The following is a 113,308-nucleotide window of genomic DNA, read 5'->3' as shown; positions in this document are numbered from 1 at the left end:
TCGCCGGTCACCGAGCGTCTGGAGTCGTTCGGTGCCGAGATTTTCGTCGGCCACCGCGCCGAGAACGCCGCCACTGCCGATGTGCTGGTGGTTTCCAGCGCTATCAACCCAGCCAACCCGGAAGTCGCCACCGCCCTCGAGCGGCGCATTCCGGTGGTGCCGCGTGCCGAGATGCTCGCCGAGCTGATGCGCTATCGGCATGGCGTGGCCGTTGCCGGCACTCATGGCAAGACCACCACCACCAGCCTGCTGGCCTCGGTGTTCGCCGCCGGTGGCCTGGACCCGACCTTCGTCATCGGTGGCCGCCTGACCGCTGCCGGCACCAATGCCCAGCTGGGTACCAGCCGCTACCTGATTGCCGAAGCAGACGAGAGCGATGCCAGCTTCCTGCACCTGCAGCCGATGGTGGCCGTGGTCACCAACATCGACGCCGACCACATGGCGACCTACGAAGGTGACTTCAACAAGTTGAAGAAAACCTTTGTCGAATTCCTGCACAACCTGCCGTTCTACGGCCTGGCCGTTATGTGCCTGGACGACCCGGTGGTGCGCGAGATCCTGCCACAGGTCAAGCGCCCGACCGTGACCTATGGCTTCAGCGACGAGGCTGACGTCCGCGCCATCAACGTTCGCCAGATGGGCATGCAGACCCACTTCACCGTGCTGCGTCGTGATCGCGAGCCGCTGGAGGTGTCGGTGAACATGCCCGGTAACCACAACGTGCTCAACGCCTTGGCCACCATCGCCATCGCCACCGACGAAGGCATCACTGACGAAGCCATCGTCCAGGGCCTGTCCGGGTTCCAGGGCGTCGGCCGCCGCTTCCAGGTGTACGGCGAACTGCCGGTCGAAGGCGGCAGCGTGATGCTGGTCGACGACTACGGCCACCACCCGACCGAAGTGGCTGCGGTGATCCAGGCCGTGCGCGGCGGTTGGCCAAGCCGCCGCCTGGTGATCGTCTACCAGCCGCACCGCTACAGCCGTACCCGCGACCTGTACGACGATTTCGTCCAGGTGTTGGGCGATGCCAACGTGCTGCTGCTGATGGAAGTCTACCCGGCTGGCGAAGAGCCGATCCCCGGCGCCGACAGCCGCCAGCTGTGCCACAGCATCCGCCAGCGCGGCAAGCTGGACCCGATCTACATCGAACGTGGTGTCGACCTTGCGCCACTGGTCAAGCCACTGCTGCGCGCTGGCGACATCCTGATCTGCCAAGGTGCCGGTGATGTCGGCGGCCTGGCCCCTCAATTGATGAAAAGCCCGCTGTTCGCTGGCGCCAAGCAGGAGAAGTCGAAATGACCAGCGCCTACGACAAACTGCACTCGACCCTGGACGTCAAGGCGTTCGGCCGCGTCGCGGTGCTGTACGGCGGCAAGAGCGCCGAGCGCGAAGTGTCGCTCAAGTCCGGCGCCGCAGTGATCGACGCGCTGACCACCGCCGGTGTCGACGTGGTCGCCATCGACGTGGGTGACGACCTGCTGGACCGCCTGCAAAGCGAGAAGATCGACCGCGCCTTCATCATCCTCCACGGCCGTGGCGGTGAAGACGGCAGCATGCAAGGCCTGCTCGAGTGCCTGGGCATTCCCTATACCGGCAGTGGCATCCTTGCCTCGGCACTGGCCATGGACAAGCTGCGCACCAAGCAGGTGTGGCAGAGCCTGGGCATTCCGACCCCGCGCCACGCGGTGCTGGCGAGCGAAAGCGATTGTTTGCAGGCCAGTACGGAACTGGGCTTCCCGCTTATCGTCAAACCCGCCCATGAAGGTTCCAGCATCGGCATGGCCAAGGTGAACAGCGCCCAGGAACTGGTCGCCGCCTGGCAGGATGCCGCCCGTTACGATTCCCAGGTACTGGTGGAGCAGTGGATCCACGGGCCGGAGTTCACCGTCGCGGTATTGCGCGGCCAGGTGCTGCCGCCGATCGCCCTGGGTACACCGCACGTGTTCTACGACTACGACGCCAAGTACATCGCCAACGATACCCAGTATCGCATTCCCTGCGGCCTGGACAGCGTCAAGGAACAGGAACTGATCGACCTGACCGCGCGTGCCTGCGATGCCATCGGCATCGAAGGCTGGGGGCGGCTGGACGTGATGCAGGACGAGCAGGGCCGGTTCTGGCTGCTCGAAGTCAACACCGCACCCGGCATGACCGACCATAGCCTGGTGCCCATGGCGGCCCGCGCGGCCGGCCTGGACTTCCAGCAACTGGTGCTGGCGATCCTGGCCGAGAGCGTGGCGACGCGAGGTTAAAACCATGCAAGGCGCGATGATACGTCAGCAGCAACCCGTTACCGGCCGTAGCAAGCCGGTGCCGCGTGGTGCCAGCAGGCTGGTGGCCGACGAGCCCGTATCGGCGCGCCTGCCGCGGCCAAGCCTGGGGGGCCTCAAGCGCCTGTTGTGGCCGGTGCTGTTGGTGGCGGCCGGGTTTGGCGCCTACGAGGGCGCCATTCGCCTGATGCCATATGCCGACCGGCCGATCACCAAGATCGACGTGCAGGGCGACCTCAGCTACATCAGCCAGCAGTCGGTGCAGCAGCGTATCGCGCCCTACGTGGCAGCGAGCTTCTTCAGCGTCGACCTGCCGGCGATGCGCGCAGAACTCGAGCAGATGCCGTGGATCGCCCATGCAGAAGTGCGCCGGGTGTGGCCAGACGAGGTGGTGATCCGCCTGGAAGAACAGTTGCCGGTGGCGCGCTGGGGTGACGAAGCCTTGCTCAACAACCAGGGCCAGGCTTTCACCCCGCGCGAACTGGCCAACTACGAGCACCTGCCGCAGCTGGCCGGGCCGCAGCGTGCTCAGCAACAAGTCATGCAGCAGTATCAGGTATTGAGCCAGATGCTGCGCCCCCTGGGCTTTTCCATCGCTCGCCTGGAGCTGCGCGAGCGAGGCAGCTGGTTCTTGACCACGGGCGCGAGCAGCGCCGGGCCGGGCATCGAGCTGCTGCTGGGGCGCGACCATCTGGTGGAGAAGATGCGCCGTTTCATTGCCATTTACGACAAGACACTCAAAGACCAGATCACCACTATCGCCCGCATTGATCTGCGTTACTCCAACGGACTTGCCGTTGGTTGGCGGGAACCGATTGCACCGACGACGGCCCAACCCGCCGTTGCGAAGAATTAGAGAGAGGCAGGACCATGGCAAACGCGCATAGCGGCAAAATGATCGTCGGGCTGGACATCGGCACCTCCAAGGTGGTGGCGCTGGTGGGTGAAGTGGGCGAGGACGGCACCCTGGAAATCGTCGGGATCGGTACTCATCCGTCCCGCGGCCTGAAAAAAGGCGTGGTGGTTAACATCGAGTCCACCGTGCAGTCGATCCAGCGCGCCGTGGAAGAAGCGCAGCTGATGGCCGGCTGCCGCATCCACTCGGCCTTCGTCGGTGTGGCCGGCAACCACATCCGCAGCCTGAACTCCCACGGCATCGTCGCCATCCGCGACCGCGAGGTCAGCCTGGCCGACCTGGAGCGCGTACTCGACGCCGCCCAGGCCGTTGCCATCCCGGCCGACCAGCGCGTGCTGCACACCCTGCCGCAGGACTACGTGATCGACAACCAGGAAGGCGTGCGCGAGCCGCTGGGCATGTCTGGTGTACGTCTGGAAGCCAAGGTCCACGTGGTCACCTGCGCGGTCAACGCGGCGCAGAACATCGAGAAGTGCGTACGGCGTTGCGGCCTGGAAATCGACGACATCATCCTCGAGCAGCTGGCCTCGGCCTACTCGGTGCTGACCGACGATGAAAAAGAGCTGGGCGTGTGCCTGGTTGACATCGGCGGTGGCACTACCGACATCGCCATCTTCACCGAGGGCGCGATCCGTCACACCGCGGTGATCCCGATTGCCGGCGACCAGGTGACCAACGACATCGCCATGGCGCTGCGTACTCCGACCCAGTACGCCGAAGAAATCAAGATCCGCTACGCCTGCGCCCTGGCCAAACTGGCTGGCGCCGGCGAGACCATCAAGGTGCCGAGCGTGGGCGATCGCCCACCGCGCGAGCTGTCGCGCCAGGCCCTGGCCGAGGTGGTGGAGCCACGTTACGACGAGCTCTTCACCCTGATCCAGGCCGAACTGCGCCGCAGTGGTTATGAGGACCTGGTGCCGGCCGGCATCGTCCTCACCGGCGGCACCGCGAAGATGGAAGGCGCCGTGGAACTGGCCGAGGAGATCTTCCACATGCCGGTACGCCTGGGCGTACCGCACAGCGTTCGGGGGCTCAGCGACGTGGTTCGCAACCCGATCTATTCCACCGGCGTGGGCTTGCTCACCTACGGTCTGCAGAAGCAGACCGAAGACCTGCCCCTGACCGGTAACAGCAGCAACAACAGCTATGGCGATGAACCGAAGGCTCCAGTGCTTGAACGCTTCAAGCGCTGGGTCCAGGGCAATTTCTAAGTTTCAAAGCAGTAGTGGTAGGCGCGACAACTAGAGAACTGTAAGGAGAGGGAAAATGTTCGAGCTCGTAGACAACGTCCCGCAAAGCCCGGTCATCAAAGTGATCGGTGTTGGCGGTGGTGGCGGCAACGCCGTCAACCACATGGTCAAGAGCAGCATCGAAGGCGTGGAATTCATCTGCGCCAACACCGATGCCCAGGCGCTGAAGAACATCGGCGCGCGCACCATCCTGCAATTGGGCACTGGCGTGACCAAGGGCCTGGGTGCCGGTGCCAATCCAGAAGTCGGCCGTCAGGCCGCGCTGGAAGACCGTGAGCGCATCGCTGAAGTGCTGCAGGGCACCAACATGGTGTTCATCACCACTGGCATGGGCGGCGGTACCGGTACCGGTGCAGCGCCGATCATCGCCGAAGTGGCCAAGGAAATGGGCATTCTCACCGTTGCCGTGGTGACCCGTCCGTTCCCGTTCGAAGGCCGCAAGCGCATGCAGATCGCCGATGAAGGCATCCGCATGCTGGCCGAAAGCGTCGACTCGTTGATCACCATCCCCAACGAGAAGCTGCTGACCATCCTGGGCAAGGATGCCAGCCTGCTGTCCGCCTTCGCCAAGGCCGACGACGTACTGGCCGGTGCCGTGCGCGGTATCTCCGATATCATCAAGCGCCCGGGCATGATCAACGTCGACTTCGCCGACGTGCGTACCGTGATGGGTGAAATGGGCATGGCCATGATGGGTACTGGCTGCGCCAGCGGCCCGAACCGTGCGCGTGAAGCCACCGAGGCAGCGATCCGCAACCCGCTGCTGGAAGACGTCAACCTGCAGGGCGCCCGCGGCATCCTGGTGAACATCACCGCAGGCCCTGACCTGTCGCTGGGTGAGTATTCCGATGTGGGTAGCATCATCGAAGCCTTCGCCTCCGACCACGCCATGGTCAAGGTCGGCACCGTGATCGACCCGGACATGCGCGACGAGCTGCACGTGACCGTGGTGGCTACTGGCCTGGGCGCGCGCATCGAGAAGCCTGTGAAGGTGGTCGACAACACCCTGCAGACTGCCCAGCAGGTGTACGAGGCCTCCAACCCGGCGCCGGTTCGCCAGGAGCAGCCTGCGGTCAACTACCGTGACCTGGAGCGCCCGACCGTAATGCGCAACCAGGCTCATGCAGGTGCCGCTGCAGCCGCTAAACTGAACCCTCAGGATGACCTGGACTACCTTGATATCCCGGCATTCCTGCGTCGTCAGGCTGATTAATGGAATTTATCAGGGGTATAAAGGTGATTGGTATTCATCAAAGGTTGGGTCTGTTATCATCCCCAGCCTTTGTTGATACCTGTTCGCAATTTGCGCTGAAGCGGCCAATGCCATGATTAAACAACGCACCCTGAAGAATACCATCCGTGCCACAGGTGTCGGTCTGCACTCCGGGGAGAAGGTTTACCTGACCCTCAAGCCTGCACCTGTTGACACCGGCATCGTCTTCCGCCGCGCCGACCTCGACCCTGTGGTCGAAATCCCGGCGCGCGCGGCCAACGTCGGCGAGACAACCATGTCGACGACGCTGGTCAACGGTGACGTCAAGGTCGATACGGTCGAGCACCTGCTCTCCGCCATGGCGGGCCTGGGCATCGATAACGCCTACGTCGAGCTCTCCGCCTCGGAAGTGCCGATCATGGATGGCAGCGCCGGACCCTTTGTATTCCTGATTCAGTCTGCCGGCCTGGAAGAACAGGACGCAGCCAAGAAGTTCATCCGCATCCTGCGTGAGGTAACCGTGGAAGAGGGCGACAAGCGCGCCACTTTCCTGCCTTTCGACGGTTTCAAGGTGAGCTTCGAGATCGACTTCGATCATCCGGTGCTTCGCAACCGGACCCAGAGCGCGAGCGTCGACTTTTCCAGCACCTCGTTCGTGAAGGAAGTCAGCCGCGCGCGTACCTTCGGTTTCATGCGTGACATCGAGTACCTGCGCAAGCACAACCTTGCGCTGGGTGGCAGTGTCGAGAACGCCATCGTGGTCGATGAGGACGGCGTGCTCAACGAAGACGGCCTTCGTTACGAAGACGAATTCGTCAAGCACAAGATCCTCGACGCTATCGGCGACCTCTACCTGCTGGGCAACAGCCTGATTGGCGAGTTCAAGGGCTACAAGTCCGGCCACGCGCTGAACAACCAGCTGTTGCGCAAGCTGATTGCCGAAACCGATGCCTGGGAAGTGGTCACCTTCGAAGATGCCAGCACGGCACCGATCTCGTACATGCGCCCTGTTGCGGCCGTGTAAGTTCGAACACTCTCTAGTTCATTAAGGCCACCTTCGGGTGGCCTTTTTTATGGCTTGTCCCGGGCGTGGGCGGCCAATCGTTCCAGTGCTGCGCGCAGCTTGGGGTCAGTGATGCCCTCGGCGGTATCACGCAGGCTCTCGGCTGCGTTATTGGACAGTTCTGCGGCATTGCCACCACGCTTGGCTGGCGCCAGTGGTGGCTGGACCTTGTACAGGATGCGCCTGAGGTTGGCGAATGCCTCCATGGCCTGTAATGCAGACATCAAGCGTTTCTGCTGATAGCGCAGGCGGGTTGCCCAATGGCCGTCGGTCACCACCAGCAACAATGTGCCATCGCGCCACGACGCCACATGGCAGTGCTCGCGGGCGGCCGGTTGCAGCTGGCTTTCCAGCAGGCGCTGCAGGTGCTCCAGGCGTTCGGCCTGGTTCAGCAGCAGGCGCAGCGGGCGGACCTGGCGGAGCAGGGCCGAGGGCGGCTGGGCGGGGGAGGGTTTGTAGGCCATGGTGGTACGCATGAGGTTACATGGTCCGCAGTCTAACATCTCTATAGCCTGCACTGGCCTCTTCGCGGGTGAACCCGCTCCCACAGGTACGGCACTGCCCTTGATGTGTAGGTGATCCTGTGGGAGCGGGTTTACCCGCGAAGAGGCCGGCACAGATAACAAAAGACAAGACTCATTCTCGATACGTTTCATCTTCCCGAACCTTGAACTCAGGGAAAATGCCCCTATCTAAAACAAGCCCCCGCCAAAACGCTGTCCAAGCATCGTGGAAATCCACCACTTTCCTCACCATCGTTTCCGGGTAGAATGCTCGTTCGCATGCGGCCTCAGGGCTGCACGGGCGACTCATGGGGCCGCCCTCCATCCCTACGTGTGGAAGATCCTGCCGATATGTTTGCGCCTTTGTTAAAGAAACTTTTTGGAAGCAAGAACGAGCGTGAAGTCAAACGCATGCTCAAGACGGTGAACATCGTCAATGCTCTCGAAGAGAAGATGGTGGCCCTCTCCGACGAGCAACTGCGGGGCAAGACCGCAGAGTTCAAGGAGCGCCTGGCCAAAGGCGAGACACTGGACCAGTTGCTGCCTGAAGCCTTCGCCGTGGCCCGTGAGGCCGGCAAGCGCGTAATGGGCATGCGCCACTTCGACGTGCAGCTGATCGGTGGCATGACCCTGCACGAGGGCATGATCGCAGAAATGCGTACCGGTGAAGGCAAGACCTTGGTCGGTACCCTGGCCGTGTATCTCAACGCATTGTCCGGCAAGGGCGTGCACGTGGTCACCGTCAACGACTACCTGGCCCGCCGCGACGCCAACTGGATGCGCCCGCTGTACGAGTTCCTCGGCCTGTCGGTCGGCATCGTCTCGGCCTTCCAGCCGCCGGAAGAAAAGCGTGCTGCCTACGCGTCCGACATCACCTACGGTACCAACAACGAATTCGGTTTCGACTACCTGCGCGACAACATGGCGTTCAGCCAGGAAGAGAAGTTCCAGCGTGAACTGAACTTCGCCGTGATCGACGAAGTCGACTCCATCCTCATCGACGAAGCGCGTACCCCGCTGATCATTTCCGGCCAGGCCGAGGACAGCTCCAAGCTGTACATCGAGATCAACCGTCTGATCCCGCGCCTTACCCAGCACATCGAGGAAGTGGAAGGCCAGGTCACCCAGGAAGGCCACTTCACCATTGACGAAAAGAGCCGTCAGGTCGAGCTGAACGAAGCCGGTCACCAGTTCATCGAAGAGATGCTCACCCAGTCCGGCCTGCTGGCCGAGGGCGAGAGCCTGTATTCGGCGCATAACCTGAGCCTGCTGACCCACGTCTATGCTGGCCTGCGCGCGCACAAGCTGTTCCACCGCAACATCGAATACATCGTCCAGGACGGCCAGGTCCTGCTGATCGACGAGCACACCGGCCGTACCATGCCGGGCCGCCGTCTGTCCGAAGGCCTGCACCAGGCCATCGAAGCAAAAGAGAACCTGAACATCCAGGCCGAGAGCCAGACCCTGGCTTCGACTACCTTCCAGAACTACTTCCGCCTGTACACCAAGCTGTCCGGCATGACCGGTACCGCTGACACCGAAGCGTTCGAGTTCCAGTCGATCTATGGTCTCAACGTGATGGTCATTCCGCCGAACAAACCGTTGGCACGTAAAGACTTCAACGACCTGGTGTACCTGACCGCCGACGAGAAATACGCCGCGATCATCGCCGACATCAAGGAAAGCATGAAGCAGGGTCGCCCGGTGCTGGTGGGTACTGCGACCATCGAAACCTCCGAGCACATGTCCAACCTCCTGAAGAAGGAAGGTATCGACCACAAGGTGCTCAACGCCAAGTACCACGAGAAGGAAGCCGAGATCATCGCGCAAGCCGGTGCGCCAGGTGCCCTGACCATCGCCACCAACATGGCCGGCCGTGGTACCGACATCCTGCTGGGCGGTAACTGGGAAGCCGAAGTGGCAGCCCTGGAAAACCCGACCGCCGAGCAGATCGCCCAGATCAAGGCCGACTGGCAGAAGCGTCACCAGCAGGTGATCGAGTCGGGTGGCCTGCACGTGATCGCTTCCGAGCGCCACGAATCGCGCCGTATCGACAACCAGCTGCGTGGCCGTTCCGGCCGTCAGGGCGACCCGGGCTCCAGCCGCTTCTACCTGTCGCTGGAAGACAGCCTGATGCGTATCTTCGCCTCTGACCGGGTGAAGAACTTCATGAAGGCGCTGGGCATGCAGTCCGGCGAGGCCATCGAGCACCGCATGGTCACCAACGCCATCGAGAAGGCCCAGCGCAAGGTCGAAGGCCGCAACTTCGACATCCGCAAGCAGTTGCTGGAATACGACGACGTGGCCAACGAGCAGCGCAAGGTGATCTACCACATGCGCAACAGCCTGCTGGCCGCCGAGAACATCGGCGACACCATCGTCGAATTCCGCAAGGAAGTACTGGACGCTACCATCAGCCAGCACATTCCGCCGCAGTCGCTGCCCGAACAGTGGGACGTGGCCGGCCTGGAGGCTGCGCTGGCCAGCGATTTCGCCATGAAGCTGCCGATCCAGCAGTGGCTCGACGAGGACGATCACCTCTACGAAGAGACCCTGCGCGAGAAGCTGCTGAACGAAATCACCACCGCGTACACCGAGAAGGAAGACCAGGCCGGTATCGAAGCCCTGCGTACCTTCGAGAAGCAGATCCTGCTGCGTGTGCTGGATGACCTGTGGAAAGACCACCTGTCGACCATGGACCACCTGCGTCACGGTATCCACCTGCGTGGTTATGCGCAGAAGAACCCGAAGCAGGAGTACAAGCGCGAATCCTTCAGCCTGTTCCAGGAGCTGCTCGAGTCGATCAAGCGCGACACCATCCGCGTGCTGTCGCACGTTCAGGTTCGCCGCGAAGACCCGGTCGAAGAGGAAGCACGCCTGCGCCGCGAGGCCGAGGAACTGGCCAGCCGCATGCAGTTCCAGCATGCCGCTGCTCCGGGCCTGGAAAGCGAGCAGCTGAACGAGGAGGGCGCCGAAGTGGCCGTTGCCTCGGCACCGGTGCGCAACGAGCAGAAGCTGGGCCGCAACGAGCCGTGCTGGTGTGGTTCGGGCAAGAAGTTCAAGCATTGCCACGGGCAGATCGAGTGATCTGACCAGGCTGTTGTAACCTGAAACATCCGGGGCCGCTTTGCGGCCCATTCGCGGCACAAGGCCGCTCCTACAGGGACCGCGCCCGCCCCAATGGTTGCGATGTCCTTGTAGGAGCGGCCTTGTGCCGCGAATGGGGCGCGAAGCGGCCCCGCTCTTCCATCACCTGTTCACCGTATTTTCTAGGAGCGCTCTAATGGCTGTTGGTCTTGGTCCTTTGCCCACCCTGCACCCGGTTCCGGGTTTTGAACTCGGCATCGCTTCTGCCGGCATCAAGCGCCCTGGGCGCAAGGATGTGGTGGTCATGCGCTGCGCCGAAGGCTCCAGCGTGGCTGGCGTGTTCACCCTCAACGCCTTCTGCGCAGCGCCGGTGATCCTGTCCAAGCAGCGTGTGCAGGGCACCGTGCGCTATCTGCTGACCAACACTGGTAACGCCAACGCCGGCACCGGCGCGCCAGGCCTGGCCGCCGCCGAGCGCACCTGCGCCAAGCTGGCCGAACTGGCCGGCGTACCGGCCGAGTCGGTACTGCCATTCTCCACCGGCGTGATCGGCGAGCCGCTGCCGGTCGAGAAGATCGAAGGCGCACTGCAGGCCGCCCTCGACAACCTGTCGGAAAACCACTGGGCTGAAGCTGCCACCGGCATCATGACCACCGACACCCTGCCCAAGGGGGCCAGCCGCCAGTTCCAGCACGATGGCGTGACGGTTACCGTCACCGGCATCAGCAAGGGTGCAGGCATGATCCGCCCGAACATGGCCACCATGCTCGGCTACATCGCCACCGACGCCAAGGTTGCCCCGGCGGTGCTCAAGGACCTGATGCTGGACGGCGCCAACAAGTCGTTCAACCGCATCACCATCGATGGCGACACCTCGACCAACGACTGCTGCATGCTGATTGCCACTGGCAAGGCCAACCTGCCGGAAGTCACCGAAGCCAGCGGCGCACTGTTCGAAGCGCTGAAGAAGGCAGTGTTCGAAGTGTGCATGGAAGTGGCCCAAGCCATCGTCCGTGACGGCGAAGGCGCCACCAAGTTCGTTACCGTGCAGGTCAACGGCGGTGGCAACCACCAGGAATGCCTGGACGTCGGCTACGCCGTGGCCCACTCGCCGCTGATCAAGACTGCGCTGTTCGCTTCCGACCCCAACTGGGGCCGTATCCTCGCCGCCGTCGGCCGTGCCGGCGTACCGGAGCTGGACGTGAGCCTGATCGATGTGTACCTGGACAGCGTGTGCATTGCCAGCAAAGGCGGCCGTAGCCCGAGCTACACCGAAGACCAGGGCGCCAAGGTTATGGCCCAGGAAGAGATCACCATCCGTATCGAGCTGGGCCGTGGCCAGTGCAGCGAAACCATCTGGACCACCGACCTGTCCCACGAGTACGTGAAGATCAACGCCGAGTACCGTACCTGATGTAATTGGGGCCGCTTTGCGGCCCATCGCTACACAAGGCCGCTCCCACAAGGACCTGCGTACGCCGCCCCATGTGGGAGCGGCCTTGTGTCGCGAAAGGGCTGCAGAGCAGCCCCAGAATTCCCAAACGATGGAGCCGAACCATGAGCTATCACCTGATCATCGGCGACAAGCTGTATTCCTCCTGGTCGCTGCGTGGCGCCCTGGCCCTCGAGCTGGCTGGCGTGCCTTACGAAGAAACACTGATCAAGCTGAACCAGCCTGACACCCGTCAGCGCATCCTCGCCTTTTCGGCTACCGGCAAGGTACCGCTGCTCAAGACCGAGCACGGTGTGATCGCCGACTCGCTGGCCATTGCCGAATACCTCAACGAACGCCACCCCGACGCGCAGCTGTGGCCTGCCGACGTGGCGGCCCGGGCCCAGGCCCGTTCGGCCTGCGCGCAGATGCACAGCGGCTTCTTCGCCCTGCGCGGCGCGATGCCGTTCGACCTGTCGCGCGACCAGGCGCTGGACGGTGTGCCGCTGGAGGTTCAAATCGATATCGACCGTATCGTTGCACTGTGGTCGGAATGTCGCCTTGCGGCCAAGGACAGCGGCCCGTTCCTGTTCGGCAGGCCGAGCCTGGCTGATGCCTTCTTCGCCCCGGTGGCGGTGCGCTTGCGCACCTACCGTGTGGAAGTGCCTGCAGAGGCAGCGGCTTATATCGAAACCATTTATCAGTGGCCAGCCTTCCAGGCCTGGCAAAAGGCTGGCCTGGCGGAGCGTGAAGGGTGAAACGGATTCATGTTGTAGCTGCTGTCATTCGCGGTACTGACGGCCGTATTCTGATCGCACGGCGCGCCGATACCCAGCACCAGGGCGGTCTGTGGGAATTCCCGGGCGGCAAGGTGGAAGAGGGTGAGGGCGTCGAGGCGGCGCTGGCCCGCGAGCTGCGCGAGGAGCTGGGTATCGAGGTGAGCCGTTCGCGCGCGCTGATCAAGGTCAGCCACGATTACCCGGACAAGCAGGTGCTGCTGGATGTGCGCGAAGTCGAGGCATTCGCCGGCGAGCCGCATGGCGCCGAAGGGCAGCCGCTGGAATGGGTTGCTCCACGCGATTTGCCCCAATACGAATTCCCCGAGGCCAACAAGCCGATCGTTGCAGCCGCGCGCCTGCCGGATCAGTACCTGATCACCCCCGATGGCCTGGAAGTGCCGCAGATGCTCAAGGGCATCCAGAAGGCAGTGGCCAGTGGCATTCGCCTGATCCAGTTGCGTGCCCCGGACATGTACGATCCCAAGTATCGCGATGTGGCGGTGGATGCGGTCGGCCTTTGCGCGGGCAAGGCGCAGCTGATGCTCAAGGGGCCGCTGGAGTGGCTGGGTGACTTCCCAGCCGCGGGTTGGCACCTGACGGCTGCACAACTGCGCAAATATGCCGCCAACGGCCGGCCGTTCCCCAAGGAGCGCTGGCTGGCGGCGTCCTGCCACAGTGCCGAAGAGCTGGCGCTGGCGGAGCAGATGGGCGTGGACTTCGTCACCTTGTCGCCGGTGCAGGCAACCCGGACACACCCTGAGGCGGTGCCGCTGGGGTGGGACGAGGCACAGCGGTTGATTGCCGGGTTCAACAAGCCGGTCTATCTGCTGGGTGGGGTAGGGCCGGGTGAGCGCGAGCAGACCTGGGAAGCGGGGGCACAGGGTGTGGCCGGGATCCGGGCGTTCTGGCCTGAGATCTGAGTCGCCTGTAATTGGGGCCGCTTTGCGGCCCATCGCCGGCAAGCCAGCACCCACAGAGGCAGCACAGACCGGGCTCTGTGGGAGCTGGCTTGCCGGCGATGGGCTGCGCAGCAGCCCCAGAAATATCAACCGTTTGGTTTCTCAGCAGGCTGCCACAAAACCTCCGCCACCCCCTGCCGCCGCCCAATAATCCGCGCGGCCACGAACAGCAGATCCGAAAGCCGGTTGATATACGCCAACCCAACCCCCGCCAACGGCTCCAGCGCATTCAGCTGCTGGCACCGCCGCTCTGCACTGCGCGCCAGGCTCCGGCACACATGCGCCTGCGCCACCAGCGCCGAGCCACTGGGCAAGATGAAGTTTTTCAACGGCCCCAGCTCTTCATTCCACACATCGATCGCTGCCTCAAGCCGCTCCACCTCCGTCAGGTTCAACGCCTGATAACTGGGCATCGCCAGCTCACCGCCCAGGTCGAACAGGCGGTGCTGACACGGCGCCAACACCGCGCTCACTTCATCCAGCCCTTGTTCGGCCAGCCCCGCCAGCAGCAAACCCAGCTGGCTGTTCAGGCTGTCCACCTCGCCAATCGCCTCGATTCGCGGGTGGTCCTTGGGCACTCGGCGCCCGTCGCCCAGGCCGGTTTCGCCTTTGTCGCCGGTGCGGGTGTAGATCTTCGACAGGCGGTAGCCCATGTCATTTCTCCATTTTGGCCGGCGCCACCGCTGCCGGCTGGCCAAGGGGCAGGCGCAGGGTGAAGCAGGTGCCCTGGCCGGGCGTGGACTGCACTTCCATCTGCCCCTTGTGGTTGTTGGTGATGATGAAGTACGAGACCGACAGCCCCAGCCCGGTACCCTGGCCGATTTCCTTGGTGGTGAAGAACGGCTCGAAGGTGCGCTTGCGCACCCCTTCGGGCATGCCGACGCCGTTATCCTCGACCTGGATTTCCGCCCATGGCGGGCTCAAGCGGGTGCGCAGGGTGATGCGCCCGGGCTCGCTCGGCTGTGGCCGCTGGTGGATGGCCTGGGCCGCGTTTTTCAGCAGGTTGAGCAGCACCTGCTCCAATTCGTTGGCGGTGCACGGCACCGGCCCCAGGTCGGGGTCGAACTGACGCACGATGGCCTGGCCCTTGAAATCGAAGCCTATGGCCAGGTCGAAGTCGTTGCTGGCAATTTCAACCGCCTGATCGATCAGCGCCGGCAGGTCGCACGGCGCCAGCTGACGGTTGCTGCGGCGGCTGAAGCTGAGCATGTGGGTGACGATCTTCGCTGCCCGGGCACCGGCCTGCTGGATGCCGTCGAGCAATTGCGGCACTTCGCGGCTCTCCAGGTAGCGGTTGACCGTGGGCAGGTCGATGCCCAGCTCCTCTGCCTGTTCCTGATTGCGCGGCAGTTCTGGTGACAGGCGCCGGCGGATGTTCTGCACGTTATGCAGGATCGCGCCCAGCGGGTTGTTGATCTCGTGGGCCATGCCGGCGGCCAGGCCGCCGACCGAAAGCATCTTTTCCGATTGCACCATCATTTCTTCCAGCGACAGGCGCTGGGTGATGTCGTCGATACGGATGACAACGCCACGGCCGCCGCCACCGGTCAGCGGGTAGAAGGTCAGGGCGTAGTGGCGCAGGTCGTCACCCTTGGGCCAGGTGACCCGTTCGATCTTTGCCACCCGGTGCTTTTCCACTGTTTCCTTCAGTTGCGGCAGGAACGGCTTGAGCGGTTCGAAGGCAATGAAGATCGGCTGATTCAGCGCCTCGTCCAGAGGCGTGCCGGAAAGTACCGTGGCTTCGTGGTTCCACTGGGTCACGTAGAGCTGTTCATCCAGGGCGATCAGCGCCGAGGGCATCGAGTCGATGATGCTGTTGAGGTAGTTCTGGAAGCCGGTGAGCTTTTTCTCGATCTTGCTGCGCACCTGGACTTCCAGTTCCAGCTTGCGATTGGTGTGGCGGGTTTCCTCGGCCAGGCCCTGGGCCTGGTCGTAGGCCTCCTGAAACTCGTCGCGGGTGCGCTTGAGTTGCTGTTCGCGGGCTTCGATGCGCGAGAGCATGGTGTTGAACGCTTCGGCCAGGCTGCCGATTTCGTCGTCGTTACCGCGCTGCGCGCGCAAGGCATAGCTCTCTTCGCGGGTGACCTGGCGGCTGAGCTCTTCGAGCTGGTTGATCGGCTGGGTGATCAGGCGTTTTATCTGTCGGGCGATGACGATCCACAGCAGGATGCTGAACACCAGGATGCCCAGGCTGGCGCTGAGGGTGCCGGTATAGAAAGCCGTGGGCAGTTCACTGCTGGCCACCAGCAGCAGGTGTGCGGGCGGGTTGGCGTCACGTGGCATGCGGATCAGCTGGGTGCTGCGAAACTCCATCAGGCGCCAGCCGTCGATGTTGCGAAAACGCTTGGGCAGTGCCAGCGGCTCGCCATGCTGCAGCTGCGCCAACATGCGGCCATCGCCACCGTAGACGGCAGCGGCGCGCAGCGGCGTGTAGCTGTCCAGCTCTTTCAGCAGGGCGCTGGCGGTGTCCGGTGTATCGCCGGCGCGCGCCGCCAGTTGCGGGTTGGCCACCAGCCGGCCGATGGTGTGCAGCGCCTGTGGCGCCATGCTTTCCTGGGTGATCCAGTAGGCGGCGCTGATGAAGGTGAGGTTGGCCACCAACAGGATGGTCACCAGCAACACCAGCAGGGCTGCCAGCAGCTTCTGCCCGACCGGGAGGTTTTCCAGGCGTTGGCGCAAAGTCATGGGCTAGGCAATATCCGTATCCGGTTGAAAGGGCTGCGTCAGTCGCAGGGCAAACCACGCACACGCAGGTTATCGACCAGGTGCTGCAGCAGGCGTTCCAGCTCTGGCAGCTGCAGGCCATGACGGCCGGCGGCGCGGCAGGCGTGGCCAAGCAGGTAGTGCACCTCGGTGCGGCGGCCTGCGCGTACATCCTGGTACATGGAAGAGTAGTTGGCCGCAGTGGCGAGGATCACCCGCTGCACTTCTTCGTTCAGCCCGTCTGCCGCTTCTGGCTGGCCACAGCGGCGCAGCAGTTGGGCCAGCTCGGCGCACAGCGCATCCACTTCGCCCAGGTGCCCCAGCAGCCCGCCGTTCTGGCAGTCGTGCAGCACGGTCAGCGGGTTGATGGCGCAATTGAGTGCCAGCTTGCGCCACAGACGGGTAAGGATATCCACCGTCCACTCGGCAGGGATGCCAGCCTGATGCAGGTCATCGAACCAGGCCGGGATCGTCGGGTTGCGTGGGTCACCCAGCCAGTTGAAGCCGTGGCCGGCAAAGCGTACGTGCCAATCTCCCTCGCGGAATGCGCCTTCGGTACTGGAGGCGAAGATGCAGCGTGCATGGGGCACCAGGTCGGCGACCTCGTCCTGGCTGCCCAGGCCGTTCTGCAGCAGAACCACCTCGGCGTCTTCGGCCAGGCGAGGTGCCACGCCGGCGATGGCCGGGGCGGCTTCGTAGGCCTTGCAGGCCACCAGCAGGCGATGGATCGGGCCGTGTGCCTGCGCGGTTTCGGCGGGGATGGCGTAGTGGCGGGACTGGTCCTGTTCGACCAGGGTCAGGCCGCCGGCCTGCTGGTAGGCCTGCAGCCGCTGCCCGTCACGCAGGATCAGGCGCACTGCCTTGCCCGCGCGCGCCAGGCGGCAAGCCCACAGGCTGCCAAGGCTACCGGCGCCGAGAATATGCCAGGTGCTGCTCATATGCGTTTCGCAACCCGTTATAATGAGCCCGCATTTTAACCGTCAAACCCAGCGCGCTCCATCTTCAGCCTGAGCGCGCTTTTATTTTGGGAGAACAACCATGCCTTCGTTCGACGTGGTATCGGAACTGGACAAGCACGAAGTGCAGAACGCGGTCGACAACGCCATCAAGGACCTGGACCGTCGCTACGACCTCAAGGGCAAGGGCACCTTCGAGTTCAAGGACAAAGAGCAGACCGTGATGCTCACCGCCGAGGAAGAGTTCCAGCTCGAAGCGATGCTGGAAATCCTGCGCCTGGCGCTGGTCAAGCGCAAGATCGACGTGAAGTGCCTGGAAACCAAGGACCCGTACGCCTCGGGCAAGGAAAAGAAACAGGAAGCCAAGTTCCGCGAAGGCATCGACAAGGAACTGGCGAAGAAGATCGTCGCCACCATCAAGGATGCCAAGCTGAAAGTGCAGGCCGCCATCCAGGGCGAGCAGGTACGCGTTACCGGCAAAAAGCGCGACGACCTGCAGGAAGCCATTGCGCTGCTGCGTACCAAGGAATTCGACATGCCACTGCAGTTCAACAACTTCCGCGACTGATGTGGGCATCGCCCGGAACCCCGATGGCCAAATGATGTCCATGGGGGCCGGGGCTGCGCCATCGCGCGTGGCCAGTTCTACCGTGTACTTGCCGCTCGGCATCAGGAGATGAATATGGATTTGAACGCTGAAGTCGATCAGCTGGTCCGCCAATCCCAGACCTGGATCCCCTTGATCATGGAATATGGCAGCCGTGTGCTGCTGGCGCTGCTGACCCTGGCGGTCGGCTGGTGGATCATCAACAAGGTCAGCGCCCGCCTGGGCAAGCTGGTTGGCCTGCGCAACGCCGACCTGGCGCTGCAGGGCTTCATCAGCACCTTGTCGAATATCGTGCTGAAGGTGCTGCTGTTCGTCAGCGTGGCGTCGATGATCGGTATCGAGACCACCTCGTTCGTTGCCGCCATCGGTGCCGCGGGCCTGGCCATCGGCCTGGCCTTGCAGGGCAGCCTGGCGAACTTCGCCGGCGGTGTGCTGATCCTGATGTTTCGCCCGTTCCGCATCGGTGACTGGATCGAGGCGCAAGGCGTGGCCGGCACCGTCGACAGCATCCAGATCTTCCACACCGTGCTGCGCACTGGTGACAACAAGACGGTGATCATGCCCAACGGCAGCCTGTCCAACGGCATCATCACCAACACCAACCGCCAGCCGACGCGCAAGGTGGTGTTCGATGTGGGCGTGGACTACGAGGCCGACCTGCAGAAGGCCCGCAACGTGCTGCTGGAGCTGGCGCAGGACCCGCGCGTGCTGCCCGACCCGGCGCCGCAGGCGGTGGTCGCGACCCTGGGCGACAGCTCGATCACAGTGTCCTTGCGCTTGTGGACCAAGACTGCCGATTACTGGGATGTGATGTTCATGCTCAACGAGCATGCGCGTGACCGGTTGAAGGCCGAAGGGATCGACATTCCGTTCCCGCAGCGGGTGATTCGCGTGGTGCAGGAGACTGCAGCGCAGTAATACCGCGTTGTCATTGATTGGGGCCGCTTCGCGCCCCATCGCGACACAAGGCCGCTCCTACAGGGAATCGCGTAACCCTTGTAGGAGCGGCCTTGTGTCGCGATGGGGCGCGAAGCGGCCTCGGCTTTTTACACTTGTTCACAGCAATACCCCGCCATTTCTGGCATATAGCCTGACCCCACCTGCCACACCCGATACGCCATCATGAAACCACTGCTGTACATCACCCCCCTGCGCGCCTTGCTGTTCGGTCTGACCCTGGCCCTGTTCGAGCTGCTCACCTACCTGGCCAGCGACGCCGTCATGCCGGCCATGCCGGTGGTGGTCGGCGACCTGAATGCCAGCCCCGAATACATTCCCCACGCCCTCAACCTGTACCTGCTGGGGGGCGTGGTGCTGCAATGGCTGATCGGCCCGCTGGCCGACCGCTATGGCCGGCGCCCGTTGCTGCTGATCGGCTGCGCGTTCTTCGGCCTGGCCTGCCTGGCCACCTTCTGGGTCCACGACATCGGCCTGTTCAACTTGCTGCGCCTGCTGCAAGGCATCGGCCTGGGGTTTGTGGTCACGGTCAGCTACCCGGCCCTGAACGAAGCCTTCAGCGAAGCCGACGCCGTGCGCATGATGGCCCTGCTGGCCAACATCGCCTTGCTCTCGCCACTGCTCGGGCCGCTGGTGGGCACCTTGCTGCTGCAGTGGCTGGACTGGCGTTGGCTGTTCGTGGCCTTCACCATTGGCGCGGTTGTGGCCTGGCTGCTGCTGTACCGGCTGATGCCGGAGACCTTGGGCGTGGAGCGCCGTGACGGCTCGCGCCTGGCATTCACGCCGATCCACCTGCTGCCATTGCTGGCCGGCTACGGCCAGTTGCTGGGCAACCGCCGCTTTGTCGCTGGCAGCGCGGCCCTGGGCCTGGTCGGTCTGCCGCTGATTGGCTGGATCGGCCTGTCGCCGGTGCTGCTGATCCACGACGAGGGGCTGAGCACCATGGAGTACGCCTTGTGGCAGTTGCCGGTGTTTGGCGGGCTGATCCTGGGCAACCTGATCATCAACCGCATTGCCGATCGCTATCCGTTGGCGGCGCTGGTGCGCGGTGCATTGTGGCCATACCTGGCCGGCCTGTGCCTGATGGGACTGGCGACATGGTACTGGCCGAGTGTGACCAGCGTGGTGGCGGGCATGTCGCTGTACGCGCTGGGGTTGGGCGTGGCCAACGCGGTGCTGTATCGCATGACGCTGTTCGCCAGCGAGCAGAGCAAGGGCCTTGTCTCGGCCATGCTGGGGATGATCACCATTGCCTTGCTGGGGTTGGGTGGGGCGCTGCTGGCGATGATTGGGGCCGGGGCCAGCTTGCTGCACTTTGCCCTGGCGGCGGGTGTGGCGGGGGCCTTGGCGCTGTGGCCGCTGTGGTTTGTGGTGGGTGGAAGGCCTGGTGAGGGGGCTGTTGCTCAGTAAACTTATTGCCTGTACCGGCCTCCTCGCAGCACAAGGCTGCTCCTACAGAGCTGTGGTGTATCTGTAGGAGCAGCCTTGTGCTGCGAAGAGGCCGCTACAGGCAATACAAACCTGTCAGGGCCGCTCGGCCGCCGAACCTTCCTCTGCAACCGGTTTGCCCGGCCCGGCCTCCTGGCGCCACTGCAGGGCAATCAGGATCAGGGTCGGCACGCCAAGGAGGGCAGTGATCAGGAAGAAGTCGTGGTAACCGAACTTCTCCACCATGACCCCCGAATAACCCCCGATCAGCCTTGGCAACAGCAGCATGATCGAGCTGAGCAACGCGTACTGGGTAGCCGAGAACTTCAGGTTGGTCAGGCTCGACAGGTAGGCAACGAAGGCCGAGGTGGCCAGGCCGGAGCTGAAGTTGTCCAGCGAGATGGTCACCACCAGCATTTGCAAGTTCGGGCCCATGTCGGCCAGCATCAGGAACAGAATGTTGGTGCCCGCGGAGGCCGCACCGCCGATGAACAGGATCGGCATGATACCGAAGCGCACGATCAGCAGGCCGCCAACACCGGCGCCGACCAGGGTCATGATCAGGCCGAAGATCTTGCTGACGCTGGCGATCTGGTCCTTGGTGAAGCCCATGTCGATGTAGAACACGTTGGCCATCACGCCCATTACCGTGTCCGACATGCGATAGGTGGCGATCAGGCCGAGCAGCAGCAGGGCCTGCCAGCGGTAGCGGGCGATGAAGTCGTTGACCGGGGTCAGTACCGGCGCGAGGCCGCGACGGCCCAGGCTCGACAGGCACGCCCAGGTCAGCAGCACATAGAGGATCAGGCGCAGGAAGGCGCGGTCTTCCAGCAGCAGGTCCAGTGGCGTTGCATCACCGGAGATGACGCTGGACCAGCCGGTATTGAACATCTGGGTGAAGCTGGCCGGTACCGATACCAGCAGGATTATCAGCACGAACACCGAGGCCAGCTGGTGCACCAGCCCATAGCGCGCTGCCGACAGCTGGGTACGCATGGGTACGGGCGGTTCGCGCATGATCAGGGTGGTGAACACGGCGGGCAGCATCATCACCGCGAACATGAGGTAGGTGCCGGCCCAAGCCTTGTGCAGGTAGCTGAAACCGGTGGAGCCGAACCACTCGGCGAAGAACAGGGCACCAGCCGTGGCCAGCAGGGCCGCCACGCGGTAGCCGGCCATGTAGCTGGCGGCGAGTGCAGCCTGGCGCTGGTCGTCGGCGATTTCCAGGCGGTAGGCATCGACCGCGATGTCCTGGGTGGCCGAAGCGAAGGCCACCAGCACCGCCAGGGCGATCAGCCATGACAGGTGCTGCTGCGGGTCGCACAGGCTCATGCCGACCAGCCCGATCACCACCAGCGCTTGCGACAGCAGCAACCACGAACGCCGGCGCCCCAGGCTTCCGAGCAGCGGCAGGCGCCATTGGTCGAGCAGTGGCGACCACACCCACTTGAAGGCGTACGCCAGGCCGATCAGGCTGGCGTAACCAATGGTCTCGCGGGCCACGCCGGCTTCGCGCAACCACACCGAAAGGGTGGAGAACACCAGCATATAAGGCAGACCGGCAGCGAAGCCGAGCAGCAAAAGTACCAAGGTTGACGGGCTGGCATAGGCAGCAAGCGCAGCGCGCCAGGTTTTACGGGGCATGGGCCAACATCTGCCTCAAGTTTGCGAAAACAAAGCGCGCACTCTAACCGCTGTGCTCCATCGGGCGCCAGCCATGGCGCGTCATATCCACACGATTGTTGGTTACATTCACACCCTCCGCGCGCAGTCGCGCCCGTTGTTCATCCCCAGACGGGGTACCCAGTGACAGGCTCAGGCGGCCGCCTGCGCCGAGCACCCGGTGCCAGGGCAGGCGAGTGTCCGCGGGCAGTTGCCCGAGGGTACGCCCGACCCAGCGTGCCGCCCGCCCAAGCCCTGCCAGTTCGGCCAGTTGGCCATAGCTGACCACCTTGCCGGCCGGAACTTGGCCAAGTACCGAATACAGCACCGTCCGTCGGCCCTCGGCGGAGTCGAGGGCGTGCTCATATCCGTCAGACATCAGGCCCCCTCTGGGCTGCAGATGAAACCGGACCGGCGGTCTGGCAAATGAGAGTTGAACTCAACGGCATGCTCCCGGTCTTTTCTTGCTCTGGTCGTCGTTATCCGGATAATGCCCGGCTTTTTTCGCCAAATCGAACCTGTAGTCCGAAAATCATAGCCCGCTTATGTATTCTAGATCCTTATTGTGCCTGCTTGCTGTTTCCCTCTGCGCCTCCCCGGTGTTCGCCGACACCGTATGGATGAAGAACGGTGACCGTCTCAGCGGCAAGATCAAAGTCTTCGACGGCGGCAAGCTGCTGCTGGAAACCCCCTATGGCGGTTCCATCGCCCTGGACTGGAAAGAGGTCCAGACTCTGGAGAGCGACCAGGAGATGCTGGTCAAGCAGGACGCCTACAGCGGTGAGCGCGCCAAGTCGCTGAAGGCCGCCGAGCCTGGCAAGGTGACCCTGGCCAATGGCGAGGCGCCGAAGACCGTGGAGCTGGCCAGCATTGAGCAGATCATGAAGCCCAAGCCCCTGGTCGAGGATTTCGTGTGGAAGGGCAACGTCGACGTGGCGCTGGACTACAAGCGCGCCGAGAACGACACCGACGACTACGACGTCGGCTTCAAGACCAGCGCCCGCCATGGCCGCTGGCGGCACAATGCCGAAGGCGAATACAACCGCGAGACCAAGGACGACGTCACCACCACAGACAACTGGAGTGCCGAGTATGCCCTGGACCGCTTCCTCACCGAGAAGTGGTTCTGGCAAGGGCGCATGGAGTACAAGCGCGACCGCATCGAAGACCTTGCTCGCCAGCGCACCGTGGGTACCGGCCCGGGTTACCAGTTCTGGGACGACGAACTGGGCGCGTTTTCGCTGGGGTCGCTGATCAACCGCACCGACTTCGAATACCAGGATGGCGCCAAGGACAACTTCTATTCTGCGGCGGTGAAGTGGGACTACACCCGCTACCTGATTGGCAAGAATGTGCAACTGTTCACCAACGGCGAGTTCGCCAAGCCGCTGGGTGGCGTGGCTGACTATGCGCTGGATGCCGAGGTTGGCCTGCGCTACAAGGTCACTGAATGGGCCTCGCTCAACCTCAAGGCGGAGAAGGACATCATCACCGGTACCCGTGAGAGTGACCTGGACAAGACCCGCTATACCGCAGGCTTCGGCGTTACCTGGTAAATCTTTGCGGCCCATCGCGACACAGGATGTACGCGATCCCTTGTAGGAGCGGCCTTGTGTCGCGATGGGCTGCAAAGCAGCCCCATTGGCACTGGATCTGATAATGCTTATCTTGTCCCATCCAGCCCGATATCAGGAGCCGCCCCCAAGTGAGTACCAATGCCATCCGTCCCGCCCGGGAGCTGCTGCTCAAGGAATACCGCGGCGTGCTCTCGACCCATTCCAAGTCGATGCCCGGCTACCCCTTCGGCTCGGTCGTGCCGTACTGCCTGGACGCCCAGGGCAACCCGTTGATCCTCATCAGCCGCATCGCCCAGCACACGCACAACCTGCAGAAGGACCCCAAGTGCTCGCTGCTGGTAGGTGAGCGCGAAGCCGAGGACGTGCAGGCCGTGGGGCGCCTGACAGTGATGGCCGAGGCGCACAAGCTGGTGGAGGAGGCCGCCATCGAGGCTGCCGCCGAGCGCTACTACCGCTATTTCCCGGACGCGGCCAACTACCACAAGGCCCACGACTTCGACTTCTGGGTGCTGCAGCCGGTGCGCCACCGCTACATCGGCGGCTTCGGCGCGATCCACTGGCTCGATCAGGTGACCCTGGCCAACCCGTTCGCCGGCAAGGCCGAGACGAGCATGGTCGAGCACATGAACAACGACCACGCCAACGCCATCGCCCATTATGTGGAGCTGACCGATTTGCCACGCCATGCGCCAGCACAGATGGTCGGGGTGGACAGTGAAGGCATGCACCTGCGTATTGGCCAGGCGGTTTACTGGTTGCCCTTCCCAAGTACTTGCAACACGCCGACACAAGTCCGCGAAGCCCTGGTTTTGCTGGCTCGCGCCGACCAGTGGCCGGTTGCGACGGAAGTCGAGGGTTGAAAAGCCGAGCGCACGCATCCATCTGTTGGTCTTACAGGAAGGTTCTCTTCCGACGAGGAATGCTTTGATGCGTGCTTTTCTACTGCTGTTTCTCCTGTTTCCCGTGCTGGAGCTGTTCGTCTTCGTGAAGGTCAGTGCCGCCATCGGTTTCTTCCCGGCACTGCTGCTGATCATCGCCGGCTCCGCCCTGGGTGTGCTGGTGATGCGCGTGGCCGGGCTGGCAACCGCACTGCGCGCCCGTGAAAGCCTGCAGCGTGGCGAACTGCCCGCCGAGGACATGTTCCAGGGCATGATGCTGGCCGTTGGTGGTGGCCTGCTGTTGCTGCCAGGTTTCATCAGCGACGTGCTGGGCCTGCTGTGCCTGCTGCCATTCACCCGTCATCTGGCCGCGCGCAAGATGCGCGAGCGTGCCGAGGCCCAGTCCATGCGACAGCGCGCCTTCCAGGACGACCCGTTCCAGGCCCGGCCGCGTGATGGCGGGCATAGGCCGAATGTGATCGAAGGCGAGTACGAGCGCCGCGACAAGTAATAACCGGGGGCCGCTTTGCGGCCCCAGCTTTTTGCGGGGCCAAGGCGCTAATGAAAAATTTTCTGAAGCAAGCCTTGTAATTGAATATGGCGGCCTCATGTATGTGGTCACCGCAAGGTTTCTGGTGGCAACACCAGGCATAACTCAGGTGGTTCGCCCATTGCGGGCCACCCCGGCAACGCCGGACAGCAACAACCCGCCGGTGTCGACACCGGCCGATGAAAACCACAATTTGGGAGAGATCGACAATGAAGCTTCGTCCTCTGCATGACCGCGTCGTTATCCGTCGCAGCGAAGAAGAATCGAAAACCGCTGGCGGTATCGTCCTGCCGGGTTCGGCCGCTGAAAAACCAAACCGCGGCGAAGTCGTCGCCGTCGGCACCGGTCGCATCCTGGACAACGGCGAAGTTCGCGCACTGGCCGTGAAAGTGGGTGACAAAGTGGTTTTCGGCCCTTACTCGGGCAGCAACACCGTGAAAGTCGATGGCGAAGACCTGCTGGTCATGGCCGAGAACGAAATCCTCGCCGTTATCGAAGGCTGATTTCCCCGACTTCCCGTTACTCCAAAGAATTCCAAGGATTAAACGATCATGGCTGCTAAAGACGTAAAATTCGGCGATTCCGCTCGTAAGAAAATGCTGGTTGGTGTCAACGTTCTGGCTGACGCGGTAAAAGCGACCCTGGGCCCGAAAGGCCGTAACGTGGTGCTGGCCAAGAGCTTCGGCGCTCCGACCATCACCAAGGACGGCGTTTCCGTCGCCAAGGAAATCGAGCTGAAAGACGCCTTTGAGAACATGGGCGCCCAACTGGTCAAGGAAGTTGCTTCCAAGGCCAACGACGCTGCCGGTGACGGCACCACCACCGCTACCGTCCTGGCTCAGGCCATCGTCAACGAAGGCCTGAAAGCCGTCGCTGCCGGCATGAACCCGATGGACCTGAAGCGCGGCATCGACAAGGCCACCGCTGCCGTCGTCGCCGAGTTGAAGAACCTGTCCAAGCCATGCGCCGACTCCAAGGCCATCGCCCAGGTAGGTACCATCTCCGCCAACTCCGACAACTCCATCGGTGAAATCATCGCCGAAGCCATGGAAAAAGTCGGTAAAGAAGGCGTGATCACCGTTGAAGAAGGCTCGGGCCTGGAAAACGAACTGTCGGTCGTTGAAGGCATGCAGTTCGACCGCGGCTACCTGTCCCCGTACTTCGTCAACAAGCCGGACACCATGGTTGCCGAGCTGGAAGGCCCGCTGCTGCTGCTGGTCGACAAGAAGATCTCCAACATCCGTGAGCTGCTGCCAGTTCTGGAAGCCGTTGCCAAGGCCGGCCGCCCACTGCTGATCGTTGCCGAAGACGTTGAAGGCGAAGCCCTGGCTACCCTGGTAGTCAACAACATGCGCGGCATCGTCAAGGTTGCTGCGGTCAAGGCTCCGGGCTTCGGCGACCGCCGCAAGGCCATGCTGCAGGACATCGCCGTCCTGACTGGCGGCCAGGTCATCTCCGAAGAAATCGGCCTGTCGCTGGAAACCGCTACCCTGGAGCACCTGGGTAACGCCAAGCGCGTCATCCTGTCCAAGGAAAACACCACCATCATCGACGGCGCTGGCGCCGACACCGAGATCGAAGCACGCGTCAAGCAGATCCGTGCCCAGATCGAAGAGACTTCCTCGGACTACGACCGTGAGAAGCTGCAAGAGCGTCTGGCCAAACTGGCTGGCGGTGTTGCCGTGATCAAGGTCGGTGCCGGCACCGAAGTTGAAATGAAAGAGAAGAAAGCCCGCGTTGAAGACGCCCTGCACGCTACCCGTGCAGCCGTTGAAGAAGGCGTGGTACCTGGCGGTGGTGTAGCCCTGGTTCGCTCCCTGGCTGCCATTGCCAACCTCAAAGGCGACAACGAAGACCAGAACGTCGGTATCGCCCTGCTGCGTCGCGCTGTTGAAGCGCCGCTGCGCCAGATCACTGCCAACGCCGGCGACGAGCCAAGCGTTGTCGCTGACAAGGTCAAGCAGGGTTCGGGTAACTTCGGTTACAACGCTGCTACCGGCGAATACGGCGACATGATCGAGATGGGCATCCTGGACCCAGCCAAGGTCACCCGCTCGGCGCTGCAAGCTGCTGCTTCGATCGGCGGTCTGATGATCACCACCGAAGCCATGGTTGCTGACCTGCCGGAAGACAAGCCAGCTGCTGGCATGCCTGACATGGGCGGCATGGGTGGCATGGGCGGCATGATGTAAGCCAGCCTTACCCCCTGCACCATGAAAAGCCCCGGTTCGCGAGAACCGGGGCTTTTTTGTTTTCCTGTGAGGGCCCTTTCGCAGCACAAGGCTGCTCCTACAGACGATCGCGTACTCTTGTAGGAGCAGCCTTGTGCTGCGAAAGGGCCGCAAAGCGGCCCCTGGGTCAGGCGATGCTACGCTCGGCAGCAGGCACCTCAGCCATTCCCCTCCGATACAGGATCAGGTAATAGGACCCCAAGCCGATCAACCAGCAGAACACCGCCGTCCACACGTTGTGCGACAGGAAGTGCGCCCCCTGCATCATCCGCCCCAGCGACAGCACCGACCCGGCGACGAAGGCCACCGTCAACGCCACTCGCGCCAGCCTTGGCTTGCGATCACGCAACATGAAGAACAGCCCGAACAGGCAGAACCCGGTTGCGGCATGCCCGCCCGGCCAGCACAGCCCGGGCTTGTCGGTCGCCGGCCGCGGTTCCAGCAGCTTGCTGTAGGTTTCCTTCCCGCCAAACTGGGTCAGGCTCCACGGGCATTGCACCTGGGTCACTTTCTTCAGCGGTGTGACAAACGCCGTGGACAGGCCCAGTGCCAGTACCAGGCAGCCCAGCTCACGGCGCCAGCCGAACAGGCGCTTCCAGAAGAAGCTGGCAGCAAAGGTCACCAGTGACATCACCCCCAGCAGGATCACCCCCTGCTTGACCCGGTCATGCAGGATATTCTCCAGCAAATAGCTGTGGCGGCCGATGAATTGCCCGGCAGCAGGGTCGAAGAACAGGTTGGCAATGTCCATGTCGACCGAGGTCAGTTCCAGCAGGATCAGGCCAAGCGCGGTTGCCAGGGGTAGCCCCAGGTACAGCCAGAAATTGATCGGGCGAGGGCGGGTTGGTTGCTGCATGACGGCTCCAGGGCGCGAAAAAGATCGGGCATTGTCGGCCGCCCGCTATCCTGTGTCCGTGAAGGATCAGTGAAAAAACCGTCAAGTGCGCTGTATTTTCCCTGGGGCTGGCACCCTGCAGGCATAGGCCTTAAGCTGCGCCTGCCGCGCACCACAGCGAGAAGCGCCGCACAGGAGAAACCGATGCGCATTCTTTTGGTTGAAGACAACCGCGATATCCTGGCCAACCTGGCCGATTACCTGGGCATGAAGGGCTACACCGTCGACTGTGCCCAGGATGGCCTGTCCGGCCTGCACCTGGCTGCCACCGAGCACTACGACCTGATCGTGCTCGACATCATGTTGCCGGGCATCGACGGCTACACCCTGTGCAAGCGCCTGCGCGAAGACGCCCGCCGCGACACGCCGGTGATCATGCTCACCGCCCGCGACCAACTGGACGACCGCCTGCAAGGCTTCCGCTCCGGTGCCGACGATTACCTGCTCAAGCCCTTCGCCCTGTCGGAGCTGGCTGCCCGCATCGAAGCGGTGCTGCGCAGGGCCCAGGGGGGCGGGCGCCGCACCTTGCAGGTGGCCGACCTCAGCTATGACCTGGACACCCTCGAAGTCACCCGCCAGGGCCGCTTGCTCAAGCTCAACCCTGTCGGCCTCAAGCTGCTGGCGGTGCTGATGCAGAAAAGCCCGCACGTATTGCGTCGCGAAGTGCTGGAAGAAGCCCTGTGGGGCGATGATTGCCCTGACAGCGACAGCCTGCGCAGCCACGTGCACCAGCTGCGCCAGGTGATCGACAAGCCGTTCGAAAAACCGCTGCTGCATACCGTCCATGGCGTCGGCTATCGCCTCGCCGAGGGCCGTGATGGAGTTTAAGCAAAGCCTTGCCCAGCGCATCATCATCGCCTTTGCCCTGATGAGCGCGCTGGTGGCCGGGGCCTTCGCCTTCGGCATCGTCGGCACCGTGCACCTGGTCGAAGAGCGGCTGATTTCCTCGGTGCTGGGTGGTGACCTGCAGCGCCTGCTGCGCATGGACAGCGTCAGCGACTGGAGCCACCGCCCCCGCCCCGACCAGCTGTTCTATTTCAGCGGCGGGCGCGACGACTTCGAACTTCCCAAGGACCTGCGCCACCTTGACCGCGGCTTCCACGAGGTATTCCGCGATCAACTGTCGTACCACGCCATGGTCGAGATCGTTGATGGCCGTCGCTATGTGCTGTTGCAGGACCAGAGCGACTTCGAAGAGCGCGAGCGCTTGCTGTTCGCGGTGGTGGTGGTGGGCTTCGTGCTCAGCCTGGTACTGGCGGTGATCCTCGGCTGGCTGGTGGCGCGCCGGGTGATGGCGCCGGTGATCCGCCTGGCGCGCCAGGTACGCCACCGTGACCAGTTGCTGGGGCTGGCCCCGCCGCTGGCACCGGACTATGCCGCGGACGAAGTCGGCCAGCTGGCGGTAGCCTTCGACGATACCCTGGGCCGCCTGCGCGATGCCCTGACCCGCGAACGGTTGTTCACCAGCGACGTCAGCCATGAATTGCGCACACCCTTGATGGTGCTGGCCACCTCGTGTGAGCTGCTGATGGAAAACCCGACGCTGGACGCCCGCTCGCGCAGCCAGGTGGAGCGTGTGGCGCGGGCCACGGAAGAAATGCGCGAGCTGGTCAAGACCTTCCTGATGCTGGCCCGGGCACAGCGCGACGAGGGTGCGGTGGCATCGCGGGCCACCCTGCGGGAGGTGGCTGACGAACTGGTCGGGGTTTGGCGCGACACCATCGAGCAGAAGGGCCTGGCCTTGTATTACGATGGCCGCGTCAGTGCCAGCCCGGTACTGTACAACGCCACCTTCCTGCAGTCGGTAATGGGCAACCTGCTGCGTAATGCCGCGCACTACACCGACAGCGGCTACATCCGCTTGAGCCTGGAAGCCAACGGCTTCAGCGTGGAGGACAGTGGCGTGGGTATCCCGGAGGAACAGCGCGAGGCGATGTTCCGGCCGTTCGTGCGCGGCGATGAGCGGCGCGGTGAGGGCCTGGGCCTGGGCCTGTCGCTGGTACAGCGCATCTGCGATGACCAGGGTTGGCATGTCACCCTCACGTCAACCTTGCCCCACGGCTGCCGTTTCGTGGTCGACCTGAGCAATACCGCGGCCAAGGGCGATCCGGAGGCTTTGGTCGAGTAATCTGAGTTACAGGCCATTCGGCGCTCAACATATTTTTCACATCAGCATGACCTGATTCCTACGCTTACTTACCTAATGTGGGCGGAATGGAGTCAGGAGATGCCCAATGCGTAGCCCCATCAAGCTTGAATTTTCCGAGAAGTACGACAAAGAACATGCCCGCGAGTACTTTCTCAAGCACCAGGATGGCCTGGCGCGACGCCTTTCCCACAAGCGTGATGAGCAGCTGGCGCGTCGTGCCTTGGCATTGGCTGGTGAGCCTGGGCTTGTCCTCGACCTGCCATGCGGTGCCGGCCGCTTCTGGCCGTTGCTGGCAGAAAAGCCCAACCGGGTGATCATCGGCGCCGACAACTCGGAAGCGATGATCGAGACAGCCTGTACCGCGCAAGCGCCAGAGGTGGTGGCACGGGTACGCCCTTTGCAGACTTCGGCATTTGCCATCGACTTGCCGGACAATTCGGTGGACAGCATCTTTTGCATGCGCTTGTTCCACCACATCGGCGAAGCGGCGCACAGAAAGACCATTCTTTCGGAATTTCAACGGGTTAGCCGTGATAGTGTGATCCTGTCATTGTGGGTGGATGGTAATTTCAAGGCATGGCGCCGGAAAAAACTGGAACAGCGCCGCAGGTCCAGGAAGGGCGACCAGGACAATTACCAGAACCGTTTTGTGTTACCGGCCGACACGGTCGAAGAAGAATTCCGAGCCGCCGGCTTCAGAATCCAGGAACGCCTCGACTTCCTGCCGTTCTATGCCATGTGGCGGGTATATGTATTGCGTAAGGGGTAGTGTTTGATGGCTGTAGCCCAGAGCGGGGAGTCGCGGTTCGATTTTTACTGGCGCCAGCAGGGCGAGTGGGTCGAGGAGCCTAACCAGCGCCGTGGTGGCGAGAGCGGTGTGCAACGCCTCGACGATGGCAATGGCAAGCTGCTGTATGCCAAGCGCCAGGTCGGGCATATCTACCGTAGCCTGCTGCACCCTTTCGGCCGGCCGACCGTATTGCGTGAGCTCGATGCGTTGAACAGCTTCGAGCAACTGGGCGTGCGTGTACCGCGCATCGTCTTCTGTGGCGCCGAACGTGGTGCCGACAAGCAGTGGCGTGCGCTATTGGTGAGCGAAGCACTCGACGGTTTCGTCGACCTCGATACCTGGCATGCCGAAGGTGCCCGCGAGCGTTACCCGCAGGTGGTGCATGAGCGCATGCTCAAGGACCTGGCGGACAACCTGGCGCGCATGCACCTGGGGCATTGGCAGCACGGTTGTCTGTATGGCAAGCATGTGTTCGTCAAGGTGATTGGCGAGGGCGAGCAGGCCCGGGTCGAAGTCGCGCTGCTGGACCTGGAAAAATGCCGTCGGCGCATCAGCTGCCAGCGTGCGGCGGGCAATGACCTGCGCCAGCTGCGCCGCCATTCGTCGATGAATGACGCGGAATGGCAAACACTGCTCTATTTTTACCAGATGGCGTTTGGCAGCGCTGTCAAAGGGTTAGGGCAATGAAACTAGAAATAGCTCGAGCTTTGTTCCTGGTAGCTGGCCTGGCGGTGACCACCGTGGCGGTGGCTGCCTGGGAGGAGCCGAAGCCGACGGTGTTCAGCAAGGCCGAACTGGCCGACCAGTGCGCGTTGCCGCGGGAAATGAAACCGCAGCAACAAGCCGAGGCCGCGCCGGATCAGGACCTGTTGCTGTTCCTGTTCGGCATGCGCCAGGGGTTGCGGCCGTTCGGTTGAACCCGGTGGTATATGGGAAATGCCAGAGGCCTCGCGGTTGCGGGGCCTCTGGCATTTTTGCATTTGCCTCGCCGGCCTCTTCGCGGGCTTGCCCGCTCCCACAGGTAACGCGCAAGGTTCAAGACCTGTGCGGTATTTGTAGGAGCAGCCTTGTGCTGCGAAGAGGCCAGCAGGGCAACAGAGCTTCTTCGGCAGTAGGGGCCCCTTCGCAGCACAAGGCTGCTCCTACCGGTCCTGCGCAAACCTCAAAGTCGATGCTGGCCAGGTGGGAGCGGGCGAGCCCGCGAAGAGGCCTGTTCAGGCAACCGATGTTTCCCTGGCAACCGCCTTGTGCGCCAGCAACGTGTAGATACAAGGCAACACGAACAGGGTAAACAGCGTACCAATCGACATCCCGGTGGCAATCACCGTACCGATGTCAAAGCGGCTGACTGCCCCCGCACCAGTCGCCAGGATCAGCGGTACCATGCCAAATACCATCGCTGCCGTAGTCATCAGCACCGGCCGCAGGCGAATCGCCGCGGCTTCCTCGATCGCCTCGCGCACACTCATGCCGCGCTCCTCACGTAACTGGTTGGCGAACTCGACAATCAGGATGCCGTGCTTGCTGATCAGCCCAATCAGTGTCACCAGCCCGACCTGGGTGTAGATGTTCATGCTCGATACGCCAAGGAACAGTGGCAGCAGCGCGCCACAGATCGACAACGGCACTGTCACCAGTATTACCAGTGGGTCGCGGAAGCTTTCGAACTGCGCCGCCAGCACCAGGAAGATGATCGCCAATGCCAGGCCGAAGGTCACCCACAGCGCGCTGCCTTCCTGGACGTACTGGCGCGCCACGCCGGCATAATCGAAGGCGAAACCTTCCGGAGCCTCCTCACGGGCGATGCCCTGTACGGTCTGCAGCGCCTCGCCCAGGCTGACCATGGGCACGCCCTGGATGATCGCCGAGTTCAGCTGCTGGAACTGGTTGAGCTGGCGCGGGCGGGCGCGGTCGGTGAGGGTGATCAGGGTGGATAGCGGCAGCAGTTGGCCCTGGTCGTTCTTCACGTAGTAGTTGTTCAGCCAGCCGGGGTTGTCGCGGTAAGGCCGCTCGACCTGGGCAATCACTTTGTAGCTGCGGCCTTCGAGGGTGAAGCGGTTGATTTCCGCCTCGCCCAGCAAGGTCGCCAGGGTGCTGCCCAAGGTGTCCATCGACACCCCCATCTGCGCCGCCTTGGCCCGGTCGATATCCACCACCACCTCGGGCTTGTCGAAGGCAAGGTCGATGTCGAGGAAGGCGAACTTGCCGGATTCCTGGGCACGGGCCTTGATGCGCTGGGCCACATCCAGCAGTGCCGGGTAGTCGCCAGCGCTGTTGATCACGAACTGGAATGGCAGGCCCTCGCCGGTGCCGGGCAGCGACGGCAGGTTGAAGCCGAAGATCTGCAGGCCACTGATTTCTTCGAGCTTGCTCTGCACCAGCGGCAGCAGCTCCATCTGCGTGCGCTCGCGCTCGTTCCAGGGCTTGAGCAGGAAGCCGCCGATGCCGGTCTGCACGCCATTGAAACCGTTGATCTGGAACGACGAGTAATACTCCGGGAAAGCCTTGAACAGCGGGGTGAATTCGTCGGTATAGGCGTTGAGGTAATCAAGGTTGGCCGGCTGGGGTGAACTGCTCATCATGAAGATCACCCCCTGGTCTTCGTTGGGCGCCAGTTCGTTCTGGGTGAACTTCAGCAGTACCGGAATCAGGCACAGAATGATCACGGCAAACACCAGCACGACGGGCCGGCTGTCGAGGGTGGTGTGCAGCAGGCGCTGGTAGCGCACCTTCAGGCGTTCGAACAGCACGTCCAGGCGGTGGGCAAGGCCGCTGGGGTTCTGTTCCTGGCGCAGCAGCAGCGCGCACATCATCGGTGACAGGGTGAGGGCAACGATGCCGGATATGATCACCGCACCGGCCAGGGTCAGGGCAAATTCCTTGAACAATGCGCCGGTCAGCCCGGTGAGGAAGCCGATCGGTGCATACACCGCCGCCAGGGTGATCGTCATCGACACCACCGGCATGGCGATTTCGCGGGCGCCCTCGAGGGCGGCGTCGAACGGCGACTTGCCTTCTTCCATGTGCCGGTGGATGTTCTCCACCACGACAATAGCATCGTCCACCACCAGGCCGATGGCCAGCACCATGGCCAGCAGGGTCAGCAGGTTGAGCGAGTAGCCCATCATCTGCATGAAGAACAGCACGCCGATCATTGACAGCGGAATGGTCACCACCGGAATCAGCACCGAACGCAGGGCACCGAGGAACAGGAACACCACCACGATGACGATCAGTACCGCTTCGCCGAGGGTCTTGATCACTTCGTCGATGGAGGCCTGGATGAAAAGCGTGGCGTCATAGGCGATCGATACCTTCAGCGCCGAGGGCAGCTGGCTTTCCAGCTCGGGCATGATGCGCCGCACTTCCTTGATGACGTCCAGCGGGTTGGCGGCTGGTGTGGCCTTGATGCCGATGTACACCGATGGGGTGCCGTCGAACGAGCTGACCGTATCGTAGTTTTCCGCCCCCATCTCGACCCGCGCCACATCGCCAAGCAGCACGCGGCTGTCGCCACTGGTCTTGACCGGCAGGGCGGCGAACGCCTCGGCCGACTTCAGCTCGGTGCTGGCGTTGATGCTGGTGACCACGTATTCACCCTTCACCTCGCCGGCCGCGGAAAGGAAGTTGTAGCGGCGCACGGCATTGGTCACGTCGATGGCAGACAGGCCATAGCCCGCCAGTTTCACCGGGTCGATCCAGATGCGCATGGCGAACACCTGGTTGCCGAGGATTTCCGCTTCGGCCATGCCCGGCAGGGTCGCCAGCTTGGGCTGGATCACCCGCGACAGGTAGTCGGTGATTTGCGGGTTGCTCATCTCTTTGCTGTAGAAACTGATGTACATAAGCGCCGAAGCATCGGCGGCTTCCTTGCTCAGTACCGGGTCTTCGGAGTCCTGGGGCAGTTTGTTGCGCACTTCGTTGGCCTTGGCCAGCAGTTCGGTGAACAACCGGTCGCTGTCGGCGCCGATGCGGGCGTAGATGGAAATGATCGAGAAGTTCTGTCTGCTCACCGAGGTCATGTAGTCGATGCCTTCGGCGCTGGCCAGGCTTTGCTGCAGCGGCTGGGTGATATAGCCCTGGATGGTCTCGGCGTTGGCGCCGGGGTAGGCGGTGGTTACGGTGATCAGGGCATTTTCCATTTGCGGGTACTGGCGGATCTGCAGCTTGTTCCAGGCCTGGAAGCCCAGCAGCAGGATCAGCAGGCTCACCACGCTAGCCAGCACCGGGCGGCGGATGAACGGGTCGGTGAACGCCATGCCAGCCTCCTGTCAGTCCTTGCCCGGCGTGCCCTGTGCGGGCTTCAGGGCTTTGTCCTGGCCGATGCGGATCGCGGCGCCGGGGGTGAGCTTCAGTTGGCCGGCAGTGACCACCTGTTCCCCGGCCTGCAGGCCCTTGCTGACCACCACCACGCCGTCACGGCGCTCGCCGGTTTGCACCGTGCGCTGCTCGGCGGTGAGCTGCGGCTGGCCCTTGTCGTCGTTTAGTGGCTTGCCGTCCTTGTCCTTTTTCGGCGTTGCGACATACACCGAGTTGCCATACAGGGTGTAGGTGATGGCGCTTTCCGGCACCACCACTTGTGGCTGCGGGTTGGGTAGCAGGATCAGCAGGCTGGCGAACATGCCCGGCAGCAGCTTGCTGTCCGGGTTGGCCATGGTTGCGCGTACCAGCAGGTTGCGCGTGGTTTCCTCGACCTTGGGGTTGATGGCGCTGAGGCTGGCGGGGAAGGTCTGGCCCGCGTAGGCGGCCACCTGCACCAGCACCTGCTGGCCCAGGCTGAGGTGCGGCAGGGCCTGTTCCGGTACGTTGAAGTCGACGTAGAGGCTGGATGTGTCCTGCAGGGTGGCGATCACCGTGCCGGCGGCCAGATAGTCGCCGACGTCCACTTGGCGAATGCCGATGGTGCCGCTGAACGGAGCGCTGATGCTCTTCTTGGTCTTCGATGCCTTGAGCTGGTCGACCACCGCCTGATTGCGCCGGTACTGGGCGGTGAGGCGGTCGAATTCGCCGCGGGAGATGGCCGAGTCGCCGACCAGCTGGCTGCCACGGCCGAAATCTACCTTGGCCAGGCCCAGGTCGGCCTGGGCGGTGCCGAGCAGGGCGGTTTCCTGGTCGTCGTTGAGTTGCAGCAACAGTTGCCCGGCCTTGACCTGCTGGCCTGAGTCGAAATGCAGGGCCTTGACGATGCCTTCCACTTCCAGGCTCAGCTCAACGCCCTGTAGCGCCTTGAGGCTGCCGACAGCGGGCAGGCGCTCTTGCCACGAGCGCTGTTCGGCCAAGGCGGCCGCCACGGTGATGGGCGGCTTGGGGGCAGTGAACATCTGGATCTGCTGGTAGATCGAAAAGGCTTTGTAGCCCCCCAGGGCCAGCACGATCAGCAGAACCACGGCCAACATGATGAGCATGCGGCGGCGCAGCATAGGTCCGGTTCCTTGGATGCGGTTGTTATTCGCTTAGACACGACAACGGGCGATCCTGCCCACGTGTGGATGGGGGAAGTATTGACTGTTTTTTGGGGGAAGGGGAGTGGAATGCCTGGGCCGGCCTCTTCGCGGCTAAAGCCGCTCCCACAGGGACCGCGCAGTCAACGGGTTGCGCTATTCCTGTGGGAGCGGCTTTAGCCGCGAAGGGGCCAGTACAGCCAACTCGAAAATCAGACGAGATGCAGGTGATTGTCCCAGAAACCGGACGGCAGGTTCATCGGTTGCCCGACCAGCTCGGCCTTGCGGCAATCATAGAACCGGCAACGGCCCTGCCCGGAGGTGACGACAAAGCCGTCCTGTACCGCGCCCACCCCCGCGCAATCGGGCATTGGCGCATCCAGCCGCACCGCGCCGCTGTCCAGGTCCCAGACGAACAGGCGGTTGGCCCGTGGCGCGGTCAGCGCGACCAGCCGCAGTTCGCTGTGGATAGCCACGCTGGCGGTGTACTGGGCCATGGCCTGCAACTGCCGCTCCGGTACCGGGAAGGCCATGAACGGCTCGCCCGGGCGCTTGATCGCCAGCAGTTCGGCGGTTTCATCGGCATCGCCCATGAACTGTTGGCAGGCGGCGATGGTGCCATCGCTGCCCACCGCCAGGTGGCGCACGCTGTTCATCTGCTGGGCCAGGGTTTCCTTGCTCAGCAGGGTGCCGTCGCGCTGCATCAGCACCAGGCTCGGTTCCATGGCGTCGAGGTTCATCTCCACCCGGCTTTCGGCTTCGGTGCGGATACCGCCGTTGGCCACGATCAGCGTTTCGCCGTCCGGCAGCCAGGCCACTTCGTGCGGGCCGATGCCGTGGGTCGGAATCTCCCCGCTGTGCACCAGGCGCTCGCCTTCGAAGCGGTACACACCGAGTACGCCACGCCCCGGGTCGGTGGTGTCGTTCTCGGTGGCATACAGCCATTCGCCACCTTTGTGGATGACCGCGTGGCCGTAGAAGTGCCGGTTCGGCTGCGAGGTGACGGTTTGCAGCAGGCGCCCGTCGCGCAGGTCGACCAGGTAGCTTTCGGTGCCGGGACGGCGGGCGACGAACAGCGCGATCGGCAGGTCCGGGTGATGGATGATGGCATGGCAACGTTGGGCGACCTGGGTGCTGAACACCTGGGTGCCGTCCAGGCGGAACCCGACCGCATAGTGCTTGCCGTCGCCGTCGTCACGCGCCGACAGCAGCAGGGGCTCGCTGCCTTTGTTGCGGAACAGGCTCCAGCCGCCCAGGGTGAGGGCGCTGAGCAATACGCTACCGAGTTTGAGGGCCTGGCGTCGCAGCATGATCAGTCACCGTCGTTGGCATTGAAGCCCAGCTGGATGTTCAACGCCTTGGCCAGCTCGCCTTCGTGCAGGCGGTGGACGGCGTTGAGGCTGTCGTAGATCTGGTTCAGGGTTTGCTGGCCAGCGTCGTCGGCCAGCAGCTCGCCCAAGGTTTTCTGGTTGTCGGCCAGCAGCTTGAGCGAGGCAGCGTAGGCGGCGTCGATCTTGTCTGCCAGGGCTTTCTGATCGCTGGACAGCAAGCCGCGCAGGCCTTGGTTGTCGACCCCGACCCAGACCGCTTCGGCGGCCTTGAGGCTGGCCTCCAGGCTCTTGAGCGAGCTGTGGCTGCGCCAGGCTTCGGCCTGCAGTGGCTGTGGAATGCCCTTGCTCTGGCGGCCCATCGGCGCACCGAGCTTTTTCTTCAGGCTGTCCAGAGCGGTGACCTGGGCGCGCAGCAGGTCGGCGATGGCCTCGTGGGAGTCGGCGTAGCGCTGGTTGGGGAACTTGGTCATCTGCGAGAGCATGCCGTCGGTGCTGTTCCAGCCCTTGAGGATCTCTTCGGCCAGGGTTTTCTGGTGTTCACCGATGGCCACCAGCAACGGGCAGTAGCGGGCTTTCTGCTCGGCAGTGGCGATGTCCGGCTTGCTGTCGAACAGGATGTACTCGTAGGCCGACAGGCCACGTACCACCACGCTGGCCTTGCCCAAGGCCGCGGCATCGACCGGCTGGTCTGCGTTGACCAGCTGCTCGACCTGGCGGCCGACCAGGTTCTTCTTGTCGGGCCAGAACTGTACTTGCCAGGCGCGGTTGCCTTCGGCCAGCGGGCCGACCAGCAGCGGTTGCAGCTCGGCCCAGGCCTTTTGCGCGTTGAGGAAATCGGCACGGGCCTTGTCCAGGGTTTCCTTGCCTTCGCAGTAGGCCAGGGCGCTGGCGGCCAGCGTGCGGTCGGCTTCGACCCAGCGGCTGTAGGTGGGCAGGATCACCTGCTTGGCGATGGCAGCGGAGGTCACGGCTTGCGGGTCCTGCGGCGAGCAGGCGCCGAGGGCGAGTGCGGCGAGGCTGGTGAACAACAGTTTGGGTCGGAACATGCCCGGCTCCTTTGCGCTTTTTAAAGTGAGTTCAGGAAAGCCAGCAACGCGGCACGCTGCTCGGCATTGAAAGTGAGTACGAAATTGCGTGCCGACTCGGCTTCGCCACCGTGCCAGAGCACGGCCTCGAGCAGGTTGCGGGCGCGGCCGTCGTGCAGGAACTGGCTGTGGCCACTGACTGTTTCGCTCAGGCCGATGCCCCACAGTGGCGGGGTGCGCCAGTCCTGGCCGTTGGCGGCGAATTCGGTGCGCTCGTCGGCCAGGCCCGGGCCCATGTCATGCAACAGCAGGTCGCTGTAAGGGCGGATCAACTGGTTGGCCAGCTCCGGCTCGGCGGCATTGGCGGCTGTGGTGAACTGCGGTGTATGGCAGCCCTGGCAGCCGGCCTGGTAAAACAGGTTCTTGCCCGCCAGCACCTGCGGCGAGCCAACATCGCGGCGGGCCGGCACGGCCAGGTTGCGGGTGTAGAAAGTGACCAGGCGCAGGATATTATCGCTGACTTCCTTCTCGCCATCGGCACCGTCGCCGTTGGGCGCGGCCAGGCAGTCGGCCTGCGCCGGGGTACAGTCGTCGTTGGGCTGCAGGGTGGTGGTCAGGCCCATGTCGCCGGCAAAGGCATGCACGTTCTGCTGGTTGACGTTGGGCTGCCCGGCCTTCCAGCCGAAGCGGCCGACCACGGTTTTGCCCAGGGAGTCATCCCACACCCGGTTGGCGCGGCCGCGGATGCCGTCGCGGTTGCGGTCGTCGGGATCCTCGTTGGCCAGCAGGTCGGCTTCGGGGATGGCTTCGAGCAGGCCCAAGCCGATCATCGGCGGCGCCACCCGCGCCGAAAAGCGCGTGTCGGGGTGCATCACGCCATAGCCGAGCTGGGTGATCTGCAGGGCCGGCTTGCGCAGCTCGACCTGATGGCCATCCTCGAACGACACCGTTTCGCTGGTGTAGCTCACCCGCACCTTGCCTTCCGGCGTCACGCCGGGGATGGCCATGTCCTGCAGCTGGGTGCCATAGACCGGCTCCGGCACCACGCCGAGGCGTTCGACCACCTTGGCCAGGTAGGGCTGGTCGGGGATCGACAGGCGTACCAGCATCGATACGGCGTTGCTGTCGCCCGGTTCTGGCGGGTGGCCGCGGCCGTCGCGCACATGGCAGTTCTGGCAGGCATTGGTGTTGAACAGCGGGCCCAGGCCGTCACGGGCGGTGGTAGTGGAGGGGGCGATCACCCAGGGGTTGCGGAAGAAACTGTTGCCTACGGCGAAATCCAGGCGCCGCTCGGGCGTGAGGTTGGCCGAGGGCAGGGAATAGGCATTGCGGTCAGTACGCTGCACGGTGGCTTTGCCGCCCGACAACGCTTCGCCGGGCTCGGCCTGGGTGAAACGCGGGGCGTCGTCGCAGGCGGCAAGGGCAAAGGCCAGCAGCAGGGGGGAGAGTCGGGACAGCGACAAGGACATCGAAAATCCTGGGCGTGAGCGAAAAACCGGCGTGCAAGCTTAGCAGGGTGAGTGAGTTTGAATAAGAGCAATTTGCAATTGCTGGATGAAATCGGTGTCAGTTGGCCATGTCGGCATGCTCGGTCTCTTGTGGGAGCGGCCTTGTGTCGCGAAAGGGCTGCAAAGCAGCCCCAGGATTTCGGCACCGATGCAAACAATGCCGGGGGGGCCGCTTTGCGGCCCTTTCGCGACACAAGGCCGCTCCTACAAGGGTGTGTGTTGCCTGGACGAAAAAGGCGACCCGAAGGCCGCCTCTTTCAGAACCGCTACAGCAGGATCAGAACTCGTGATCCGCGGTATCCGGGTTCAGGTTGGCAATGCCCAGCTTGCCCGCGGCCTGCTCGATCGCACCGGTCTGCTTGACCAGGGAGGCGATGGCGTCACGCACGATCTGGTTGCCGGCTGCGTTGTCGGCAGCGATCAGCTGGTCGTAGTGCTCGCCCTTGAGCGCGTGGTCGACGATCACCTGGATCTTGGCTTCGGTGGCTTCCAGGTCGGCCTTGAGGGTGGCGTCGGCGGCCGGGTCTACCTTGGCCACCAGCGACGACAGGCTCGGGCCGGTCACCTTGCTGCCGTCCGGGCGGGTGTACTCGCCCAGGTAGACGTTACGGATGCCCTTGGCATCGTAGAAGTGCGAGTAGTGGGTGTTGTCGCTGAAGCAGTCGTGCTCGTCTTCCGGCGAGTTGGCCTCCAGCGAAACCTTCATGCGCTCGCCAGCCAGTTCGCCCAGCGACAGGCTGCCCATGCCGAACAGCATCTTGCGCAGGCCGTCGTTGACCGACTCGGCTTCCAGCTTGGCGCGGTAGTTGTCGGCAACGTTCGGTGCCCAGTTGCCGACCATTTCTTCGAGGTCCTTGACCAGCAGGTCGGTGACCGCTTTCAGGTAGGCACGGCGGCGGTCGTTGTGGCCACCGGTGGCGCCTTTGCCTTCCAGGTAGTCCGACGCCGGACGGTTGCCCGCGCCCGGGCCGGTGCCGTTCAGGTCCTGGCCCCAGAGCAGGAACTCGATGGCGTGATAGCCGGTGGCGACGTTGGCTTCAGAGCCGCCCAGTTCGTTCAGGCTGGCCAGCTTCTCGGGGGTGATGTCCTTGACGTCGATCTTCTCTTCGCCCACCTGGATCTCGGTGTTGGCGATGATGTTGGCGTTGGCCGCCGGGTTGCCCAGGGCGTGCTCATAGCTCTTGTCGACGTAGTCGATCAGGCCTTCGTCCAGCGGCCAGGCGTTCACCTGGCCTTCCCAGTCGTCGATGATGGTGTTGCCGAAGCGGAATACTTCGCTCTGCAGGTACGGTACGCGCGAGGCGACCCAGGCTTCCCTGGCTGCTTTCAGAGTTTCGTCGTTCGGCTTGGCCAGGAACGCGTCGACTGCGGTCTGCAGGGTCTTGGCGGTGCTCAGCGAGTCGCTGTACACGGCGTAGACCAGCTCGGCGTAATGCTTGACCACGGCTTTGCCGGCGGCTTCGTCGACAGCCCCGGGCGCTGCAGCGGTGGTGCTGGCGGCAGCAGGTGCCTGGGCTTGCGGCGCGGCGGCCTTGTCGTCCTTGCCTTCACCGCAACCGGCGAGAGCGATGGCAATGGCCAGCAGACTGGCGGAGGCCAGAGGCATTCGAATCATTGTTGGTTTTCCTGCGTCGTGTGGTTGGACCAAGGGGTGGGACGGTGCGCCGTGGCACGCGAAACGACAACATCATGCGAAAGATTTGCATTTGCTGTAAAGGGGCGGGCATGCAATTCGTGTAAATGCCGGTCACGGGCTGTAATCGGGCAGGCGGCTCAGAACATCGAAACCTGGTTTCGCTGTGCCTGCTTGAGGAAGTTGGTCAGCTCACGGGCCGACAGCGGCTTGCTGTAGTGGTAGCCCTGGCCCTCGTGGCAGCCCTGGGCGACGATATAGGTTTCTTGTTCCGCAGTTTCCACGCCTTCGGCGATTACCTGCATCCCCAGGCTCTTGCCCAGCTGGATGATGGCGCGGACGATGGTGGCGTCGTCATCGTCGTCCAGCAGGTCCTGGACGAAGCTCTTGTCGATCTTGATCTTGTCCAGCGGCAGCGATTTCAGGTAGCTGAGCGACGAGTAGCCGGTGCCGAAGTCGTCGATGGCAATCAGTGCTCCGGAGCGGCGCAGGCTCAGCAGGTGCTGGGCAGCGGTGCTGATGTCTTCCATCAGGCCGGTCTCGGTGACTTCCAGCTCCAGGCTGCGTGGTGGCAGGCGGTAAGCCTGCAGCAGGTTGTTGACCACCCGCGGCAGCTCGTTGTGGTGCAGCTGCACGGTGGACAGGTTGACCGCCATGCGCAGGTCGCTGAAGCCCATGTCGTGCCATTCGCGCAATTGCCGGCAGGCCTGGTCGAGGACCCATTCGCCGATGCCGATGATGCTGCCGTTCTGTTCGGCCAGGGGGATGAACTGGTCCGGGGGCACCATGCCCAGCTCCGGATGTTGCCAGCGCAGCAGTGCTTCGACACCGACCACGCGGTGGTCGCGGTAGCTGATCTGTGGCTGATACACCAGGTACAGCTGGTTGCGTGGCAGGGCTTCGCGCAGGTCCTTTTCCAGTTCGCGACGGCGGCGCATCTCGCTGTCGACGCTGGCGATGTAGAACTGGTAGCGGTTGCGCGAACGGGCCTTGGCCAAGGTCATGGTCTGTTCGGCTTTCTGCAGCAGCTTCTCGGTGCTGTCGCCGTCTTCCGGGAACAGGGTGATGCCGATGGTGGCGCGCAGGCGGATCTGCTGGTGGTGGTCGAGGTCGAACGGCACTTCCAGGTCGTCGAGGATACTCTGCGCCAGTTCGGCGGCCTCGTAGGGCTGCTCGATATTGGCCTGCACCAGGGCGAACTGGTCACCACCCAGGCGTGCCAGGGCGCCCAGTCGGCCGCTGTGGGCGCGCAGTCGGTCGGCCAGGGCCAGCAGCAACTGGTCGCCGACCTGGTAGCTGAACTGCTCGTTGATGCCCTTGAAGTCGTCCAGGCCTACGCATAGCACCGCCACGCGGTGTTGCAGGCGGCCACCGTCGACGAGGATCTTGTCCAGTTGCTGCTGCAGTTGCTGGCGGTTGGGCAGGCCGGTGAGGAAGTCGTACTGGGCCATGCGTTGCAGGCTGTTTTCCGCCTCGTGACGCAGGTGGGTGTTGCGCTCGATCGAAGCCAGCAGCTGGTTGGCGGTATTTACCCACAGGCCCAGCTCGTTCTTCTCGTGGCCCTTGAGCAGCGGCAGCTGATGCTGGCTGGGGCGGTCGGGGTTGATCTGGGTGAGGTGCTCGATGATCTTCGACAGCGGTTTGGTCAGCAGCCAGTGGTAGACCAGATACAGCACCAGGCCCATGGCTAGGGCCCGCAGCACGCCGGAAATGAAGATGATCACGGCGTTGATCAGGAAATCTTCGCCGTAGGACGAGGTGTCGAGGGTGATGCTCAGGTCGCCGTAGTATTCGCTGTAGGGGCCGCGGCCGACCAGTTGCGTGCTGTAGGTACGTTCCTGGCCGAGGATCAGGTCGGTCAGCCAGCGCATGGACATGTCCTGCAGCGGGCGGGACTTTTCTGCGAGCATGGTTTCGTTGGGGTGGCCAATGGAGGCCATGCGTACCGATTCGTCCTGGAACAGGCCTTCAATCACCTGCATGCCCATTTCGCGGTCGAGGCTATATACCGCCTGGGTCGAGGGGTCGCGGAACATGTCGAGGATGCGTTGGGCATCGCTGTTCACGGCTTGGCGGGTCTTGTAGGTGTCGTAGACGATTTGCGCACAGCTGAGCACGACACCGACCGCTAGCGCCGACAGCAGCACGACCCTGAGCAACTTGACCGACAAGCTGTTCCGCAATTCCAGCTTCAATGGGGGTTTCCTTAATCCATGCGCATGGCATCATTTTGCCATCAACGATGACGATACACTATCGGCCGACCATCAGAAGTGTATCGGTTGCCTGACCCCGCAACTTGAATGCGCCGTGACAATCTTCCAGAGGTTTGATGTTAGCGTGGTATGCGGGCTGAGCAAGCGTTTTGCGGGTGGGGCGTGGATGAAAACCGTGTCGACCGCTTCGCGGGCAAGCCCGCCCCCTCAGGCATGGCACATTCCTCCAAATGGAGTAGCGCCTGTGGGGCGGGTCTGATTTGCTCGCCGCTGGAGAAGCGGACGGATCCCTGCGATGAACGGCAACTACCACCCGACGGCGCACGGCGCGCCATCGGCTGTCGATGATTGGTTGATAGCGGGTATGTCAGCGCCTGGCTTTCAGTGCCGAGCAGCGCCTTTACGCAGCGGGCGCGCTATTTTTCCGGCAGCGCCCAGGCAATGATGCTGTCACCCAGCTTGGTCGGAATCCGGTCATGCCCGCCGACCACGGCAACAACGTACTGCCGCCCTTCGCTCATGTAGTCCCAGAGGTCGTGATGGACGGTCTGGAAATGCCATTTGACCTTGCCGGTGAGCGCATCCAGGGCCACCAGTGAAGAGCTGAACTTGTCTTCCTGTTCGGTACGGGTACCGCCATAGAAGTCGCCTGCAGCATTGCCGGTGGTGATGTAGACCAGCCCCAGTTCGTCGTCGGCGGAAATCGGCGCCCATGAGTTGGGCGTGCTGAGCGTATAGGTTTCATCGGCGTCGGCAGGCGCAGTGCTGTCGGGGCGACCGAGGTCCCAGGCCCACTTCTGTTTGCCGCTGACTGCGTCGTAGGCGCGAACCACACCTGATGGCGCTGGGCGCACATCCGAATCAAGCACGCGGCCACCGGTAATGACCACACCGCGGATTACCAGTGGTGCAGAAGTGATGCCGGTGGAGCCTTTGCGGAACGTGCCCAGGCCGTCCTTGAGGTCGGCAAAGCCTGCCGTGCCGAAATCTGGGCAGGCCTGCCCGGTGAGCGCATCAACTGCACCCAGGCGGATGTCGTTGGTGCCCCAGATGATGCGTTTGGCGCATAGGCCACTGGCATTGGGTACTTCGTAGTACGAGACACCACGGCAATAGGCACCACCGTTGGCGAAATAGTCCGGGTCGACTTTCGAGTCGTAGCGCCAGTTCTCTTTGCCGGTAGTGGCGCTCAACGAAATGATGATTTGCTTGGGCGTGCAGGTATACAGCGAGTCGCCAACCTTGATTGGCGTGGCCTCGTTCAGATACTTGGTTTTTTCGCCAGGCTGTTTCACATCGCCATGATGATACTCCCAGGCCTTGACCAGGCCGGAAACGTTGCTTGGGGTAATCTGCGCCGCAGCGGAATAGTGATTGCCGAGGTTGGAGCCGGCATAGGCGGTCCAGTTGGTCTTGTCGTGGGACGCGGCGACATTGGCGTCCGGTGAGGTCACCGTACTGCGGCTGAAGGGTTGCTGTGTATGGGCGGTGATAGCGGGCGAGTCGGCCAGGTGAACGGTGTTGGGGAAGAACAGCGGTGTCAGGATGGTGGCCGCCATCAGCAGCGGCAGCCCCCCCATGATGCTGAAATACAGTGCCTTGTTGACTTTGGCAAAGTCGCGCCGGACAAGAGGCCAGAAGGCCAGAAAGATCACACTGAGAAGTACCAGCCATGCCAGACGTGGGATATAGGCCCAGCCGTTGTAGGCGGATTCCCAGATTGCCCAGCCGTAGGTGGCCAGGGATGCTGCACCGTAGAGATAGATGCCGAGCGACTTCTTCAGGCCCATGAGTGCGGCTGACAGCAGTAATGCGGTACCCATCATTGCGTAGTAAGGCGAGCCGCCGGCACTGACCAGCGTGCTTCCCTGACAGGCCAGCGTCAGGCCAAGCAGGGCCAGCAGAATCGTGTACACCCCGAACAGCAGGCTGGAGACCCCCGTCCCGTTAGCCAACGTTCCTTGTTTCATTGCAATCATCCCTGTGTGATTCGGTGCCACAGTGCGTCCGAGCGGCGCGCATAATTGCTTATTCTTGCAATGAAATACAATAAGTGGCGCGAAATTTACTCCTGGCGCTGGATCTCAGGGTTTTTTTGTATCTTGCGTTAAAAGAAGGCAATGTCTAAGCTGCCTTCCCTGATCTGAACGCGCGGGTAATGAAAGGTAGGCGGGGGAAGGGGTTTACGCCTGCTGGCTTTCCAGCAAGGCATCCTGACGGGTCTTGAGCCGGCCGACTTCGTCCAGATGTTTCCAGAGAAACTGAGCGGCTTCTTCACGCCGACCGGACTCGATCAAGTCGAGCAGGTGCAGGTGCTCCAGGCATTGCGTCATCAGGCGACTGCGGTCGACGTTGGCTTTGTAGCTCATGAAGCGTCTGAGCTGGTTTTGCCGACGTATGGCATCTATGAAGAAGAGATTGCCCGAGCACTGCACGATCATTTCGTGAAACTGGGCGCCAATTTCGAACAGTTGGGCACGTGACAGCTGGTGAATTTCGCCGTCGAGCATGGCCTGCTGTTGCTCCCGGGCTTTGGCAAATGCGGCCTGGTTGACCTTGTAGCCTGGTTCGCGCAGTGCGGCCGGCTCGATGGCCATGCGGAAGCGGTAGCTCTGGATGTGGGTCTGGGCGTTGTGTACGAATTCGTTAAGGCTCCAGCCTTGCCCGGGCTTGCGCTCGACCATGGCTTCGCTTGCCAGCCGGTTGAGGACCTTGAGCAGTTGCCCGCGGGGCACGGAGTAGCGTCGCAGTAATTGGGCCTCAAAGAATTCGGCAGGGATTTCCCCGCTGAGGATGTCGTCCACCACGCGCAGGTAGAAGTCTTCGAATGGGTCGCAGGTGGGCGGTACAGTGGTTTCCTGGATCTGCCCGGCGTCCTGTTTCAGAAAGTAGCCGCGATTGGGCTCCTGCACCGCGATGTTCCACTCGGCGAGCAGGGCAAATACCCTGCGAATGGGGGAGCGGGAGACATCGAAGGCTTGGGCGAAGGTCTGCTCGCGCAATGGCTCGCCGGCCTTCATCGACCGGGCGCGGATCATCTCGATGACGCGAGGGGCCAACTGCAGGGCGAGATCTTTCTTTATCACAGGCTGTATTCCGAATGGTTAACTTCAGTCGATCCAGCAGATTCGGGTCGGACTGGGGGCAGGAAAATACCACACACGGATGGATCTATACGTATGCTCAAATTCAATGCTCATCTCGGCTTCCAGTTCAATGAACTGCCTTTTCTGCAGCGTATCGAAGCCGCTGCCGCCGCCGGATTTCGCGCGGTGGAATTCCCGTCACCCTATGAATTCGACGCGAGTTTGTTGGCTGATCAACTGGCGCAATATGCGTTGCCATTGGTCCAGTTTGCCGCGCCGGCCGGCGTTTCCAAGGGCATTGCTGCTGTGGCGGGCAAGGAGCTCGAATTCCGTGACGGGTTACGCCAGGCCGTCAGCTATGCCCGCGCACTGGCGTGTGCGGATGTGCACCTGATGTCCGGGGTAACCCACGAGGATGGCGCCGACAAGGTGTATGCGAGCAACCTGGACTATGCCGTGAAGTATTTTGAGGACCAGGGGCTGCGGCCATTGATCGAGGTGATCTGCACGCAGGCAATACCGGGGTATTACATGTCCGATTTCGGCAAGGCGCAGCAGGTACTGGAGGCGCATCCCGGTATGGGGCTGATCCTTGATCTTTATCATGCTCAGTTGCTGACTGGAAATGCTGCCGATGTGTTGGCGCAGTTCTTTGAGCGGACGGTGCATGTGCAGGTAGCCGACTGTCCGGGGCGGCATCAGCCGGGAACGGGACAGATGGATGTTGCGGGGTTGTTGGCGGCGCTGGAGCAGCGCGGGTATGCGGGGTGGGTTGGATGTGAGTATCGGCCTACGGGTGCCACCGTAGATAGCCTTGGCTGGCTTGATCGGTACGCTTCCTGAAAACAGGGCGTTCTGGCCCCTCGCATGCCCCGAAAAATCCGATACCAGGGGACTGGCATCGGATCTTCGAAGAGCCCCGGCGTGGCGCCGGGGTTCTGTCTCAAGGCTGGATGACTCAGGCCTTGAAGGTCTTGCCTTCGAACTGTTCGGCAACGAAGGCCCAGTTGACCAGGTTCCAGAACGCCTCGACGTACTTCGGACGCAGGTTGCGGTAGTCGATGTAGTAGGCGTGTTCCCAGACGTCGCAGGTCAGCAGCGGGGTGTCGCCGCTGGTCAGCGGGCAGCCGGCGCCGATGGTGCTGGCCAGGGCCAGGGAACCGTCAGCCTTCTTCACCAGCCAGCCCCAGCCGGAACCGAAGGTGCCAACCGAAGTCTTGGTGAACTCTTCCTTGAACTTGTCGAAGGAACCGAAAGCGGCGTTGATGGCGTCAGCCAGGGCACCGGTCGGCTGGCCACCGGCGTTTGGTGCCAGGCAGTTCCAGTAGAAGGTGTGGTTCCAGACTTGAGCGGCGTTATTGAAGATGCCGCCCGAAGAGCTCTTGACGATCTCTTCCAGGGTCTTGCCTTCGAATTCGGTGCCTGGGACCAGGTTGTTCAGGTTCACGACATAGGTGTTGTGGTGTTTGTCGTGGTGATACTCCAGGGTTTCCTTGGAGATGTGCGGCTGCAGGGCATCGTGGGCGTACGGCAGCGGCGGCAATTCAAAAGCCATGGTGGATCTCCTGATTCAGGTCTGTTTGCGGTTTGCGCAAGGCCGATCACGGGCGGCCCGATGAGCGTCGGCGAGTTTGTACTCTTTGCGACGCAAGGGCTGGATCATAGCACCGGGCCCGGCGCATAACCACGCAACAAAGATAGGGAATAGAGGTTCCAGAGCGGTTGGGCTGTGCCGACCGGTGGTGTTCGGCTTAACGCTTGTAGCGCCTGTGAGATCGAGCGCCGCCCGCGCGGCGCTTCGCAGCACAAGGCTGCTCCTACATCTATTTCGGGCCAGTAATGCCTGCACCAATGCGCGCGACCGCCTTGTTGGTCCGACACGATATCGAGGTGAACACTAAGGCGCCGAGCGCGCCTGCCTCAGGAATGACTGGCCTGAAACAGATGTAGGAGCAGCCTTGTGCTGCGAAGCGCCGCGCGGGCGGCGCTCGATCTCACAGGCGATAAAGATGTTGTGGTGAGCCGAGGTCAGTTGAAGATCAACTGCGCCGCCACCGCGAACATCATCACCGCCACCATCAGGTCGAGCATGCGCCAGGTCGCCGGCCGGGCCAGCCACGGTGCCAGCCAGGCAGCGCCGATCGCCAGGGTCGAGAACCACAGCAGCGAGGCGCTGGCAGCGCCGGCCACGTAGGCGCCAGGCGCAGCCTGCTGGGCGCCCAGCGAGCCGATCAGCAGCACCGTGTCGAGGTATACGTGCGGGTTCAGCAGGGTCACCGCCAGGGCGCTGAGCAACACCGCGCGGCGTGAGCGCGCACCCTGGCCCTGCTGGTGCTGCAGGCTCTGCCTGGAGCAGGCGCTGCGCAACGCCTTGGCGCCGTACCAGATCAGGAACACCGCGCCGCCCCATCGGGCGATCGCCAGCAAGGTAGGGTTGTGCGCCAGCACGGTTGCCAGGCCGAACACTCCGGCAGCCACCAGGATGGCGTCACAGACGATGCACAGTGCCGCCACCGGCAAATGATGCTCGCGGCGCAAGCTCTGGGCGAGGACGAAAGCGTTCTGTGCACCGATGGCCATGATCAGGCCGAAGGCCACGAGCATGCCGTTGAGATAGCTTTGCAACATGGCGCGCTCTCCAAAGCGTCTAAAAGATGCTGGCCATTGTGATGAACCACGCTGTATAAGAAAAACAAATAGAGCTGATCCGTCATTAGGAAAATCGATGTTCGACTACAAGCTGCTGGCCGCCCTCGCCGCCGTGATCGAGCAGGGTGGTTTCGAACGCGCGGCGCAGGTGCTGGGCTTGTCGCAGTCGGCCATTTCCCAGCGCATCAAGCTGCTCGAGGCGCGGGTCGGCCAGCCGGTGCTGGTGCGTGCCACGCCGCCAAGCCCGACCGAAGTCGGCCGCCAGTTGCTCAACCATGTGCAGCAGGTGCGCCTGCTTGAGCGCGACCTGCAGCGCCAGGTGCCGGCGCTGGACGAGGAGGGCATGCCGGAGCGCTTGCGCATCGCCCTCAATGCCGACAGCCTGGCCACTTGGTGGGCCGGTGCGGTGGGTAACTTCTGCGCACAGCAGAATGTGCTGACCGACCTTGTGGTGGAAGACCAGGAAGTGGGCCTGAAACGCATGCGTGCGGGCGAGGTGGCGGCCTGCCTGTGTGGCAGCGAGCGGCCGGTGGCCGGGGCGCGCAGCCTGCCGCTGGGCGCCATGCGCTACCGGGCGCTGGCCAGCCCCGGGTTCATGGCGCGGCATTTTCCGCAGGGCTTCGCTGCCAGCCGCTTGGCCCGTACCCCGGCGATCGTGTACGGCCCGGACGACTTCCTGCAACACCGCTACCTGGCATCGCTGGGCATCGAGGATGGCTTCCTGCACCACTTGTGCCCGTCGTCCGAAGGCTTCCTGCGCATGACCGAAGCCGGCCTGGGGTGGGGCCTGGTGCCCGAACTGCAGGCCCGCGAGCAACTGGCCAGCGGCCGGCTGGTGGAAATCTGCAGCGATACCCCCATCGATGTGCCGCTGTACTGGCATCATTGGCGCAATGGCGGGCAACTGCTCGCGCAACTGACTGACCACCTGCGGCACTCCGCACGGCAATGGCTGGTGCCCTTGTAGCCACGGCTGGCGTCAGTTGCATCTGAAATCTGGCAAGACGGAGTCTTACATGCGAATTCTGGTCACCGGCGCGAGTGGCTTCATTGGCGGGCGCTTTGCGCGCTTTGCCCTGGAGCAGGGCCTGGACGTGCGGGTCAGCGGCCGTCGAGCCGAAGGGGTCGAGCACCTGGTCAAGCGCGGCGCCCAGTTCATCCCCGGCGACCTGGGGGATGCCGAGCTGGCCCGCCGCCTGTGCCAGGGCGTCGAGGCGGTAGTGCACTGCGCCGGCGCAGTGGGCAACTGGGGGCGCTACCAGGACTTCTATCAAGGCAATGTGGTGGTCACCGAAAACGTGGTCGAGGGCTGCTTGAAGGAGCACGTACGGCGGCTGGTACACCTGTCGTCGCCGTCGATCTACTTCAATGGCCGCTCGCGCCTGGACATCCGTGAAGACCAGGTGCCGCGCCGCTTCCACGACCACTACGGGCAGACCAAGTACATGGCCGAGCAGAAAGTGTTCGGTGCCCAGGAGTTCGGCCTCGAGGTGCTGGCGCTGCGCCCACGCTTCGTCACCGGCGCTGGCGATGCCAGTATCTTCCCGCGGCTGATGCAGATGCAGCGCAAGGGGCGCGTGGCGATCATCGGTAACGGCCTGAACAAAGTCGATTTCACCAGCGTGCACAATCTTAACGAAGCGCTGCTCAGTGCCCTGTTCGCCGATGACCGGGCGCTGGGCCAGGCTTACAACATCAGTAACGGCCAGCCGCTGCCGCTGTGGGATGTGGTCAACTACGTGATGCGCCAGATGCAGCTGCCGCAGGTTACCCGTTACCGTTCCTACGGCCTGGCCTACAGCCTGGCCGCGCTGAACGAGGCGGCCTGCATGTTGTGGCCGGGACGCCCGCAACCGACCCTGTCGCGCCTGGGGATGCAGGTGATGAGCCGCCATTTCACCCTGGATATCAGCCGCGCCCGACAGTACCTGGACTACCAGCCCAAGGTCAGCCTGTGGACGGCATTGGATGAATTCTGTGCCTGGTGGAAGCACCAGCCGCCGGGGCAGTAAAGCCGGCCGGCCGACAATGGTCATCAACGCGCCGCGTTGGCGGTTTATACTCGTGCCTCTTTGCGACTACCGCGGTTGAATGTATCCATGCGTAACCATGCTCACGATGACTACGATGACGTGCCTAGCCTGCGGGCGGGCACCCATGACGATGACGAACTGATGCCGGCGCACGTGGTGCGCAACCGCCAGAAGGCCGCTCGCGGTGCCAGCACGGCGCCGCTGTGGGCATTGCTCGGGGCCTCGTTCATCGCCTTGGCGGGCCTTGGCTGGTGGAGCTTCCAGCAGATCTCGCTGATGGAGCAGCAGCTGGTGGCGACCCAGGAAAGCTTCGCTCGCATCAGCGAAGAGGCTGCCGGGCGCCTGCAGGCGATCAGCGGCAAGGTGGCGGCCAGCGAATCCGGCGCCACTACCAACAGCGAGGCGTTGAAGCTGCAACTGCGTCAGTTGCAGCAGGGGGTGGCCGGGCAGACTGGCGACCTGGGCAAGCGCCTGGAGCAGGTACTGGCTGATACCCGCGAACAGCAGAAGGCCGTGACCCAGCTGCAAACCCAGTTGCAGGCGCAACTGAAGGCGGTGAATGGCGAGCTGGCCGCATTGCGCTCGGGCCAGGTCGATGGTGGCAAGCTGGATACCCAGTTCAAGGGCCTGAACGAACAGGTTGCTGCGCTGAAGGCCGCGCAGGTGGATGGCGCCAAGCTGGATGCGCAGCTCAAGAGCCTGGGCAGCGAGGTTGCTGCGCTGAAGAAGCAGGGTAACCCGAGCGCGGCCATCCAGGACCTGGAGCAGGACATCCTGGTGCTCAAGAGCCAGATCGATAACCGCCCGGCCGCGGCGGCGTCCAGTGGTGCTTCGGTGCAGGAATTCGACGCCTTCCGGGCGCAGACGACACGCAACCTGAATACCTTGCAGAGCCAGATCCAGAACCTGCAGCAGCAGATCAATGCCCGGCCGTGACATTGCAGGGGAGGGCTTTGCCCTCCTATCGCGACACAAGGCCGCTCCTACAGGAATTCGCGTTCCCCTGTAGGAGCGGCCTTGTGTCGCGATAGGGCCGCAAAGCGGCCCCGGCGATTTCAGTTACAACCGCGGATAGTCGATGTACCCCACCGGCCCCTTGCCATAGAAAGTCTCCGGCCGCGCTTCGTTCAACGGCGCATCCACCGCCAGCCGCGCCGGCAGGTCAGGGTTGGCGATGAACGGTACGCCAAACGCCACGGCGTCGGCCTTGCCGCTGGCCAGGGCGGCATTGGCACTGGCCTTGTCAAACCGCTCGTTGACGATGTACGGGCCGCCGAACGCTTCTTTGATCAGCGGGCCGATACTGTCATCGGCTTCCTTTTCCCGCGAGCAGATGAAGGCAATACCACGCTTGCCCAGCTCACGGGCCACGTAAGTAAAGGTTTCGGCACGGTCGGCATCGCCCATGTCATGGGCATCGGCCCGCGGCGCCAGGTGCACGCCCACGCGGTTTGCGCCCCACACCTCAATGGCCGCATCGGTCACTTCCAGCAGCAGCCGTGCACGGTTTTCCAGCGAACCACCGTAGCGGTCGGTGCGCTGGTTGGTGCTGCTCTGCAGGAACTGGTCGAGCAGGTAGCCGTTGGCGCCGTGGATTTCCACGCCATCGAAACCGGCAGCCTTGGCATTCTCGGCACCGCTGCGGTAGGCCTCGACGATGTCGATGATTTCTTCGGTTTCCAGCGCGCGTGGGGTTGGGTAGTCACTGAGCGGGCGCACCAGGCTTACATGGCCTTTGGGCTGGATCGCGCTGGGGGCCACCGGCAGCTCGCCGTTCAGGTAGCTGGGGTGGGAGATGCGGCCAACATGCCACAGCTGCAGGAATATGCGTCCGCCGGCGGCATGCACGGCCTTGGTCACGTTGTTCCAGCCACGCACCTGTTCGTCGTTCCAGATACCGGGGGTATCCGGGTAGCCGACGCCCATGGCGCTGACCGAGGTCGCCTCGCTGAGGATCAGCCCGGCGCTGGCGCGCTGCACGTAATACTCGGCCATCAGCGCGTTGGGCACGCGGCCTTCGTCGGCCCGGCAGCGGGTGAGCGGGGCCATGATGATGCGGTTGGGCAGTTGCAGGTCGCCCAGGGTGATCGGATCGAAAAGCGTGGTCATGACGGTTACCTGCCTGTTCAGAGTGCTTGGCGCAGTTGTTCGAGAAACGCCTGGATGGTGGCTTCGTTGCGTTTGAAGAAATGCCATTGGCCGATCTTCTGGCTGCTGATCAGCCCAGCGCGCTGCAAGGTGGCCAGGTGGGCGGAGACGGTCGACTGCGACAGACCGCAGCGTTGGTCGATCTGCCCGGCACATACACCGTTCTCGGTGCTGTGGTACTGGTCGGGGAATTGCGTTGCCGGGTCCTTCAGCCAGCTGAGGATTTCTCGCCTGACCGGGTGGGCCAGCGCTTTTATGATTTCGTCGAGATCGAGAGGCATGGGTTGAGGCTCGTTGTAGCGGTATATCGCGATAGGACGAAATGTAAATCGTGGTTTCCCGATATACAAATATGAAGAGGTTCTGAGCTGAGCACGAATCGCTATATCGCGTTATAACGATATATGGGCCGGCGGTGCTAGACTGCGCTCATGAACTACCTCGCACACCTGCACCTTGGCGGCCCGGCGCCGCAACAACTGCTTGGCAGCCTGTATGGCGACTTCGTCAAAGGCTCGCTGGAAGGGCGCTTCCCGCCAGCGCTGGAGGCGGCCATCCGGCTGCACCGGCATATCGACAGCTATACCGACCAGCACCCGTTGGTGTTGGCGGCTCTTGCGCGTTTTCCGCGGGAGCGGCGGCGCTTTGCCGGCATCGTTCTGGATGTGTTTTTCGACCATTGCCTGGCCCGGCACTGGCGGGATTATGCCGAGCAGCCGCTGGAGCAGTTCACCGGGGATTTTTATCGGGTATTGCTTGCGGAGCCCGAGTTGCCGGGGCGGCTGGCGCGGATAGCGCCGTTCATGGCGGCGGATGACTGGCTGGGGGCGTATGGCGATTTTGCCACGCTGGAGCAGGTGTTCAACGGTATTGCCCGGCGCCTATCGCGGCCGGAGGGGATGGTTAGGGTGATGGGGGAGCTGGAGCGGCTGTATGAGCCATTGCTGGCGGACTTCAGGGAGTTTTATCCACAGTTGCAGGCGTTTGCTGCAGCGGGGCGGATGTCTGACAGTTAGTGCTGGGTTGGCATTGCCGGCCTCTTCGCGGGTAAACCCGCTCCCACAGGTACACCACAGAACTCAGGATGAGTGCCATCCCTGTGAGAGCGGGTTCACCCGCGAAAGGGCCAGAACAGGCAGTGCATAAAACTCAGGCAGCCCGCGCTTGCCGCCGTGGCGCGAGCTCAACTTCCTCAACCCCGAACAACGCCAGGTGAATCGCCTGCTGCGCCTGCAACGCCAGCACCGCTCGCTCCTTGCCCACGCTGCCGATCGGCTGCAGCAGGTGAATGCAAACCTCGCCCCGCGGCTGGGCGAACAGGCGCATCAGGTGCGACACCAGGTCATCGTCACCAATGAACGGTGCAATCGGGTCGATCTGGCCATCGCGCAGGTACTGGATGGCGACCGGCTGCACCGCCACGCCACGGTCGATGGCACCTGCCAGCAGGCGACCATGGAAGGTGCGCAGGGTACGGCCACTGGTGGTGGTGCCCTCCGGGAAGATCAGTAGCGGCCGGGAAAGACCCAGTTGCCCGGCGATCTGCTCACGCAGGCGCTGGCTGTCGCCCCCGCCACGGCGGATGAACAAGGTGCCGGCCTTTTCCGCCAGCCAGCCGGCCACCGGCCAGTGCCGCACTTCGGCCTTGGACAGGAACGACAGCGGCAGCAGCATGCCAAGCAACGGGATATCGGTCCAGGACACGTGGTTGCTGACCCACAGCATTGGCCGTTGGGGCAGCTCTCCGATCACCCGCACATCGAAGGGCAGGGCCGCGACCAGGCGCTTCATGAACAGGCAGGTCCAGCGCTGGCGGCGCTCGATGGGCGTCTTGAACCCCAGGCGTTCGCCCAGGGCGATCACGCTGGCCATCAGCATGCCCAGCAGCAGTACCAGCAGCAGTCGAGTCAGGCGGGCCATTACCCGCAGCTTCGGCATCAGACCGCTGCCTTGAAGTGGCGGGCGTAGCGTGGGCACAGTTCGTCGCGCTTGAGCAGGATGAACACGTCGGCCACCTGGAAGTCTTCGTCCCAGCATGGCTCGCCGCAGATCTTCGCGCCCAGGCGCATGTACGCCTTTAGCAGCGGTGGCATCTCGGCGATGACGTTGTTCGGCAGTGCCAGGTTGGGCAATGGGTTCTTCGGCTCGGCGCGCAGGTGCTCGGTGCACAGGTAGCGGTCACGCAGGCGCTGCATCACCGCATGGGCCTGTACCCCGCCATCCTGCATGGGGATGCTGGCGCAGCCCATCAGGTAGCTGTAGCGGCCTTCGTTGAGCACTTCGGCCAGTTCGCCCCAGAGCACGGCGATGGTGCCGCCGTTGCGGTAGTCGGGAGCTACGCAGGTTCGGCCCAGCTCCAGGATCGGGCCCTGCAGCTGCAACAGGCCATGCAGGCTGAATTCTTCTTCGCTATAGAAGCGGCCCAGGCTGCTGGCGGCCTGATGGTCGAGCAGGCGGGTGGTGGCCACCAGCTCGCCGGTGCTCAGGTCGCGTACGCCAATGTGGCGGCAGTGCACGTCGTAGTCGTCCATGTCCAGGCCTTGCTCGGCTCCTTTGAGCTTGGCTTTGAATTCGGCGCTGAACACTTTGTAGCGCAGGGCCTGGGCTTCCTGCAGGGCCGTGGCGCCAACCAGGCGTTCGGCTTGCAGACGGCGTTCGGTGCTGTTGTCGCCAGCGTGAGCGATCCGAGTCATTACGAGTCTCCATAAGCCAGCCATGAAGGGTTGCGGCCGGTCGGCTTTGTTGTGCAAAGTCAGCCTAGGTAGATGGGGTGTCACCCCTGTGAATCTTTGGTGATGCTTGCGTGACACCCCCTGAGCCACAACTGAAAGCCCTTCAGCAAGGAGCCGACCGATGGCCTGGTTGCAACGACTCAACGACCCGCTTCGCCAAGCGCTGGCGGGCACTCTGGGCGAAACCTATGCCGCGCTGCTCGAGCGCCTTGGCCCGGTTGCCCCGTTTGAACTGGCGGTGCTCGGTGGGCGCGCGATGGCCACCCCGGGCCTGGCCTTCCTGGTCGGCTACCAGGCCGCCTTGCGCGTGCTGTGGCCCAGTGCTCCACCCAGCCTCGGCGCCCTGTGCGCCACCGAACGGCGCAGCGTGCGGCCGGCGGACATGCGCACGCGCCTTGACGGCTTGCGGCTGACCGGTAGCAAGGACTTCGTCACTGCCGGCCTGGAGGCGGAATGGCTGCTGGTGGCGGCGCGCTGCGAGGCGACGGGCGCGGCGCCGCAGTTGAACCTGGCGGTGGTCTACCCCGGGGAGCCAGGTGTGACGCTGGAAGCGCTGCCGACGCTGCCGCTGATGCCGGAGGTGGGCCATGGGCGACTGGTGCTGGAGCAGGCGGCGTGCGAGCTACTGGCCGGTGATGGTTGGGATGCCTATGTGAAGCCGTTCCGTTCGCTGGAGGACTTGTATGTGCTTACGGCGTTGACGGCCTGGCTGTATGGCGTGGGGCAGGAGTGCGCCTGGCCGCAGGCCCTGCGCCTACAGTTGCTTGGGCTGCTGGCCGGGTGTGCCGAAGGTAGCCGGCAGTGCGCCGATAGCGTTGGTTGCCATTTGTTGCTGGGGGGATTGTTTGCACAGTTCCAGGCGCTGCGAGGGGAGATCGATGCTGCGTTGGCGGCGGGGCCGGTGCAGTGGGCGCAGATCTGGCAGCGTGACCAGGGGGTGATGGCGCTGGCGGCGGCGGCGCGGGAGAAGCGGCTGAACAAGGCTTGGGCCGCTGCGGGATTGTCATGAATGCCTGATAGGTTTGTGTGATCCGATGAGTCCTGGGGCCGCTTTGCGGCCCTTCGCGGGCTTGCCCGCTCCCACAGATATATCGCTTACCCCATGAATGGTGCGATCCCTGTGGGAGCGGGCGGGCCCGCGAAGGGCTGCAAGGCAGCCCCATAAAACGCGAGCCTCTACTGGGATGCTGAAAGGTCTGCTGCTGCTTTTTTGCATGGCCATGGCCCCTGCCAAGGCTGAGGTCTGGCCTGACCCTGACTGGCACAACGACCCTGCCTCCATCGACTGGCAAGCCGTCGACGCCTACGCCTTCCCCGCACGCACAACCCCCGAACGCAGCGGCATCCGCACCGACGCCCTGCTGATCATCCGCGACGGCCGCATCCTCCACGAACGCTACGCCGCCCCCAGTACCGCCGCCACCGCCCACCTCACCTGGTCGATCAGCAAGAGCGTACTCGCCACGCTATTGGGCGTAGCCCAGGGCGAAGGCCGCTTCCAGCTGCAGGACCCGGTGACCCGTTTCTACCCGGCCATGCACGCCCATCCCGGCGTGCGCATGGCCGATCTGCTGCATTGGGCCAGCGGCCTGGACTGGCAGGAAGACTACGAGTACGCCCCGCTCAAGTCCTCGGTGGTGGCCATGCTGTATACCCGTAGCCGCGAGGACATGGCGGCCTACACGGCGGCGCGGGAAGCGGTGGCCAGCCCGGGCCAGCGGTTTCTCTATTCCAGTGGCGACAGCAACCTGCTGGCCGCCGCGTTGCGCGGCATGCTCGATGCCGGTCAGTACCCCGACTACCCCTGGCATGCGCTGTTCATTCCGTTGGGTATCGACAGCGCGGTATGGGAGCGGGACCGCGCGGGTACCTATGTGGGTTCGTCCTACCTGTACCTCAGCGCTCGCGACCTGGCGCGCATCGGCCTGCTGATGCAGCGCGACGGGCGTTGGCAGGATCGGCAATTGCTGCCCAAGCCCTGGGTGGCTTTCAACCGCACGCCGTTTGCCGATGCCGAAGCACTGCCCGGCGAGGCCAACCCCGGTGGCCACTGGTGGCTCAACCAGCCGCTGCCCGGCGCTGCCCGGCCTTGGCCGAGTGCTCCCGCGGACACCTACGCAGCCCTTGGCCACTGGGGCCAGGCGCTGTACGTGCTGCCCGCGCAAAAGCTGGTGATCGTGCGTTACGCCGATGACCGCGACGGCAGCTATCAGCACGATGAACTGCTCAAGCGGATACTCGCGGCGCTGGCTGGGGAGGGGGCATGAAGCGGGTGCTGCTGGTGGTGCTGCTGGGGGTGGTGTACTGGGCCTGGCACGAGCGCCAGGCCCTGGCGGACTTCCCCGGTATCCTTTCGGCCTACTCGGCCAAGGAATATTGCTCGTGCCGCTTCGTCATGGGGTTCGAGCCGGCGTATTGCCAAGGCTACGTGAAGCAATGGCTGCCGCTGAGCCTGCTGGAGGAAGACAGCCAACAGCGGCAGGTCACCGCCGAAGGCCTGGGCCGTCGCAATCAGGCTGCCTGGCAAGGCCCGCGCGAGGGCTGCCGCTTGCTGCCGTGAAGGCGGGCGGGTAAGGTTGGCGGCCTGGTTTCACGAGATCTGTCATGTTCAAGCTGCCCCGCCTGCTGCCCGCCTTGTTGCTGGCTTTTTGCCTGCCCGCCCACGCCAACTGGCACCTCGATGGCGAGTCTTCGCGCCTTTCGTTCATTACCGGCAAGAACGGTAACACCGCCGAAGTGCACCGCTTCCTGGTGCTGCATGGCACGGTCGACCGCAAGGGTGTGGCCGGGTTGAGCATCGAGATGGACTCGGTGAGCAGCGGTATTCCGCTGCGTGATGAACGCATGCGCGAGGACCTGTTCGAGGTCGAGCGCTTTGCCGAAGCCAAGGTGCAGGCGCAACTGGACCTACGGCCGATCAACGACTTGGCCAACGGTGCCCAGATCGAACTACGCCTGCCATTGACCGTGACGCTGCATGGCCAGTCCCACAGCTACAACGCGCTGCTGCTGGCCACCCGCCTGGACGAGCGACGCTTCCAGGTGGTGACCCTGGAGCCCCTGGTGCTGCGCGCCGAGGATTTCGGCCTGCTGCCGGGGCTGCAACGCCTGCGCAAGTTCGCCGGGCTCAAGTCCATCAACCCGTCGGTGCCGGTTAGCGCGGTGCTGATCTTCACCGCCCGCTGACATGCCGGGGCCGGTCTTTCCCTGGCGGGATGGCAACCAGTTCGAACTGCTGATCGACGGCCCCGAGTTTTTTCCGCGCATGCTCCTGGCGATCATGCGCGCCGAATTCCAGGTCGACCTGGAACTGTACCTGGTCGAGGCCGGTGACTGCGCGGATGCGGTGGTTGAAGCGCTGGAGCAGGCTGCCCGACGTGGCGTGCGGGTGCGCTGCCTGTTCGACGACTATGGCTCGCTGGCCTTCAACAGCAAGTTGCGTCAGCGCCTGCTGGACGTAGGTGTGTACCTGCGCTGGTACAACCGCCTGCGCTGGAAGCGTGGCTTGCGCAACCTGTACCGCGATCACCGCAAGTTGCTGCTGGTGGACGAACGCTGGGCGGTGGTGGGCGGCACGGGCGTCACCGACGAGTTCTGGACGCCCGGCGAGGCGACCAGTGAATGGCACGAGGTGATGGTGCAGATGCAAGGGCCGGTGGTAAGCGACTGGCAGTTGCTGTTCGACCGCCAGTGGCACGCCAACAACCGTCGCACCGCCTGGCGCCCCGCCGAGGGCTTTGGCCTGCCGCGCCTGCCCAAGGTGCCTGCGCAGGGGCAGGGCATGGGTCGGGTGGCCTATGCCGACGCCCGCCAGCACCAGGACATCCTGCATTCGTTGGTGCGCGCGATCAACAGCGGCAAGCAGCGAGTGTGGCTGGCCACGCCTTACTTCCTGCCGACCTGGAGCGTGCGCCGGTCGCTGCGCCGGGCTGCCGGGAAGGGGGTCGATGTGCGGCTGCTGCTGACCGGGCCGCGCACCGACCACCCATCGGTACGTTACGCCGGGCATCGCTATTACCCGCGCCTGCTGCGCGCCGGGGTGCGTATCTACGAGTACCAGCCGTGTTTCCTGCACCTGAAGATGGTGTTGATCGACGATTGGGTCAGTATCGGCTCATGCAACTTCGATCACTGGAACCTGCGCTTCAACCTCGAGGCCAATATCGAGGCACTCGACCCGCCCCTGACGGCTGCCGTGCAGGCCAGTTTCGAGCGTGATTTCGCCTTGAGCGAGGTGGTCGACCTGGGCCACTGGAATGCCCGGCCGCTGTGGCGCCGGGTGAAGCAGCGGTTGTGGGGGTGGCTGGACCGGTTGGTGGTCAACCTGCTCGACCGTCGCGACTGAGACCAGCTATCGTGCAGTGATTGGCTCAAGGCAATCGAAGGAGTGGGTGCGATGACGGCAAAGAAAATTCTCATGTTGGTCGGCGACTACGTCGAAGATTACGAAGTCATGGTGCCGTTCCAGGCGCTGAGCATGGTCGGGCACACGGTGCATGCGGTATGCCCGGAAAAGGTCGCGGGGCAGACGGTGCGTACCGCGATTCATGATTTCGAGGGCGAACAGACCTACAGCGAAAAGCCGGGGCACAACTTTGCCCTGAACTACGATTTCGTGCGGGTGCGTGCCGAGGGTTACGACGCGTTGCTGATCCCGGGTGGACGTGCACCGGAGTACCTGCGCCTGGATGAGAGGGTGCTGGAGCTGGTGCGGGCGTTCGACCAGGCCGGCAAGCCGATCGCGGCGGTATGCCATGGTGCCCAGTTGCTGGCGGCGGCCGGCGTGCTGGAAGGGCGCGAATGCAGTGCGTACCCGGCGTGTGCCCCGGAAGTGCGCTTGGCGGGCGGGAAATTCATCGATATCGCGGTGGACCAGGCGCATGTGGACGACAACCTGGTGACGGCACCGGCATGGCCGGCGCATCCGGCGTGGTTGGCGGCATTCCTCAAGTTGCTTGGTACCCGTATTGCCTGACAGGGCCTCTTCGCGGGCATGCCCGCTCCCACATGTACCTCACTGCTCTCACGTCGTGTGGGATCCCTGTGGGAGCGGGCGAGCCCGCGAATAGGCCAGTACAAGCAATACACCCTAATCAGGCCACCTGCTCGACCCAGTCATTGAGGTTGTAGTAATTGGTCACCCGGGCAATCTTCCCGCAGTGGATATAGAAGAATGCCCCTGCCGGCAGCACATAGGTCTGCCCGTTGGCCGCCGGCAACCCTTCGTCATCGACCAGATATTCCCCATGCACGGTGAACTCCGCCGCCGCGCGGCTGCCGTCGGCGTTCTGCATCACCACGATATCGGCCAGGCGCTCGCGGTAGCAGCGGTTCATCTTGTCCATGAACGCTGCAAACCGGGCCTTGCCCATCTGCCGCTCGCCCTGGTTGATGTCGTGGATCACATCCTCGCTGAGCAGGGCGAGAAAGGCCGGCATGTCGCCCGCATTGAAGGCGGCGTAGTAAGCATTTACCAGTTCGGTAGCGGTCATGGAACAATACCTGTCGTGGAGGGAAAAGGCGGGTCGTCGCTCCGGATGATAGGGTTTCCCCTCAAGCCCGGCTTAGCCGAGCGCGTCATCCACATCGACAAAACGACCGCCAAGCATGGAAATACGCCTGTTGCACGGCGCCGCTATCGCGCCTTACATCGATGACCTCGCTCGCCTGCGCCTTACCGTGTTCCGCGAGTTTCCCTACCTTTACGACGGTACCCCGGAGTACGAGGCCGACTACCTGGCCACTTATGCCCGCTCTGGGCGCAGCCTGGTGGTGCTGGCGCTGGACGACGGCAAGGTGGTCGGCGCCTCCACCGGCCTGCCGCTGGTGGATGTCGCCCCCGAGTTCCAGCAGCCGTTCCTGGCCCAGGGGCGCGACCCGGCCAGCGTGTATTACTTCGGTGAATCGGTGGTACTGCCCGAGTACCGTGGCCAGGGCCTGGGGGTGCGCTTTTTCATCGAGCGCGAGTCCTACGCACACAAGCTGGCCGAGTTCGACTATTGCGCGTTCTGTGCGGTCGAGCGGCCAGGTGTGCATCCGCGGCGGCCTGCGGACTACAAGCCGTTGCATGGCTTCTGGCGTAACCGCGGCTTCCTGCACGACCCGTCGCTGCGCACCAGCTACGCCTGGCGCGACCTGGACGAGCAGGAAAGCTCCGACAAGCTGATGTCGTTCTGGCTCAAGGAACTGCCGATATGATCCGCCTGGCGGCCTGCCAGTACGCCATCGAGCTGCATGAAACCTGGGAGGCCTACGCCGATCATCTGCAAGCCCTGTGCGCCGAGGCGGTGGACGCGGGGGCCCGCCTGCTGCTGTTGCCGGAGTACGCCGGCCTGGTGCTCAGCGGGCAACTGAGTGCCGAGCAGCGGGGTGACCTGAAGGCCTCCATCGCCGGTATCCAGCCGCTGATCGAGCCCTGGAAGGCCTTGTGCGAGAGCCTTGCCCGGCGCTGGGGAATCTACCTGCAACCGGGTAGCGTACCGGTGCTGGACAGCGATGGGCGCTACCGCAACCGTGCCTGGCTGTTCGGCCCCAAGGGTGTACTGGGTTACCAGGACAAGCTGATGATGACCCGCTTCGAGCGCGAGCAATGGGATATAGCCGCAGGCCAGGGGTTGCAGGTGTTCGACACCGAACTGGGGCGCCTGGGAATCCTGATCTGCTACGACAACGAATTCCCGATGCTGGCGCGGCGCCTGGCGGAGGGTGGTGCCGACCTGATCCTCGCCCCGAGCTGTACCGACACCGAGGCGGGTTACCACCGGGTGCGTATCGGCGCCCAGGCGCGGGCGCTGGAGAACCAGATTGCGGTAATGCAGAGCCCCACGGTCGGGCTGGCGCCCTGGTCGCCGGCGCTGGACGAGAATATCGGCCGGGCAGGGCTGTTCGTGCCGCCGGATCATGGGATGCCGGGGGATGGGGTGGTGGCCTTGAGTGAAGAATCGAGCCCTGCCACTAGTCAGTGGCTGGTCTGTGAGGTGGACCTTGAGGAAGTACGGCGGGTGAGGCTGGAAGGGCAGGTGTTTACCCGCAGGGACTGGCCGGAGCAGTTTGACCGGATCTGCCCCCTGTAGGAGCAGCCTTGTGCTGCGAATGGGCCTGTGCTCACCCAAATATCTGTGGGTGACACAAGGCCTCTTCGCAGCACAAGGCTGCTCCTACAAAGAGCAGGGCCGTGACGCTTTTGCAGCAGATTTACTTCACTTCGACTGCCAGGCTCTGGGCAATCTTGCTCTGCCACAGCGCAGGGCCAGTGATGTGTACCGACTCACCGTTGCTGTCCACGGCGACGGTCACCGGCATGTCCTTGACCTCGAACTCGTAGATCGCTTCCATGCCCAGCTCGGCGAAGGCCAGGACCTTCGACTTGCGGATGGCCTGGGCCACCAGGTAGGCAGCACCGCCGACGGCCATCAGGTACACGGCCTTGTTGTCCTTGATCGCTTCGATGGCGGCAGGGCCGCGCTCGGACTTGCCGATCATGCCGAGCAGGCCGGTCTGCTCGAGGATCTGGCGGGTGAACTTGTCCATGCGGGTGGCGGTGGTCGGGCCGGCTGGGCCTACCACTTCGTCACCGACCGGGTCGACCGGGCCAACGTAGTAGATGAAGCGGCCTTTCAGGTCCACCGGCAGCTCTTCGCCACGGTTGAGCATTTCGACCATGCGCTTGTGCGCGGCATCGCGGCCGGTCAGCATCTTGCCGTTGAGCAGGATGGTTTCGCCCGGCTTCCAGCTCGCGACTTCTTCCGGGGTGATGGCGTCGAGGTTGACGCGACGGGCGCTCGGGCCGGCTTCCCAGACGATTTCCGGGTAGGCGTCCAGCGACGGCGCTTCCAGCTCGGCCGGGCCGGAGCCATCGAGCACGAAGTGGGCGTGGCGGGTGGCGGCGCAGTTGGGGATCATGCACACCGGCAGCGAAGCGGCGTGGGTCGGGTAGTCCATGATCTTGACGTCGAGCACGGTGGTCAGGCCACCCAGGCCCTGGGCGCCGATGCCCAGCTGGTTGACCTTCTCGAACAGCTCCAGGCGGATTTCTTCCAGGCGGTTCTGCGGGCCACGGGCTTTCAGTTCGTGGATGTCGATGGACTCCATCAATACTTCCTTGGCCATGACGGCGGCCTTCTCGGCGGTACCGCCGATGCCGATGCCGAGCATGCCAGGCGGGCACCAGCCAGCGCCCATGGTCGGGACGGTCTTCAGTACCCAGTCGACGATCGAGTCGGACGGGTTGAGCATGGCCATCTTCGACTTGTTCTCCGAGCCGCCGCCCTTGGCTGCGACATCGACCTCGACCTTGTCGCCGGGGACGATGGAGTAGTGGATCACTGCCGGGGTGTTGTCCTTGGTGTTCTTGCGGGCACCGGCCGGGTCGGCCAGGATCGAAGCGCGCAGGACGTTTTCAGGCAGATTGTAGGCGCGACGCACACCTTCGTTGATCATGTCGTCGACGCTCATGGTGGCGCCGTCCCAGCGCACGTCCATGCCCACGCGGATGAACACGGTGACGATACCGGTGTCTTGGCAGATCGGGCGATGGCCAGTGGCGCACATGCGCGAGTTGATCAGGATCTGGGCGATGGAATCGCGCGCAGCAGGCGATTCTTCACGCAGATAGGCCTCGTGCATGGCCTGGATGAAATCGACGGGGTGGTAGTACGAGATGAATTGCAGGGCGTCGGCGACGCTCTGAATCAGGTCGTCTTGCTTGATCACGGTCATGCAGCGCGCTCCTCTTAAAGACGGGAACATTCATTACGGCGCTCGACGGTGCCGACCAGCGTGTCGAAGCGCCTTGCAAGGCGCCGGCAGGTCAGGCCGACGGAAAAAGGCGCGGCAGTATAGCGCGCATCCGTGCCGGGCACACCTGCGGTCGGTCTGGACCATGGTCGTCAGTGGTTGGGCATCCTTTTTGCTGCCGTTGCGTGCTTGGCTTAAAGTGCACTGTGATATGTGGAGAAAGACCGACCATGCCCGTACTTTGCGTGGGCGAGCGCCGCTGGGCGGTGCCGACCGGCAGCAACCTGCTCGATGCCTTGAACGAGGCCGGGCTGAGCGTACCCTACAGTTGCCGCGCCGGCAGTTGCCATGCCTGCCTGGTGCACTGCCTGGGCGGGCAACCGCTGGATGCCATGCCCGAGGCCCTGGCGCCGGACAAGCATGCCCAGGGCTGGCGGCTGGCCTGTCAGTGTCGGGTAGTCGAAGATCTGCGCGTGGCGCTGTTCGACCCGCAGCAGGATGGCCTGCCGGCGCAGGTCTGTGTCCTGGACTGGTTCGGCGATGTGCTGCGCGTGCGGCTGCGGCCCGAACGGGCAATGCGTTACCAGGCGGGGCAGCATGTGGTGCTGTGGAATGGCGCGGTGGCGCGGCCTTACTCCTTGGCCAGCCTGCCGGGCGAAGATGATTTCCTCGAGTTTCATATCGACTGCCAGCACCCCGGCGCCTTTTGTGACAAGGCCCGTGGCTTGCAGCTGGGTGATGTGCTGCGCCTGGGCGAGCTCAGGGGTGGGGCCTTGCACTACGACCCGGACTGGCAACAGCGGCCGCTGTGGTTGCTGGCGGCGGGGACCGGGCTGGCGCCGTTGTGGGGCATCTTGCGCGAGGCTCTGCGGCAGGGGCACCAAGGGGAAATCAGGGTCATGCATGTGGCGCGCGAGGGCGTTGGGCATTATCTGGCCGAGCCGTTGCGCCAGATGGCGGATGTGAATGTCGAGTTGGTACTGGCAGAGCGGCTGGATGAAGCGTTGGCCGGGTTGCGGCCGTCATCGCGGCAGACGGTAGCGCTGGTGTGCGGGGCGCCGGGGAGTGTCGAGCGGTTTGCCCGGCGGTTGTTCATTGCCGGGGTGCCACGGGGGCAGGTGTTTGCCGATGTGTTTGTCGAGCATGCCTGAGGCATTTGTGTTGATCGTGCCGGCCCATTCGCGGGCACGCCCGCTCTCATCAAACAAAATGCAACCCGCTGTTTTTTAAGCACCTTAGGCTGCCACCAATTGATATCCCAGCTTTCGGGCTTTGCGAAGCAAAGCCCGAAGCTGTCGGTCTTGGCTTTTGGCTTCGAATGCTTCGAGCCCCTGTTCAACATAAGTCTGTTTTTTTGTCAGCAGTGTGTAGACCAGTCGAGCCAGTTGGTGTGCAGTGGCTTTGATGGCGCAACTGGTGTCCATGCGAGTCAATCTGGCTCGATGCGATGCCCCGATGAAACCCTTGTCGTTGCGTGCATTTGAAGCGGCCTGCTTGAGCGCCTGTGCCGCTCGGTTAATGACCTTAGGACCGCCCCCTGATAGCTGGCGGCCGCCTGAGATACGAGTCGGCGGGGCCAACCCTAGCCAGGAGCAAAAGTGCTGGGATGATGGAAATCGTGAGAGATCAGAGCCGATCTCTCCCGCCAGCACCAGGGCGGTGTCCACGCCAATTGTTGGAATAGCGGTCAAATCGACCCCTAGCACCTGCCAGAGGGCTTGGTGTAGCGCTGCCTGTTGAGCGCTCGTCCGGTGTGGGCTTCGCAGCGCTTTCCTGGGTGGTTGTGGTTCATGCTCCAGTACGGGTAGTTGTTCCAATGCCTTTCCGATGACGGCATCGCATTCAGCGATCTGTTGCTCAAGAAAGTCATAGGCTGCGAGCTCCTGCGCCAATGCATGCAGGTGCTCTCGTCGCCAATTGCCATGCAGGCTACGCGCAATGGTGTCTTTACCTGCCTTGATGCGGCCATCGGTCAGCTCAGCCAATCGAGCAGGATCTCGCTCACCCGCGATGATTGCTCGCAAAATTCTCATGCCCGTCACGCCTGAAATATCACTGATGACATTGGCCAACTGGATGTTCATTTGGCTCAGTGCCTTCTGTATCCGGTTCAAGGTTTGAGCCTGGTCTTTCACTTTGAAAGCCCGTTGCCTGACCAGTGAGCGAACGCAGCATGTTGGGTCGCTTGGGCGAAAAGCGCCTCGCAAGAGACCATGAGTCATCAGTTGCCAGATCCATTGGCAATCCAGCACGTCAGACTTGCGTCCAGTTATTTGCCGGGTAGCTCGGGCATTAACAAGATAGACCTCGAATCCCCGTTCGCTGAGGATTTCGTAAATCGGAATCCAGTAAACGCCTGTGGACTCCATGGCTACGACCTTGATGGCCAAGCTATCGAGCCAATCGGCCAGCTTGTACAAGTCGTCGGTAAAGGACGTGAATGACTGAACGGCGTTCTCGTACTGGGGATCAACCGCGACAAAGTGTTCTCGACTACCTACATCAATCGCAGCGCAGTCGGGATGAACGATGGTGAAGCGTTGCTTGGAAGGCTTGCGCGCCATGGTGAATACTCGCAGGATAAAGGGCGCGCGGGGCACACGGTGGCGAAAGGGTTCACTCTCTCATACGTGGTCACAGCTGATTCAGCTGATGCCTACAGGGACTTCACGCCGATACCGTGCGGATCACTCTCCCACGCGGGTGTGCTGACACACACCAGTGCTGGCTACGATCTCTGTCCCGCGCGCTCAAACCCTAACAAAGCGAAAGGCGGCTGGCCCTAATAGGCCAGCCGCCTTTTCTTTTTCAAAATGTCAGCGCTGCCACAGATCTGAAGTCATGCGCCTCATGTTTGCTGCGCGACAGCGCAGCCCGGAAGGGCTGGGTGATCTCCCACAGGTACAGCGCTAGCCTCAGGCTTGTTGCTAACCCTGTGGGAGCGGGCGTGCCCGCGAACGGGGCCATGGCGCGGCCCCTTGGCGGGATCAACCGACCAGCGGATCACCGACATGCAGGATCTTCATGCCATTGGTGCCACCGATGGTGTGGTAGCTGTCACCCTTGGTCAGGATTACCCAGTCACCTTGCTCCACCAGGCCACGCTTGAGCAGTTCGTCGACCGCTGCCTGACTCACCTTGTCGGCCGGCAGCGAGGCCGGATCGAAGGCGATCGGGTACACGCCGCGGAACATGTTGGCACGGGCCTGGGTAGCGCGGTGCGGCGACAGGGCGAAGATCGGCACGTGCGAACGCAGGCGCGACATGATCAGCGGGGTGTAGCCACTCTCGGTCAGGGCGATGATCGCCTTCACGCCCGGGAAGTGGTTGGCGGTGTACATGGCCGCCAGGGCGATGCTCTCGTCGCAGCGCTCGAAGGTAGTGTGCAGGCGGTGGCTGGACTTCTGGCTGGTCGGGTGCTTTTCGGCACCCAGGCAGATACGGGCCATGGCCTGGACGGCTTCGATCGGGTAGGCACCGGCGGCGCTCTCGGCCGACAGCATCACCGCGTCGGTGTTGTCCAGCACGGCGTTGGCCACGTCGGACACTTCGGCACGGGTCGGCATCGGGTTCTGGATCATCGACTCCATCATCTGGGTCGCCACGATCACCGCCTTGTTGTTGCGGCGGGCGTGCTGGATGATCTTCTTCTGGATGGCGATCAGCTCGGCGTCGCCGATTTCCACGCCCAGGTCGCCACGGGCGACCATGACGGCGTCGGATGCGAGGATCAGCTTGTCGAGGGTCTCGTCGTCGGCCACCGCTTCGGCGCGTTCGATCTTGGCCACCAGCCAGGCGCTGCCGCCAGCTTCGTCACGCAGCTTGCGTGCGTATTCCATGTCGCTGGCGTCACGCGGGAAGGACACGGCCAGGTAGTCAAGGTCCATTTCCGCGGCCAGCTTGATGTCGGCCTTGTCTTTCTCGGTCAGGGCCGGTGCGGTAAGGCCGCCACCTTTACGGTTGATGCCTTTGTGGTCCGACAGCGGGCCACCGATGATCACCACGCAGTGCAGGGCATCTGCGGTGGCGGTCTCGACGCGCATCACCACGCGGCCATCGTCGAGCAGCAGTTCGTCACCAACGCCGCAGTCCTTGACCAGGTCGGGGTAGTCGATACCGACGATGTCCTGGTTGCCTTCGGTCAGCGGGTGGGCGGTGGAGAAGGTGAACTTGTCACCGATCTTCAATTCGATACGCTTGTTGGCGAACTTGGCGATGCGGATCTTCGGACCCTGCAGGTCGCCCAGCAGTGCAACATGGCGGCCGTTCTTGGCGGCGATGTCACGGATCAGGCGCGCGCGGGCCTTGTGCTCGTCCGGAGTGCCGTGGGAGAAGTTCAGGCGTGCCACGTCCAGGCCGGCGAGGATCAGCTGTTCGATCACTTCCGGCGAGTTGCTGGCGGGGCCAAGGGTGGCGACGATTTTGGTACGGCGGATGCTCATGCACAGACTCCTATAGTGAAGCGCAGCGAAAGGCTACTCCTGAATCTCGCTGTAGTCATTGTTCCGTTGCACTACCTGCGACCGAGGCAGGGTGGCATTTGAACGGGCAGGGCATCCTTGCAAAAGGATGTGAAGATTTGCCAGCAAAGGCCGATACACTGGCATCAAAGGAGACCCCCATGCGAGCCCTGATCGTTTTAGCCCTGGCGGCCAGCGCCGTCGGTTGCACCCGCTGGTCCATGGACCACCACCTGAACAATGCCTACCGTGCCTACGACCGTGGCGATTGCGCACGGGTCATGCTCGAGCTGTCGCAGGTCGACCGCACCAGCCGTGCACGACCGTTCATCCACCCCGAGGTGTCGCTGCTGCGCGGCCAGTGCCTGGAGCGCCAGGCCTTGTACGTGGATGCGGCGCAGACCTACCAGTACCTGATCCAGCAGTACCCGGGCAATGAATACGCCTATCGTGCCCAGGCACGCCTGCAGACCCTGGAGAAACTCGGCCATTTGCGCGGCACCGAAGCCGCCGTGGCGAACCCGGTGACCGCCGCACCTTGGCGTTAACACCAAGGTGTGATTTATTTCACGGGATTTGCCGCGCGCGCTGCGCTAATCTGTAACTCAGTTGTTACAACAACCGCCAGTTCCACGTATTCCTGGCATCGGATACGGACTGCACTTGCGATCATGTTCAACAAGCGCCACATCGAACGCCATCAGCTGCCTTGTGTTCTCAAGGTGTTCAACCGCATTACCGGCCAGGCCATCGGCCAGCTGGGTAACGCCTCTGAAGACGGGCTGATGCTGATAAGCCAGCTACCTGTGCTGGTCGGGCCCGACTACGATCTGCAATTACGCCTGCCGCTGCTTGGTGGCGGGCATCAATTCGTCAACCTTACCGCCAGCTGCCTGTGGTGTCGTGAAGACCAGACGCCCGGGCACTACGATTCCGGTTTCATGCTGCTGCAGGCCCCCCGCGAGTACGATGAATTCGTCCGTTCGTTGCGCGACTATTTCAGTTTCCGCCCCGCCAACGCATCTGCCTGAGCCTGCTGAGCCCCGGGCCCAGCTACTGGAATCGCGCTAGAATCGGGTCGACCTCGATACAGGACGACCCCGTGACCTCCAGCATTTTCTGGCACGACTACGAAACCACCGGCATCAACCCGCGCTGCGACCGGCCGCTGCAGGTGGCCGGCGTGCGCACCGACTTCGACCTCAACGAAATCGACGAGCCGATCAGCCTTTATTGCCGGCCCTCCGACGATATCCTGCCGCACCCAGCGGCTTGCCTGGTGACCGGCATCACCCCGCAACTGCTGGCCGAGCAGGGTTTGTGCGAAGCGGAGTTCATGACCCGGGTGCATGCGCAACTCGCGCACCCTGGTACCTGCGGTGCCGGCTACAACACTCTGCGCTTCGACGACGAAGTGACCCGTTACAGCCTGTACCGCAACTTTTTCGACCCTTATGCCCGAGAGTGGCAGGGCGGCAACAGCCGCTGGGACCTGATCGACATCGTGCGCACGGCCTATGCACTGCGCCCGGACGGCATCGAGTGGCCGCAACAGGACGGGCGCACCAGCCTGCGTCTGGAACTGCTGAGCAAGGCCAATGGCATCGACCACGGGCATGCCCACGAAGCGCTTTCCGACGTGCGGGCAACCATCGCCCTGGCCCGCCTGATCCGTCAGAAACAGCCAAAGTTGTATGACTGGCTGTTTCAGTTGCGCAGCAAGCATAAAGTGATGGAGCAGATCAGTTTGTTGCAGCCACTGGTGCATATATCCGGGCGCTTCTCGGCGGCACGCAATTACCTTGGTGTCGTATTGCCACTGGCCTGGCACCCGCGTAATCGCAATGCACTGATTGTGTGCGACCTGCATCAGGAAACCCTACCGTTACTACGGGAAAGTGCTGAAGTTCTACGCCAGCGTTTGTATACCCGCCATGAAGAACTGGCCGAAGGCGAATTACCCGTGCCGCTCAAATTGGTGCAGATCAATCGCTGCCCGGTACTGGCGCCACTTTCGGTATTGCGCCCGGCCGATCAACAACGGTTGGGCCTGGACTTGACGTTGTTACAATTGCGCGGCGAAGAATTGGCCGAGCAACAGGCGCAATGGCAAGACAAGCTGGAACACATCTACGGCAAGGAAGACTTTGCCCCGAGTGAAGACCCGGAACAACAGTTGTATGACGGTTTTCTGGGGGACCGTGACCGCCGCTTATGCGAGCAAGTTCGTGCACTGGAACCGGCGCAGTTGAGCCGTGGGCAGTGGATGTTCGATGACCCGCGCCTGCCTGAACTGTTGTTCCGCTATCGGGCGCGCAACTTCCCCGAGACCCTGACCGGCGAAGAGCGGCAACGCTGGTTCAGCTTCTGCCAGCAACGCCTGAGCGACCCGCAGTGGGGCGCGCCGAATACGCTGGGCGACTTCGAACAGGCGCGGCAGCAAGCCTGGGAGGGCGCTGACGATGCCGGGCGGCGTGTGCTGGATGCCTGGCAGGTACATGCCCGGCAATTGCAGGCACAGTATGCAGTTGGCTGAGCGCTGGCACAAAACGCGGACAAACAAAAACGCCGGCAATATGCCGGCGTTCTTGTTGCGATAAGCAGCGGGCGTGTGCGGACAATCAGTCCAGCAGGGTCGCCCAGCTTTCAACCACATCGCCACCCCACTTGGCTTTCCATTCTTTCAGGGTCTTGTGGTTGCCGCCTTTGGTTTCGATCACTTCATTGTTGTGCGGGTTCTTGTATTGCTTGACCTTGCGTGCACGCTTGGTGGCGGTAGTCTTGACCGCACCACGAGGTGCCTTGCTCAGTTTCGACTCTGGGTCGAGCAGGGCAATCACGTCGCGCAGCGACTTGGAGTATTCGCCCATCAGTGTGCGCAGTTTGCCTTCGAACTCCAGTTCTTTCTTCAGCTTGTCATCCTGCGACAGGTTGGCCAGGCGGGCCTGAAGTTCCTTGATGGCTTCTTCGGTAGCGCGGTACTCGTTGATCAGGGACATGGAGTGTTCCTTAATGCGTGTTCAGAAATGTGTGGGGCAATAATAGACAGGCAATACTCGCAAGTAAACATATTGTTGGGCAATTAACTGTTAACTAAGCTGTGACAACCATTTCTCTAGGTGAACAAAAATTTACAATTAACCCTGCATTTCGTCATGTCTGTCAGAGAATGCCGGCAGTGCATCTCGTCAGGAACACAGGCCACGGCCGCTGCGATCATTACTGCGTTTTTCCTGGCGGGCCGCTAGAATGAGCGCCTTTGCGAAGTTCTGGAGTCTCATTCATGCGCACCTATCGTCTGGTGATCGCCTGCCCCGACCGTGTTGGCATCGTGGCGAAAGTCAGTAATTTCCTGGCCTTGTACAATGGCTGGATCAACGAAGCCAGCCACCACTCTGATGAGCAGAGCGGTTGGTTCTTCATGCGCCATGAAATCCGCGCCGAATCGCTGCCGTTCGGTATCGAAGCCTTCCGTGAAGCGTTCGCGCCGATCGCCGAAGAGTTCTCCATGACCTGGCGCATTACCGACTCGGCGCAGAAAAAGCGCGTGGTGCTGATGGCCAGCCGCGAGTCGCACTGCCTGGCCGACCTGCTGCACCGCTGGCACACCGATGAACTGGACTGCGAGATCCCTTGCGTGATCTCCAACCACAACGACCTGCGCAGCATGGTCGAGTGGCACGGTATTCCGTTCTTCCATGTACCGGTCGACCCCAAGGACAAGGCACCGGCCTTTGCCGAAGTTTCGCGCCTGGTGCAGGAGCACGCCGCCGACGTGGTGGTGCTGGCCCGCTACATGCAGATCCTGCCGCCGCAGCTGTGCCAGGACTATGCTGAAAAGGTGATCAACATCCACCACAGCTTCCTGCCGTCGTTCGTCGGCGCCAAGCCGTATCACCAGGCCGCCCTTCGTGGTGTGAAACTGATCGGAGCGACTTGCCACTACGTAACCGAAGAGCTGGACGCCGGCCCGATCATCGAGCAGGACGTGGTGCGTGTCAGCCATGCCGACAGCATCGACGACATGGTCCGCTTTGGCCGTGATGTGGAGAAGATGGTGCTGGCCCGTGGCCTGCGTTATCACCTGGAAGACCGGGTGCTGGTGCATGGCAACAAGACTGTGGTGTTTGACTGACAGAGTCGGGTTGGCGGTGAGATCTTGGGGCTGCTGCGCAGCCCTTTCGCGACGCAAGGCCGCTCCCACAAGGGTAGGGTGTACCCCGTTCCATGTGGGAGCGGCCTTGTGTCGCGAAAGGGGCGCAAGGCGCCCCCGGCAATCCTGAGGCATACGCAATGGCCAAGACCCGCAATAACCCCACCGCCTCACCCCCACCCACCCTCGGTGAAGGCTGCCTGGCCCGCTACGACCCCGAAGCCCTGGCCGACACCGATGGCACCGATTTCCCCGGCGCCGCCGAACTCTGGCAGCAGCTCAACCCGCCTGACGCCGCCAACGCTCCAGCAGCGGGCGCGCCAGCAGGCACACAAACACCGGCCCACCCGCCAGCAGATAAAAGTAGTAAGTGACCGCCCGCCATATCAGGATCGCCGCAGCAGCGGTCGAACTGCCTACCAGTGGCGTCAGCAGGCTGGCCGAAGTCAGCTCGGCGGCGCCGGCACCACCCGGCAACAGGCTGAACTGGCCAGCACTGAGCGACAGCATCTGCACCAGGAAGCTGGGGATCCACGCCAGGTCTACCCCCAACCCCCTCAATACCAGATACAACACGCTGTAGCGCAGGCCCCAGTGGGCGCAGGTCAGGGTGAACACCAAGGTCAGCGTACGCTTGGGCAGGCGCCAGGTCTGCGCCAGTGCATCGATGAAGCGTAGCAGTTTGCGTGCCCAGCGCCGCTTGCGCTGGCGGCTCATGCCCAGGCGGCGCAGCAACCTGCCGTTCACGCGCATCACCGTGCGCCGGTAGCGCAGCAGGCCGATCACCCCGGCCAGTGCCGTGCACAGCAGCAACGCGCTGCCCAGCAACATGCTCTCCTGGCTGCGGCCCAGGCTGTGGAACAGCGCATAGCCGGCAATAGCCAGCATCGCGCAGAAAAAGAACACCAGGTCGTTCAGCTGATCCATGGCAAACACCGCGCCGCTGCGCGCCGGGCCGATCCGGTCACGTGCCAGCAGGGCCATCAGGGTCAAGGGGCCGCCGCTGCCGCCGGGGGTGGTACAGATGGCGAACTCGGTAGCCATCACAACACCCAGGCTGCGCAGACGCCCAAGCCTTGCTCCTTGCTGGCCGAGCAACAGGCGCAAGCGGATGGCGTTGATGACCCAGCAAAGCAGGATCATGCCCAGCAAGGTCAGCATGAGGCTGGGGGCGAAGCGCTGCAGCCTCGGTAACAGCTCGCTGCCACCGAGCAGGGCCGGCACCAGCACGGCACCCAGCAGTGCCAGGGCCAGCCAGGCCAGGCGGTTCATACGCTGGCCTGGCGGTCGAGCCAGGTGGACTTGGTCAGCGGCTCGCGGCCCTGTGCCAGTAGCGTGTGCAAGGTGTTCAGCCAATAGTCGCGGGACGCGCGATGGCGCATGTCCACCGGGTGCAGGCCCAGGCGCAGGGTCTGGGCGTCGCGCCAGCGCCGGCATTGCCAGTCGCACAGCACCCGTGACAGGCCACGGCGCCAGGCACTGCGTGCACTCCAGACAAGCCCTGGGGCCTTGATCGCGGTGAAGTCCGGTAAACGATACAGGTGCTGTGGCGTGCTGGTGTAGCGCAGCGGCAGACGGCGCAGTGCCTGGCGGGTGCCTTCGCTCATCAGCCAGGCAGGCGCGACGAAGCCTGACACTGGCCAGCCCTGCTGGGCGAACAGTGCCAGGCCATGCTCCAGGCGTTGCAGGGCCTGCTGCTGGTCAAGGGCGTAGAATTCCCCTTCGTGGGTATAGATGCGGCGCATGAAGTATTCGCCGGGTGTGCGCGGTGGTGGCCCGCTGTCGGCATGGTAGAAGCCGTGCAGGGCAAGCTCGTCGCCCTGGGCCAGGCGCCGTTCCAGCAAGCGGCAGAAGGTAGGCGAGCGTTGCAGCGGGTTGCGGTGGTGAAAGTCCGGCACCACCAGCCAGGTCATGGGGATGCCGCCGATGGCGTCGACGGCCTGGACGAAAGGCTGGTAGTCTGGCCACGTTTCGGGCGCGACATCGTGCAGCACCAGCATCAGGCTGCGCGATGCCGTTAGCGGCTCAGCCATGGGCACGTACCTGTGGCTGGTGGCCGAGCACAGCCTGGTAGTGCTGCAGCAGGCCGGTGACCACGTTGTCCCACGAATAGTGCTGTTCGGCATGGCGACGGGCCTGTACCCCAAGCGTGCGCACACCGGCTTCGAACGCCTCTTGCACGGCCGTCGCCATGGCTTGGCTATCGTTGGGGCGGCACAAGCGCCCGCACTGTTCGTTGACGATTTCGCCGAAAGCACCTGCGCGCACGGCCACTACCGGCGTGGCGCTGGCCATCGCTTCGAGAATGACCAGGCCGAAGGTTTCCTGGTCACCGGCATGCACCAGCAGGTCGGCGCTGGCCATCAGCCGGGCGACTTCCGGTGCCGGGCAGAAGTGACCGATCACACTGACGTTCCGCGGTACGTTGGCCGGCATGTTCGAACCCACCAACAGCAAGTGGTAGGGGTGGCCCAGGTGCTGCATGCAGTCGAGTAGCACTGGCAGGTTCTTTTCTCGCGAGCCACGGCCGGCGTAGATCAGCAGGCGACTGGTTTCGGCAATACCCAGTTCGGCACGCAGCTGCGGGTCGCGTTGGTTGGGGTGGAAGGTGGCCAGGTCGACGCCCAGGCGCTGCACGTGCACATCGCGCACCCCCAGGCGGCGCAACTTGTCGGCCATGACCTGGCTGGGGGCCAGGACCCGGTCGAAATTGCCGTACAGCTTGCTGACATAGGCCTCTACATTGGGGGTAAACCAGTTGCCCATGCGGTTGCTGACCAGCAGCGGCAGGTCGGAATGGTAGAAGCCGATTACCGGCACATCGAGCTTGCGCCGCGCTTCCAGCGCAGCCCAGGCGGTCAGGTAGGGGTCGCCGACTTCGATCAGGTCGGGCTTGAGCCTGCGCAGCACATTGCACCAAGGGGCCAGGCGTACCGGGAAGCGGTAGCCATTGCCGAACGGCAGCGGCGGTGCGGGCACCTGGTATATGCCATCGGCGTGCTGGGCGCTGGCACCGGGTATCAGCAAGCTGTGGCGGACGCCCTGGATGGCGTCGAGGCGGTGGTGTTTGGCATCAAGATAGGTACGTACGCCACCACTGGCGGGGGCGTAGAACATGGTGATGTCGGCGATGTGCACGATCAGCATCCCTCCGGGATCGTCTTCGGGTCTGTCATCCGGCGTTAACGGGCCGGCGATGACGCGCCTAAAGGTTGACCTATCAGAAGGATAGTTTGTTCGATCGGGGTTGGGCGGGGTTGGGAAGAGGTAGGCTGCACAAGCGTTGTAAGAGCAGCCTTGTGCTGCGAAGGGGCCAGAGAAGGCAACACAGTTGTATTGCCTGTACTGGCCTCTTCGCAGCACAAGGCTGCTCCTACACAGAGAGGAGTAGCACTTGTCAGATGCGGAAGCTGCCCACCAGGTGCTTCAGGCGGCCGGCTTGCTGCTCCAGGTCGGAGCAGGCGCGCAGGGTGGCCTGGAGGTTTTCCACGCCTTCCTGGTTGAGCATGTTGATCTCGTTGATGTCCATGTTGATCGCCTCGACCACGGCGGTCTGCTCTTCGGTGGCGGTGGCTACCGACTGGTTCATGCCGTCGATCTCGCCGATGCGCACGGTAACGCTGTCCAGCCGCTCACCGGCCTGGTTGGCGATCTGCATGCTGTCCTGGCTGTGGCGCTGGCTCTGGTCCATGGTCTCGACCGATTCGCGCGCGCCGACCTGCAGTTCTTCGATCATGGTCTGCACCTGTTGCGCCGACTCCTGGGTGCGGTGCGCCAGGTTGCGTACTTCATCGGCGACCACGGCAAAACCACGCCCGGCTTCACCGGCACGGGCCGCTTCGATGGCCGCGTTCAGCGCCAGCAGGTTGGTCTGCTGGGAAATGCTGGTGATCACCTCAAGGATCTGACCGATGTTGACGGTCTTGCTGTTCAGCGTCTCGATGTGCGCGCTGGAAGTGACGATCAGGTCGGACAGGCGGTTCATTGCCGCAATGTTGCGTTCCACCACCTGCTGTCCTTCTTCGGCCAGCAACCGCGCCGAACTGGCGTGCTGCGAGGCTTGGGCGGCGTTGCCGGCAATTTCCTGGGCGGCGGCGCCCAGTTCGTTGATGGCGGCGGCCACGCTGTTGGTGCGGTTGGACTGTTCGTCGGAGTTGGTCATCGACGAGTTCGAGGCACTGATGACCCGCAGGGCTACTTCGTTGACCTGCTCGGTGGCCGAGGACACTTCGCGGATCGAGCTGTGAATACGCTCGACGAAACGGTTGAAGGCGCTGCCCAGGATGCCGAATTCGTCGTGGTTGTGGATACGCAGGCGCTTGGTCAGGTCGCCTTCACCTTCGGCGATGTCTTCCATGGCGCGGGTCATGGTGTGCAGCGGCTGCATCAGCACACGGATCAGCAGGCCGAGCAGGCCGATGATGATCACCACCGCCACCAGAGTGGCGATTACCGCCGAGGTGCGGAAGGTGCTCAGCATCGAGAAGGCCTTGTCCTTGTCCACCGACAGGCCGATGTACCAGTTGGCCGACGGCAGGCCGGTGATCGGGGTGAAGGTCAGCAGGCGGGCCTGGCCGTCGCTCTGCACTTCGGTCAGCTCACCGCTCAGTTTCGGCGTGTGCTGCGGGAACAGGTCCGACAGCGACTTCATCACCAGGTCTTTGTCCGGGTGCACCAGGATCTTGCCTTGATCGTTGACCAGGAAGGCATAGCCCATGCCGCCGAAGTTCAGCGAGTTGATGATCTGCACCAGGCCGTCCAGGGCCAGGTCGCCACCGACGACACCGACACTGCCGGACACTTTGTTGATGATGCCGATGACCATCCTGTTGGTGGCCATGTCGATGTATGGCTCGGTCAGGATCGGGCCTGCGGCGTTCATGCCGTCCTTGTACCAGGGGCGGATGCGTGGGTCGTAGCCGTCTGGCATCTTCGTGTCAGGACGCACGCTGAAGCCACCGTCGACCTTGCCCACGTAAACTGTGAGAAAGCTCGAGATCAGTGCATTCTGGCCCATCAGGGTTTCGGCGTTGGTCGGGTCCTGGGCTATGTTCTGTGCCAGGTTTTCCACCAGCTTGATACGGCCTTCGAACAGGTTGCGGATATTGGTCGAAGTGGAAGCGCCCATTTCAGCCAGATAGTTCTCGAGGTCCTCGCGGATCGCATTACGCTGGAGGTAATCGTTGTAGAGCGTGAAAAGGCTGAAGGCGAGTATCACGATCAGTGATGCTGCCAAAAGAATCTTGTGGCTGAAACGAAGGCTTTTGTTCATGGCGTAATCGGTTCCGCTAAGGTTTCATATCAGGCGTTTGCACGCGTGGAGTCGCAAAGCAGTGCAATATCCCGAAAAGTCCCTTTTCGGTTGTTCCTCTCTATTAAGGCGAATATCACCCACAGGTATCGGCCGAATTACGGTAAAGCTTGAGCAGAGGATTTAAGAGATGTCGGAAATTTCGACCATCGTTGTAGGTGCTGGCCCGGATGGCCAGCCGGTTGGGCAAGCCATGAGGTTGGCCAACCGCCATGGCCTGGTAGCGGGCGCTACGGGTACTGGCAAGACCGTCACCTTGCAGCATCTGGCGGAAGCGTTCAGTGACGCGGGGGTTGCGGTGTTCGCCGCCGATGTCAAAGGCGACCTGTGCGGCCTGGGCGCTGCTGGTGCGCCGCAGGGCAAGGTGGCCGAGCGCATCGCCGGCATGCCCTGGCTGGGGCACAGGCCCCAGGCTTACCCGGTGAGCCTGTGGGACATTGCCGGGCAGTCCGGCCACCCGCTGCGTACCACCCTCAGTGAAATGGGGCCGCTGCTGCTGGGCAACCTGCTGGAACTGACCGACAGCCAACAGGCGGCGCTGTATGCGGCGTTCAAGGTAGCCGACCGTGAAGGCTTGCTGCTGCTGGACCTCAAGGACCTCAAGGCGCTGCTCGCGCACCTGAAGGACAACCCGCAACTGCTGGGCGAAGACAGCGCGCTGATGACCACGGCCTCCACTCAGGCGCTTCTGCGCCGGTTGGCGACCCTGGAGCAGCAGGGCGCCGAGGCGTTGTTCGGTGAACCGGGGTTGCAGCTCGAGGACCTCCTGCGGCCAGACCCGGATGGCCGTGGGCGTATCCACCTGCTGGACGCCAGCCGGTTGGTTCACGATGCCCCCAAGGTGTACGCGACCTTCCTGTTGTGGCTGCTGGCCGAGTTGTTCGAACAGTTGCCCGAGCGTGGTGATGCCGACAAGCCGGTGCTGGCGTTGTTCTTCGATGAAGCGCACTTGTTGTTCAACGATACACCCAAGGCATTGCAGGATCGCCTGGAGCAGGTGGTGCGGCTGATTCGTTCCAAGGGCGTGGGTGTGTACTTCGTCACCCAGTCGCCGGGGGACTTGCCAGATGCGGTGCTGGCCCAGTTGGGCTTGCGCATTCAGCATGGCTTGCGGGCGTTTACCGCCAAGGAGCAGAAGTCGCTGCGGGCGGTGGCTGATGGCTTCCGCCCTAACCCGGCGTTCGACACCCTGGCGGTGCTGACCGAACTGGGTATTGGCGAGGCGCTGGTGGGGACACTGGAAGAGAAGGGCACGCCAGCGATGGTGCAACGTGTGCTGATTGCACCGCCGCAGTCGCGTATCGGACCGTTGAGCGCGGCTGAGCGCAGTGTGCTGATTGCCAATTCGCCGCTGGCGGGGCGTTACGACAAGCCGGTGGACCGTGAGTCGGCCTATGAGATGCTGACCCAGCGCAAGGGCGAGCCGGTGGAGCCCGTGCCGCAACCCAAGGCGGATGAAGAAAGCTTTGCCGACAAGGCTGGTGAGTTCTTGCAGAGTGCGGCAGGGCAGGCCATCAAGTCGGCGGTGCGCCAGGCGGCCAACCAGTTGGGGCGGCAGTTGGTGCGTGGGTTGATGGGGTCGTTGCTGGGGGGCAAGAAAAGGTAGGTTGCCTGTACCGGCCCTATCCACAGGCCTGCGCTGTACCTGTAGGAGCGGCCTCGTGTCGCGAAAGGGCTGCGAAGCAGCCCCGGGATTTCAGCGCAGATGCGCAAATTGCCGGGGCTGCTCTGCAGCCCTTTCGCGACACAAGGCCGCTCCTACAAGAGGCGTGTGTGTTTGCGGATACAAAAAAGGCGCCCGAGGGCGCCTTCTTCTTATTGCGGTATCACTCAGCCAATGGCTTTGGACGCCAGCCAGAACAGGCCGGCCGCCAGGCCCATCGACGCAGGCAGGGTCAGTACCCAGGCCAGCAGGATGGTCTTCACGGTGCCGCCTTGCAGCCCGCTCTTGTTGGCGACCATGGTGCCGGCCACACCGGACGACAGCACGTGGGTGGTCGATACCGGCAGGGCGAAGATGTTGGCCATGCCGATGGCGCAAGCCGCGGTGATCTGTGCCGACATGCCCTGGGCATAGGTCATGCCCTGCTTGCCGATCTTCTCGCCAACGGTCAGTACCACGCGCTTCCAGCCGACCATGGTACCCAGGCCCAGGGCCAGGGCGACGGCCACGATCACCCAGAACGGGGCGTACTCGGTAGTGGCGGTCAGGTCTTTGCGCAGTTTTTCCAGATCGGCCTTTTCACGGGCTTCCAGGCCTGGCAGCTTGCCGACCTTCTTCGCCGTGTCGTCCAGGCACAGCAGGTAGCGGCGCACTTCGACACGCTTGTCGGCACTCAGGCTGTGGTAGTCGGTCACGCCCTGCAGCGAGGACTGCAGCGCGGCAATGGTCGGCTCGGTCTGCTGCGGGTTGCAGCTGAACTGCTCCGGCAGGTCGCTGGACTTGGCCTTGCCCAGTGCCAGGAACTCGCCCAGGGTGGCGGCGTTGCGCTGGTAGAACTGGCTCATGTGCAAGGTGGCGTCGCGGGTACGCTCGATCTGATAGGTGGTGCTGTTCAGGTCGAGGACGAATTTGGCCGGGACGATACCGATCAGCACCAGCATGATCAGGCCGATGCCTTTCTGGCCGTCGTTGGAGCCGTGCACGAAGCTCACACCCATGGCCGAAACCACCAGTACCAGGCGGTTCCAGAACGGTGGGTGTTTTTTGTCGTCGAGCTTGCGGCGCTGCTCGGGGGTCTTGTGCATCTTCGACAGCGGACGCCACCACTTGAGGCCGATCAGCACCATAGCGGCAACGGCGAAGCCGGCCATCGGCGAGACCACCAGCGACATGGCGATGTCGATAGCCTTCTGCCAGTTGACACCGTCGCCCAGCGGGATGTCGTTGATCAGGGCGTTGGCCAGGCCGACGCCGAGGATGGAGCCGATCAGCGTGTGCGAGCTGGAGGCGGGGATACCGAAGTACCAGGTGCCCAGGTTCCAGGTGATGGCCGCAGCCAGCAGCGAGAAGACCATGGCCAGGCCGTGTCCGGTGTTCACATTGATCAGCAGCTCTACTGGCAGCAGGTGCACGATGGCATAGGCCACCCCGACACCGCCGAGCAGAACGCCAAGGAAGTTGAACACGCCGGAGAAGAACACGGCGAGGTGCGGCGGCATGGCTTTGGTATAGATGACGGTAGCTACCGCGTTGGCGGTGTCATGAAAGCCATTGATGAACTCGAAGGCGAGCACGAAGGTCAAGGCGAGCAGCAGGCTCACCAACACCCAGGCATCCAGTCCGCTGAATAATTCGATCATGAAGGTTGTCTGGCGGTCTTAGGGGGGCGGGATTATGCCAGAAAACGTTGGCAATCGATGCATTTGCGACAGACCGACGGCAATCTTCCTGGCGCGAGCGTGATGTGCACGGTGCGACGTGCCGGCAGGGAAATATCCGCTAAAGCGCGTAAAAGCTGGCGAAAACCGGCAAAAAGCTGGATAAAAAGCCGCTTCGCTTCTTTTCAAACGGGCGTATGAAATTTGTGTAATTCCATTTCACCATCGGCCGGACAGTAAAGATCGACCGCGCCCGGGCTGGCCGGGCGACGACGCGCTGGCGTGGTCCCGGGTCAGGGAGTGTCGCTGCGCAGTTCCTTTTCCATACGTTCCAGTTCCTGGCTGAAGGCCTGGTCGCGCACGCTGGCGCGCTTGCGCCAAGGTTTGCGTTCCGGATCCGGTTGTGCGGCGTAAGTGGTGACTTCGCCACCATAAACATCCTTGTAACGTTCAGCCTGGCGCTCGAGTTCCGCGCGCAGTTCATCTTTCGTCACAGTAGTACCTGAATTAAGTTTGATGACAGTTGTTAAGCGTTGTGCAGCGTGCACATGCCTTGCTGGCCGCAACGGCTTGATACAGCGGAGGGTTCCATTACCACGGCATCGTCGAGGCCTGCGCAATCGATTATAGCAATCGATATTCGCTGAACATCGTAATTTACCCAACCCTGACATCACAAGACGCAAGTAAGGGAATGCATTCGATGACAGTTTGGGCCTTTCGTACAAGTTTGAAAGGCAATACGGACAAAAGTTCGTTGCAGTGCAGCAGCGGGACCGTCGACCGGGAGGGTAATGAAAAACGGCCTCGCCAAAAGGCGAGGCCGTTGCCTGGGGACTTCTACGGTGGGTACCTGACCAGTCTCTCCAAAGAAGCCACAAGTGGCATGAGAAAGGTATAAGTAAAAGTGTCAGCGGTCAATTGCGATTATCGGCCGTTTGTTCGATAATCGCACGAGTGGGCGTTTTTTTTTTTGAGGTGTGCGATGAGTGACGAAACCTTGGCCAGCGATTCCGTCAATCCAGAGTCGGTCAACCTGGAGCAGGGGCGACCTGCCTCGGCAGCCCTGGCACCGCCGATCGTGGCGTCACCGGCCAAGCGCATCCAGGCCTTTACCGGCGACCCGGACTTCATGACCTCCCTGGCGCGAGGCCTGGCAGTCATCCAGGCCTTTCAGGAACGCAAGCGCCACCTGACCATCGCCCAGATCAGCCACCGCACCGAAATCCCCCGTGCGGCGGTACGGCGTTGCCTGCACACGTTGATCAAGCTGGGTTACGCCACCACCGACGGGCGCACCTATTCGCTGCTGCCCAAAGTGCTGACGCTGGGGCATGCGTACCTGTCGTCGACGCCGTTGGCGATTTCCGCCCAGCCTTACCTGGACCGCATCAGCGACCAGCTGCACGAGGCGGCCAACATGGCCACGCTCGAAGGTGACGACATTCTTTATATAGCCCGTTCGGCCACCGTGGAGCGGCTGATTTCGGTCGACCTGTCGGTGGGCGGGCGCCTACCGGCCTATTGCACATCGATGGGGCGCATCCTGTTGGCGGCCATGGACGACACCAGCCTGCGTGAATACCTGGAGCGTGCCGACCTGAAGGCGCGTACCAGCCGTACCTTGCACGACCCCGAGTCGCTGTTCGCCTGTATCCAGCAGGTGCGTGCCCAGGGCTGGTGCGTGGTAGACCAGGAGCTGGAGCAGGGGCTGCGCTCGATTGCGGTGCCGGTGTATGACGCCTCGGGGCAGGTGCTGGCGGCGTTGAATGTGAGTACCCATGTCGGGCGGGTGACGCGCAGTGAGCTGGAGCAGCGGTTCTTGCCGATCCTGCTCGCAGCCAGCCGGGACCTTTGCCATCAGTTGTTTGGCTGAGCCCCGCAGGGCGCACAGCGCGCCACTTTCAAATTTAGAACAGGCAAAACCCTTTCCTGTGCGATAAACGCACAGTGTCGTTCGCGGTGAATTGCGCCGCCTCCGCCCGCTGATTAATGTCTCTCGCAACGGTCGGCTGTGCCGACCGAACAAGAAAAACATAAGAGGCACTTAACATGAATACTGTCCCCTCGCTGCCGCGGCCGCACCCGCGCGCAGTACCGTTATATCCAGGCTGACGCCGGCCGCATTCCCTCAAATCATCGTCCTCTGTACCGTTTGATCGTGTGCAGTGGGCTGGCTGTGCCCCTCATTCTGGAAAACAATAATGAATCAAGCGCAAACCAACGTCGGCAATAGCCTCGACGTCCAGTCGTTCATCAATCAGCAGCCGCTGTCCCGCTACCAATGGCGGGTGGTGTTGCTGTGCTTCCTGATCGTCTTCCTCGATGGCCTGGACACCGCCGCCATGGGCTTCATCGCCCCGGCCCTTTCGCAGGAGTGGGGGATAGACCGCGCCAGCCTCGGCCCGGTCATGAGTGCTGCATTGATCGGTATGGTTTTCGGTGCCCTCGGCTCCGGCCCGCTGGCGGACCGTTTTGGCCGCAAGGGCGTGCTGGTGGGCGCAGTGCTGGTATTCGGTGGCTTCAGCCTGGCCTCGGCCTACGCCACCAACGTCGATCAGTTGCTGGTGTTGCGCTTCCTGACTGGCCTGGGCCTTGGTGCAGGTATGCCCAACGCCACCACGCTATTGTCTGAATATACCCCCGAGCGCCTCAAGTCGCTGTTGGTGACCAGCATGTTCTGCGGCTTCAACCTGGGCATGGCCGGTGGTGGTTTCATTTCCGCCAAGATGATCCCGGCCTACGGCTGGCACAGCCTGCTGGTGATCGGTGGCGTGCTGCCGTTGCTGCTGGCGCTGGTGCTGATGGTGTGGTTGCCGGAGTCAGCGCGGTTCCTGGTGGTGCGCAACCGGGGGACCGACAAGGTGCGCAAGACCTTGTCGCCCATCGCGCCACAGGTGGTGGCCGAGGCGGGCAGCTTCAGCGTGCCGGAGCAAAAGGCAGTGGCTGCGCGCAACGTGTTTGCGCTGATCTTCTCCGGTACCTACGGCATGGGCACCATGCTGTTGTGGCTGACCTATTTCATGGGCCTTGTGATCGTCTATCTGCTGACCAGCTGGTTGCCAACCTTGATGCGCGACAGCGGCGCGAGCATGGAACAGGCTGCCTTCATCGGCGCACTGTTCCAGTTCGGTGGCGTGCTGAGCGCCGTCGGTGTGGGTTGGGCCATGGACCGCTTCAATCCGCACAAGGTGATCGGCATTTTCTACCTGCTGGCCGGGGTGTTCGCCTACGCCGTGGGGCAGAGCCTGGGCAACATCACCGTATTGGCCACGCTGGTGCTGGTTGCCGGCATGTGCGTGAACGGTGCCCAATCGGCGATGCCTTCGCTGGCGGCGCGCTTCTATCCGACACAGGGCCGCGCCACAGGGGTATCGTGGATGCTGGGTATCGGCCGCTTCGGTGCGATTCTCGGGGCCTGGAGTGGTGCGACGCTGCTGGGGCTGGGCTGGAACTTCGAACAGGTGCTGACGGCATTGCTGGTGCCGGCGGGGCTGGCGACCGTGGGTGTGATCGTGAAAGGGCTGGTGAGCCACGCTGACGCGACCTGAAGCCCGAGGGCCGCTTTGCGGCCCTTCGCAGCACAAGGCTGCTCCTACAAAGGCGACGCCGCCCGCTGTAGGAGCAGCCTTGTGCTGCGAAGAATTCGACACGTTAGTGAATGAGTAGCAGGACAACAAATGGTTCGATAATCGCACAAATAGTCGATTATCGGATTGTAAGCCACCCACCAGTCTCCTTAATCTGAGCTCACCGAAGCACCCTGACCAGGAGTCTCCAAATGGCTGCAATTCTCCCGCTTCACGAAGCCGTGAAGCAGTTCATCCAGGATGGCGATACCGTCGCCCTCGAAGGTTTCACCCACCTGATCCCGACTGCCGCCGGCCACGAGATCATCCGTCAGGGCAAGCGCGACCTGACCCTGGTGCGCATGACTCCGGACCTGATCTACGACCAGCTGATCGGCGCCGGCTGCGCCAGCAAGCTGATCTTCTCCTGGGGTGGTAACCCAGGTGTCGGTTCGCTGCACCGCCTGCGTGATGCCGTCGAGAAGCAGTGGCCACACGCCATCGAAATTGAAGAACACAGCCATGCCGACCTGGCAAACGCCTATGTCGCCGGTGCTTCTGGCCTGCCGTTCGCCGTGCTGCGTGCCTACGCCGGCTCCGACCTGCCGAAGGTCAACCCGCTGATCAAGAGCGTCACCTGCCCGTTCACCGGTGAAGTGCTGGCAGCCGTGCCGTCGGTGCGCCCGGATGTGACCGTGATCCATGCGCAAAAGGCCGACCGCAAAGGCAATGTGCTGCTGTGGGGCATCCTCGGCGTGCAGAAGGAAGCCGCCCTGGCCGCCAAGCGCTGCATCGTCACCGTCGAGGAAATCGTCGACGACCTGCAGGCCCCGATGAACGCCTGTGTGCTGCCGACCTGGGCCCTGAGCGCGGTATGCCTGGTACCTGGCGGTGCGCACCCGTCCTATGCCCATGGCTACTACGAGCGTGACAACCGCTTCTACCAGGCCTGGGACCCGATCGCGCGTAGCCGCGAATCGTTCACCGCCTGGATCGACACCTACATCCGTGGCACTGCCGATTTCAACGAATTCAAGGCCAAGCTGGCCAGCACTGCGGAGGCCGCACAATGAGCTACTCCACTTCCGAAATGATGACCGTCGCTGCAGCCCGTCGCCTGCGCAACGGTGCTGTGTGCTTCGTCGGCATCGGCCTGCCATCCAAGGCTGCCAACCTGGCGCGCCTGACATCGTCGCCAGACGTGGTGCTGATCTACGAATCCGGCCCGATCGGCGCCAAGCCAAGCGTGCTGCCGCTGTCTATCGGCGACGGCGAGCTGGCCGAAACCGCTGACACCGTGGTGCCGACCGGCGAGATCTTCCGCTACTGGCTGCAAGGTGGGCGCATCGACGTCGGCTTCCTCGGCGCTGCCCAGGTCGACCGCTTCGGCAACATCAACACTACCGTCGTCGGTGATTACCACGCCCCGAAAACCCGCCTGCCAGGTGCTGGTGGCGCACCGGAAATCGCTGGTTCCGCCAAGCAGGTACTGATCATCCTCAAGCAGTCGCCGCGTGCCTTTGTCGACAAGCTGGACTTCATCACCTCGGTTGGCCACGGTGAAGGCGGCGACTCGCGCAAACGCCTTGGCCTGCCAGGCGACGGCCCGGTCGGCATTATCACCGACCTGTGCATCATGGAGCCGGAAGCCGGCACCCACGAATTCGTCGTCACTGCGATCCACCCGGGTGTGACCCGCGAGCAGATCATCGCCGCCACTGGCTGGGCGATCCGCTTTGCCGACAATGTGCAGACCACCGCCGAACCGACCGAAGTCGAGCTGTCCGCCCTGCGTGACCTCGAAGCCCGTACCGCCGCGGCCCATGGCCAGGTCGCAGGAGAAGCCTGATGCGCGACGTATTCATCTGTGACGCCATTCGCACCCCGATCGGCCGCTTCGGTGGCGCCCTGGCCGGCGTGCGGGCCGACGACCTGGCCGCCGTGCCACTGAAGGCGCTGATCGAGCGCAACCCGACCGTGCAGTGGGATCAGGTTGACGAAGTGTTCTTCGGCTGCGCCAACCAGGCTGGTGAAGACAACCGCAACGTGGCACGCATGGCGCTGCTGCTGGCCGGCCTGCCGGAGAGCATTCCGGGTGTCACCTTGAACCGCCTGTGCGCGTCGGGCATGGATGCCATCGGCACTGCCTTCCGCGCCATTGCCAGCGGCGAAATGGAGCTGGCGATTGCCGGAGGCGTCGAGTCGATGTCGCGTGCCCCGTTCGTCATGGGCAAGGCCGAAAGCGGCTATTCGCGCAACATGAAGCTCGAAGACACCACCATCGGCTGGCGTTTCATCAACCCGCTGATGAAGAGCCAGTACGGTGTGGATTCCATGCCGGAAACCGCCGACAACGTGGCCGACGATTACCAGGTTTCGCGTGCCGACCAGGACGCCTTCGCCCTGCGCAGCCAGCAGAAGGCTGCTGCGGCCCAGGCCGCCGGCTTCTTCGCCGAAGAGATCGTGCCGGTGCGTATCGCGCACAAGAAGGGCGAGACCATCGTCGAGCGAGACGAACACCTGCGCCCGGAAACCACGCTGGAAGCCTTGACCAAGCTCAAGCCGGTCAACGGCCCGGACAAGACCGTAACCGCCGGCAATGCCTCGGGCGTGAACGACGGTGCCGCGGCGTTGATCCTGGCTTCGGCCGAGGCTGTGAAGAAACACGGCCTGACCCCACGTGCCCGCGTACTGGGCATGGCCAGCGCCGGTGTTGCACCGCGAGTGATGGGCATTGGTCCGGTGCCGGCAGTGCGCAAGCTGACCGAGCGCCTGGGTGTGGCGGTGAATGATTTCGATGTGATCGAGCTCAACGAAGCCTTTGCCAGCCAAGGTCTGGCGGTGCTGCGTGAGCTGGGTGTGGCCGACGATGCACCGCAGGTGAACCCCAACGGCGGTGCCATCGCCCTGGGCCACCCGCTGGGCATGAGCGGTGCGCGGCTGGTGTTGACTGCGCTTCACCAGCTGGAGAAGAGCGGTGGGCGTAAGGGCCTGGCGACCATGTGTGTGGGCGTAGGCCAAGGTTTGGCGCTGGCCATCGAGCGGGTTTGACCTGTACCGGCCTCTTCGCGGGTAAACCCGCTCCCACAGGGGGAACCACGCCTCCCACTGTGGGAGCGGGCTTGCCCGCGAAGAGGCCGGTCCTGCCAGACTCAAGGCCAGATGCCAGCCAGATAGCGGAACGAGTGTGTTACCAGGTGTGTCTAGAATTACCTGCGACCCTCCAGGAGTAAACTCACCATGACCTCAGCCTATTACACCGGCGAAGAACGCAGCAAACGCATCTTCGCTATCGTTGGTGCCTCTTCAGGCAACCTGGTGGAATGGTTCGACTTCTACGTCTATGCCTTTTGCGCGATCTACTTTGCCCCGGCTTTCTTCCCCTCCGACGACCCCACCGTGCAGTTGTTGAACACGGCAGGCGTGTTCGCCGCGGGCTTTCTGATGCGCCCCATCGGTGGCTGGATCTTCGGCCGCCTCGCTGACCGCCATGGTCGCAAGAATTCCCTGATGATCTCGGTGCTGATGATGTGCTTCGGCTCCCTGATGATCGCCTGCCTGCCTACCTATGCCAGCATCGGCACCTGGGCCCCGGCGCTGCTTTTGTTGGCCCGGTTAATCCAGGGCCTGTCGGTAGGCGGCGAGTACGGCACCACTGCCACTTACATGAGTGAAGTAGCCCTGCGCGGCCAGCGCGGTTTCTTCGCCTCGTTCCAGTACGTGACCCTGATCGGCGGCCAGTTGCTGGCGGTGCTGGTGGTGGTGATCCTGCAGCAGCTGCTCACCGAAGAAGAGCTGCGCGCCTGGGGCTGGCGCATTCCGTTCGTGGTCGGTGCCATTGCCGCACTGATCTCGCTGATGCTGCGCCGCTCGCTGCATGAGACCAGCAGCGCCGAAACCCGCCAGGACAAGGACGCCGGCACCATCAAGGGCCTGTTCCGCGACCACGCGGCGGCCTTCATCACCGTGCTCGGCTATACCGCGGGCGGTTCGCTGATCTTCTACACCTTCACCACCTACATGCAGAAGTACCTGGTCAACACCGCTGGCATGACCGCAAAAAACGCCAGCTACGTGATGACCGGCGCGCTGTTCCTGTTCATGGTGCTGCAGCCGTTCTTCGGCATGCTCTCCGACCGCATCGGCCGGCGTAACTCGATGATGCTGTTCGGTGCCCTGGGTACGCTGTTCACCGTGCCGTTGCTGATGGCGCTGAAGACCGTGAGCAGCCCTTTCATGGCCTTCGTGCTGATTTCCCTGGCGTTGTGTATCGTCAGTTTCTACACCTCGATCAGCGGCCTGGTGAAGGCCGAGATGTTCCCGCCGCAGGTGCGCGCACTGGGTGTGGGCCTGGCCTATGCAGTGGCAAACGCGGCGTTCGGCGGTTCGGCCGAGTACGTGGCCCTGGGCCTGAAGACCTTGGGCATGGAAAACACTTTCTACTGGTACGTGACGGCGATGATGGCGATTGCCTTCCTGTTCAGCCTGCGCCTGCCGAAGCAGGCGGCGTACCTGCACCACGATGATTAAGGACGTGGCATGACCAACCAACTGTTCGACGCCTACTTCACCGCACCGGCCATGCGCGAGATCTTCTCCGACCGTGGCCGCCTGCAGGGCATGCTCGATTTCGAGGCGGCGCTGGCGCGTGCCGAGGCGGCTGCCGGGCTGGTCCCGCATAGCGCTGTAGCGGCCATCGAGGCGGCGTGCCACGCCGAGCGCTATGACGTTGGCGCGCTGGCCAATGCCATCGCCACTGCTGGCAACTCGGCGATCCCGCTGGTGAAGGCGTTGGGCAAGGTGATTGCCAGTGGCGTGCCCGAAGCCGAGCGCTATGTGCACCTTGGCGCCACCAGCCAGGACGCGATGGACACTGGCCTGGTCCTGCAGCTGCGTGCTGCCCTCGACCTGATCGAAGCCGATCTAGGCAAGCTCGCCGATACCCTGTCGCGTCAGGCCTTGCAGCACGCCGACACGCCGCTGGTGGGGCGCACCTGGCTGCAGCACGCCACCCCCGTGACCCTGGGCATGAAACTGGCCGGTGTGCTGGGCGCCTTGACCCGTCATCGCCAGCGCTTGCAGGAGCTGCGCCCACGCTTGCTGGTGCTGCAGTTCGGCGGCGCCTCGGGTAGCCTGGCGGCGTTGGGCAGCAAGGCGATGCCGGTGGCCGAAGCCCTGGCCGAGCAGCTCAAGCTGACCCTGCCCGAGCAGCCCTGGCACACCCAGCGCGACCGCCTGGTGGAGTTTGCCTCGGTACTAGGCCTGGTCGCTGGTAGCCTGGGCAAGTTCGGCCGCGATGTCAGCTTGCTGATGCAGACCGAGGCGGGGGAACTGTTCGAGCCTTCCGCGCCGGGCAAGGGTGGGTCTTCGACCATGCCGCACAAGCGCAACCCTGTCGGCGCCGCGGTGCTGATCGGCGCCGCGACCCGCGTGCCGGGGCTGGTCTCTACGCTGTTCGCCGCCATGCCCCAGGAGCATGAGCGCAGCCTCGGCCTGTGGCATGCCGAATGGGAAACCCTACCGGACATCTGCTGCCTGGTCTCTGGTGCGCTGCGCCAAGCCCAGGTGATTGCCGAGGGCATGGAAGTAGATGCCGCGCGCATGCGCCGTAACCTCGACCTGACCCAGGGCCTGGTGCTGGCCGAAGCGGTGAGCATCGTCCTCGCCCAGCGCCTGGGCCGCGACCACGCCCATCACCTGCTGGAGCAGTGCTGCCAGCGCGCTGTGGCCGAACAGCGCCACCTGCGCACCGTGCTGGGTGAAGAGCCGCAGGTCAGTGCCGAACTGTCCGCCGAAGAACTCGATCGCTTGCTCGACCCTGCCAATTACCTGGGCCAGGCCCGCGTCTGGGTGGCGCGCGCCGTGTCCGAACATCAACGTTTCACTGCCTGAAGGAGACCGCTGTGGCGCACTTGCAACTGGCCGATGGCGTTTTGAATTACCAGATCGATGGCCCGGAAAACGCCCCGGTGCTGGTCCTGTCCAACTCGCTGGGCACCGACCTGGGCATGTGGGACACACAGATACCACTGTGGAGCCAGCACTTGCGCGTGCTGCGCTACGACACCCGTGGCCACGGTGGGTCGCTGGTCACTGAAGGCCCCTACAGCATCGAACAGCTGGGCCGTGACGTGCTGGCCCTGCTCGATGGCCTGGATATCGCCAAGGCGCACTTCGTCGGCCTGTCGATGGGCGGCTTGATCGGCCAGTGGTTGGGCATAAACGCCGGCGAGCGCCTGCACAGCCTGACCCTGTGCAACACCGCCGCCAAGATCGCCAACGACGAGGTGTGGAACACCCGTATCGACACCGTGCTCAAGGGCGGCCAGCAGGCCATGGTCGACCTGCGCGATGCCTCCATCGCCCGCTGGTTCACCCCGGGCTTCGCCCAGGCCCAGCCAGCGCAGGCCCAGCGCATCTGCCAGATGCTGGCGCAAACCAGTCCGCAAGGTTATGCCGGCAACTGCGCGGCGGTGCGTGATGCCGATTACCGCGAGCAACTGGGCCGTATCCAGGTGCCGGCGCTGATCGTTGCCGGTACCGAGGACGTGGTGACCACTCCGGAGCACGGCCGCTTCATGCAGGCCGGTATCGCGGGTGCCGAGTACGTCGACTTCCCGGCGGCGCACCTGTCCAACGTCGAGATCGGCGAGGCGTTCAGCCGCCGAGTGCTCGCCTTCCTGCAGGCTCACTGAGGATACCGCCATGGACGAGAAACAACGTTACGACGCCGGCATGCAAGTACGCCGCGCAGTGCTTGGCGATGCCCACGTGGACCGCAGCCTGGAGAAGCTCAACGACTTCAACGGCGAGTTCCAGGAGATGATCACCCGCCACGCCTGGGGTGACATCTGGACTCGCCCTGGCCTGCCGCGCCATACCCGTAGCCTGATCACCATCGCCATGCTGATTGGCATGAACCGCAACGACGAGCTGAAGCTGCACCTGCGCGCGGCGGCCAACAACGGCGTGACCCGCGACGAAATCAAGGAAGTGCTGATGCAGAGCGCGATCTATTGCGGCATTCCGGCGGCCAATGCCACCTTCCACATGGCTGAGTCGGTGTGGGATGAGCTGGGTGTGGAGTCGCGTACCTGACCACTACGCGGTCCCTTGTAGGAGTGGCCTTGCGTCGCGATGGGCCGCGCAGCGGCCCCTAGGCTTCAGCTTCGCAGCCAATATTGCCGGGGCCGCTTCGCAGCCCTATCGCGACACAAGGCCGCTCCTACATAGAGCGCGCCACCACGGGCCCGGCGTTGGCCTCGACGGCGCGTTTCAGGGCCGGGCACAGGCCGAGCATGAATGCCGCTTCTGCCACCACGAACAACGGCCCGATGATCAATCCGCTGACATCGTCTACAAACGCCGGCTTGCGGCCTTCGTAGTAATGGCCGACGAACTGGATGATCCAGCCCACCACGAACGCCCCCAGCCCGGTGCCGAGCCACAGCGCTGTCGTCTGCATCGCCAGCACCTGGCCGACCCACAGGCATAGCCCAAGCAACAACCCCATCACCAGGCCGAAGCGCAGATCCAGGCGCAGGTAGAACCAGACCGAGGCCGCCGCCGCCGGCAGGGCAGGGGACAGCCACATGCCGGCTACCTCCCAGCCAGGGCGCGACAGCAGGATAGTGACCGCCAGCACGATCATCGGGATGCCGACGAAGTGGGTGGCGATGTTGCGTGGGTCGCGGTGGTAGCTGGCGTATTGGCTCAGGTGGTCGACGAGGGTTTTCATTGTTGTGCCTCCCTGGTTGCCTGATCGAGGTGTATTGCCTGTTCCGGCCTCTTCGCGGGTAAACCCGCTCCCACAGGGTCACCACAACTCCTGAGGGCTGCGCTGGACCTGTGGGAGCGGGTTTACCCGCGAAAGGGCCGGTACAGGCGACCGATATAGCTCAGGATAGCCCGCCCCTGCCACCATCATCAGCTCAGCGAATGGCAGCAGCCCGCACTGGTATATCCAGGCGCCGGGCATGTTGCAGCACCACCAGGCCTTCTGGGGTGGGCGGCAGGGCTTTGCTGGCCCGGTCGACCAGTGGGAAGCCGAAGCTGTGCTCCAGGCTCTGAATGGCACGGCTGAAGGCGGGTTGGGTGATGCCCATGGCCTCTTCGCGGGCACGCCCGCTCCCACAGGGACCGCACAGGTTTCAAGGCTGGTGTGGTCCTTGTGGGAGCGGGCGTGCCCGCGAAGAATTCAAAGCAGATTCAGCGGGTAACTCACGATCAACCGGTTCTCATCGAATGAGTTGGTGCTGAAGTCGCGGCGCATGGTGGAGTTGCGCCACTTCACCGACAGGTCCTTGAAGCTGCCCGACTGCACCACATAGGCCAACTCGGTTTCCCGCGCCCATTCCTTGCCATCGTCCACACCGCCTGCGGTCACGTTGTCACCCTTGATGTAGCGGTTCATCAGGGTCAGGCCTGGCACGCCGACGGTGGCGAAGTTGAAGTCATGGCGCACCTGCCAGGAGCGCTCCTTGGCGTTGTCGAAGCTGGAGTTGTAGCTGTCGTTTGCCAGGGTGCCGCCACTGGTGCCGTTCACCCGCATCCAGGCGTCGTCGCCGCTGACTTTCTGCAGGCCGACGTAGAAGGTGTGGCCCTGATAGCGTGCCGAGAGCATGGCCGAGGCGGTGCGGTTGTCCAGTTCGCCAGCGCGTTCGGCGCCGTCTTCCTTGCCGATGAAGTAGCCCAGGTTGGCGCCCAGGGTCCAGTCGCCCAGGGGTTGGCTGTGCACCAGGTTGAGGTACTGCTGGCGGTAGATATCCTTGAGCTGGGCATTCCACAGGCCGATCATGGTGCGCTTGTCGTTGAAGGTGTATTCGCCGCCGCCAAAGTTGAAACGGTCGGAGGTGAACGCTGCCTTGCCGTTCATCGACATGTCTTCCATGCTGGCGTCGTTGCGCGGGCTGTTGCCGCGGAACTGGCCGGCGTACAGGGTCAGGCCGGCGATTTCCTTCGAGGTCAGCTGGCCGCCGCGGAAGGTCTGCGGCAGCGAGCGGCCATCGTCCGAGCGCAGGATCGGCAGTACCGGCATCCACTCGCCCACTTTCAGCTCGGTTTCGGACAGCTTGGCTTTCAGTGCCACGCCCAGGCGGCCGAAGTCATCGGCGGGGCGGCCATCGTCGTGCACCGGCAGCAGGTGGGTATTGGTGGTGCCTTTGCCGCCATCGAGCTTGACCGAATACAGGCCCAGTACGTCCACGCCGAAACCGACGGTGCCCTGGGTAAAGCCGGAGCGGGCGTCGAGGATGAAGCTCTGCGTCCACTCTTCGGCCTTGGCCTGCGGATGGGTCGGGTCGACGAAGTTGCGGTTGATGTAGAAGTTTCGCAGGTTGAGGGTGGCCTTGGCGTCCTCCAGGAAACCACCTTGGTCGGCGGCGAATACGGGGAGTGCGCAGGACATGGCCAACAGGCCGGGAAGCAGCTGGCGTGCGGGTTGCAAAGTGCTCATCTGTCGTGGATCTCTTGTTTTTATGGGCGAGCCGGTACGCTGCAGGATGCGGCCTGCAGGTGCGGGTCTTTTGGGATGAACCGGGGCAACGTTGCGTGGGAGGATGGTGCGGGGTATGGCTGGGGTGAGGCAATTCGCCACAAGCGGAAGCGGGCGATAATCGAACGGAATGTTCTGGTTGGTTAATTGTTCTTCTGCACTGGCCTCTTCGCGGGTAAACCCGCTCCCACAGGTACTGCACAGCCTTCAGCATTTATGCAAAACATTGTGGGAGCGGGTTTACCCGCGAAGAGGCTTGTACAGGCAACCGACAAACAAAAAGCCCACCGTTAAAGGTGGGCTTTTTGCTGTAACAGGGCTGATCAGCTCTTCGGTGCTTCCACCGCTGCCTGCTGGTTGCTGGCCTGCCCGGTCTGCTCGTACCAGCCACCGCCAAGCGCCTTGTACAGGTTGACCTCGCTGGTCAGCTGCGACAAGCGGTCACCGATCAGTGCCTGCTGGGCGCTGAACAGGTTGCGCTGGGCGTCGAGGAAGGTCAGGTTGCTGTCTATACCGATGCGATAGCGGCGCTCAGCCAGGCGGTAGTAGTCCTGGTTCGCCTGCACCAGGTCACGTTGCGCCTGCAGTTGCTCTTCGAAGGTCTTGCGCGCCGCCAGGCCATCGGAGACTTCCTGGAACGCGGTCTGGATGGTCTTTTCGTACTTGGCGACGTTGATGTCCTTCTGGATCTTCGAGTAGTCCAGACTGGCCTTCAGGCTGCCGGCGTTGAAGATCGGCAGGTTGATCTGCGGCTGGAACAGCCAGGTGCCCTGGCCGCCCGAGAACAGGTGGCCCATGTCGGGGCTCAGGCTGCCGGCATTGGCGGTCAGGCTGATGCTCGGGAAGAACGCTGCGCGGGCCGCGCCAATGTTGGCATTGGCGGCCTTGAGCAGGTGCTCGGCTTCCTGGATGTCCGGGCGACGCTGGAGGATGTCCGACGGCAGGCCGGCCGGTACTTCGGCCAGTTGGTCGGCATTGAGCTCCAGCGGCTTGGCCAGGTCGGCGGGAATGCCGGTGCCCAGCAGCACGGTCAGGCTGTTGACGTCCTGGGCGACCAGGCGCTGGTACTGCGAGTACTTGACCCGGGCGCCTTCCACGGCGGTACGCGCCTGGCTGACGTCCAGCGCCGAGGCTACGCCGACTTCGTTGCTGCGACGGGTGAGGTTGTAGCTTTCCTCGTAGGTCTTCAGCGTTTCTTCGGTCAGCTTGAACAGCGCCTGGTCGGCCTGCCAGGTGTAGTAGGCGTTGGCCACGCTGGCCACCAGGCTGATCTGCGTGGAGCGACGCGCCTGCTCGCTGGACAGGTAGGTTTCCAGGGCCTGCTCGGTCAGGCTGCGCACGCGGCCGAACAGGTCCAGCTCATAGGCGCTGACGCCCAGGGTGGCCGAGTACTGGCTGGTGATGCCTGCCTCGCCCGTCTGCGACATGTTCGCCGGTACGCGCTGGCGGCTGCCGCTACCGTTGGCCGAAACCGCAGGGAACAGGTCGGCACGCTGGATGCGGTACTGCGCACGGTAGGCGTCGATGTTCAACGCGGCAACGCGCAGGTCGCGGTTGTTCACCAGCGCGGTCTGGATCAGCTGCTGCAGGGCCGGGTCGTGGAAGAACTGACGCCAGCCCTGTTCGGCGGCGGCAACCTCCGCCGACTGCGTCGGCGAGTAAGCCGGGCCTTGCGGCCACTGCGCAGCCACCGGCGATTCCGGGGTCTGGTAGTCAGGGATCAACGAGCAGCCGCCAAGAATGAAAGCGGTTACTGCCAGGGACAACAAAGACTTGGTCATTGCCCAGCCTCATAACGTGGAGTTTCAGGGGTGACGTCTTTTTCCGGCTCTTTGCTGCCGAACAGTGACGACACTGCGACGAAGAACAGTGGTACCCAGAAGATAGCCAGCACGGTCGCACTGATCATGCCGCCGATCACGCCAGTACCGATGGCGTGCTGGCTGCCGGCGCCGGCGCCGCTGGCGATAGTCAACGGTACCACGCCGAGGATGAACGCCAGCGAGGTCATGATGATCGGGCGCAGACGCATGCGGCACGCCTCGATCGCCGCGTCGTACAGGCTGCGGCCTTGTTCGTGCAGTTCCTTGGCGAACTCGACGATCAGAATGGCGTTTTTCGCCGCCAGGCCGATGGTGGTCAACAGGCCGACCAGGAAGTACACATCGTTGGACAACCCACGCATGCTGGTGGCGATCAGGGCACCGATGATACCCAGCGGTACTACCAGTACCACGGCGATCGGGATCGACCAGCTTTCGTACAGGGCTGCCAGGCACAGGAACACGAACAGTACCGAGAGGGCGAACAGTGCCGGCATCTGCGAACCGGAGAGTTTTTCCTCGTAGGACATGCCGGTCCAGGAGAAGCCGATGCCGCTTGGCAGTTCGCCAGCAATGCGCTCGACCTCGGCCATGGCTTCACCGGTGCTGTAGCCCGGGGCCGGAGCACCGAGGATTTCCATTGCCTCGACGCCGTTGTAACGCGACAGCTTCGGCGAACCGTAGGTCCATTCGCCCTTGGCGAAGGAGGAGAACGGCACCATTTCGCCGGCGCCATTGCGCACGTACCACTTCTGCAGGTCTTCCGGGCTCATCCGCGCGTTCGGCTCGCCCTGGATGTACACCTTCTTGACCCGGCCACGGTCGATGAAGTCGTTGACATAGCTGGCACCCAAGGCAATCGACAGGGTGTTGTTGATGTCGGCGATGGTCACGCCCAGGGCGCTGGCACGCTCGTCATCGATGGTCAGCTGGTACTGCGGCTCGTCGTTCAGGCCGTTCGGGCGCACGGCGCTGAGGATCTTGCTCTGCGCGGCCTTGGCCAGGAACTGGTTGCGCGCTTCCATCAGCTTGGTATGGCCGACACCGCCGCGGTCCTGCAGGAACACGTCGAAGCCGGTGGCGTTACCCAGTTCGAGCACCGCAGGCGGGGCAAAGGCGAACACCATCGCATCGCGGAAGGTGAAGAAGTGCTGCTGGGCGCGCTGGGCAAGGGCGAACACGCTGTTTTCCTTGGAGCGTTCATCCCACGGCTTGAGCATGATGAATGCCATACCCGAGCTCTGGCCACGGCCGGCGAAGTTGAAGCCGTTGACGGTGAACACCGAAGCCACGGTGTCGGCCTCTTCGCTGAGCAGGTACTCACGCATCTGGTCGACCACCACCTGGGTGCGCTCGGCACTGGAGCCGGCCGGGGTCTGTACCTGGGCGAACAATACGCCCTGGTCTTCTTCCGGCAGGAACGCGGTAGGGATGCGGGCGAACAGCCAGATCATGCCGACCACGATCAGCGCGTAGGCCAGCAGGAACGGTACCTTGTTGCGCAGGATGGTGCCCACGCTGCGCTCGTAGCCGGTTACGCTGCGGTCGAAGTTGCGGTTGAACCAGCCAAAGAAGCCACGCTTGGCCACATGGTGCTCGCCCTTCTTCAGCGGCTTGAGCATGGTGGCGCACAGGGCCGGGGTGAAGATGAGCGCCACCAGCACCGACAGGCCCATGGCCGAGACGATGGTGATGGAGAACTGCCGATAGATCACACCCGTGGAGCCGCCGAAGAACGCCATGGGCAGCAGTACTGCCGACAGCACCAGGGCGATACCCACCAGGGCACCCTGGATCTGCTCCATCGAGCGCTTGGTCGCTTCCTTGGGCGGCAAGCCTTCCTCGGACATCACCCGCTCGACGTTCTCCACCACGACGATGGCGTCGTCCACCAGCAAACCGATGGCCAGGACCATGGCGAACATGGTCAGGGTGTTGATGCTGAAGCCGGCAGCGGCAAGGATGCCGAAGGTACCCAGCAACACAACCGGTACGGTCATGGTGGTGATGATGGTGGCGCGGAAGTTCTGCAGGAACAGGTACATCACCAGGAACACCAGGACCACGGCTTCGATCAGGGTGTGGATAACGCCACTGATCGATTCGGTGACCACCGGGGTGGTGTCATACGGGAATACCGCTTTCACCCCAGGCGGGAAGAACGGTTCCAGGTCAGCGATGGTCTGGCGCAGGGCCTTGGCGGTGTCCAGGGCGTTGGCACCGGTAGCCAGTTTAACTGCCAGGCCGGAGGCCGGCTTGCCGTTGAACTGGGCGCTGACGGCATAGTTTTCACCACCGAGGCCAACCTGGGCGACATCACCCAGACGCACCTGCGAACCGTCGCTGTTGACCTTGAGCAGGATCTTTTCGAACTGCTCGGCAGTTTGCAGGCGGGTCTTGCCGATGATGGTGGCGTTCAGCTGGGTACCCGGCATGGCCGGCAGGCCGCCGAGCTGGCCGGAGGATACCTGCACGTTTTGCGCGGCCACGGCGGTCTTGACGTCGACCGGGGTCAGCTGGAACTTGTTCAGCTTGGCCGGATCGAGCCAGATACGCATGGCGTACTGCGCACCGAACACCTGGAAGTCACCCACACCCGCGGTACGCGAGATCGGGTCCTGCATGTTGGAGACGATGTAGTTGGCCAGGTCGTCCTTGGTCATGCTGCCGTCTTCGGACACCAGGCCGATCACCAGCAGGAAGTTCTTCACTGCCTTGGTGACGCGGATACCTTGCTGCTGCACTTCCTGCGGCAGCAGCGGGGTGGCCAGGTTCAGCTTGTTCTGCACCTGCACCTGCGCGGTGTCTGGGTTGGTGTCCTGCTCGAAGGTGGCGGTAATGGTCATGCTGCCGTCGGAGTTACTTTCCGACGACACATAACGCAGGTTGTCGATACCGTTGAGCTGCTGCTCGATCACCTGTACCACGGTGTCCTGCACGGTTTGCGCCGAGGCGCCCGGGTAGGTCACGGCGATGGCGATGGCCGGCGGCGCGATGCTGGGGTACTGGTTGATCGGCAGCTTCAGGATCGACAAGGCGCCGACCAGCATGATCACCAAGGCGATCACCCAGGCGAAGATCGGGCGATCGATAAAGAACTTCGACATGGTTTACTCCGCTTTGGCGTCTGCTTTCGCCGCGTTGGCCTGAACAGGGCTGGCCGGCTTCTTGACGTTGGTGGCTTCGCTGACCTTGACCTCGACGCCCGGGCGCACGTACTGCAGCCCTTCGGTGATCAGGCGGTCACCCGGGTTCAGGCCTTCCTCGATCAGCCAGTCGCTGCCCAAGGTACGGTTGGCCTTGAGCTGGCGCAGTTCGACCTTGTTCTCCTGGTTGACCACCAGCGCGGTCGGCGCGCCTTTCAGGTCGCGGGTCACGCCCTGTTGCGGGGCCAGGATGGCGTTGGCGTTGACCCCGGCCTTGAGCCGCGCATGCACGAACATGCCTGGCAGCAGGGTGTGATCGGGGTTGGGGAAGAGGGCGCGCAGGGTGACCGAGCCGGTGGTCTCGTCGACCGCGACTTCGGAGAACTCCAGGCGGCCTTCCTGCTTGAACAGGCTGCCGTCTTCCAGCACCAGCTGCACCGAGGCGGCGTTGTCGCCGGCTTTCTGCAGCTGGCCGCTTTCCAGGTCACGGCGCAGCTTGAGGAGTTCGGCGGTGGACTGGGTGACGTCGACGTAGATCGGGTCGAGTTGCTGGATGGTGGCCATGGCGTTGGCCTGGCCATTGCTCACCAGTGCACCTTCGGTGAACGAAGAACGGCCGATACGGCCGCTGATCGGTGCCAGGACCTTGGTGTAGCGCAGGTCGATCTGCGCGCTTTTGAGCGAAGCCTCGGCCTGCAATCGTTTGGCATTGGCGTCGTCGTATTCCTGCTTGGAGACAGCCTGTTCGTCGATCAGCTGCTTGTAGCGCTCGGCCAGCGAGCGGGTGGCCTGCAGGTTGGCCTGGGCATTGGCCAGGTTGGCTTCGTACACGGCAGGGTCGATCTGGTACAGCTGCTGGCCTTCCTTGACCTCACTGCCTTCCTTGAACAGGCGCTTGAGGATGATGCCGTTGACCTGCGGGCGCACTTCGGCGACGCGGTAGGCAGTGGTACGCCCCGGCAATTCCGAGGTCAGGGTGAAGGCTTGGGGCTGGATGGTCACGACGCCGACCTGAGGAGCCTGCGCCGCTGGCGCTGCTTCTTCTTTCTTACAGCCACTGAGCAGGGTTGCCAGGGCGACGGCGGAAACCAGAGCGGTAACGGCTGGCTTGAATTGCATGAGGATCCTCGGGTCGCTGGAGCTGGGAGACGCTCAAGAGTAATGGAAGAGTCTTGATCTGGAAAAATTGCTATCCGGTGGATAAATAGCTTGCTAAGGAATATACTTACATTCATGGTTGTTTGTAAATACCGCTGGGTTGTACTCGGGTACTGCCACAGCTCTTGATTAGCTCCCCCGCGAGGCACCCTGCAGAGGTGCCCCCGGAGTGTTCCCCGCACGCGCCGCGCGTTCGGGGCAGATGAGGTTTGTACTGCCATGGTCCGTCGAACCAAAGAAGAAGCCCAGGAAACCCGCGCCCAGATCATCGAGGCGGCGGAAAAGGCCTTCTACAAGCGCGGGGTTGCGCGAACCACCCTGGCCGACATCGCCGAACTGGCGGGTGTGACGCGAGGAGCGATCTACTGGCACTTCAACAACAAGGCCGAGTTGGTGCAGGCGTTGCTCGACAGCCTGCATGAAACCCATGACCACTTGGCGCGGGCGAGCGAAAGCGAGGACGAAGTGGACCCGCTTGGCTGCATGCGCAAGCTGTTGCTGCAAGTGTTCAACGAGCTGGTGCTCGATGCCCGAACCAGGCGTATCAACGAAATCCTGCATCACAAGTGCGAGTTCACCGATGACATGTGTGAAATTCGCCAGCAGCGCCAGGCTGCTGTGCTGGATTGCCACAAGGGCATCACCCTGGCGTTGGCCAATGCCGTGCGCCGGGGCCAGTTGCCAGGCGAGCTTGATGTCGAGCGCGCGGCGGTGGCCATGTTTGCCTATGTCGATGGCCTGATCGGGCGCTGGTTGTTGCTGCCTGACAGTGTCGATTTGGTGAAGGATGTCGAAAAATGGGTCGACACCGGGCTGGATATGCTGCGCTTGAGCCCGGCTCTGCGCAAATGACACTTTGTTAAGGATTGTGAGGGAGTGTTACCCCTTTGTGTTAAGGGGGGATTAATGCTTTCGGAATGCTCAGCTGTGCAGGTTCTGCCGGCGCGCCGAGATCTCTGTGGGAGCGGGTTTATCCGCGAACACCGGCGAAGCCGGTGCCATTCACCGCGCTGCCTTCTTCGCGGGTGAACCCGCTCCCACAGGGATCGCACAAGATGCAGGTTTGCAGCAAGGCAGCAGCCCACACAACGGTGTGGCCGACTTCAGCGTCCGCGCAGTTGCCGGTCGGGCAATGCAAGCGCTGCAAACAGTCCCAGCACAGCTACCCCGGCACTCCCCATCAGCAAATGCTGGAACGTTTCCAGCAACCGCCCTTGTGTCACCAGGTCCACTTCTCCGGCCTTCAGGCTCCCCAGCAACGGATTACCCAGCGACTCGAACCCGCCTTGGTGCAGCAGCGCCAGCAGCAGGCTGGACATGCACGCCACTCCCATGGCCCCGCCAAGCGAGCGGAACAGGTTGGTGGTGCTGGTGGCCACGCCGATGTCCTTGCTGTCCACCGCGCTTTGCGTGCCTACCAGCGAGGTCGGGAACTGCAGCCCGCAAGCGATGCCGGTCAGCAGCATGAACAGTGCACTGAGCAAGACCGACTGCGGCGGGGTCAGCGCCATGGCGAAAATGGCCAGTGGTATCAGCAGTGCGCCGGCCAGGATCTGCGGCTTGTAGCGCCCGGTCAGGCTGGTCATGCGCCCTCCGGTGAAGGCACCCATGGGCAGCCCCATCACCAGCGGCAGGAGGTGCAGGGCAGCACTGTCGGCGCCGGCACCGGTGATGCCCTGGTAGCGCAACGGCATGAGCATGGTCAGGGAGATCGACTGGAAGCTTGCGAAGAAGATCACGCCCCAGCACAGCACCGCCACGCGATTGCCGAACAGGCCGAGCGGCAGCAGCGGCTCCGGGCAGCGGCGCTCATGGGCGATGAACAGCATCAAGCCCAGCGCGGCGCAGGCGAACAAGGCCAGCACGGCCGGGTCGACCCAGGCGTGGCCCTGGCCGACCAGGGTAATGCCCAGCAACAGGCTACCCAGGCCGAGAATCAGCAACACGGCACCCAGGTAATCCACCTGCGCCTCGCGGCGCTGCACCGGCATGCTTCCGAGGGCGCGGCGGATCGCCCACAGTGCAACCAGCCCCAGCGGCAGGTTGATCCAGAACACCCAGCGCCATGACAGGTATTCGGTCAACCAGCCGCCCAGCACCGGACCGGCGACACTGGCCACCGCGTACATGCTGCTGAAGTATCCCTGGTAGCGGCCGCGCTCCCGTGGGGGTACGAAGTCGCCGATGATCGCCTGGCTCACCGAGACCATGCCACCGGCACCAATGCCCTGCAGTACCCGGGCCAGCACCAGCTGTTGCATGTCCTGGGCCAGGGCGCAGGCGATCGAGGCCAGGGTGAACAGGCTGATGCCGGTGAGGATCATCCGGCGCCTTCCGTACAGGTCGCCCAGCTTGCCGTAGATCGGCACGGCGACAGTCATCGCCACCATGTAGCCGGAGATGACCCAGGCCAGCAGGCCGACATCGTTGAACTGCGCCGAGATCGCCGGCAGCGAGACAGCGACGATGGTCTGGTCCAGGGCGCCGAGGAAGATCGCCAGCATCAGGGCGGTGAGCACGTTGCGCAGGGTGGTGGGGGGCAGGGCGGCGGTCACGGGGATACCTTGTATGACGGTGGCGGCCTTCTTCGCGGGTAAACCCGCTCCCACAGGTCCGGTGTCGCTTCTGAGGACGGCGCGGTCCCTGTGGGAGCGGGTTTACCCGCGAAGAAGCCAGCATGAAGTCCCCGAATTGTAACCTGAGTTAGGTAGCTTCCTATCCACTATCTGCATCCCCTATGCAAGATCGGCATTGGCGCATTCATTCAGTGCTGCATGGCTGCGTGATATCGTTGGTATGCCACAGAGGCTGAAAATCGGGGGTTTGCACCAGCTTGGTGCAACATTATGCCGCAGGTTTTTGCGCCGCTGTCTCCCACACCTTTTATTCCTCTGCCTGCATGTCGAGCATGACCGCCCAGATGGCGACGGTTGGAACAGGCCAGGTAGACCCGATTACAGGGGTCGGTAGTTACCGTTCGAATTTCAACTTATTTTGCGGAGTGATCATGCCCAAGGCTTCCCATCAAGATCTGCGTTTTGCCTTCCGCGAGCTGCTCGCTTCAGGTTCCTGTTATCACACCGCATCGGTATTCGACCCGATGTCGGCACGCATTGCCGCAGACCTGGGCTTCGAGGTCGGCATCCTCGGTGGCTCCGTCGCTTCGCTGCAGGTACTGGCTGCACCGGACTTCGCCCTGATCACCCTCAGCGAGTTCGTCGAGCAGGCCACCCGTATTGGTCGCGTGGCACAACTGCCGGTGCTGGCTGACGCCGACCACGGCTATGGCAACGCGCTGAACGTCATGCGCACGGTCATCGAACTGGAGCGCGCCGGCGTGGCTGCGCTGACCATCGAGGACACCCTGTTACCTGCCCAGTTCGGGCGCAAGTCCACCGACCTGATCCCGGTTGAAGAGGGCGTCGGCAAGATCCGTGCGGCGCTGGAGGCACGGGTCGATTCGTCGCTGTCGATCATTGCCCGGACCAACGCTGGCGTGCTCACCACCGAAGAAATCATCGTGCGTACCCAGAGCTACCAGAAGGCCGGAGCCGACGGCATCTGCATGGTGGGGGTGAAGGACTTCGAACAACTCGAGCAGATTGCCGAGCACCTGACGGTGCCACTGATGCTGGTGACCTACGGCAACCCGAACCTGCGTGACGACGAGCGCCTGGCACGCCTGGGCGTGCGCATCGTCGTCGATGGTCACGCGGCCTACTTTGCCGCCATCAAGGCCACCTACGATTGCCTGCGGCTGCAGCGCGGCCAGCAGAACAAGTCGGAAAACCTCAGCGCCACCGAACTCTCGCACACCTACACCCAGCCAGAGGACTACATCCGCTGGGCGAAGGAGTACATGAGCGTCGAGGAGTGACAGTGCCATTCCTGTAGGAGCGGCTTTACAAGTCCTGATCCCACTCCGGTTCGTCCTTGAACCGCTGCACCAGAAAATCCAGCATGCTGCGCAAGGTCGCCGGCATGTGCTTGCGTGAGGTGTACACCGCATTCAGGTTCAGCTCGCGTGGCCTGGCTTCGGGCACCAGGCGCACCAGTTCACCCCGGCGCAGGGCCTCTGCGGCCTGGTAGGTCGGCAGCATGGCGATACCTGCGCCGGCCAGCGCCGCTTTCTGCAGTGTCATCGCCTCGTTGGCACTGATGTTCCCCGCCACTGGCACGGCGACTTGCTGGCCGGCTACCTCGAAATGCCACAGGCTGTGGCCGAAGTAGGCATGTGTCAGGCAGTTGTGCCGGCTCAGTTCCTCGACCCGTTGCGGCGTGCCGTGCTCGCGCAGGTAGGCCGGTGCCGCACACACTGCCGAGCGGCATACGCTCAGGCGCCGGGCGATCAGGTTGGGGTCCAGGTCATTGCTGGTGCGGATGGCCAGGTCGATGCGCTCGTCCACCAGGTTGACCGTGCGATCGAGCATCTGCAGTTCCACCTTCACCCCGGGGTAGCGCCGGACGTAGGCGGCCACTGCATCCACCAGCTGGGCCTGGCCGAACGAGGTGCTGACGCTGATGCGCAGCGCGCCCTTGGGCGCGTCATCCGGCTGCTGCACCGCGGCCTGCAGGTCGCCAGCCAGTTCCAGCAATTGCCGGCAGCGAGGCAGGGTTTCCTGGCCGGCGGCGGTGAGGCTGAGCTTGCGTGTGGTGCGCTGCATCAGCCGTGCGCCAACCCAGTCTTCCAGCTCTGCCAGGTAGCGCGAAACCACCGGCCGCGACAGTTGCAGATGATCCGCCGCCGCCGACTGGCTACCCAGGTCGACGACGGTGACGAAAACGCGCATGGCGTTGAGACGGTCCATGATTTGCCCGGTTTCAGAAACAAACTATGTTCGAGCATCGCATTTTTTGTCACGGATTGGGCAACTAAGCTGTTGGGCATTGTTCATCTGACGGGCGTTTGCGATGTCTCTTTTCACTCCCTTGCGTGGCCTGCTGCTGGCCTGTGTGACCCTGGCCGGCCCGGCGCTGGCTGCCGACCCCTTGCGGCTGGAGGTTTACAACCCCGGGCATGAGGCGATCTTCCCGGTCAGTTCGGTGATCGTCAGTGGCGAGCACGACGCCATCCTCGTCGATGCCCAGTTCGGCAAGGCCCAGGCCAAGCAACTGGTGCAGCGCCTGCGGGCAGGCGGCAAGCAGCTGACCACTATCTACATCAGCCATGGCGACCCGGACTACTATTTCGGCCTGGATACCCTGACCCAGGCCTTCCCGGACGCCAAGGTGCTGGCGTCGGCCGCCACGGTTGCCCATATCCGCCAGACCAAGGATGCCAAGCTGGCCTACTGGGGCCCGCAGATGGGCGCGGACAAGCCGGCGCGGCTGGTGCTGCCACAGGTGCTCGAAGGCAACCGCCTGACGCTGGAAGGGCAGGTCCTTGAGGTGGTCGGCCTGGACGGCTCGCAACCTGACCGCAGTTTTGTGTGGATCCCGTCGATCAAGGCGGTGGTCGGTGGCGTGGTGGTGTCGGAGAACATTCATGTATGGATGGCCGACACGCAAACGGCCAAGTCCCACGCCGACTGGCTCGGCACCCTGGCGCACATCGAAGCGCTGGCGCCGCGCACGGTCATCCCCGGGCATTACCTGGAAGACAGCAGTCGATCGCTGGAGGCCGTGCATTTCACGGCGAACTACATTCGTGACTTCGATGCCGAGACCGCCCAGGCGAAAGACGCCGGTGCGTTGATCGCGGCGATGAAGCGACGTTACCCGAGCCTGGCCGATGAAAGCTCGCTGGAGCTGGGGGCCAAGGTCGCCAAGGGCGAGATGAAGTGGTAATTCCGTTCAACTGATGGAGAGTATCCCATGAGCAAGATTGCAATCATCGGTGCCACTGGCCGCGCTGGCAGCCAGTTGCTGGAAGAGGCCCTGCGCCGTGGCCACAGTGTGCTGGCCATCGCCCGCGACCCGTCGCGGTTGCAGGGGCGGGACGGGGTGACGGTCAAGGCGCTGGATGCCAAGGACAGCGCGGCCCTGCAAGCGGCGGTCGCGGGTGTGGATGCGGTGCTGAGTGCGGCGCATTTCTCTACCATCGAGCCACACGCCATCATCGAGCCAGTCAAACGGGCCGGGGTCAGGCGCCTGCTGGTGGTGGGGGGGGCCGGCAGCCTGTTGCTGCCGTCTGGGCATCGGGTGATCGACAGCCCGGACTTTCCCGAGGCATACAAGGCCGAGGCCACTGCCGGAGTGCGTTTCCTGGAAGCGTTGCAACGGGAGCCGAACCTGGACTGGACCTTCCTGTCGCCGTCGGCGGAGTTCGTTGAAGGTGAGCGCAGCGGGCATTACAAGCTGGGCAAGGATCATCTGTTGATCGGCGCGGATGGCAAGAGCTGGATCACCTTTGCCGATTACGCGATTGCCATGCTCGACGAACTGGAAAAGCCGGCGCATTCGCGGCAGCGTTTTACTGTCGGCTATTGAGTCGCCTGCTTCGTTTGCATGAATGTATCTGGTGCAGGCAGCTCGCCTGTAGGAGCGGCCTTGTGTCGCGAAAGGGTCGCGCAGCGGCCCCAGGATATCCGCCACAGTGCAATATCGCCGGGGCTGCTGCGCAGCCCTTTCGCGACACAAGGCCGCTCCTACAAGGGCTTGTGCACATCGGCGAATAGCGAAAACGGGCCTTAGAAGCTGGCCTGTTCCTCCAGCCAATCCAGCAACTCCCCCAACCCCGCCGGCAAGCTCTTGGCCTGGCTCACCAGGTAATACCCCTTGCCGGTCATCACCTTCAGCGCAAACGGCATGCACAACCGCCCCCCGCGCAAGTCATCGCCGATCAGCGACCAGTCGCCGATGGCCACGCCGGTGCCCTGCGAGGCCATGGCCATCGCCATGTCCAGCGTCTCGAAATGCTGCTTCGGACCTTGAATGGCCAGCGTTGCCCCGGCTGCCTGCAGCCACAGCTGCCAGTCATGCTCATTCCGCGAGGGGTGCAGCAGCATGTGTCGCGCCAGGTCCTCGACCTGCTGCAACGGCACCGGCCCCTCGCGCAGTGACGGCGCGCACACCGGCGTCAGTTGCTCATCGAACAGCTTGCGCACGCGCAGCCCGTGGTTCGGCGCATCGCCATACACCACCGCCGCATCGAAACCCTCGCGGCGAAAGTCCACTCCATGTTGCACCGTGGTGGTCAGCTCCACCGGTACATCCGGGCGTAGCGCCTGCCATTCCATCAGGCGTGGCAGCAGCCAGCGCATCACGCAGGTCGGTGCCTTGAGCTGTAACGTAGCGCTGCGCCCACCCACCTCGCGCACCCCTTGTTCAATCAGCGCAAATACCTGTTGCACCCTTGGCAGCCAGTCCTGGCCTTCACGGGTCAGGCTCAACCCACGGGCCTGGCGCTGGAACAAGGCATAGCCCAGATGCTCTTCGAGGGCCGCGATCTGCCGGCTGACGGCGCCCTGGGTGATATGCAACTGCTGCCCGGCACGGGTGAAATTGCAGTGCTGGGCGGTGACCAGGAAGGTATGCAGGGCGGGCAGGGGCGGGAGGCGTTTCATTGTGCTGAGCCATGATTGCAGAACATGGCTAGTATGTGTTTTTTTGCATTGTGGCGATAGCCGTCGCTGGGTCCAATAGGGGCATAACCCAACCAAGATTCACGGTGAAACCCAATGGCGACCTGCGGCGAAGTACTGGTAAAACTCCTTGAAGGCTATGGCGTTGACCATGTCTTCGGCATCCCTGGCGTACATACCGTGGAGCTCTACCGCGGCCTGGCGAGCTCGTCTATCCGCCATGTCACCCCGCGCCACGAGCAGGGTGCCGGGTTCATGGCCGACGGCTATGCGCGGACCCGCGGCAAACCGGGGGTGTGCTTCATCATCACCGGCCCGGGCATGACCAACATCACCACCGCCATGGGCCAGGCCTATGCCGACTCGATCCCGATGCTGGTAATTTCCAGCGTGCAATCCCGCGACCAGCTGGGCGGTGGCCGTGGCAAGCTGCATGAGTTGCCCAACCAGGCCGCGCTGGTGTCGGGTGTGGCGGCGTTTTCCCACACCCTGATGAGTGCCGATGACCTGCCGCAGGTGCTGGCTCGGGCATTCGCCGTGTTCGAAGGCGCCCGACCGCGCCCGGTGCATATCGAGATCCCGCTCGACGTGCTGGTCGAACCGGCCGATCACCTGCTGCCGGGGCGCGTGGTGCGCAGTAGCCGGGCAGGGGCAGCGCCGCAGGCCGTGGCGCAGATGGCTGAGCGCCTGGCCAATGCACGGCGGCCATTGATCCTGGCCGGGGGCGGCGCATTGGCCGCGGGCGCTGCGCTGGCGCGCCTGGCCGAACACCTGCAGGCGCCGGTGGCGCTGACTATCAATGCCAAGGGGCTGCTGCCGGCCAGCCACCCGCTGCAGATTGGCTCGACCCAGTCACTGCCTGCCACGCGGGCGCTGGTGGCCGAGGCCGATGTGGTGCTGGCGATCGGTACCGAACTGGCCGAAACCGACTATGACGTCACCTTCAAAGGTGGCTTCGAGATCCCGGGCAGCCTGTTGCGCATTGACATCGACCCGGACCAGACCGTGCGCAATTACCTGCCGACGCTGTCGCTGGTGGCCGATGCCGAACTGGCCGCCGAGGCGCTGCTCGGTGCCTTGCAGGCGCTGCCGCAACCCGTGCGTGAAAGCACGTGGGGCGCGGCCCGTGTGGCCAAGCTGCGCCAGGCACTGGCGGCGGGTTGGGACCAGCCGACCCTGAGCCAGACGCGTTTGCTGAATGCAATTATCGAGCGCCTGCCCAATGCCATTCTGGTGGGCGATTCGACCCAGCCGGTGTACACCGGCAACCTGACCCTGGACATGGACCAGCCACGCCGTTGGTTCAACGCCTCGACCGGCTACGGCACCTTGGGTTACGCATTGCCGGCTGCCATGGGCGCCTGGCTGGGCAGCGCGGAGCAGGTCGGTGAGCGTGCCCCTGCGGTGTGCCTGATTGGTGATGGCGGTCTGCAGTTCACCTTGCCGGAGCTGGCCAGCGCGGTGGAAGCGCAGGTGCCGCTGATCGTGCTGCTATGGAATAACCAGGGGTACGAGGAAATCAAGAAGTACATGGTCAACCGGGCCATCGAGCCGGTCGGGGTGGATATCCATACGCCGGACTTCATCGGTGTGGCGCGGGCCCTGGGCGCGGCGGCGGAGCAGGTGGCAGATGTGGCGCAGCTGCAGGTGGCGTTGGGGCAGGCAGTGGAGCGCAAGGGGCCGACCTTGATCCAGGTTGACCAGAATCAGTGGCAGGGGGCTGTGTTGGGTTGAGGTGAAGCTATTGTCTGTACCGGCCCTTTCGCGGGTGAACCCGCTCCCACAGGTACTGCACAGTTATCAATATCTGTGCAAAACCTGTGGGAGCGGGTTTACCCGCGAAAGGGCCGGCACAGGCAAAGCCAAACTCAGCCAGCAGTCGCCCGCAACCTGGCCACATCACGAATCGGCGGCGCGCCATACAGCCGGCTGTATTCACGGCTGAACTGTGACGGGCTTTCATACCCCACCCGGTAGGCCGCCACCGCTGCCTCGAGGCCGTCATTGAGCATCAATCGCCGCGCCTCCTGCAGGCGCAGTTGCTTCTGGTACTGCAACGGGCTCATCGACGTCACGGCCTTGAACCGGTGGTGCAAGGTCGAGGTGCTGAGGTTGACTTCCCGCGCCAGATCCTCGATGCGCAAAGGCCGCTGGTAGTTCTGGTTGAGCCAGGTGATGGCCTGACAAACTCGGTGGGTCTGGCTGTTGGCCAAGGCGATTTCGTACAACCGATAGCCCTGCGGCCCGCGCAGCAGGCGGTACAGAATCTCCCGGCGGAACAGCGGCGCCAGCATCGCGATGTCGCGAGGGGTGTCCAGCAGGCGTATCAGCCGCAGCAAGGCGTCGAGCAACGCGGCGTCGGTTCTCTCCACATACAAGCCACGACCGGAAGGCCGGTTGGGCACCAGCATCGGCCCGCTTTCGGCGATCAGCTGGCTGATTTCGGCCGGGTCAAGGTCCATGCGCAGGCCAAGGCTCGGGTGCTCGGGGCTGGCGTCGAGCTTTACGCCGCTAAGCGGCAAGGTTACCGAGACCACCATGTAGTGCAGCGGGTCATAGGCGTACTGCTCGTCACCCAGGAACAGGCTTTTGCTGCCCTGGGCGAGGATGCACAGCGCAGGTTGCGCCAGCGTCGGTACCGAGCGCACGTTTTCGGTGTACCGGACCAGGTACAGGTCATCGATGGCCGATGCCGGGCCGTGAGGCTCCCCGGCGTGGCGGCGGATCAGCTCGGCCAGCTCCTGGCGTTGCAGTTCCAGGCTTGGGTCGATGGACGTGGCGATGGTCATGATGGCTTTCCTCTGCTGACCGACGCAGCATAGGTTTGGGCAATGGCGGGCGCTAGTCAAAAGCTGCACGCCGATTGCCTGATCCTGCCGCGCTGCAGGATCAGGCAATTGGCGAGCAGTAATGGCCTAACGCGTCGCGCGGGCGAGGCCCTAACCTTGGCAGCCTGGCTTTTTCGTCCGCCTGCTTCAAGGAGATTGTGCAATGACCCCGACACAACCGGTCACCCACCTTGCTTTCATCCGTGCCAGCAGCGGGCGCTCGGCGGAGCTGGGCGCGCGCCTGCGTGACCTGCTCGAGCCCTCGTTGCGGGCACCGGGCTGCCTGAGTTTTTCGGTGCAGCGTTCGCAGGCTGATGCCGATTTATGGTTGCTCAGTGGCAGCTGGCAAGACCAGCAGGCGATGAGTGGCTATTTTGCTTCGCCGACACTGGAGGTGTTTGGTGAGTTGGTGCAGGAACAGGTGGTCAGCAGCCTGGACCTGCATACCTTTGATTGAGGTGTTGCCTGTACCGGCGATAGGGCCTGTACAGGCAAATAGGGTAAAATGCCGGCCCCCGATCAACGAAGCGGATAGCAATATGGCACGTAGGGAATTCCCGCATTTCGAAGCGGTTTCGGCGATGGTCCCGGTGGAAGGTGGCGGCTACAACGCGGCCATCGCGGTCAAGGCCCTGGGCATGGGCGGTGCGCCGCGCTTTCACAAGATTCTCGACGGCCAGGTGTTCCAGGGCGCCGTGGCCGCCGATGAAGCGGCCACGGCCGAGCTGCAACGCCTGCAGGGCGTCAGCGAAGAGGGTGAGCTGATCTGGTGATCAGGCCGGTGGGCGGGCCATCTTGAACAGGTTGCCCAGCTCGAAATAGTCTGCCGGGCCACCACCACGCAGGATCGGCTCGGCGGCAGCGGTATCGTAGATACCGTTCTTCAACAGGTGCTCGGCAATGTGCACCGCCACCACTTCACCCAGGATCAACCAGCTGGGCACCAGTTCCTGGTCGGCCCGCTTGAGCTGGACGATCTGGCTGACCTTGCACTCGAAGGCCACTGGGGTTTCGCCGACACGCGGCACATTGACGATGCTCGATGGCGTGGCGGTTAGGCCGCTCAATTCGAATTCGCTTACCTCGGCGGCAACCGGTGCGCAGCTCTGGTTCATCTGCTCGGCCAACGT

At 63.2% G+C, this 113,308-nt stretch carries 101 protein-coding genes and 2 pseudogenes (2 of these 103 cut by a window edge); 58 read left to right on the top strand and 45 right to left on the bottom strand.

Annotated elements, in window-relative coordinates:
* The 6 genes from murC to lpxC all read left to right on the top strand — a co-directional run.
* Window positions 1-1,299, top strand: partial view of a UDP-N-acetylmuramate--L-alanine ligase gene (murC, locus tag M1D87_RS21760; protein ID WP_003260781.1) — the 3' portion only. 150 nt of this gene lie to the left of the window's left edge; only the last 1,299 of its 1,449 coding nucleotides appear in the window; the start codon falls outside the window, past its left edge; the stop codon is at window positions 1,297-1,299.
* Entirely contained in the window at window positions 1,296-2,252 is a 957-nt protein-coding gene (locus M1D87_RS21755) for a D-alanine--D-alanine ligase (protein WP_015271707.1), read from the top strand. Before murC ends, M1D87_RS21755 begins: the two co-directional genes overlap by 4 nt.
* 4 nt (window positions 2,253-2,256) lie before the next feature.
* Entirely contained in the window at window positions 2,257-3,126 is an 870-nt protein-coding gene (locus M1D87_RS21750; protein ID WP_012274056.1) for a cell division protein FtsQ/DivIB, read from the top strand.
* A 14-nt stretch (window positions 3,127-3,140) separates the two neighbouring features.
* The gene (ftsA, locus tag M1D87_RS21745) at window positions 3,141-4,397 is read left to right on the top strand and encodes a cell division protein FtsA (RefSeq protein WP_015271706.1); all 1,257 of its coding nucleotides are present in this window, start codon (window positions 3,141-3,143) and stop codon (window positions 4,395-4,397) included.
* Window positions 4,398-4,452: 55 nt separating this feature from the next.
* Window positions 4,453-5,649, top strand: coding sequence for a cell division protein FtsZ (ftsZ, locus tag M1D87_RS21740; RefSeq protein WP_003260772.1), 1,197 nt, complete (start codon window positions 4,453-4,455; stop codon window positions 5,647-5,649).
* Between the two features lie 112 nt (window positions 5,650-5,761).
* Window positions 5,762-6,673, top strand: coding sequence for a UDP-3-O-acyl-N-acetylglucosamine deacetylase (lpxC, locus tag M1D87_RS21735; RefSeq protein ID WP_023661965.1), 912 nt, complete (start codon window positions 5,762-5,764; stop codon window positions 6,671-6,673).
* 47 nt (window positions 6,674-6,720) lie between these two features.
* Here lpxC and M1D87_RS21730 read toward each other — a convergent pair whose 3' ends face one another.
* Entirely contained in the window at window positions 6,721-7,176 is a 456-nt protein-coding gene (locus M1D87_RS21730) for a DUF721 domain-containing protein (RefSeq protein WP_232881268.1), read from the bottom strand.
* Window positions 7,177-7,566: 390 nt separating this feature from the next.
* On the opposite strand from M1D87_RS21730, the gene secA reads away from it, so the two are divergent.
* The 4 genes from secA to M1D87_RS21710 all read left to right on the top strand — a co-directional run bounded on the left by secA (window position 7,567) and on the right by M1D87_RS21710 (window position 13,433).
* Complete coding sequence (gene secA, locus M1D87_RS21725; protein WP_039612997.1) at window positions 7,567-10,302, top strand: preprotein translocase subunit SecA; 2,736 nt, start codon at window positions 7,567-7,569, stop codon at window positions 10,300-10,302.
* A 196-nt stretch (window positions 10,303-10,498) separates the two neighbouring features.
* Complete coding sequence (gene argJ / locus M1D87_RS21720; RefSeq protein ID WP_023662147.1) at window positions 10,499-11,716, top strand: bifunctional glutamate N-acetyltransferase/amino-acid acetyltransferase ArgJ; 1,218 nt, start codon at window positions 10,499-10,501, stop codon at window positions 11,714-11,716.
* A gap of 143 nt (window positions 11,717-11,859) precedes the next feature.
* Entirely contained in the window at window positions 11,860-12,492 is a 633-nt protein-coding gene (locus M1D87_RS21715) for a glutathione S-transferase family protein (protein WP_013974104.1), read from the top strand.
* Complete coding sequence (locus tag M1D87_RS21710; protein WP_123084994.1) at window positions 12,489-13,433, top strand: Nudix family hydrolase; 945 nt, start codon at window positions 12,489-12,491, stop codon at window positions 13,431-13,433. The genes M1D87_RS21715 and M1D87_RS21710 overlap by 4 nt, the downstream gene beginning before the upstream one ends.
* A 125-nt stretch (window positions 13,434-13,558) precedes the next feature.
* Here M1D87_RS21710 and M1D87_RS21705 read toward each other — a convergent pair whose 3' ends face one another.
* The 3 genes from M1D87_RS21705 to M1D87_RS21695 are packed head-to-tail and all read right to left on the bottom strand — an operon-like array spanning window position 13,559 to window position 17,113.
* Window positions 13,559-14,125 (bottom strand): cob(I)yrinic acid a,c-diamide adenosyltransferase, encoded by a 567-nt coding sequence (locus M1D87_RS21705; protein WP_123084995.1) that lies wholly within the window; start codon window positions 14,123-14,125, stop codon window positions 13,559-13,561.
* Between the two features lies 1 nt (window position 14,126).
* Window positions 14,127-16,157, bottom strand: a complete 2,031-nt coding sequence (locus M1D87_RS21700; protein WP_013974101.1) for a sensor histidine kinase — start codon at window positions 16,155-16,157, stop codon at window positions 14,127-14,129.
* A 38-nt stretch (window positions 16,158-16,195) separates the two neighbouring features.
* Window positions 16,196-17,113 (bottom strand): putative 2-dehydropantoate 2-reductase, encoded by a 918-nt coding sequence (locus M1D87_RS21695; protein WP_123084996.1) that lies wholly within the window; start codon window positions 17,111-17,113, stop codon window positions 16,196-16,198.
* 100 nt (window positions 17,114-17,213) lie between these two features.
* Between M1D87_RS21695 and M1D87_RS21690 the strand changes: the two genes are divergently transcribed.
* The 3 genes from M1D87_RS21690 (at window position 17,214) to M1D87_RS21680 (ending at window position 20,105) form a co-directional block, all read left to right on the top strand.
* A complete protein-coding gene (locus M1D87_RS21690) occupies window positions 17,214-17,699 on the top strand; it encodes a YajQ family cyclic di-GMP-binding protein (protein ID WP_003260761.1) in 486 nt (161 codons plus the stop codon).
* A 114-nt stretch (window positions 17,700-17,813) separates the two neighbouring features.
* Entirely contained in the window at window positions 17,814-18,656 is an 843-nt protein-coding gene (locus tag M1D87_RS21685) for a mechanosensitive ion channel family protein (protein ID WP_015271698.1), read from the top strand.
* 204 nt (window positions 18,657-18,860) lie between these two features.
* Window positions 18,861-20,105: an MFS transporter gene (locus M1D87_RS21680; protein ID WP_061552435.1), complete on the top strand. Its 1,245-nt coding sequence runs from the start codon at window positions 18,861-18,863 to the stop codon at window positions 20,103-20,105.
* A gap of 114 nt (window positions 20,106-20,219) precedes the next feature.
* On the opposite strand, the gene M1D87_RS21675 is transcribed toward M1D87_RS21680, so the two are convergent.
* The gene (locus tag M1D87_RS21675; RefSeq protein ID WP_123084997.1) at window positions 20,220-21,767 is read right to left on the bottom strand and encodes an AmpG family muropeptide MFS transporter; all 1,548 of its coding nucleotides are present in this window, start codon (window positions 21,765-21,767) and stop codon (window positions 20,220-20,222) included.
* A 43-nt stretch (window positions 21,768-21,810) separates the two neighbouring features.
* Window positions 21,811-22,164: an MGMT family protein gene (locus M1D87_RS21670; RefSeq protein WP_123084998.1), complete on the bottom strand. Its 354-nt coding sequence runs from the start codon at window positions 22,162-22,164 to the stop codon at window positions 21,811-21,813.
* Between the two features lie 166 nt (window positions 22,165-22,330).
* Between M1D87_RS21670 and M1D87_RS21665 the strand changes: the two genes are divergently transcribed.
* The 5 genes from M1D87_RS21665 to groL all read left to right on the top strand — a co-directional run bounded on the left by M1D87_RS21665 (window position 22,331) and on the right by groL (window position 26,982).
* Window positions 22,331-23,341: a DUF481 domain-containing protein gene (locus M1D87_RS21665; RefSeq protein WP_061552434.1), complete on the top strand. Its 1,011-nt coding sequence runs from the start codon at window positions 22,331-22,333 to the stop codon at window positions 23,339-23,341.
* Between the two features lie 149 nt (window positions 23,342-23,490).
* Window positions 23,491-24,222: a HugZ family pyridoxamine 5'-phosphate oxidase gene (locus M1D87_RS21660; protein WP_039612991.1), complete on the top strand. Its 732-nt coding sequence runs from the start codon at window positions 23,491-23,493 to the stop codon at window positions 24,220-24,222.
* A 67-nt stretch (window positions 24,223-24,289) separates the two neighbouring features.
* Entirely contained in the window at window positions 24,290-24,751 is a 462-nt protein-coding gene (locus M1D87_RS21655) for an FxsA family protein (RefSeq protein WP_123084999.1), read from the top strand.
* Between the two features lie 248 nt (window positions 24,752-24,999).
* Window positions 25,000-25,293 carry a co-chaperone GroES gene (locus M1D87_RS21650; RefSeq protein WP_003260750.1) on the top strand — a complete coding sequence of 98 codons (294 nt, stop codon included), beginning with the start codon at window positions 25,000-25,002 and terminating at the stop codon, window positions 25,291-25,293.
* 48 nt (window positions 25,294-25,341) lie between these two features.
* The gene (gene groL / locus M1D87_RS21645) at window positions 25,342-26,982 is read left to right on the top strand and encodes a chaperonin GroEL (RefSeq protein ID WP_013974091.1); all 1,641 of its coding nucleotides are present in this window, start codon (window positions 25,342-25,344) and stop codon (window positions 26,980-26,982) included.
* A 166-nt stretch (window positions 26,983-27,148) separates the two neighbouring features.
* Here groL and M1D87_RS21640 read toward each other — a convergent pair whose 3' ends face one another.
* Window positions 27,149-27,877, bottom strand: coding sequence for a phosphatase PAP2 family protein (locus tag M1D87_RS21640; protein ID WP_039612989.1), 729 nt, complete (start codon window positions 27,875-27,877; stop codon window positions 27,149-27,151).
* A 183-nt stretch (window positions 27,878-28,060) separates the two neighbouring features.
* On the opposite strand from M1D87_RS21640, the gene colR reads away from it, so the two are divergent.
* From colR to M1D87_RS21615, 5 genes are all read left to right on the top strand, one after another.
* On the top strand, window positions 28,061-28,744 hold the full coding sequence (gene colR / locus M1D87_RS21635) for a two-component system response regulator ColR (protein ID WP_003255215.1): 684 nt from the start codon (window positions 28,061-28,063) through the stop codon (window positions 28,742-28,744).
* Complete coding sequence (locus tag M1D87_RS21630) at window positions 28,734-30,044, top strand: sensor histidine kinase (protein ID WP_015271692.1); 1,311 nt, start codon at window positions 28,734-28,736, stop codon at window positions 30,042-30,044. The genes colR and M1D87_RS21630 overlap by 11 nt, the downstream gene beginning before the upstream one ends.
* Before the next feature lie 106 nt (window positions 30,045-30,150).
* The gene (locus tag M1D87_RS21625) at window positions 30,151-30,834 is read left to right on the top strand and encodes a class I SAM-dependent methyltransferase (RefSeq protein WP_013974088.1); all 684 of its coding nucleotides are present in this window, start codon (window positions 30,151-30,153) and stop codon (window positions 30,832-30,834) included.
* 6 nt (window positions 30,835-30,840) lie between these two features.
* Window positions 30,841-31,542: a lipopolysaccharide kinase InaA family protein gene (locus M1D87_RS21620; protein ID WP_061552431.1), complete on the top strand. Its 702-nt coding sequence runs from the start codon at window positions 30,841-30,843 to the stop codon at window positions 31,540-31,542.
* Window positions 31,539-31,772, top strand: coding sequence for a hypothetical protein (locus tag M1D87_RS21615; RefSeq protein ID WP_013974086.1), 234 nt, complete (start codon window positions 31,539-31,541; stop codon window positions 31,770-31,772). Before M1D87_RS21620 ends, M1D87_RS21615 begins: the two co-directional genes overlap by 4 nt.
* A 297-nt stretch (window positions 31,773-32,069) precedes the next feature.
* On the opposite strand, the gene M1D87_RS21610 is transcribed toward M1D87_RS21615, so the two are convergent.
* From M1D87_RS21610 to M1D87_RS21570, 9 genes are all read right to left on the bottom strand, one after another.
* Window positions 32,070-35,114, bottom strand: a complete 3,045-nt coding sequence (locus tag M1D87_RS21610; protein WP_039612987.1) for a multidrug efflux RND transporter permease subunit — start codon at window positions 35,112-35,114, stop codon at window positions 32,070-32,072.
* Window positions 35,115-35,126: 12 nt separating this feature from the next.
* Window positions 35,127-36,275 carry an efflux RND transporter periplasmic adaptor subunit gene (locus M1D87_RS21605; RefSeq protein ID WP_123085000.1) on the bottom strand — a complete coding sequence of 383 codons (1,149 nt, stop codon included), beginning with the start codon at window positions 36,273-36,275 and terminating at the stop codon, window positions 35,127-35,129.
* A 233-nt stretch (window positions 36,276-36,508) separates the two neighbouring features.
* Window positions 36,509-37,606, bottom strand: coding sequence for a DUF1513 domain-containing protein (locus M1D87_RS21600; RefSeq protein WP_061552429.1), 1,098 nt, complete (start codon window positions 37,604-37,606; stop codon window positions 36,509-36,511).
* A 2-nt stretch (window positions 37,607-37,608) separates the two neighbouring features.
* On the bottom strand, window positions 37,609-38,673 hold the full coding sequence (locus M1D87_RS21595) for an imelysin family protein (RefSeq protein ID WP_013974082.1): 1,065 nt from the start codon (window positions 38,671-38,673) through the stop codon (window positions 37,609-37,611).
* A gap of 20 nt (window positions 38,674-38,693) precedes the next feature.
* The gene (locus tag M1D87_RS21590) at window positions 38,694-40,121 is read right to left on the bottom strand and encodes a di-heme oxidoreductase family protein (protein WP_421091587.1); all 1,428 of its coding nucleotides are present in this window, start codon (window positions 40,119-40,121) and stop codon (window positions 38,694-38,696) included.
* Window positions 40,122-40,437: 316 nt separating this feature from the next.
* A complete protein-coding gene (locus M1D87_RS21585; protein ID WP_013974080.1) occupies window positions 40,438-41,775 on the bottom strand; it encodes an imelysin family protein in 1,338 nt (445 codons plus the stop codon).
* A 158-nt stretch (window positions 41,776-41,933) separates the two neighbouring features.
* Window positions 41,934-43,988, bottom strand: coding sequence for a putative bifunctional diguanylate cyclase/phosphodiesterase (locus M1D87_RS21580; protein ID WP_015271685.1), 2,055 nt, complete (start codon window positions 43,986-43,988; stop codon window positions 41,934-41,936).
* Between the two features lie 437 nt (window positions 43,989-44,425).
* Entirely contained in the window at window positions 44,426-45,979 is a 1,554-nt protein-coding gene (locus M1D87_RS21575; protein ID WP_232881264.1) for a PQQ-binding-like beta-propeller repeat protein, read from the bottom strand.
* Between the two features lie 213 nt (window positions 45,980-46,192).
* Window positions 46,193-47,095, bottom strand: a complete 903-nt coding sequence (locus tag M1D87_RS21570; protein WP_123085003.1) for a GntR family transcriptional regulator — start codon at window positions 47,093-47,095, stop codon at window positions 46,193-46,195.
* A 93-nt stretch (window positions 47,096-47,188) separates the two neighbouring features.
* Here M1D87_RS21570 and M1D87_RS21565 point away from each other — a divergent pair, with 93 nt between their 5' ends.
* Complete coding sequence (locus M1D87_RS21565; RefSeq protein WP_123085004.1) at window positions 47,189-47,938, top strand: hydroxypyruvate isomerase family protein; 750 nt, start codon at window positions 47,189-47,191, stop codon at window positions 47,936-47,938.
* Window positions 47,939-48,053: 115 nt separating this feature from the next.
* Here the strand turns inward: M1D87_RS21565 and M1D87_RS21560 are convergent, their stop codons facing one another.
* Together M1D87_RS21560 and M1D87_RS21555 are read right to left on the bottom strand one after the other, a co-directional pair.
* A complete protein-coding gene (locus M1D87_RS21560; protein ID WP_013974076.1) occupies window positions 48,054-48,650 on the bottom strand; it encodes a superoxide dismutase in 597 nt (198 codons plus the stop codon).
* A 473-nt stretch (window positions 48,651-49,123) separates the two neighbouring features.
* Entirely contained in the window at window positions 49,124-49,723 is a 600-nt protein-coding gene (locus M1D87_RS21555) for a LysE/ArgO family amino acid transporter (RefSeq protein WP_232881265.1), read from the bottom strand.
* Window positions 49,724-49,820: 97 nt separating this feature from the next.
* Here M1D87_RS21555 and M1D87_RS21550 point away from each other — a divergent pair, with 97 nt between their 5' ends.
* The 3 genes from M1D87_RS21550 to M1D87_RS21540 all read left to right on the top strand — a co-directional run bounded on the left by M1D87_RS21550 (window position 49,821) and on the right by M1D87_RS21540 (window position 52,713).
* Window positions 49,821-50,711, top strand: a complete 891-nt coding sequence (locus tag M1D87_RS21550) for a LysR family transcriptional regulator ArgP (RefSeq protein WP_015271679.1) — start codon at window positions 49,821-49,823, stop codon at window positions 50,709-50,711.
* A gap of 49 nt (window positions 50,712-50,760) precedes the next feature.
* Complete coding sequence (locus M1D87_RS21545) at window positions 50,761-51,756, top strand: NAD-dependent epimerase/dehydratase family protein (protein ID WP_123085005.1); 996 nt, start codon at window positions 50,761-50,763, stop codon at window positions 51,754-51,756.
* Between the two features lie 87 nt (window positions 51,757-51,843).
* Window positions 51,844-52,713 (top strand): hypothetical protein, encoded by an 870-nt coding sequence (locus tag M1D87_RS21540; protein ID WP_039613787.1) that lies wholly within the window; start codon window positions 51,844-51,846, stop codon window positions 52,711-52,713.
* 123 nt (window positions 52,714-52,836) lie between these two features.
* Here M1D87_RS21540 and M1D87_RS21535 read toward each other — a convergent pair whose 3' ends face one another.
* Both M1D87_RS21535 and M1D87_RS21530 read right to left on the bottom strand, forming a co-directional pair.
* Window positions 52,837-53,886 (bottom strand): alkene reductase, encoded by a 1,050-nt coding sequence (locus tag M1D87_RS21535; RefSeq protein ID WP_123085006.1) that lies wholly within the window; start codon window positions 53,884-53,886, stop codon window positions 52,837-52,839.
* A gap of 17 nt (window positions 53,887-53,903) precedes the next feature.
* Window positions 53,904-54,206, bottom strand: a complete 303-nt coding sequence (locus tag M1D87_RS21530; protein ID WP_003258229.1) for an ArsR/SmtB family transcription factor — start codon at window positions 54,204-54,206, stop codon at window positions 53,904-53,906.
* A 150-nt stretch (window positions 54,207-54,356) separates the two neighbouring features.
* Between M1D87_RS21530 and M1D87_RS21525 the strand changes: the two genes are divergently transcribed.
* Complete coding sequence (locus tag M1D87_RS21525) at window positions 54,357-54,941, top strand: acyl carrier protein phosphodiesterase (RefSeq protein WP_123085007.1); 585 nt, start codon at window positions 54,357-54,359, stop codon at window positions 54,939-54,941.
* 133 nt (window positions 54,942-55,074) lie between these two features.
* On the opposite strand, the gene M1D87_RS21520 is transcribed toward M1D87_RS21525, so the two are convergent.
* Window positions 55,075-55,863, bottom strand: coding sequence for a lysophospholipid acyltransferase family protein (locus M1D87_RS21520; RefSeq protein WP_123085008.1), 789 nt, complete (start codon window positions 55,861-55,863; stop codon window positions 55,075-55,077).
* A complete protein-coding gene (gene olsB, locus M1D87_RS21515; RefSeq protein ID WP_013974069.1) occupies window positions 55,863-56,618 on the bottom strand; it encodes an L-ornithine N(alpha)-acyltransferase in 756 nt (251 codons plus the stop codon). Before olsB ends, M1D87_RS21520 begins: the two co-directional genes overlap by 1 nt.
* A 160-nt stretch (window positions 56,619-56,778) precedes the next feature.
* Here olsB and M1D87_RS21510 point away from each other — a divergent pair, with 160 nt between their 5' ends.
* The 6 genes from M1D87_RS21510 to M1D87_RS21485 all read left to right on the top strand — a co-directional run bounded on the left by M1D87_RS21510 (window position 56,779) and on the right by M1D87_RS21485 (window position 61,632).
* Window positions 56,779-57,666, top strand: coding sequence for an acyl-CoA dehydrogenase middle domain-containing protein (locus M1D87_RS21510; RefSeq protein ID WP_123085009.1), 888 nt, complete (start codon window positions 56,779-56,781; stop codon window positions 57,664-57,666).
* 175 nt (window positions 57,667-57,841) lie between these two features.
* Entirely contained in the window at window positions 57,842-58,924 is a 1,083-nt protein-coding gene (locus M1D87_RS21505; RefSeq protein WP_421091586.1) for a serine hydrolase domain-containing protein, read from the top strand.
* The gene (locus tag M1D87_RS21500; RefSeq protein ID WP_013974066.1) at window positions 58,921-59,217 is read left to right on the top strand and encodes a hypothetical protein; all 297 of its coding nucleotides are present in this window, start codon (window positions 58,921-58,923) and stop codon (window positions 59,215-59,217) included. The genes M1D87_RS21505 and M1D87_RS21500 overlap by 4 nt, the downstream gene beginning before the upstream one ends.
* A 44-nt stretch (window positions 59,218-59,261) precedes the next feature.
* Window positions 59,262-59,843, top strand: coding sequence for a YceI family protein (locus M1D87_RS21495; protein ID WP_013974065.1), 582 nt, complete (start codon window positions 59,262-59,264; stop codon window positions 59,841-59,843).
* 1 nt (window position 59,844) lies between these two features.
* Window positions 59,845-61,002: a phospholipase D-like domain-containing protein gene (locus tag M1D87_RS21490; RefSeq protein ID WP_421091585.1), complete on the top strand. Its 1,158-nt coding sequence runs from the start codon at window positions 59,845-59,847 to the stop codon at window positions 61,000-61,002.
* 51 nt (window positions 61,003-61,053) lie between these two features.
* Entirely contained in the window at window positions 61,054-61,632 is a 579-nt protein-coding gene (locus M1D87_RS21485; RefSeq protein ID WP_123085011.1) for a DJ-1/PfpI family protein, read from the top strand.
* Window positions 61,633-61,750: 118 nt separating this feature from the next.
* Here the strand turns inward: M1D87_RS21485 and M1D87_RS21480 are convergent, their stop codons facing one another.
* Window positions 61,751-62,149, bottom strand: a complete 399-nt coding sequence (locus tag M1D87_RS21480; RefSeq protein WP_003258223.1) for a nuclear transport factor 2 family protein — start codon at window positions 62,147-62,149, stop codon at window positions 61,751-61,753.
* A 115-nt stretch (window positions 62,150-62,264) separates the two neighbouring features.
* Between M1D87_RS21480 and M1D87_RS21475 the strand changes: the two genes are divergently transcribed.
* Both M1D87_RS21475 and M1D87_RS21470 read left to right on the top strand, forming a co-directional pair.
* Window positions 62,265-62,855 carry a GNAT family N-acetyltransferase gene (locus tag M1D87_RS21475; RefSeq protein ID WP_013974061.1) on the top strand — a complete coding sequence of 197 codons (591 nt, stop codon included), beginning with the start codon at window positions 62,265-62,267 and terminating at the stop codon, window positions 62,853-62,855.
* Window positions 62,852-63,730, top strand: a complete 879-nt coding sequence (locus tag M1D87_RS21470; RefSeq protein ID WP_123085012.1) for a carbon-nitrogen hydrolase family protein — start codon at window positions 62,852-62,854, stop codon at window positions 63,728-63,730. The genes M1D87_RS21475 and M1D87_RS21470 overlap by 4 nt, the downstream gene beginning before the upstream one ends.
* 121 nt (window positions 63,731-63,851) lie before the next feature.
* Here the strand turns inward: M1D87_RS21470 and M1D87_RS21465 are convergent, their stop codons facing one another.
* Window positions 63,852-65,375 carry a fumarate hydratase gene (locus M1D87_RS21465; RefSeq protein ID WP_013974059.1) on the bottom strand — a complete coding sequence of 508 codons (1,524 nt, stop codon included), beginning with the start codon at window positions 65,373-65,375 and terminating at the stop codon, window positions 63,852-63,854.
* A gap of 248 nt (window positions 65,376-65,623) precedes the next feature.
* Here M1D87_RS21465 and M1D87_RS21460 point away from each other — a divergent pair, with 248 nt between their 5' ends.
* Entirely contained in the window at window positions 65,624-66,544 is a 921-nt protein-coding gene (locus M1D87_RS21460; protein WP_123085013.1) for an iron-sulfur-binding ferredoxin reductase, read from the top strand.
* Between the two features lie 84 nt (window positions 66,545-66,628).
* On the opposite strand, the gene M1D87_RS21455 is transcribed toward M1D87_RS21460, so the two are convergent.
* Together M1D87_RS21455 and pyk are read right to left on the bottom strand one after the other, a co-directional pair.
* Window positions 66,629-67,957: an IS110 family RNA-guided transposase gene (locus M1D87_RS21455; protein ID WP_061305574.1), complete on the bottom strand. Its 1,329-nt coding sequence runs from the start codon at window positions 67,955-67,957 to the stop codon at window positions 66,629-66,631.
* A 423-nt stretch (window positions 67,958-68,380) separates the two neighbouring features.
* Window positions 68,381-69,835, bottom strand: coding sequence for a pyruvate kinase (gene pyk / locus M1D87_RS21450; protein ID WP_013974057.1), 1,455 nt, complete (start codon window positions 69,833-69,835; stop codon window positions 68,381-68,383).
* A 179-nt stretch (window positions 69,836-70,014) separates the two neighbouring features.
* Here pyk and M1D87_RS21445 point away from each other — a divergent pair, with 179 nt between their 5' ends.
* The 3 genes from M1D87_RS21445 (at window position 70,015) to sbcB (ending at window position 72,389) form a co-directional block, all read left to right on the top strand.
* Window positions 70,015-70,401, top strand: coding sequence for a tol-pal system YbgF family protein (locus M1D87_RS21445; protein ID WP_003259593.1), 387 nt, complete (start codon window positions 70,015-70,017; stop codon window positions 70,399-70,401).
* A 123-nt stretch (window positions 70,402-70,524) separates the two neighbouring features.
* The gene (locus tag M1D87_RS21440; RefSeq protein WP_003259592.1) at window positions 70,525-70,884 is read left to right on the top strand and encodes a PilZ domain-containing protein; all 360 of its coding nucleotides are present in this window, start codon (window positions 70,525-70,527) and stop codon (window positions 70,882-70,884) included.
* 71 nt (window positions 70,885-70,955) lie between these two features.
* A complete protein-coding gene (gene sbcB / locus M1D87_RS21435) occupies window positions 70,956-72,389 on the top strand; it encodes an exodeoxyribonuclease I (RefSeq protein ID WP_039613776.1) in 1,434 nt (477 codons plus the stop codon).
* Between the two features lie 85 nt (window positions 72,390-72,474).
* On the opposite strand, the gene mvaT is transcribed toward sbcB, so the two are convergent.
* Entirely contained in the window at window positions 72,475-72,852 is a 378-nt protein-coding gene (gene mvaT, locus M1D87_RS21430) for a histone-like nucleoid-structuring protein MvaT (protein ID WP_003259590.1), read from the bottom strand.
* A gap of 284 nt (window positions 72,853-73,136) precedes the next feature.
* On the opposite strand from mvaT, the gene purU reads away from it, so the two are divergent.
* On the top strand, window positions 73,137-73,988 hold the full coding sequence (purU, locus tag M1D87_RS21425) for a formyltetrahydrofolate deformylase (protein ID WP_023662871.1): 852 nt from the start codon (window positions 73,137-73,139) through the stop codon (window positions 73,986-73,988).
* A gap of 297 nt (window positions 73,989-74,285) precedes the next feature.
* Here purU and M1D87_RS21420 read toward each other — a convergent pair whose 3' ends face one another.
* From M1D87_RS21420 to M1D87_RS21400, 5 genes and pseudogenes are all read right to left on the bottom strand, one after another.
* Window positions 74,286-75,278, bottom strand: coding sequence for a lysylphosphatidylglycerol synthase transmembrane domain-containing protein (locus M1D87_RS21420; protein WP_061551882.1), 993 nt, complete (start codon window positions 75,276-75,278; stop codon window positions 74,286-74,288).
* On the bottom strand, window positions 75,275-76,039 hold the full coding sequence (locus tag M1D87_RS21415; RefSeq protein ID WP_123084931.1) for a DUF2334 domain-containing protein: 765 nt from the start codon (window positions 76,037-76,039) through the stop codon (window positions 75,275-75,277). The genes M1D87_RS21420 and M1D87_RS21415 overlap by 4 nt, the downstream gene beginning before the upstream one ends.
* Window positions 76,032-77,153, bottom strand: a complete 1,122-nt coding sequence (locus tag M1D87_RS21410) for a glycosyltransferase family 4 protein (RefSeq protein WP_123084930.1) — start codon at window positions 77,151-77,153, stop codon at window positions 76,032-76,034. Before M1D87_RS21410 ends, M1D87_RS21415 begins: the two co-directional genes overlap by 8 nt.
* 250 nt (window positions 77,154-77,403) lie before the next feature.
* Complete coding sequence (locus M1D87_RS21405; RefSeq protein WP_370464237.1) at window positions 77,404-78,168, bottom strand: methyl-accepting chemotaxis protein; 765 nt, start codon at window positions 78,166-78,168, stop codon at window positions 77,404-77,406.
* A 141-nt stretch (window positions 78,169-78,309) separates the two neighbouring features.
* A pseudogene (locus tag M1D87_RS21400) lies at window positions 78,310-79,134 on the bottom strand (PDC sensor domain-containing protein); the annotation flags it as partial.
* 313 nt (window positions 79,135-79,447) lie between these two features.
* Between M1D87_RS21400 and M1D87_RS21395 the strand changes: the two are divergent.
* Entirely contained in the window at window positions 79,448-80,923 is a 1,476-nt protein-coding gene (locus tag M1D87_RS21395) for a helicase HerA-like domain-containing protein (protein WP_123084929.1), read from the top strand.
* Between the two features lie 224 nt (window positions 80,924-81,147).
* Here M1D87_RS21395 and M1D87_RS21390 read toward each other — a convergent pair whose 3' ends face one another.
* Together M1D87_RS21390 and M1D87_RS21385 are read right to left on the bottom strand one after the other, a co-directional pair.
* Entirely contained in the window at window positions 81,148-82,620 is a 1,473-nt protein-coding gene (locus tag M1D87_RS21390; protein ID WP_013974049.1) for an inorganic phosphate transporter, read from the bottom strand.
* 311 nt (window positions 82,621-82,931) lie between these two features.
* Window positions 82,932-83,132, bottom strand: a complete 201-nt coding sequence (locus M1D87_RS21385; protein ID WP_003259583.1) for a hypothetical protein — start codon at window positions 83,130-83,132, stop codon at window positions 82,932-82,934.
* A 491-nt stretch (window positions 83,133-83,623) separates the two neighbouring features.
* Here M1D87_RS21385 and pcaR point away from each other — a divergent pair, with 491 nt between their 5' ends.
* From pcaR to pcaC, 9 genes are all read left to right on the top strand, one after another.
* Window positions 83,624-84,514, top strand: a complete 891-nt coding sequence (pcaR, locus tag M1D87_RS21380) for a pca regulon transcriptional regulator PcaR (RefSeq protein WP_013974048.1) — start codon at window positions 83,624-83,626, stop codon at window positions 84,512-84,514.
* 328 nt (window positions 84,515-84,842) lie between these two features.
* The gene (locus M1D87_RS21375) at window positions 84,843-86,189 is read left to right on the top strand and encodes a 4-hydroxybenzoate transporter PcaK (RefSeq protein ID WP_023660978.1); all 1,347 of its coding nucleotides are present in this window, start codon (window positions 84,843-84,845) and stop codon (window positions 86,187-86,189) included.
* 230 nt (window positions 86,190-86,419) lie between these two features.
* Window positions 86,420-87,280 (top strand): CoA transferase subunit A, encoded by an 861-nt coding sequence (locus M1D87_RS21370; RefSeq protein WP_015271654.1) that lies wholly within the window; start codon window positions 86,420-86,422, stop codon window positions 87,278-87,280.
* The gene (locus tag M1D87_RS21365; protein WP_123084928.1) at window positions 87,277-88,056 is read left to right on the top strand and encodes a CoA-transferase subunit beta; all 780 of its coding nucleotides are present in this window, start codon (window positions 87,277-87,279) and stop codon (window positions 88,054-88,056) included. Before M1D87_RS21370 ends, M1D87_RS21365 begins: the two co-directional genes overlap by 4 nt.
* A complete protein-coding gene (gene pcaF / locus M1D87_RS21360; RefSeq protein ID WP_169774743.1) occupies window positions 88,053-89,258 on the top strand; it encodes a 3-oxoadipyl-CoA thiolase in 1,206 nt (401 codons plus the stop codon). The genes M1D87_RS21365 and pcaF overlap by 4 nt, the downstream gene beginning before the upstream one ends.
* Before the next feature lie 189 nt (window positions 89,259-89,447).
* Entirely contained in the window at window positions 89,448-90,737 is a 1,290-nt protein-coding gene (locus M1D87_RS21355; protein ID WP_215520805.1) for an MFS family transporter, read from the top strand.
* 9 nt (window positions 90,738-90,746) lie between these two features.
* The gene (locus M1D87_RS21350) at window positions 90,747-92,099 is read left to right on the top strand and encodes a 3-carboxy-cis,cis-muconate cycloisomerase (RefSeq protein WP_123084926.1); all 1,353 of its coding nucleotides are present in this window, start codon (window positions 90,747-90,749) and stop codon (window positions 92,097-92,099) included.
* A gap of 11 nt (window positions 92,100-92,110) precedes the next feature.
* On the top strand, window positions 92,111-92,902 hold the full coding sequence (gene pcaD / locus M1D87_RS21345; protein WP_061551888.1) for a 3-oxoadipate enol-lactonase: 792 nt from the start codon (window positions 92,111-92,113) through the stop codon (window positions 92,900-92,902).
* A gap of 10 nt (window positions 92,903-92,912) precedes the next feature.
* Entirely contained in the window at window positions 92,913-93,305 is a 393-nt protein-coding gene (pcaC, locus tag M1D87_RS21340) for a 4-carboxymuconolactone decarboxylase (protein WP_013974040.1), read from the top strand.
* 127 nt (window positions 93,306-93,432) lie between these two features.
* On the opposite strand, the gene M1D87_RS21335 is transcribed toward pcaC, so the two are convergent.
* The 6 genes and pseudogenes from M1D87_RS21335 to ttgA all read right to left on the bottom strand — a co-directional run bounded on the left by M1D87_RS21335 (window position 93,433) and on the right by ttgA (window position 101,788).
* Window positions 93,433-93,945 carry an Mpo1 family 2-hydroxy fatty acid dioxygenase gene (locus M1D87_RS21335; RefSeq protein WP_013974039.1) on the bottom strand — a complete coding sequence of 171 codons (513 nt, stop codon included), beginning with the start codon at window positions 93,943-93,945 and terminating at the stop codon, window positions 93,433-93,435.
* A gap of 226 nt (window positions 93,946-94,171) precedes the next feature.
* A pseudogene (locus M1D87_RS21330) lies at window positions 94,172-94,318 on the bottom strand (LysR family transcriptional regulator); the annotation flags it as partial.
* 86 nt (window positions 94,319-94,404) lie between these two features.
* Window positions 94,405-95,661: an OprD family porin gene (locus M1D87_RS21325; RefSeq protein WP_123084925.1), complete on the bottom strand. Its 1,257-nt coding sequence runs from the start codon at window positions 95,659-95,661 to the stop codon at window positions 94,405-94,407.
* A gap of 362 nt (window positions 95,662-96,023) precedes the next feature.
* Entirely contained in the window at window positions 96,024-97,481 is a 1,458-nt protein-coding gene (locus M1D87_RS21320; RefSeq protein ID WP_123084924.1) for an AdeC/AdeK/OprM family multidrug efflux complex outer membrane factor, read from the bottom strand.
* Complete coding sequence (gene ttgB, locus M1D87_RS21315) at window positions 97,478-100,630, bottom strand: multidrug efflux RND transporter permease subunit TtgB (RefSeq protein WP_421091709.1); 3,153 nt, start codon at window positions 100,628-100,630, stop codon at window positions 97,478-97,480. Before ttgB ends, M1D87_RS21320 begins: the two co-directional genes overlap by 4 nt.
* Window positions 100,631-100,633: 3 nt before the next feature.
* The gene (gene ttgA, locus M1D87_RS21310; RefSeq protein ID WP_013974035.1) at window positions 100,634-101,788 is read right to left on the bottom strand and encodes a toluene efflux RND transporter periplasmic adaptor subunit TtgA; all 1,155 of its coding nucleotides are present in this window, start codon (window positions 101,786-101,788) and stop codon (window positions 100,634-100,636) included.
* A 258-nt stretch (window positions 101,789-102,046) separates the two neighbouring features.
* On the opposite strand from ttgA, the gene ttgR reads away from it, so the two are divergent.
* On the top strand, window positions 102,047-102,679 hold the full coding sequence (ttgR, locus tag M1D87_RS21305) for an efflux transport transcriptional regulator TtgR (RefSeq protein ID WP_123084922.1): 633 nt from the start codon (window positions 102,047-102,049) through the stop codon (window positions 102,677-102,679).
* A 251-nt stretch (window positions 102,680-102,930) separates the two neighbouring features.
* Here the strand turns inward: ttgR and M1D87_RS21300 are convergent, their stop codons facing one another.
* A complete protein-coding gene (locus M1D87_RS21300; protein ID WP_123084921.1) occupies window positions 102,931-104,382 on the bottom strand; it encodes an MDR family MFS transporter in 1,452 nt (483 codons plus the stop codon).
* 452 nt (window positions 104,383-104,834) lie between these two features.
* On the opposite strand from M1D87_RS21300, the gene M1D87_RS21295 reads away from it, so the two are divergent.
* Window positions 104,835-105,704 (top strand): isocitrate lyase/PEP mutase family protein, encoded by an 870-nt coding sequence (locus M1D87_RS21295; RefSeq protein WP_003259571.1) that lies wholly within the window; start codon window positions 104,835-104,837, stop codon window positions 105,702-105,704.
* A 25-nt stretch (window positions 105,705-105,729) separates the two neighbouring features.
* Here M1D87_RS21295 and M1D87_RS21290 read toward each other — a convergent pair whose 3' ends face one another.
* Window positions 105,730-106,635, bottom strand: a complete 906-nt coding sequence (locus M1D87_RS21290; protein WP_123084920.1) for a LysR family transcriptional regulator — start codon at window positions 106,633-106,635, stop codon at window positions 105,730-105,732.
* A gap of 103 nt (window positions 106,636-106,738) precedes the next feature.
* Between M1D87_RS21290 and M1D87_RS21285 the strand changes: the two genes are divergently transcribed.
* Window positions 106,739-107,614, top strand: a complete 876-nt coding sequence (locus tag M1D87_RS21285) for an MBL fold metallo-hydrolase (RefSeq protein ID WP_123084919.1) — start codon at window positions 106,739-106,741, stop codon at window positions 107,612-107,614.
* A gap of 27 nt (window positions 107,615-107,641) precedes the next feature.
* Window positions 107,642-108,256 carry an NAD(P)-dependent oxidoreductase gene (locus tag M1D87_RS21280; RefSeq protein WP_085664380.1) on the top strand — a complete coding sequence of 205 codons (615 nt, stop codon included), beginning with the start codon at window positions 107,642-107,644 and terminating at the stop codon, window positions 108,254-108,256.
* Between the two features lie 200 nt (window positions 108,257-108,456).
* On the opposite strand, the gene M1D87_RS21275 is transcribed toward M1D87_RS21280, so the two are convergent.
* Complete coding sequence (locus M1D87_RS21275; RefSeq protein ID WP_123084918.1) at window positions 108,457-109,332, bottom strand: LysR substrate-binding domain-containing protein; 876 nt, start codon at window positions 109,330-109,332, stop codon at window positions 108,457-108,459.
* Between the two features lie 114 nt (window positions 109,333-109,446).
* Between M1D87_RS21275 and M1D87_RS21270 the strand changes: the two genes are divergently transcribed.
* Window positions 109,447-111,084 (top strand): 5-guanidino-2-oxopentanoate decarboxylase, encoded by a 1,638-nt coding sequence (locus M1D87_RS21270; RefSeq protein WP_123084917.1) that lies wholly within the window; start codon window positions 109,447-109,449, stop codon window positions 111,082-111,084.
* Between the two features lie 134 nt (window positions 111,085-111,218).
* On the opposite strand, the gene M1D87_RS21265 is transcribed toward M1D87_RS21270, so the two are convergent.
* Window positions 111,219-112,139, bottom strand: a complete 921-nt coding sequence (locus tag M1D87_RS21265; RefSeq protein ID WP_003258430.1) for an AraC family transcriptional regulator — start codon at window positions 112,137-112,139, stop codon at window positions 111,219-111,221.
* 202 nt (window positions 112,140-112,341) lie between these two features.
* On the opposite strand from M1D87_RS21265, the gene M1D87_RS21260 reads away from it, so the two are divergent.
* Complete coding sequence (locus tag M1D87_RS21260) at window positions 112,342-112,635, top strand: putative quinol monooxygenase (protein WP_003258431.1); 294 nt, start codon at window positions 112,342-112,344, stop codon at window positions 112,633-112,635.
* 82 nt (window positions 112,636-112,717) lie between these two features.
* Window positions 112,718-112,951: a hypothetical protein gene (locus M1D87_RS21255; RefSeq protein WP_039613762.1), complete on the top strand. Its 234-nt coding sequence runs from the start codon at window positions 112,718-112,720 to the stop codon at window positions 112,949-112,951.
* On the opposite strand, the gene M1D87_RS21250 is transcribed toward M1D87_RS21255, so the two are convergent.
* On the bottom strand, window positions 112,952-113,308 hold the 3' portion of the coding sequence (locus M1D87_RS21250; protein WP_085721045.1) for a flavin reductase family protein. It continues 249 nt past the right edge of the window; 357 of the gene's 606 nt are visible here — the last part of the coding sequence; its start codon lies off the right edge, out of view; its stop codon occupies window positions 112,952-112,954.

The organism is Pseudomonas sp. SA233 (genome assembly GCF_054792385.1).
The sequence above is the reverse complement of the archived record's forward strand: the minus strand, read 5'-3'. Positions and strand labels throughout refer to the sequence as shown.

Excerpts from the sequence above, each read along its gene's own strand:
- M1D87_RS21275 (WP_123084918.1), bottom strand. The coding sequence starts at position 109,332 with ATGAAACGCCTCCCGCCCCTGCCCGCCCTGCATACCTTCCTGGTCACC.
- secA (WP_039612997.1), top strand. The coding sequence starts at position 7,567 with ATGTTTGCGCCTTTGTTAAAGAAACTTTTTGGAAGCAAGAACGAGCGT.
- argJ (WP_023662147.1), top strand. The coding sequence starts at position 10,499 with ATGGCTGTTGGTCTTGGTCCTTTGCCCACCCTGCACCCGGTTCCGGGT.
- M1D87_RS21575 (WP_232881264.1), bottom strand. The coding sequence starts at position 45,979 with ATGAAACAAGGAACGTTGGCTAACGGGACGGGGGTCTCCAGCCTGCTG.
- M1D87_RS21605 (WP_123085000.1), bottom strand. The coding sequence starts at position 36,275 with ATGCTGCGCCGCCGCATGCTCATCATGTTGGCCGTGGTTCTGCTGATC.
- M1D87_RS21670 (WP_123084998.1), bottom strand. The coding sequence starts at position 22,164 with ATGTCTGACGGATATGAGCACGCCCTCGACTCCGCCGAGGGCCGACGG.
- M1D87_RS21255 (WP_039613762.1), top strand. The coding sequence starts at position 112,718 with ATGGCACGTAGGGAATTCCCGCATTTCGAAGCGGTTTCGGCGATGGTC.
- M1D87_RS21485 (WP_123085011.1), top strand. The coding sequence starts at position 61,054 with ATGACGGCAAAGAAAATTCTCATGTTGGTCGGCGACTACGTCGAAGAT.
- M1D87_RS21325 (WP_123084925.1), bottom strand. The coding sequence starts at position 95,661 with ATGAGCACTTTGCAACCCGCACGCCAGCTGCTTCCCGGCCTGTTGGCC.
- M1D87_RS21420 (WP_061551882.1), bottom strand. The coding sequence starts at position 75,278 with ATGAACCGCCTGGCCTGGCTGGCCCTGGCACTGCTGGGTGCCGTGCTG.
- M1D87_RS21465 (WP_013974059.1), bottom strand. The coding sequence starts at position 65,375 with ATGACCGTGATCAAGCAAGACGACCTGATTCAGAGCGTCGCCGACGCC.
- M1D87_RS21565 (WP_123085004.1), top strand. The coding sequence starts at position 47,189 with ATGCTCAAATTCAATGCTCATCTCGGCTTCCAGTTCAATGAACTGCCT.
- ftsA (WP_015271706.1), top strand. The coding sequence starts at position 3,141 with ATGGCAAACGCGCATAGCGGCAAAATGATCGTCGGGCTGGACATCGGC.
- M1D87_RS21555 (WP_232881265.1), bottom strand. The coding sequence starts at position 49,723 with ATGTTGCAAAGCTATCTCAACGGCATGCTCGTGGCCTTCGGCCTGATC.
- M1D87_RS21530 (WP_003258229.1), bottom strand. The coding sequence starts at position 54,206 with ATGCCTCTCGATCTCGACGAAATCATAAAAGCGCTGGCCCACCCGGTC.
- M1D87_RS21640 (WP_039612989.1), bottom strand. The coding sequence starts at position 27,877 with ATGCAGCAACCAACCCGCCCTCGCCCGATCAATTTCTGGCTGTACCTG.
- mvaT (WP_003259590.1), bottom strand. The coding sequence starts at position 72,852 with ATGTCCCTGATCAACGAGTACCGCGCTACCGAAGAAGCCATCAAGGAA.
- M1D87_RS21650 (WP_003260750.1), top strand. The coding sequence starts at position 25,000 with ATGAAGCTTCGTCCTCTGCATGACCGCGTCGTTATCCGTCGCAGCGAA.
- M1D87_RS21665 (WP_061552434.1), top strand. The coding sequence starts at position 22,331 with ATGTATTCTAGATCCTTATTGTGCCTGCTTGCTGTTTCCCTCTGCGCC.
- M1D87_RS21655 (WP_123084999.1), top strand. The coding sequence starts at position 24,290 with ATGCGTGCTTTTCTACTGCTGTTTCTCCTGTTTCCCGTGCTGGAGCTG.
- purU (WP_023662871.1), top strand. The coding sequence starts at position 73,137 with ATGCGCACCTATCGTCTGGTGATCGCCTGCCCCGACCGTGTTGGCATC.
- M1D87_RS21320 (WP_123084924.1), bottom strand. The coding sequence starts at position 97,481 with ATGACCAAGTCTTTGTTGTCCCTGGCAGTAACCGCTTTCATTCTTGGC.
- pcaR (WP_013974048.1), top strand. The coding sequence starts at position 83,624 with ATGAGTGACGAAACCTTGGCCAGCGATTCCGTCAATCCAGAGTCGGTC.
- M1D87_RS21685 (WP_015271698.1), top strand. The coding sequence starts at position 17,814 with ATGGATTTGAACGCTGAAGTCGATCAGCTGGTCCGCCAATCCCAGACC.
- M1D87_RS21460 (WP_123085013.1), top strand. The coding sequence starts at position 65,624 with ATGCCCGTACTTTGCGTGGGCGAGCGCCGCTGGGCGGTGCCGACCGGC.
- M1D87_RS21395 (WP_123084929.1), top strand. The coding sequence starts at position 79,448 with ATGTCGGAAATTTCGACCATCGTTGTAGGTGCTGGCCCGGATGGCCAG.
- colR (WP_003255215.1), top strand. The coding sequence starts at position 28,061 with ATGCGCATTCTTTTGGTTGAAGACAACCGCGATATCCTGGCCAACCTG.
- M1D87_RS21415 (WP_123084931.1), bottom strand. The coding sequence starts at position 76,039 with ATGGCTGAGCCGCTAACGGCATCGCGCAGCCTGATGCTGGTGCTGCAC.
- M1D87_RS21475 (WP_013974061.1), top strand. The coding sequence starts at position 62,265 with ATGGAAATACGCCTGTTGCACGGCGCCGCTATCGCGCCTTACATCGAT.
- M1D87_RS21355 (WP_215520805.1), top strand. The coding sequence starts at position 89,448 with ATGACCTCAGCCTATTACACCGGCGAAGAACGCAGCAAACGCATCTTC.
- M1D87_RS21455 (WP_061305574.1), bottom strand. The coding sequence starts at position 67,957 with ATGGCGCGCAAGCCTTCCAAGCAACGCTTCACCATCGTTCATCCCGAC.
- M1D87_RS21585 (WP_013974080.1), bottom strand. The coding sequence starts at position 41,775 with ATGATTCGAATGCCTCTGGCCTCCGCCAGTCTGCTGGCCATTGCCATC.
- M1D87_RS21270 (WP_123084917.1), top strand. The coding sequence starts at position 109,447 with ATGGCGACCTGCGGCGAAGTACTGGTAAAACTCCTTGAAGGCTATGGC.
- groL (WP_013974091.1), top strand. The coding sequence starts at position 25,342 with ATGGCTGCTAAAGACGTAAAATTCGGCGATTCCGCTCGTAAGAAAATG.
- M1D87_RS21595 (WP_013974082.1), bottom strand. The coding sequence starts at position 38,673 with ATGTTCCGACCCAAACTGTTGTTCACCAGCCTCGCCGCACTCGCCCTC.
- M1D87_RS21510 (WP_123085009.1), top strand. The coding sequence starts at position 56,779 with ATGGCCTGGTTGCAACGACTCAACGACCCGCTTCGCCAAGCGCTGGCG.
- ttgB (WP_421091709.1), bottom strand. The coding sequence starts at position 100,630 with ATGTCGAAGTTCTTTATCGATCGCCCGATCTTCGCCTGGGTGATCGCC.
- M1D87_RS21675 (WP_123084997.1), bottom strand. The coding sequence starts at position 21,767 with ATGCCCCGTAAAACCTGGCGCGCTGCGCTTGCTGCCTATGCCAGCCCG.
- M1D87_RS21370 (WP_015271654.1), top strand. The coding sequence starts at position 86,420 with ATGGCTGCAATTCTCCCGCTTCACGAAGCCGTGAAGCAGTTCATCCAG.
- M1D87_RS21630 (WP_015271692.1), top strand. The coding sequence starts at position 28,734 with ATGGAGTTTAAGCAAAGCCTTGCCCAGCGCATCATCATCGCCTTTGCC.
- M1D87_RS21610 (WP_039612987.1), bottom strand. The coding sequence starts at position 35,114 with ATGGCGTTCACCGACCCGTTCATCCGCCGCCCGGTGCTGGCTAGCGTG.
- M1D87_RS21755 (WP_015271707.1), top strand. The coding sequence starts at position 1,296 with ATGACCAGCGCCTACGACAAACTGCACTCGACCCTGGACGTCAAGGCG.
- pcaC (WP_013974040.1), top strand. The coding sequence starts at position 92,913 with ATGGACGAGAAACAACGTTACGACGCCGGCATGCAAGTACGCCGCGCA.
- M1D87_RS21375 (WP_023660978.1), top strand. The coding sequence starts at position 84,843 with ATGAATCAAGCGCAAACCAACGTCGGCAATAGCCTCGACGTCCAGTCG.
- M1D87_RS21440 (WP_003259592.1), top strand. The coding sequence starts at position 70,525 with ATGTTCAACAAGCGCCACATCGAACGCCATCAGCTGCCTTGTGTTCTC.
- M1D87_RS21490 (WP_421091585.1), top strand. The coding sequence starts at position 59,845 with ATGCCGGGGCCGGTCTTTCCCTGGCGGGATGGCAACCAGTTCGAACTG.
- M1D87_RS21445 (WP_003259593.1), top strand. The coding sequence starts at position 70,015 with ATGCGAGCCCTGATCGTTTTAGCCCTGGCGGCCAGCGCCGTCGGTTGC.
- lpxC (WP_023661965.1), top strand. The coding sequence starts at position 5,762 with ATGATTAAACAACGCACCCTGAAGAATACCATCCGTGCCACAGGTGTC.
- M1D87_RS21700 (WP_013974101.1), bottom strand. The coding sequence starts at position 16,157 with ATGACTTTGCGCCAACGCCTGGAAAACCTCCCGGTCGGGCAGAAGCTG.
- M1D87_RS21285 (WP_123084919.1), top strand. The coding sequence starts at position 106,739 with ATGTCTCTTTTCACTCCCTTGCGTGGCCTGCTGCTGGCCTGTGTGACC.
- pyk (WP_013974057.1), bottom strand. The coding sequence starts at position 69,835 with ATGAGCATCCGCCGTACCAAAATCGTCGCCACCCTTGGCCCCGCCAGC.
- M1D87_RS21545 (WP_123085005.1), top strand. The coding sequence starts at position 50,761 with ATGCGAATTCTGGTCACCGGCGCGAGTGGCTTCATTGGCGGGCGCTTT.
- M1D87_RS21350 (WP_123084926.1), top strand. The coding sequence starts at position 90,747 with ATGACCAACCAACTGTTCGACGCCTACTTCACCGCACCGGCCATGCGC.
- M1D87_RS21390 (WP_013974049.1), bottom strand. The coding sequence starts at position 82,620 with ATGATCGAATTATTCAGCGGACTGGATGCCTGGGTGTTGGTGAGCCTG.
- M1D87_RS21625 (WP_013974088.1), top strand. The coding sequence starts at position 30,151 with ATGCGTAGCCCCATCAAGCTTGAATTTTCCGAGAAGTACGACAAAGAA.
- M1D87_RS21365 (WP_123084928.1), top strand. The coding sequence starts at position 87,277 with ATGAGCTACTCCACTTCCGAAATGATGACCGTCGCTGCAGCCCGTCGC.
- M1D87_RS21590 (WP_421091587.1), bottom strand. The coding sequence starts at position 40,121 with ATGTCCTTGTCGCTGTCCCGACTCTCCCCCCTGCTGCTGGCCTTTGCC.
- M1D87_RS21470 (WP_123085012.1), top strand. The coding sequence starts at position 62,852 with ATGATCCGCCTGGCGGCCTGCCAGTACGCCATCGAGCTGCATGAAACC.
- M1D87_RS21505 (WP_421091586.1), top strand. The coding sequence starts at position 57,842 with ATGCTGAAAGGTCTGCTGCTGCTTTTTTGCATGGCCATGGCCCCTGCC.
- M1D87_RS21265 (WP_003258430.1), bottom strand. The coding sequence starts at position 112,139 with ATGACCATCGCCACGTCCATCGACCCAAGCCTGGAACTGCAACGCCAG.
- M1D87_RS21620 (WP_061552431.1), top strand. The coding sequence starts at position 30,841 with ATGGCTGTAGCCCAGAGCGGGGAGTCGCGGTTCGATTTTTACTGGCGC.
- M1D87_RS21280 (WP_085664380.1), top strand. The coding sequence starts at position 107,642 with ATGAGCAAGATTGCAATCATCGGTGCCACTGGCCGCGCTGGCAGCCAG.
- M1D87_RS21290 (WP_123084920.1), bottom strand. The coding sequence starts at position 106,635 with ATGGACCGTCTCAACGCCATGCGCGTTTTCGTCACCGTCGTCGACCTG.
- M1D87_RS21600 (WP_061552429.1), bottom strand. The coding sequence starts at position 37,606 with ATGCTGCGACGCCAGGCCCTCAAACTCGGTAGCGTATTGCTCAGCGCC.
- M1D87_RS21715 (WP_013974104.1), top strand. The coding sequence starts at position 11,860 with ATGAGCTATCACCTGATCATCGGCGACAAGCTGTATTCCTCCTGGTCG.
- M1D87_RS21535 (WP_123085006.1), bottom strand. The coding sequence starts at position 53,886 with ATGACCACGCTTTTCGATCCGATCACCCTGGGCGACCTGCAACTGCCC.
- M1D87_RS21695 (WP_123084996.1), bottom strand. The coding sequence starts at position 17,113 with ATGAGCAGCACCTGGCATATTCTCGGCGCCGGTAGCCTTGGCAGCCTG.
- M1D87_RS21480 (WP_003258223.1), bottom strand. The coding sequence starts at position 62,149 with ATGACCGCTACCGAACTGGTAAATGCTTACTACGCCGCCTTCAATGCG.
- M1D87_RS21550 (WP_015271679.1), top strand. The coding sequence starts at position 49,821 with ATGTTCGACTACAAGCTGCTGGCCGCCCTCGCCGCCGTGATCGAGCAG.
- M1D87_RS21410 (WP_123084930.1), bottom strand. The coding sequence starts at position 77,153 with ATGCTGATCGTGCACATCGCCGACATCACCATGTTCTACGCCCCCGCC.
- M1D87_RS21495 (WP_013974065.1), top strand. The coding sequence starts at position 59,262 with ATGTTCAAGCTGCCCCGCCTGCTGCCCGCCTTGTTGCTGGCTTTTTGC.
- M1D87_RS21335 (WP_013974039.1), bottom strand. The coding sequence starts at position 93,945 with ATGAAAACCCTCGTCGACCACCTGAGCCAATACGCCAGCTACCACCGC.
- M1D87_RS21560 (WP_013974076.1), bottom strand. The coding sequence starts at position 48,650 with ATGGCTTTTGAATTGCCGCCGCTGCCGTACGCCCACGATGCCCTGCAG.
- M1D87_RS21615 (WP_013974086.1), top strand. The coding sequence starts at position 31,539 with ATGAAACTAGAAATAGCTCGAGCTTTGTTCCTGGTAGCTGGCCTGGCG.
- M1D87_RS21405 (WP_370464237.1), bottom strand. The coding sequence starts at position 78,168 with ATGACCAACTCCGACGAACAGTCCAACCGCACCAACAGCGTGGCCGCC.
- ttgR (WP_123084922.1), top strand. The coding sequence starts at position 102,047 with ATGGTCCGTCGAACCAAAGAAGAAGCCCAGGAAACCCGCGCCCAGATC.
- M1D87_RS21500 (WP_013974066.1), top strand. The coding sequence starts at position 58,921 with ATGAAGCGGGTGCTGCTGGTGGTGCTGCTGGGGGTGGTGTACTGGGCC.
- M1D87_RS21750 (WP_012274056.1), top strand. The coding sequence starts at position 2,257 with ATGCAAGGCGCGATGATACGTCAGCAGCAACCCGTTACCGGCCGTAGC.
- M1D87_RS21680 (WP_061552435.1), top strand. The coding sequence starts at position 18,861 with ATGAAACCACTGCTGTACATCACCCCCCTGCGCGCCTTGCTGTTCGGT.
- M1D87_RS21730 (WP_232881268.1), bottom strand. The coding sequence starts at position 7,176 with ATGGCCTACAAACCCTCCCCCGCCCAGCCGCCCTCGGCCCTGCTCCGC.
- ftsZ (WP_003260772.1), top strand. The coding sequence starts at position 4,453 with ATGTTCGAGCTCGTAGACAACGTCCCGCAAAGCCCGGTCATCAAAGTG.
- M1D87_RS21705 (WP_123084995.1), bottom strand. The coding sequence starts at position 14,125 with ATGGGCTACCGCCTGTCGAAGATCTACACCCGCACCGGCGACAAAGGC.
- M1D87_RS21690 (WP_003260761.1), top strand. The coding sequence starts at position 17,214 with ATGCCTTCGTTCGACGTGGTATCGGAACTGGACAAGCACGAAGTGCAG.
- M1D87_RS21295 (WP_003259571.1), top strand. The coding sequence starts at position 104,835 with ATGCCCAAGGCTTCCCATCAAGATCTGCGTTTTGCCTTCCGCGAGCTG.
- olsB (WP_013974069.1), bottom strand. The coding sequence starts at position 56,618 with ATGACTCGGATCGCTCACGCTGGCGACAACAGCACCGAACGCCGTCTG.
- M1D87_RS21525 (WP_123085007.1), top strand. The coding sequence starts at position 54,357 with ATGAACTACCTCGCACACCTGCACCTTGGCGGCCCGGCGCCGCAACAA.
- M1D87_RS21260 (WP_003258431.1), top strand. The coding sequence starts at position 112,342 with ATGACCCCGACACAACCGGTCACCCACCTTGCTTTCATCCGTGCCAGC.
- ttgA (WP_013974035.1), bottom strand. The coding sequence starts at position 101,788 with ATGCAATTCAAGCCAGCCGTTACCGCTCTGGTTTCCGCCGTCGCCCTG.
- M1D87_RS21520 (WP_123085008.1), bottom strand. The coding sequence starts at position 55,863 with ATGCCGAAGCTGCGGGTAATGGCCCGCCTGACTCGACTGCTGCTGGTA.
- M1D87_RS21540 (WP_039613787.1), top strand. The coding sequence starts at position 51,844 with ATGCGTAACCATGCTCACGATGACTACGATGACGTGCCTAGCCTGCGG.